The sequence below is a fragment of the Bacillus sp. FSL M7-1020 genome (assembly GCF_038050415.1).
GTDB classification, from domain to species: domain Bacteria; phylum Bacillota; class Bacilli; order Bacillales; family Bacillaceae_G; genus Bacillus_A; species Bacillus_A toyonensis.
Genome location: NZ_JBBOTW010000001.1, coordinates 646,217 through 761,559 on the forward strand (window position 1 = coordinate 646,217; position 115,343 = coordinate 761,559).

At 35.7% G+C, this 115,343-nt stretch carries 117 protein-coding genes, 7 pseudogenes and 1 riboswitch (1 of these 125 cut by a window edge); of the genes and pseudogenes, 91 read left to right on the top strand and 33 right to left on the bottom strand.

Annotated elements, in window-relative coordinates; translation table 11 throughout:
- Positions 1–300: 300 nt before the first annotated feature.
- From MHB70_RS03230 to MHB70_RS03260, 7 genes are all read left to right on the top strand, one after another.
- Positions 301–1,389, top strand: a complete 1,089-nt coding sequence (locus tag MHB70_RS03230; protein ID WP_061529763.1) for a DUF871 domain-containing protein — start codon at positions 301–303, stop codon at positions 1,387–1,389.
- A 76-nt stretch (positions 1,390–1,465) separates the two neighbouring features.
- Positions 1,466–3,406 (top strand): BglG family transcription antiterminator, encoded by a 1,941-nt coding sequence (locus tag MHB70_RS03235; protein ID WP_000169808.1) that lies wholly within the window; start codon positions 1,466–1,468, stop codon positions 3,404–3,406.
- A gap of 109 nt (positions 3,407–3,515) precedes the next feature.
- Entirely contained in the window at positions 3,516–3,836 is a 321-nt protein-coding gene (locus MHB70_RS03240) for a PTS lactose/cellobiose transporter subunit IIA (protein ID WP_000131325.1), read from the top strand.
- A gap of 1 nt (position 3,837) precedes the next feature.
- Positions 3,838–4,143 carry a PTS sugar transporter subunit IIB gene (locus tag MHB70_RS03245; protein WP_000275635.1) on the top strand — a complete coding sequence of 102 codons (306 nt, stop codon included), beginning with the start codon at positions 3,838–3,840 and terminating at the stop codon, positions 4,141–4,143.
- A 71-nt stretch (positions 4,144–4,214) separates the two neighbouring features.
- Positions 4,215–5,525 carry a PTS sugar transporter subunit IIC gene (locus tag MHB70_RS03250; protein ID WP_061529764.1) on the top strand — a complete coding sequence of 437 codons (1,311 nt, stop codon included), beginning with the start codon at positions 4,215–4,217 and terminating at the stop codon, positions 5,523–5,525.
- Complete coding sequence (locus MHB70_RS03255) at positions 5,501–5,779, top strand: hypothetical protein (protein WP_000900038.1); 279 nt, start codon at positions 5,501–5,503, stop codon at positions 5,777–5,779. Before MHB70_RS03250 ends, MHB70_RS03255 begins: the two co-directional genes overlap by 25 nt.
- Positions 5,769–6,854, top strand: a complete 1,086-nt coding sequence (locus tag MHB70_RS03260) for a DUF871 domain-containing protein (protein ID WP_000440064.1) — start codon at positions 5,769–5,771, stop codon at positions 6,852–6,854. Before MHB70_RS03255 ends, MHB70_RS03260 begins: the two co-directional genes overlap by 11 nt.
- Positions 6,855–7,133: 279 nt before the next feature.
- Here MHB70_RS03260 and entC read toward each other — a convergent pair whose 3' ends face one another.
- From entC to MHB70_RS03280, 4 genes are all read right to left on the bottom strand, one after another.
- On the bottom strand, positions 7,134–8,525 hold the full coding sequence (gene entC, locus MHB70_RS03265) for a cell wall-binding protein EntC (protein ID WP_016090866.1): 1,392 nt from the start codon (positions 8,523–8,525) through the stop codon (positions 7,134–7,136).
- Positions 8,526–8,983: 458 nt separating this feature from the next.
- Positions 8,984–10,135 (bottom strand): ABC transporter permease, encoded by a 1,152-nt coding sequence (locus MHB70_RS03270; protein WP_002038017.1) that lies wholly within the window; start codon positions 10,133–10,135, stop codon positions 8,984–8,986.
- A 26-nt stretch (positions 10,136–10,161) separates the two neighbouring features.
- Complete coding sequence (locus MHB70_RS03275) at positions 10,162–10,836, bottom strand: ABC transporter ATP-binding protein (RefSeq protein ID WP_000609095.1); 675 nt, start codon at positions 10,834–10,836, stop codon at positions 10,162–10,164.
- Positions 10,833–11,936: an efflux RND transporter periplasmic adaptor subunit gene (locus MHB70_RS03280; protein WP_000728811.1), complete on the bottom strand. Its 1,104-nt coding sequence runs from the start codon at positions 11,934–11,936 to the stop codon at positions 10,833–10,835. Before MHB70_RS03280 ends, MHB70_RS03275 begins: the two co-directional genes overlap by 4 nt.
- A gap of 211 nt (positions 11,937–12,147) precedes the next feature.
- On the opposite strand from MHB70_RS03280, the gene MHB70_RS03285 reads away from it, so the two are divergent.
- The 3 genes from MHB70_RS03285 to MHB70_RS03295 all read left to right on the top strand — a co-directional run bounded on the left by MHB70_RS03285 (position 12,148) and on the right by MHB70_RS03295 (position 14,848).
- Positions 12,148–12,882: a YwaF family protein gene (locus tag MHB70_RS03285; protein WP_000451314.1), complete on the top strand. Its 735-nt coding sequence runs from the start codon at positions 12,148–12,150 to the stop codon at positions 12,880–12,882.
- Positions 12,883–12,969: 87 nt separating this feature from the next.
- Positions 12,970–13,836, top strand: a complete 867-nt coding sequence (locus MHB70_RS03290; protein ID WP_000239657.1) for an ABC transporter permease subunit — start codon at positions 12,970–12,972, stop codon at positions 13,834–13,836.
- A 1-nt stretch (position 13,837) separates the two neighbouring features.
- A complete protein-coding gene (locus MHB70_RS03295; protein ID WP_061529750.1) occupies positions 13,838–14,848 on the top strand; it encodes an ABC transporter permease subunit in 1,011 nt (336 codons plus the stop codon).
- A 41-nt stretch (positions 14,849–14,889) separates the two neighbouring features.
- Here the strand turns inward: MHB70_RS03295 and brnQ2 are convergent, their stop codons facing one another.
- From brnQ2 to MHB70_RS03315, 4 genes are all read right to left on the bottom strand, one after another.
- Complete coding sequence (gene brnQ2, locus MHB70_RS03300) at positions 14,890–16,206, bottom strand: branched-chain amino acid transport system II carrier protein BrnQ2 (protein WP_001260922.1); 1,317 nt, start codon at positions 16,204–16,206, stop codon at positions 14,890–14,892.
- A gap of 219 nt (positions 16,207–16,425) precedes the next feature.
- Positions 16,426–16,995 (bottom strand): spore coat protein CotJC, encoded by a 570-nt coding sequence (gene cotJC / locus MHB70_RS03305; protein WP_000265285.1) that lies wholly within the window; start codon positions 16,993–16,995, stop codon positions 16,426–16,428.
- Between the two features lie 12 nt (positions 16,996–17,007).
- Positions 17,008–17,271 carry a spore coat protein CotJB gene (locus MHB70_RS03310; protein ID WP_000194492.1) on the bottom strand — a complete coding sequence of 88 codons (264 nt, stop codon included), beginning with the start codon at positions 17,269–17,271 and terminating at the stop codon, positions 17,008–17,010.
- An 8-nt stretch (positions 17,272–17,279) separates the two neighbouring features.
- Positions 17,280–17,495 (bottom strand): spore coat associated protein CotJA, encoded by a 216-nt coding sequence (locus MHB70_RS03315; protein WP_001046260.1) that lies wholly within the window; start codon positions 17,493–17,495, stop codon positions 17,280–17,282.
- A 93-nt stretch (positions 17,496–17,588) separates the two neighbouring features.
- On the opposite strand from MHB70_RS03315, the gene MHB70_RS03320 reads away from it, so the two are divergent.
- Both MHB70_RS03320 and MHB70_RS03325 read left to right on the top strand, forming a co-directional pair.
- Positions 17,589–17,972, top strand: coding sequence for a VOC family protein (locus MHB70_RS03320; protein WP_080023262.1), 384 nt, complete (start codon positions 17,589–17,591; stop codon positions 17,970–17,972).
- Positions 17,972–18,751, top strand: coding sequence for a DUF2935 domain-containing protein (locus MHB70_RS03325; RefSeq protein ID WP_000440956.1), 780 nt, complete (start codon positions 17,972–17,974; stop codon positions 18,749–18,751). Before MHB70_RS03320 ends, MHB70_RS03325 begins: the two co-directional genes overlap by 1 nt.
- Positions 18,752–18,768: 17 nt before the next feature.
- Here MHB70_RS03325 and ku read toward each other — a convergent pair whose 3' ends face one another.
- The gene (ku, locus tag MHB70_RS03330; RefSeq protein ID WP_000557729.1) at positions 18,769–19,581 is read right to left on the bottom strand and encodes a non-homologous end joining protein Ku; all 813 of its coding nucleotides are present in this window, start codon (positions 19,579–19,581) and stop codon (positions 18,769–18,771) included.
- A gap of 352 nt (positions 19,582–19,933) precedes the next feature.
- Between ku and MHB70_RS03335 the strand changes: the two genes are divergently transcribed.
- From MHB70_RS03335 to MHB70_RS03350, 4 genes are all read left to right on the top strand, one after another.
- Positions 19,934–20,215, top strand: a complete 282-nt coding sequence (locus MHB70_RS03335) for a YkvA family protein (protein ID WP_000733839.1) — start codon at positions 19,934–19,936, stop codon at positions 20,213–20,215.
- Positions 20,216–20,226: 11 nt separating this feature from the next.
- On the top strand, positions 20,227–20,832 hold the full coding sequence (locus MHB70_RS03340) for a DedA family protein (protein ID WP_000435005.1): 606 nt from the start codon (positions 20,227–20,229) through the stop codon (positions 20,830–20,832).
- 110 nt (positions 20,833–20,942) lie between these two features.
- A complete protein-coding gene (locus MHB70_RS03345; protein ID WP_001277536.1) occupies positions 20,943–21,311 on the top strand; it encodes a DUF3992 domain-containing protein in 369 nt (122 codons plus the stop codon).
- Between the two features lie 20 nt (positions 21,312–21,331).
- Complete coding sequence (locus MHB70_RS03350; protein WP_000525817.1) at positions 21,332–21,676, top strand: DUF3992 domain-containing protein; 345 nt, start codon at positions 21,332–21,334, stop codon at positions 21,674–21,676.
- A 57-nt stretch (positions 21,677–21,733) separates the two neighbouring features.
- Here MHB70_RS03350 and MHB70_RS03355 read toward each other — a convergent pair whose 3' ends face one another.
- Positions 21,734–22,159 carry an S-Ena type endospore appendage gene (locus MHB70_RS03355; RefSeq protein WP_000791321.1) on the bottom strand — a complete coding sequence of 142 codons (426 nt, stop codon included), beginning with the start codon at positions 22,157–22,159 and terminating at the stop codon, positions 21,734–21,736.
- A gap of 353 nt (positions 22,160–22,512) precedes the next feature.
- On the opposite strand from MHB70_RS03355, the gene MHB70_RS03360 reads away from it, so the two are divergent.
- The 3 genes from MHB70_RS03360 to MHB70_RS03370 all read left to right on the top strand — a co-directional run bounded on the left by MHB70_RS03360 (position 22,513) and on the right by MHB70_RS03370 (position 25,426).
- On the top strand, positions 22,513–24,975 hold the full coding sequence (locus tag MHB70_RS03360; RefSeq protein ID WP_061529751.1) for a LamG-like jellyroll fold domain-containing protein: 2,463 nt from the start codon (positions 22,513–22,515) through the stop codon (positions 24,973–24,975).
- An 80-nt stretch (positions 24,976–25,055) separates the two neighbouring features.
- On the top strand, positions 25,056–25,256 hold the full coding sequence (locus MHB70_RS03365) for a hypothetical protein (RefSeq protein WP_000435798.1): 201 nt from the start codon (positions 25,056–25,058) through the stop codon (positions 25,254–25,256).
- A 38-nt stretch (positions 25,257–25,294) separates the two neighbouring features.
- Entirely contained in the window at positions 25,295–25,426 is a 132-nt protein-coding gene (locus MHB70_RS03370) for a hypothetical protein (RefSeq protein WP_002047313.1), read from the top strand.
- 40 nt (positions 25,427–25,466) lie between these two features.
- Here the strand turns inward: MHB70_RS03370 and MHB70_RS03375 are convergent, their stop codons facing one another.
- Entirely contained in the window at positions 25,467–26,870 is a 1,404-nt protein-coding gene (locus MHB70_RS03375; RefSeq protein ID WP_000838706.1) for an amino acid permease, read from the bottom strand.
- Positions 26,871–27,126: 256 nt separating this feature from the next.
- Here MHB70_RS03375 and MHB70_RS03380 point away from each other — a divergent pair, with 256 nt between their 5' ends.
- The 9 genes and pseudogenes from MHB70_RS03380 (at position 27,127) to MHB70_RS03420 (ending at position 34,837) form a co-directional block, all read left to right on the top strand.
- A complete protein-coding gene (locus tag MHB70_RS03380) occupies positions 27,127–28,254 on the top strand; it encodes a cation:proton antiporter (RefSeq protein WP_000899813.1) in 1,128 nt (375 codons plus the stop codon).
- 123 nt (positions 28,255–28,377) lie between these two features.
- Positions 28,378–28,706: pseudogene (locus MHB70_RS03385) on the top strand (outer surface protein).
- Positions 28,707–28,723: 17 nt separating this feature from the next.
- Positions 28,724–29,587 carry a MurR/RpiR family transcriptional regulator gene (locus MHB70_RS03390; protein WP_000648150.1) on the top strand — a complete coding sequence of 288 codons (864 nt, stop codon included), beginning with the start codon at positions 28,724–28,726 and terminating at the stop codon, positions 29,585–29,587.
- A gap of 156 nt (positions 29,588–29,743) precedes the next feature.
- Positions 29,744–30,628, top strand: coding sequence for an N-acetylmuramic acid 6-phosphate etherase (murQ, locus tag MHB70_RS03395; RefSeq protein WP_000892376.1), 885 nt, complete (start codon positions 29,744–29,746; stop codon positions 30,626–30,628).
- A gap of 35 nt (positions 30,629–30,663) precedes the next feature.
- Positions 30,664–32,028: a PTS transporter subunit EIIC gene (locus tag MHB70_RS03400; RefSeq protein ID WP_000711285.1), complete on the top strand. Its 1,365-nt coding sequence runs from the start codon at positions 30,664–30,666 to the stop codon at positions 32,026–32,028.
- Between the two features lie 48 nt (positions 32,029–32,076).
- Complete coding sequence (locus MHB70_RS03405) at positions 32,077–33,138, top strand: DUF871 domain-containing protein (protein WP_000580648.1); 1,062 nt, start codon at positions 32,077–32,079, stop codon at positions 33,136–33,138.
- Between the two features lie 164 nt (positions 33,139–33,302).
- Complete coding sequence (locus MHB70_RS03410; protein WP_001077742.1) at positions 33,303–33,707, top strand: DoxX family protein; 405 nt, start codon at positions 33,303–33,305, stop codon at positions 33,705–33,707.
- A gap of 158 nt (positions 33,708–33,865) precedes the next feature.
- Positions 33,866–34,267: a nuclear transport factor 2 family protein gene (locus MHB70_RS03415; RefSeq protein WP_000920284.1), complete on the top strand. Its 402-nt coding sequence runs from the start codon at positions 33,866–33,868 to the stop codon at positions 34,265–34,267.
- Between the two features lie 87 nt (positions 34,268–34,354).
- Positions 34,355–34,837: a PRK06770 family protein gene (locus MHB70_RS03420; protein WP_000758760.1), complete on the top strand. Its 483-nt coding sequence runs from the start codon at positions 34,355–34,357 to the stop codon at positions 34,835–34,837.
- Positions 34,838–34,871: 34 nt separating this feature from the next.
- On the opposite strand, the gene MHB70_RS03425 is transcribed toward MHB70_RS03420, so the two are convergent.
- Complete coding sequence (locus MHB70_RS03425; RefSeq protein ID WP_001146259.1) at positions 34,872–35,783, bottom strand: DMT family transporter; 912 nt, start codon at positions 35,781–35,783, stop codon at positions 34,872–34,874.
- A gap of 205 nt (positions 35,784–35,988) precedes the next feature.
- Here MHB70_RS03425 and MHB70_RS03430 point away from each other — a divergent pair, with 205 nt between their 5' ends.
- Together MHB70_RS03430 and MHB70_RS03435 are read left to right on the top strand one after the other, a co-directional pair.
- Complete coding sequence (locus tag MHB70_RS03430) at positions 35,989–36,483, top strand: Lrp/AsnC family transcriptional regulator (protein WP_000446110.1); 495 nt, start codon at positions 35,989–35,991, stop codon at positions 36,481–36,483.
- A gap of 128 nt (positions 36,484–36,611) precedes the next feature.
- Positions 36,612–37,067, top strand: coding sequence for an N-acetyltransferase (locus tag MHB70_RS03435; RefSeq protein WP_000686679.1), 456 nt, complete (start codon positions 36,612–36,614; stop codon positions 37,065–37,067).
- Between the two features lie 77 nt (positions 37,068–37,144).
- Here the strand turns inward: MHB70_RS03435 and MHB70_RS03440 are convergent, their stop codons facing one another.
- The gene (locus tag MHB70_RS03440; protein ID WP_000878089.1) at positions 37,145–37,915 is read right to left on the bottom strand and encodes an SDR family NAD(P)-dependent oxidoreductase; all 771 of its coding nucleotides are present in this window, start codon (positions 37,913–37,915) and stop codon (positions 37,145–37,147) included.
- Positions 37,916–38,052: 137 nt separating this feature from the next.
- Here MHB70_RS03440 and MHB70_RS03445 point away from each other — a divergent pair, with 137 nt between their 5' ends.
- The 6 genes from MHB70_RS03445 (at position 38,053) to MHB70_RS03470 (ending at position 43,323) form a co-directional block, all read left to right on the top strand.
- Positions 38,053–38,412: a MerR family transcriptional regulator gene (locus MHB70_RS03445; protein ID WP_000288079.1), complete on the top strand. Its 360-nt coding sequence runs from the start codon at positions 38,053–38,055 to the stop codon at positions 38,410–38,412.
- Positions 38,413–38,930: 518 nt separating this feature from the next.
- Positions 38,931–39,989 carry a glucan-binding protein gene (locus MHB70_RS03450; RefSeq protein WP_000755815.1) on the top strand — a complete coding sequence of 353 codons (1,059 nt, stop codon included), beginning with the start codon at positions 38,931–38,933 and terminating at the stop codon, positions 39,987–39,989.
- 463 nt (positions 39,990–40,452) lie between these two features.
- Positions 40,453–40,809: a DMT family transporter gene (locus MHB70_RS03455; protein ID WP_000790623.1), complete on the top strand. Its 357-nt coding sequence runs from the start codon at positions 40,453–40,455 to the stop codon at positions 40,807–40,809.
- Between the two features lie 2 nt (positions 40,810–40,811).
- Positions 40,812–41,126 carry a DMT family transporter gene (locus MHB70_RS03460; protein WP_000539672.1) on the top strand — a complete coding sequence of 105 codons (315 nt, stop codon included), beginning with the start codon at positions 40,812–40,814 and terminating at the stop codon, positions 41,124–41,126.
- A 137-nt stretch (positions 41,127–41,263) separates the two neighbouring features.
- Positions 41,264–41,842 carry a TetR family transcriptional regulator gene (locus MHB70_RS03465; protein WP_002038002.1) on the top strand — a complete coding sequence of 193 codons (579 nt, stop codon included), beginning with the start codon at positions 41,264–41,266 and terminating at the stop codon, positions 41,840–41,842.
- Between the two features lie 278 nt (positions 41,843–42,120).
- Positions 42,121–43,323, top strand: a complete 1,203-nt coding sequence (locus MHB70_RS03470) for an MFS transporter (protein ID WP_000742964.1) — start codon at positions 42,121–42,123, stop codon at positions 43,321–43,323.
- Between the two features lie 53 nt (positions 43,324–43,376).
- On the opposite strand, the gene MHB70_RS03475 is transcribed toward MHB70_RS03470, so the two are convergent.
- A complete protein-coding gene (locus MHB70_RS03475) occupies positions 43,377–43,715 on the bottom strand; it encodes a winged helix-turn-helix transcriptional regulator (RefSeq protein ID WP_001059478.1) in 339 nt (112 codons plus the stop codon).
- A gap of 169 nt (positions 43,716–43,884) precedes the next feature.
- On the opposite strand from MHB70_RS03475, the gene MHB70_RS03480 reads away from it, so the two are divergent.
- Positions 43,885–44,424 (top strand): ester cyclase, encoded by a 540-nt coding sequence (locus MHB70_RS03480; protein WP_000061962.1) that lies wholly within the window; start codon positions 43,885–43,887, stop codon positions 44,422–44,424.
- Positions 44,425–44,447: 23 nt separating this feature from the next.
- Positions 44,448–44,996, top strand: a complete 549-nt coding sequence (locus MHB70_RS03485; protein ID WP_000789203.1) for an NAD(P)H-dependent oxidoreductase — start codon at positions 44,448–44,450, stop codon at positions 44,994–44,996.
- Between the two features lie 49 nt (positions 44,997–45,045).
- On the opposite strand, the gene MHB70_RS03490 is transcribed toward MHB70_RS03485, so the two are convergent.
- The gene (locus MHB70_RS03490; RefSeq protein ID WP_061529752.1) at positions 45,046–45,564 is read right to left on the bottom strand and encodes a hypothetical protein; all 519 of its coding nucleotides are present in this window, start codon (positions 45,562–45,564) and stop codon (positions 45,046–45,048) included.
- A gap of 30 nt (positions 45,565–45,594) precedes the next feature.
- Positions 45,595–47,355, bottom strand: a complete 1,761-nt coding sequence (locus MHB70_RS03495) for an SgrR family transcriptional regulator (protein ID WP_141522018.1) — start codon at positions 47,353–47,355, stop codon at positions 45,595–45,597.
- A gap of 84 nt (positions 47,356–47,439) precedes the next feature.
- Here MHB70_RS03495 and MHB70_RS03500 point away from each other — a divergent pair, with 84 nt between their 5' ends.
- Positions 47,440–48,702, top strand: coding sequence for an MDR family MFS transporter (locus MHB70_RS03500; RefSeq protein WP_000508185.1), 1,263 nt, complete (start codon positions 47,440–47,442; stop codon positions 48,700–48,702).
- A 57-nt stretch (positions 48,703–48,759) separates the two neighbouring features.
- Here MHB70_RS03500 and MHB70_RS03505 read toward each other — a convergent pair whose 3' ends face one another.
- The 4 genes from MHB70_RS03505 to MHB70_RS03520 form a co-directional block, all read right to left on the bottom strand.
- Positions 48,760–48,963, bottom strand: a complete 204-nt coding sequence (locus MHB70_RS03505) for a hypothetical protein (protein ID WP_001066489.1) — start codon at positions 48,961–48,963, stop codon at positions 48,760–48,762.
- Positions 48,964–49,229: 266 nt separating this feature from the next.
- Entirely contained in the window at positions 49,230–49,745 is a 516-nt protein-coding gene (locus MHB70_RS03510; protein WP_053446049.1) for a type 1 glutamine amidotransferase domain-containing protein, read from the bottom strand.
- Between the two features lie 267 nt (positions 49,746–50,012).
- Entirely contained in the window at positions 50,013–51,212 is a 1,200-nt protein-coding gene (locus MHB70_RS03515) for an ABC transporter permease (protein ID WP_061529753.1), read from the bottom strand.
- Positions 51,213–51,272: 60 nt separating this feature from the next.
- Complete coding sequence (locus MHB70_RS03520; protein ID WP_001186296.1) at positions 51,273–52,697, bottom strand: amino acid permease; 1,425 nt, start codon at positions 52,695–52,697, stop codon at positions 51,273–51,275.
- A 146-nt stretch (positions 52,698–52,843) separates the two neighbouring features.
- Positions 52,844–53,025: riboswitch (Lysine riboswitch) on the bottom strand.
- A gap of 200 nt (positions 53,026–53,225) precedes the next feature.
- On the opposite strand from MHB70_RS03520, the gene racE reads away from it, so the two are divergent.
- Positions 53,226–54,053 (top strand): glutamate racemase, encoded by an 828-nt coding sequence (gene racE, locus MHB70_RS03525; RefSeq protein WP_061529754.1) that lies wholly within the window; start codon positions 53,226–53,228, stop codon positions 54,051–54,053.
- A 40-nt stretch (positions 54,054–54,093) separates the two neighbouring features.
- Here racE and gapN read toward each other — a convergent pair whose 3' ends face one another.
- Positions 54,094–55,533, bottom strand: a complete 1,440-nt coding sequence (gene gapN, locus MHB70_RS03530; protein ID WP_000213647.1) for an NADP-dependent glyceraldehyde-3-phosphate dehydrogenase — start codon at positions 55,531–55,533, stop codon at positions 54,094–54,096.
- Positions 55,534–56,178: 645 nt separating this feature from the next.
- Between gapN and MHB70_RS03535 the strand changes: the two genes are divergently transcribed.
- The 5 genes from MHB70_RS03535 to MHB70_RS03555 all read left to right on the top strand — a co-directional run bounded on the left by MHB70_RS03535 (position 56,179) and on the right by MHB70_RS03555 (position 62,461).
- Positions 56,179–57,939 (top strand): ABC transporter ATP-binding protein, encoded by a 1,761-nt coding sequence (locus MHB70_RS03535; RefSeq protein WP_000493209.1) that lies wholly within the window; start codon positions 56,179–56,181, stop codon positions 57,937–57,939.
- A complete protein-coding gene (locus MHB70_RS03540; protein WP_000116604.1) occupies positions 57,936–59,936 on the top strand; it encodes an ABC transporter ATP-binding protein in 2,001 nt (666 codons plus the stop codon). The genes MHB70_RS03535 and MHB70_RS03540 overlap by 4 nt, the downstream gene beginning before the upstream one ends.
- A gap of 279 nt (positions 59,937–60,215) precedes the next feature.
- Positions 60,216–61,013: an amino acid ABC transporter substrate-binding protein gene (locus MHB70_RS03545; protein ID WP_061529755.1), complete on the top strand. Its 798-nt coding sequence runs from the start codon at positions 60,216–60,218 to the stop codon at positions 61,011–61,013.
- Entirely contained in the window at positions 61,000–61,698 is a 699-nt protein-coding gene (locus MHB70_RS03550; protein WP_000281495.1) for an amino acid ABC transporter permease, read from the top strand. Before MHB70_RS03545 ends, MHB70_RS03550 begins: the two co-directional genes overlap by 14 nt.
- Before the next feature lie 28 nt (positions 61,699–61,726).
- Entirely contained in the window at positions 61,727–62,461 is a 735-nt protein-coding gene (locus MHB70_RS03555; RefSeq protein ID WP_000623596.1) for an amino acid ABC transporter ATP-binding protein, read from the top strand.
- Positions 62,462–62,511: 50 nt separating this feature from the next.
- Here MHB70_RS03555 and sasP read toward each other — a convergent pair whose 3' ends face one another.
- A complete protein-coding gene (sasP, locus tag MHB70_RS03560; RefSeq protein ID WP_000013349.1) occupies positions 62,512–62,715 on the bottom strand; it encodes a small acid-soluble spore protein, SasP family in 204 nt (67 codons plus the stop codon).
- 527 nt (positions 62,716–63,242) lie between these two features.
- Between sasP and MHB70_RS03565 the strand changes: the two genes are divergently transcribed.
- Complete coding sequence (locus tag MHB70_RS03565) at positions 63,243–63,488, top strand: hypothetical protein (RefSeq protein ID WP_000510453.1); 246 nt, start codon at positions 63,243–63,245, stop codon at positions 63,486–63,488.
- A gap of 16 nt (positions 63,489–63,504) precedes the next feature.
- Here the strand turns inward: MHB70_RS03565 and MHB70_RS03570 are convergent, their stop codons facing one another.
- On the bottom strand, positions 63,505–64,965 hold the full coding sequence (locus MHB70_RS03570) for a YheC/YheD family endospore coat-associated protein (protein ID WP_016107900.1): 1,461 nt from the start codon (positions 64,963–64,965) through the stop codon (positions 63,505–63,507).
- A gap of 20 nt (positions 64,966–64,985) precedes the next feature.
- Positions 64,986–66,038 (bottom strand): YheC/YheD family endospore coat-associated protein, encoded by a 1,053-nt coding sequence (locus MHB70_RS03575; protein WP_000242732.1) that lies wholly within the window; start codon positions 66,036–66,038, stop codon positions 64,986–64,988.
- A gap of 134 nt (positions 66,039–66,172) precedes the next feature.
- On the opposite strand from MHB70_RS03575, the gene MHB70_RS03580 reads away from it, so the two are divergent.
- The 4 genes from MHB70_RS03580 to alsD all read left to right on the top strand — a co-directional run bounded on the left by MHB70_RS03580 (position 66,173) and on the right by alsD (position 70,521).
- Positions 66,173–67,309, top strand: coding sequence for a DUF445 domain-containing protein (locus MHB70_RS03580; protein WP_023441161.1), 1,137 nt, complete (start codon positions 66,173–66,175; stop codon positions 67,307–67,309).
- A 143-nt stretch (positions 67,310–67,452) separates the two neighbouring features.
- Complete coding sequence (locus MHB70_RS03585) at positions 67,453–67,806, top strand: YlbF/YmcA family competence regulator (RefSeq protein ID WP_000164615.1); 354 nt, start codon at positions 67,453–67,455, stop codon at positions 67,804–67,806.
- Between the two features lie 251 nt (positions 67,807–68,057).
- Positions 68,058–69,746 (top strand): acetolactate synthase AlsS, encoded by a 1,689-nt coding sequence (gene alsS, locus MHB70_RS03590; protein WP_000103539.1) that lies wholly within the window; start codon positions 68,058–68,060, stop codon positions 69,744–69,746.
- A 16-nt stretch (positions 69,747–69,762) separates the two neighbouring features.
- Complete coding sequence (alsD, locus tag MHB70_RS03595) at positions 69,763–70,521, top strand: alpha-acetolactate decarboxylase (protein WP_000215029.1); 759 nt, start codon at positions 69,763–69,765, stop codon at positions 70,519–70,521.
- 179 nt (positions 70,522–70,700) lie between these two features.
- On the opposite strand, the gene MHB70_RS03600 is transcribed toward alsD, so the two are convergent.
- The gene (locus MHB70_RS03600; RefSeq protein ID WP_001148788.1) at positions 70,701–71,318 is read right to left on the bottom strand and encodes a DNA-3-methyladenine glycosylase; all 618 of its coding nucleotides are present in this window, start codon (positions 71,316–71,318) and stop codon (positions 70,701–70,703) included.
- 134 nt (positions 71,319–71,452) lie between these two features.
- Here MHB70_RS03600 and MHB70_RS03605 point away from each other — a divergent pair, with 134 nt between their 5' ends.
- The 4 genes from MHB70_RS03605 (at position 71,453) to MHB70_RS03620 (ending at position 80,859) form a co-directional block, all read left to right on the top strand.
- Entirely contained in the window at positions 71,453–72,325 is an 873-nt protein-coding gene (locus MHB70_RS03605; protein WP_000640432.1) for a Cof-type HAD-IIB family hydrolase, read from the top strand.
- 393 nt (positions 72,326–72,718) lie between these two features.
- The gene (locus tag MHB70_RS03610) at positions 72,719–77,287 is read left to right on the top strand and encodes a SpaA isopeptide-forming pilin-related protein (protein WP_341343681.1); all 4,569 of its coding nucleotides are present in this window, start codon (positions 72,719–72,721) and stop codon (positions 77,285–77,287) included.
- Positions 77,288–77,428: 141 nt separating this feature from the next.
- Entirely contained in the window at positions 77,429–78,919 is a 1,491-nt protein-coding gene (locus MHB70_RS03615; RefSeq protein WP_002047350.1) for a coproporphyrinogen III oxidase, read from the top strand.
- A gap of 383 nt (positions 78,920–79,302) precedes the next feature.
- Positions 79,303–80,859 carry a fatty acid--CoA ligase gene (locus tag MHB70_RS03620; RefSeq protein ID WP_000281987.1) on the top strand — a complete coding sequence of 519 codons (1,557 nt, stop codon included), beginning with the start codon at positions 79,303–79,305 and terminating at the stop codon, positions 80,857–80,859.
- Positions 80,860–80,894: 35 nt separating this feature from the next.
- Here the strand turns inward: MHB70_RS03620 and MHB70_RS03625 are convergent, their stop codons facing one another.
- Complete coding sequence (locus tag MHB70_RS03625) at positions 80,895–81,359, bottom strand: hypothetical protein (protein ID WP_061529541.1); 465 nt, start codon at positions 81,357–81,359, stop codon at positions 80,895–80,897.
- Positions 81,360–81,546: 187 nt separating this feature from the next.
- On the opposite strand from MHB70_RS03625, the gene MHB70_RS03630 reads away from it, so the two are divergent.
- Positions 81,547–83,016: a SulP family inorganic anion transporter gene (locus MHB70_RS03630; RefSeq protein WP_000486673.1), complete on the top strand. Its 1,470-nt coding sequence runs from the start codon at positions 81,547–81,549 to the stop codon at positions 83,014–83,016.
- 115 nt (positions 83,017–83,131) lie between these two features.
- On the opposite strand, the gene MHB70_RS03635 is transcribed toward MHB70_RS03630, so the two are convergent.
- Entirely contained in the window at positions 83,132–84,490 is a 1,359-nt protein-coding gene (locus MHB70_RS03635) for an O-antigen ligase family protein (protein ID WP_000247543.1), read from the bottom strand.
- 420 nt (positions 84,491–84,910) lie between these two features.
- Here MHB70_RS03635 and MHB70_RS03640 point away from each other — a divergent pair, with 420 nt between their 5' ends.
- From MHB70_RS03640 to MHB70_RS03650, 3 genes are all read left to right on the top strand, one after another.
- The gene (locus MHB70_RS03640; RefSeq protein WP_000454188.1) at positions 84,911–85,699 is read left to right on the top strand and encodes an enoyl-CoA hydratase; all 789 of its coding nucleotides are present in this window, start codon (positions 84,911–84,913) and stop codon (positions 85,697–85,699) included.
- Between the two features lie 131 nt (positions 85,700–85,830).
- Entirely contained in the window at positions 85,831–86,142 is a 312-nt protein-coding gene (locus tag MHB70_RS03645) for a hypothetical protein (protein WP_000720137.1), read from the top strand.
- Between the two features lie 178 nt (positions 86,143–86,320).
- Complete coding sequence (locus tag MHB70_RS03650) at positions 86,321–86,647, top strand: nucleoside triphosphate pyrophosphohydrolase (RefSeq protein WP_000109210.1); 327 nt, start codon at positions 86,321–86,323, stop codon at positions 86,645–86,647.
- Between the two features lie 21 nt (positions 86,648–86,668).
- Here the strand turns inward: MHB70_RS03650 and MHB70_RS03655 are convergent, their stop codons facing one another.
- Positions 86,669–86,851: a hypothetical protein gene (locus MHB70_RS03655; RefSeq protein WP_001027089.1), complete on the bottom strand. Its 183-nt coding sequence runs from the start codon at positions 86,849–86,851 to the stop codon at positions 86,669–86,671.
- Between the two features lie 127 nt (positions 86,852–86,978).
- Here MHB70_RS03655 and MHB70_RS03660 point away from each other — a divergent pair, with 127 nt between their 5' ends.
- The 3 genes from MHB70_RS03660 to MHB70_RS03670 all read left to right on the top strand — a co-directional run bounded on the left by MHB70_RS03660 (position 86,979) and on the right by MHB70_RS03670 (position 90,006).
- Positions 86,979–88,028, top strand: coding sequence for a M42 family metallopeptidase (locus MHB70_RS03660; protein ID WP_000930088.1), 1,050 nt, complete (start codon positions 86,979–86,981; stop codon positions 88,026–88,028).
- A gap of 70 nt (positions 88,029–88,098) precedes the next feature.
- Entirely contained in the window at positions 88,099–88,812 is a 714-nt protein-coding gene (locus tag MHB70_RS03665) for a hypothetical protein (RefSeq protein WP_000793384.1), read from the top strand.
- A 240-nt stretch (positions 88,813–89,052) separates the two neighbouring features.
- Positions 89,053–90,006 (top strand): TRM11 family SAM-dependent methyltransferase, encoded by a 954-nt coding sequence (locus MHB70_RS03670; protein WP_000064982.1) that lies wholly within the window; start codon positions 89,053–89,055, stop codon positions 90,004–90,006.
- A 125-nt stretch (positions 90,007–90,131) separates the two neighbouring features.
- On the opposite strand, the gene MHB70_RS03675 is transcribed toward MHB70_RS03670, so the two are convergent.
- Entirely contained in the window at positions 90,132–90,362 is a 231-nt protein-coding gene (locus MHB70_RS03675; protein WP_100064179.1) for a YflJ family protein, read from the bottom strand.
- Between the two features lie 225 nt (positions 90,363–90,587).
- On the opposite strand from MHB70_RS03675, the gene MHB70_RS03680 reads away from it, so the two are divergent.
- From MHB70_RS03680 to MHB70_RS03730, 11 genes are all read left to right on the top strand, one after another.
- A complete protein-coding gene (locus MHB70_RS03680) occupies positions 90,588–90,941 on the top strand; it encodes a DUF3870 domain-containing protein (protein ID WP_001225458.1) in 354 nt (117 codons plus the stop codon).
- Between the two features lie 503 nt (positions 90,942–91,444).
- A complete protein-coding gene (gene glaH, locus MHB70_RS03685) occupies positions 91,445–92,383 on the top strand; it encodes a glutarate dioxygenase GlaH (RefSeq protein ID WP_061529542.1) in 939 nt (312 codons plus the stop codon).
- Between the two features lie 212 nt (positions 92,384–92,595).
- Positions 92,596–93,798, top strand: a complete 1,203-nt coding sequence (lhgO, locus tag MHB70_RS03690; protein WP_061529543.1) for an L-2-hydroxyglutarate oxidase — start codon at positions 92,596–92,598, stop codon at positions 93,796–93,798.
- Between the two features lie 313 nt (positions 93,799–94,111).
- Positions 94,112–95,164: a proline racemase family protein gene (locus MHB70_RS03695; RefSeq protein ID WP_139380008.1), complete on the top strand. Its 1,053-nt coding sequence runs from the start codon at positions 94,112–94,114 to the stop codon at positions 95,162–95,164.
- Between the two features lie 168 nt (positions 95,165–95,332).
- Positions 95,333–96,310 (top strand): ornithine cyclodeaminase family protein, encoded by a 978-nt coding sequence (locus MHB70_RS03700; RefSeq protein ID WP_061529544.1) that lies wholly within the window; start codon positions 95,333–95,335, stop codon positions 96,308–96,310.
- A gap of 183 nt (positions 96,311–96,493) precedes the next feature.
- Positions 96,494–98,083 (top strand): ABC transporter substrate-binding protein, encoded by a 1,590-nt coding sequence (locus tag MHB70_RS03705; protein ID WP_000823576.1) that lies wholly within the window; start codon positions 96,494–96,496, stop codon positions 98,081–98,083.
- 178 nt (positions 98,084–98,261) lie between these two features.
- Complete coding sequence (locus MHB70_RS03710) at positions 98,262–99,212, top strand: ABC transporter permease (RefSeq protein ID WP_000278784.1); 951 nt, start codon at positions 98,262–98,264, stop codon at positions 99,210–99,212.
- Positions 99,213–99,218: 6 nt separating this feature from the next.
- On the top strand, positions 99,219–100,070 hold the full coding sequence (locus MHB70_RS03715) for an ABC transporter permease (protein WP_001065314.1): 852 nt from the start codon (positions 99,219–99,221) through the stop codon (positions 100,068–100,070).
- Positions 100,071–100,096: 26 nt separating this feature from the next.
- Positions 100,097–101,089 (top strand): ABC transporter ATP-binding protein, encoded by a 993-nt coding sequence (locus MHB70_RS03720; protein WP_001291166.1) that lies wholly within the window; start codon positions 100,097–100,099, stop codon positions 101,087–101,089.
- Complete coding sequence (locus tag MHB70_RS03725) at positions 101,082–102,053, top strand: ABC transporter ATP-binding protein (protein WP_000544141.1); 972 nt, start codon at positions 101,082–101,084, stop codon at positions 102,051–102,053. The genes MHB70_RS03720 and MHB70_RS03725 overlap by 8 nt, the downstream gene beginning before the upstream one ends.
- A 196-nt stretch (positions 102,054–102,249) precedes the next feature.
- A complete protein-coding gene (locus tag MHB70_RS03730) occupies positions 102,250–102,630 on the top strand; it encodes a BA_1872 family lipoprotein (RefSeq protein WP_000771813.1) in 381 nt (126 codons plus the stop codon).
- Between the two features lie 181 nt (positions 102,631–102,811).
- Here MHB70_RS03730 and MHB70_RS03735 read toward each other — a convergent pair whose 3' ends face one another.
- Positions 102,812–103,597, bottom strand: coding sequence for a hypothetical protein (locus MHB70_RS03735; RefSeq protein ID WP_000418480.1), 786 nt, complete (start codon positions 103,595–103,597; stop codon positions 102,812–102,814).
- Between the two features lie 300 nt (positions 103,598–103,897).
- Here MHB70_RS03735 and MHB70_RS03740 point away from each other — a divergent pair, with 300 nt between their 5' ends.
- The 7 genes from MHB70_RS03740 to MHB70_RS03770 all read left to right on the top strand — a co-directional run bounded on the left by MHB70_RS03740 (position 103,898) and on the right by MHB70_RS03770 (position 108,037).
- Complete coding sequence (locus tag MHB70_RS03740) at positions 103,898–104,527, top strand: hypothetical protein (RefSeq protein WP_000913408.1); 630 nt, start codon at positions 103,898–103,900, stop codon at positions 104,525–104,527.
- A gap of 251 nt (positions 104,528–104,778) precedes the next feature.
- The gene (locus tag MHB70_RS03745) at positions 104,779–105,075 is read left to right on the top strand and encodes a WXG100 family type VII secretion target (RefSeq protein ID WP_000918593.1); all 297 of its coding nucleotides are present in this window, start codon (positions 104,779–104,781) and stop codon (positions 105,073–105,075) included.
- A gap of 160 nt (positions 105,076–105,235) precedes the next feature.
- A complete protein-coding gene (locus tag MHB70_RS03750) occupies positions 105,236–105,511 on the top strand; it encodes a TIGR04197 family type VII secretion effector (RefSeq protein WP_000529667.1) in 276 nt (91 codons plus the stop codon).
- 40 nt (positions 105,512–105,551) lie between these two features.
- Entirely contained in the window at positions 105,552–105,914 is a 363-nt protein-coding gene (locus MHB70_RS03755; RefSeq protein ID WP_000373346.1) for a DUF3958 family protein, read from the top strand.
- The gene (locus tag MHB70_RS03760; protein ID WP_000056150.1) at positions 105,911–107,335 is read left to right on the top strand and encodes a pre-toxin TG domain-containing protein; all 1,425 of its coding nucleotides are present in this window, start codon (positions 105,911–105,913) and stop codon (positions 107,333–107,335) included. Before MHB70_RS03755 ends, MHB70_RS03760 begins: the two co-directional genes overlap by 4 nt.
- 18 nt (positions 107,336–107,353) lie before the next feature.
- Entirely contained in the window at positions 107,354–107,824 is a 471-nt protein-coding gene (locus MHB70_RS03765; protein ID WP_000595046.1) for a hypothetical protein, read from the top strand.
- 3 nt (positions 107,825–107,827) lie between these two features.
- Entirely contained in the window at positions 107,828–108,037 is a 210-nt protein-coding gene (locus MHB70_RS03770; protein ID WP_016125561.1) for a hypothetical protein, read from the top strand.
- An 80-nt stretch (positions 108,038–108,117) separates the two neighbouring features.
- On the opposite strand, the pseudogene MHB70_RS03775 reads toward MHB70_RS03770, so the two are convergent.
- Positions 108,118–108,364: pseudogene (locus MHB70_RS03775) on the bottom strand (tyrosine-type recombinase/integrase); the annotation flags it as partial.
- A gap of 127 nt (positions 108,365–108,491) precedes the next feature.
- Here MHB70_RS03775 and MHB70_RS03780 point away from each other — a divergent pair.
- From MHB70_RS03780 to MHB70_RS03840, 12 genes and pseudogenes are all read left to right on the top strand, one after another.
- Positions 108,492–109,160, top strand: a complete 669-nt coding sequence (locus MHB70_RS03780) for a hypothetical protein (protein ID WP_016513836.1) — start codon at positions 108,492–108,494, stop codon at positions 109,158–109,160.
- Positions 109,161–109,182: 22 nt separating this feature from the next.
- A pseudogene (locus MHB70_RS03785) lies at positions 109,183–109,266 on the top strand (DUF4176 domain-containing protein); the annotation flags it as partial.
- A gap of 11 nt (positions 109,267–109,277) precedes the next feature.
- The gene (locus tag MHB70_RS03790) at positions 109,278–109,469 is read left to right on the top strand and encodes a hypothetical protein (RefSeq protein ID WP_001147553.1); all 192 of its coding nucleotides are present in this window, start codon (positions 109,278–109,280) and stop codon (positions 109,467–109,469) included.
- A 109-nt stretch (positions 109,470–109,578) separates the two neighbouring features.
- Positions 109,579–109,695, top strand: a pseudogene (locus MHB70_RS03795) (hypothetical protein); the annotation flags it as partial.
- A pseudogene (locus MHB70_RS03800) lies at positions 109,664–110,024 on the top strand (AHH domain-containing protein). The pseudogenes MHB70_RS03795 and MHB70_RS03800, both read left to right, overlap by 32 nt.
- Positions 110,025–110,058: 34 nt before the next feature.
- Positions 110,059–110,628 (top strand): imm11 family protein, encoded by a 570-nt coding sequence (locus tag MHB70_RS03805; RefSeq protein WP_000707075.1) that lies wholly within the window; start codon positions 110,059–110,061, stop codon positions 110,626–110,628.
- A 140-nt stretch (positions 110,629–110,768) separates the two neighbouring features.
- Positions 110,769–111,221, top strand: coding sequence for a YrhA family protein (locus tag MHB70_RS03810; protein ID WP_061529545.1), 453 nt, complete (start codon positions 110,769–110,771; stop codon positions 111,219–111,221).
- A 19-nt stretch (positions 111,222–111,240) separates the two neighbouring features.
- Positions 111,241–111,591 (top strand): annotated as a pseudogene (locus tag MHB70_RS03815) (SMI1/KNR4 family protein); the annotation flags it as partial.
- Between the two features lie 375 nt (positions 111,592–111,966).
- Positions 111,967–112,593: a hypothetical protein gene (locus MHB70_RS03820; protein ID WP_061529546.1), complete on the top strand. Its 627-nt coding sequence runs from the start codon at positions 111,967–111,969 to the stop codon at positions 112,591–112,593.
- Between the two features lie 412 nt (positions 112,594–113,005).
- The gene (locus MHB70_RS03830) at positions 113,006–113,656 is read left to right on the top strand and encodes a Yip1 family protein (protein WP_000449717.1); all 651 of its coding nucleotides are present in this window, start codon (positions 113,006–113,008) and stop codon (positions 113,654–113,656) included.
- A 324-nt stretch (positions 113,657–113,980) separates the two neighbouring features.
- Positions 113,981–114,172, top strand: a complete 192-nt coding sequence (locus tag MHB70_RS03835) for a DUF4176 domain-containing protein (RefSeq protein WP_000639126.1) — start codon at positions 113,981–113,983, stop codon at positions 114,170–114,172.
- Between the two features lie 21 nt (positions 114,173–114,193).
- Positions 114,194–114,475, top strand: coding sequence for a hypothetical protein (locus MHB70_RS03840; protein WP_000242739.1), 282 nt, complete (start codon positions 114,194–114,196; stop codon positions 114,473–114,475).
- Between the two features lie 84 nt (positions 114,476–114,559).
- Here MHB70_RS03840 and MHB70_RS03845 read toward each other — a convergent pair.
- Positions 114,560–114,799, bottom strand: a pseudogene (locus MHB70_RS03845) (tyrosine-type recombinase/integrase); the annotation flags it as partial.
- Between the two features lie 174 nt (positions 114,800–114,973).
- Positions 114,974–115,343, bottom strand: the 3' portion of a protein-coding gene (locus tag MHB70_RS03850) for a hypothetical protein (protein WP_000968640.1). The gene runs 14 nt beyond the window's last position; only the last 370 of its 384 coding nucleotides appear in the window; the start codon falls outside the window, past its right edge; its stop codon occupies positions 114,974–114,976.

Consider the following 115,343-nt stretch of genomic DNA (forward strand, 5'->3'; position numbering starts at 1 on the left):
ACTTTATCTCTTTTCTTTTGAGTATATGTATTGGTCAATGTAGCAGTCAAGGAAGGTGTCTTGAAAGCGGATAACAATTTTTAAAATGAAAAACTGACAAATTTGTGTAAACGCTACACAACTATGAAAAAAAGATGTAAAGTATAGATGTATAGACTTGTAGTTGTTATGAATGATAGAAATTGTTTTTTCTTTAAAGAAAGCGGATTCAAAAGGTAGTGAATGAGAAGGGGATATATACTTTTTTACTACATATATTTGAAAAGGTTTACAAAACAATGAAGAAAGAGGCGTGTACATATGAGACGATTAGGTATTTCTATTTATCCAGAACATTCAACGGTAGAGAAAGATAAGGAATATGTAACATTAGCAAGTAAATACGGATTTACACGTGTGTTCACATGTTTACTATCTGTGGATGGAGAAAAAGAGAAAATTATTGAAGAATTTAAAGAAACGATCTCTCATGCGAATGCATTAGGGTTCCAAGTATTAGTTGATATTAGTCCATCTGTTTTTGAACAATTAGGTATTTCGTATAATGATTTATCATTCTTCCATGAATTAGGTGCGTACGGTATTCGTTTAGATGTTGGTTTCTCAGGATTAGAAGAATCAATTATGACTTATAATCCGTATGGTTTGAAAATTGAGATTAATATGAGCAATGGTACGAAGTATGTAGATAACATTATGAGTCATAGACCAAATCGTGAAAATTTAATTGGCTGTCATAATTTTTATCCGCACCGCTATTCGGGGTTATCATACGATCATTTCATTACATGCTCGAAACAATTTAAAGATTACGGCATGAGAACAGCTGCATTTATTTCATCATTTGATGCAACATACGGACCTTGGCCAGTAACAGAAGGTTTATGTACGTTAGAAGAGCATCGTGAATTACCGATGACAACGCAAGCGAAGCATTTATTTGCGACAGAATTAATTAATGATGTTATCATTGCAAACGTTTATGCTTCAGAAGAAGAATTACAAGCACTAGGTGCGTTAAATAAAGAGAAACAAACATTTGATATAGAACTATACGATACAACGACAAATTTAGAAAGAATTATCGTATTAGAAGAACCTCATTTTTATCGCGGGGATGTATCTGAATATATGATTCGTTCTACACAAAGTCGTGTGAAATATAAAAAAGAAGAGTTTAAACCTCATAATACGCGTGAAATTAAGCGTGGCGATCTTTTAATTGATAATGAGCAATATGGCCAGTATAAAGGTGAATTACAAATTGCATTAAAAGATATGGTGAATACAGGAAAAACAAATGTAGTTGGTCGAATTATAGAAGAAGAGATTTTCTTACTAGATTATTTACATGCTTGGGATAAATTCGGATTTACATTAAAGAAATAGAGAGAATATAAAGGGGAAAAACTACTGATTTCAGTAGCTTTTCCCCCTTTATATATAAAGAGCGAGAGGAAGAGCTATGACAAAGGTGCATCAGCGATTAATTTCTATTTTAGAGGAGTTTTTAGAAGAGAAATCGATGTTAAATCGAGCTTTTTTAGCGAACCGATTACATGTATCAACGAAGACGATTCAAAAAGATATAAAATTATTAAATGATATATTGGAAGAAAACGGAGCGAAAATCGAATCGCAAAGAGGGACTGGATATGAACTAGAAATTATACAAACGAAGATATTTGAAGAGTTTTGTGTGAGTCTATTTCAAAAACAGACGGAAAAGATCCCAACTTCTTATGAAGAAAGAGTTGCGTATATTTTACAACGTGTTTTAACGACAGAAGGATATGTGAAGCTTTCGCAGTTAGCAGAAGAAATTTACGTGAGTAAATCAACTGTAAATTTAATTATGAAAGATGTTACAGATATATGCGGTCGCTATACATTGCAAATTGAAAAGAGACCGTATTATGGTATACGTATTGTGGGAGAGGAATTTAATATTCGTTCTTGTTTATCACAATATGGTTTACCACGTTATGAACATACTCCGTTTCATGAGCAATTTGAGCAGACGGATACATATGTATCGTTACCTCATATATCACTCATTCGTTCAATTATATTAAAGTATATTGAGGGTGGAACAATATATTTATCTGATATAGAAATTGATAATCTAGTTATTCATATTGCAATCGCATTAAAGCGTTGTCAAAGTCAACATTATATGACAGGACTGCATGTGGAGCAATCAGAACTTATAATAAAGAAAGAATATACAATTGCGAAGCAGATTTTAGGAGATTTAGAGAAAGAGTTAAAACTTTTATTTCCAGAAGAAGAAGTATTATATGTGACGGTGCATTTGTTAAGTACTGCTGTTACAGCGAGAGATCGCTATGAAAATGTAGAAGAACTATTAGGAAAAGATATATATGCATTTATGCAACATATTCTTTTTAAAGTAGCGGAAGAACGGAATCTTATTTTTTATTATGATGAAGAATTATTATTTGGATTTGGTGTTCATTTAAAAACGTTATTAAATCGTTTGAAGTATAAGTTAAATACGAGAAATCCTCTTTTGGCAGAAGTGAAAAAGAATTATCCGTATGCTTTTGAAATTGCGGTTCTCGTTGGAGATATAATTGGTGAATATACGGGTGAATCGATCCCTGAAAGTGAAATTGGTTATATTGCTATTCATTTCGGCGGAGCGATGAGCCGTTTGCAGGAGCAGAATCAAAAGAAAAGATGTTTATTAGTTTGTGCGACTGGTCAAGGGAGTGCACAACTATTAAAATATAAAATTTTATCACAGTTTCGAGATAAATTAGAGATTGTAGGTATTACAGGCTATTATCAATTGAAAGTAGAAGACCTTTATAAAGACAAAATAGATTGTATTATTAGTACGATTCATATACCTAGTGGTTTGCCTGTTCCAGTTATAAAAGTGAACTCAATATTTGATGATAAAGAGATTAAATCGATTGGTCAGCAATTGTTTACGCATGTGAATAATAGTGTGCAGCAATATATAAAAGAAGATTTAATCTTTTTAAATCGTAGCGCTTCTACGAAAGAAGAAGTTATTCAATTTTTATGTGAGAAAGCCGCTGAGAAAAACTATGTGCCAGAAAATTTTTATGCTTCTGTTATGGAAAGAGAAAATACATCTCCGACAGCGGTTGGGAATTTAGTGGCGATTCCGCATCCGATGCAGTTATTAAGTGAGGAAACATTTTTGATGTTTTGTACACTTGATAAGGCTGTTGATTGGGGAGATAAAAAAGTACAATTGATTATTTTATTTAGTGTGAAGCGCAATAATAATGAAGATTTGCAACGGCTTTATGATTTTTTATATGATATTATGTCTAATCAGAATACGATAGAGAAATTAACTCAGGCTGAATTAATTGAAGGTTTTCAAGAGATTTTATTATCGTATTGAAAAAGTATATAAAAACTTCCGTTACATAACGGAAGTTTTTTATGTTTAATTGTATGCGTTTTCATAATAAGATGAACATATAGAAAAACAAAGCTTGGGGGAAGTTAAAATGACTGATATGCAAACTCCATTTGCGTTAATTTTACATGGTGGCAACGCGAGAAGCGCGGCGCTTGAAGCAATCGCTTTTGCAAGACAAGGAGATTTTGAGAATGCGAGTGAAAAGATGGAACTTGCTAGTGAAGAAATTTCAGCAGCTCATCGTATTCAGACGGATTTAATTCAAGAGGAAGCAAGAGGAAATCATGCAGAAATAAGTTTACTGTTAGTGCATGCACAAGATCATTTAATGAATGCAATTACAGTGAAAGAACTTGCTGAAGAATTTATCGCTCTTCATAAACGTGTGGAAGAGAAAGTGACAGTATAATATGTATATTTTATTATGTTGTGCTGCAGGTATGTCAACGAGTATGGTTGTAAGAAAAATGCAAGAAGAGGCGAAGAAACAAGGGAAGGATTATAAAATTAAGGCAGTTGATTCAGAACTTGTGAAGCTTGAAATTAAGGAAGCAGATGTCGTTTTAATTGGTCCGCAAGTGAAATATTTATTTCCGGCCGTAGCGTTTCTTGCAAAGTCATACGATATACCAGTTGCTATTATAAACCAACGAGATTATGGCATGTGTGACGGTTTGAAAGTACTTAAGCAGGCAGAAGAATTAGTTTTAGCGTAATTATATTTTTTTAAACATAAACATTATAATGTTATAACTTTTGGTTATATTGAACAAAGGGAGGGCTATTGATGAATGGGTTTATGAGTTTTATGGAACAGAAGATTATGCCAACAACGCAAAAGATTGCAGGACAGCGACATTTATTAGCAATTCGAAACGGGGTTATTTCTACATTACCATTAACGATCGTCGGATCATTTTTCGTTATCTTTTTAAACTTACCAATTGATGCATATATGGAGTGGATTGCACCGTTTCGTCATATTTTAGATATTCCATTCCGATTTACAGTAGGCTTAATGGCATTATACGCAGCTTTTGGGGTAGGGGCTTCGCTCGCTAATTTTTATCAGCTCAATCAATTAAGCGCAGGGTTACTCTCTGTACTCGCCTTTTTATTAGCATCAGTTGAACCAATTCAAATTACGAAAGCTGTACCAGGTGTTATTGATGCGGGTAGATACATTTCAGTAGGAACATTAAGTGCCACGTCTTTATTCGGCGCAATTGTTACTGCATTAATTGCAGTAGAAATTTATCATTTTATGATTAAGCATAATATTTCGATTAAATTACCAGAAAGTGTACCACCAGCAGTTGCAAACTCGTTTGCAGCATTAATTCCAACTTTAGTTGTTATTCTTTTATTCTGGGGTATTCGTTACGGTTTAAAATTTGATGTAAATACAGCAATCACATATTTAATTGCACCATTAAAGTCAGTATTAGTAGGAAACAATTTATTCGGCGGTCTATTAACAGTATTTTTAATCGTGTTCTTCTGGTCATTCGGTATTCATGGCCCAGCGATTTTAGGACCAATCATTCGTCCGATGTGGGATTCAGCAATTCTTGAAAATATGGAAGTGTTCACGGCTACAGGAAATGCACATCAGTTACCAAACTTATTTAAAGAGCAATTTATTCAATGGTTCGTATGGATTGGTGGGTCGGGTTCAACGTTAGCTTTAGTCATTATGTTTATGTTCTCTAAATCTAAGTTCTTAAAAGAGTTAGGTAGATTATCATTCGTGCCAGGTTTATTCAATATTAACGAGCCAATTATTTTCGGGGCACCGATTGTAATGAACCCAATCTTAATTATTCCGTTCGTTATTACACCGTTAGTTACAACGACGGTATCATATTTCGCAGTTGTTTCAGGTATGATTCCACTTATGATGGCGAAGTTGCCATTTACGATGTTAGCGCCAATTGCAGCAGTGATTAGTACGGACTGGACAATTATGGCTGGCGTACTTGTAATTATTAACTTTGTAATCTCATTTATTATTTACTATCCATTCTTCAAAATGTATGAGAAACAACAAATAGCAGGAGAGGAGAAAACAGAATGCTCGGAGCAATTATCATCTTAATTACATTTGTGATCGGACAATGCATTGCTCATTATTCGAAATGGGTACAAAGTAAATCTTTATTAGTTTTACTACTCGTATCAGTTTTGTTTATCGGTTGTTCAATGGGTGCATATGTAATTTTAGGTCTACACTCACCGTACGTAATTATTGTACCGACAATTTTATGTGCAACATGTTTATCTGCAAAATATAGATTTACGAGCATGGCATTAATACAACGTGTGAAGGAGATGCAAAAGCATGGAGCGTAAATTAGGAATTTCACTTTATCCAGAGCATTCAACGAAAGAAAAAGATATGGCTTATATTTCCGCAGCGGCACGACACGGTTTTTCAAGAATATTTACTTGTTTGTTATCTGTGAATCGTCCAAAAGAAGAAATTGTAGCTGAATTTAAAGAGATTATTAATCACGCAAAAGATAACAATATGGAAGTTATTTTAGATGTAGCTCCAGCTGTGTTTGATCAGCTTGGTATTAGTTATAGCAATCTATTATTTTTCGCAGAATTAGGCGCAGACGGTATTCGTTTAGATGTAGGTTTTGACGGATTAACGGAAGCGAAAATGACGAATAATCCGTACGGTTTAAAAATTGAGTTAAATGTAAGTAACGATATTGCGTACTTAGAAAATATTCTTTCGCATCAAGCGAATAAATCAGCTTTAATCGGTTGCCATAATTTTTATCCACAAAAGTTTACTGGTCTTCCGTACGATTATTTCATTCGATGTAGTGAACGTTTTAAAAAGCACGGTATTCGCAGTGCAGCCTTTATTACATCAAATGCCGCAAACATCGGTCCATGGGATATTAACGACGGTTTATGTACGTTAGAAGAGCATCGTAATTTACCAATTGAAGTACAAGCGAAGCATTTATGGGCAACAGGGCTAATTGATGATGTCATTATCGGAAATGCTTATGCGAGTGAAGAAGAGTTAGAGAAATTAGGAAACTTAAATCGTTACATGTTACAGCTAAAGGTACACTTTGTAGACGAAGCAACGGAAGTAGAGAAGAAAGCGACGCTGCAAGAATTACACGTAAGACGCGGCGACATAACAGAATATATGGTACGTTCTACAGAAGTGCGTAAAAAGTACAAAGACTATGACTTCCCGGTGCGCGAAAGTGTGCTACAGGAAAGAGGGCAAGTTGTAATTGGTAATAACTCATTCGGAAAGTATAAAGGTGAACTGCAAATCATCTTGAAAGAAATGCCGATAGATGAACGGAAAAACATTGTCGGTACAATTGCAGAAGAAGAGTTATTCTTACTAGATTATGTAGGAGCTTGGACGCAGTTTACTTGTGTGGAATAGGGAAGATAGGGGGCGTTCTAAATTTTGGAACGCCTTTTTAATAGTAAAGTGCTTTTAATGTAAAAATTTGTCGATAAATCGATATTTCTTGTCGAATCGTTGATATATTATAAGTTACGATAGATATATTCGAAAAATCGTTGATATATTGTAGGTTACGATAGATATATTTGAAAAATCGTTGATATAATTTCATTTACTGTGACATTTTTCAGTAGTTTAATAGAGTAAAAAAAAGAGTCAGCCTCAACAATGAGACTGACTCTTTTTTTATAGTAATTAGTTTAAAATTTTCACTGTAACTGTTTTACGTCCCCAGTTACTTGAAGTGCCTTTATCTGGCATTAAAACGTCGATTTTATTTCCTTTAATAGCTCCACCAGTATCACCAGCGATTGCTACTCCGTAACCTTCAACCCATACTTTTGAACCTAATGGAATGACACTTGGATCAACTGCAATTAGTTTCATGTTTGGATTTGCTGTTAAGTTGTGACCTAAAGCTGATTTTACTTGGTCGCCTGCTTTATAACCATTTTCAAGTGGATCTGCTGTGTAAGCTGTTGCTACAACTCTTAACTCACGAGAAGATGATGGTGTGCTTGTTTCAGTTTCTTTTGCAACAGGTTTTTGTGTGGCTGGTTTTTGAGCTTTAGCTGCTTCTTGAGCCTTAGCCGTTTCACGAGCTTCAGCTGCTTCCTGAGCCTTAGCTGCTTCACGAGCTTCAGCATCTGCTTGAGCTTTAGCCGCTTCACGAGCTTTAGCTGCTTCTTGAGCCTTAGCCGCTGCTTGAACTTCAGCTGCTGCCTGAGCTTTAGCTTCTTCACGAGCTTTAGCTGCTTCCTCTGCTTTAGCTTCTGCTTGAGCTTCAGCATCTGCCTGAGCTTTAGCTTCTGCTTGAGCCTTAGCTTCTTCACGAGCTTTAGCTGCTTCCTGAGCTTTAACTTCTGCTTGAGCTTCAGCTACTTCACGAGCTTTAGTTGCTTCCTCTGCTTTAGCTTTTGCTTGAGTTTCAGCTACTTCACCAGCTTTAACTGCTTCACGAACTTTAGCTGTGTCTTGAACTTTAATTGCTTTTTCAACTTTAACTGCTGGTTGAACTTTAACTGGTGCTTTACCTGTTAAGTAAGGAACATGAACATAAGCTGTTTTTCCGTTATATTCAAATTGAATCCAGTCATTTTGCACTTCGTGTGTTGTTTCGATTACATCATCTTGTTTCAACTTACCAAGAATTTCTGAGTCTGTGTTTGCTCCAGCACGTACGTTTAATACGTTTGCTGTTACGTAGTAAGTATCTTTCGTATAGTCAGCGCTTATGAAAGCTTCTTTACCGCTATTCAATTTAACTTTTGACCATCCGTTTTCTGTATGTAAAACATTTACTTTATATCCATCTAATAATTTTCCTACAACTTTTGATTCAGTAGTTGGGTTTTCTCGTACGTTTAGTACGTCAGTCGTTACGATTGTTTCTGCTTTAGCAGATGTTGTGAAAATCCCAAGACCAAAAACCGCTGCTGTTGCTATACCCATAAATTTTTTCATAATAGCCTCCATTGCATTTGTTTTCGTTGACCTCATTATAGCAACCATTATTTTCTTATTTGCGAAAAACATAAAATTACAAAGCTTTCGTAACGGGGCATTAATATTCTGTAATAATTCCATAAATAACCTGATAGCGCTTCCTTATTGTTTTTTGGAGGATTAGAGCGTGTGAAACATAAAATGAGTGGTATTTCAATTTCTATAACGTTAATAATGTTACAGAAATGTTTCTAATTGTTTTCTGTAGTATTACAAAAATGGTGTGTTTTACTGTCGAAACGAAAATTTAGTTATAAAATAATAATATTTTTGACTGTGGAAATATATAAATGAGGTGAAATTTAATGAAATATCGATAGAATTGTTACAAAATAAGTCGATGCATGGAAAAAATTACGCCTTGTATTTTGTCTATTACATATTATTTTTGCAATAATAGGATTCGATAATAGCCCGAGTATCTATAAAGAATGAAGAGTATTAGAAAGATAGTTGTAACGTGAAACATATATAATAGAAGAAACACAATTTGATAGGTAAATAAAAAACGTAGGAGTGTACACTCCTACGTTTTTTATTTACTCATATCGTAAACATTCAATTGGATCAAGTTTTGCAGCTTTGTTAGCTGGTAGTAGTCCGAATGCAATACCGATTAGCATTGAAATACCTACTGAAAGAAGTCCAAGTTCTTTTGAGATAACAAGTGGCCATCCGGCAAAGATTGAGACGATCCAAGCGAAGAAAATACCGAGCATGAATCCGATAAAACCACCTAGTCCTGTTAAAATACAAGATTCGATTAAGAATTGCGTTAATACTTTACCGCGTGTTGCACCAAGTGCTTTACGAATACCAATCTCACGTGTACGTTCTGTTACAGATACAAGCATGATGTTCATTACACCGATACCACCAACAAGTAATGAAATAGCAGCGATACCACCGAATACCATTTTCATCATACCGATTGATTCATCTAGTTGCTTCGTAAATTCACCCATATCTTGAGCTTCAAATTTATGCTCAAATTTAGGAGCTTTCATATCGTTTAAAACAGAAGCGGCTTGTTTTTCTACACTTTTACGTTCTGCTGGTGAAGTTAATATTAATCTTACAGAGTCATACTCAGTTACTCCTGAGATTACAGGAGCGTTTTCAAGTGATGTATAACCTTCTGACATAGCCATTCCGAAATCATTTTTCGTTTCATACACACCGACTACTTTATATGGCTTTCCTTTTATGTCAGTGTATAAATTTGATTCCCAGCCGTTAAATAATTTATTGAAAGCTTCTTCATTTAAAATAACAGCAGGAATCGCTTGCTTTAATTCACTATCATTTAATTCACGACCGTGAACTAATTTTATTTTCGCATCTGTCATGAAGGCGCCTGTTCCACCTCTTAAATCAAGAGAGACATCTTTTGAACCAGAAGATGCTTTTACTTTCATACTTACATCTGGATAAACATCTTTAACACCTGGCACAGTTTGAAGACGTTTTAACATATCAGCTGTAATTTTGGCACTATCAGTTCCGTAATCAGGGTTGTTGTAGTAAATCGTTACTTCTGTATCTTTTCCTTGGCCTAACTCTTTTTTAAACTTTGCATTTGTACCATCACCCATTGAAATGATAGTAATAATGGCGCTAATACCAATAATAATACCTAGCATTGTTAATATAGAACGCATTTTATGAGCAAAGATAGAGGAAAGGGCCATGCGTATATTTTCACTCGTGTTCAAAATTAACCTCTCCAATCTTGGACGATATTTCCGTCACGAATTACAATTTGACGTGCTGCAGCTTCCCCGATTTCACGATCATGGGTAATCATAATGATTGTTGAGCCTTGTTTGTTTAATTCGTAAAAGAGGTCCATAATTTGTGTACTCGTTTTCGTATCAAGTGCACCCGTTGGTTCATCAGCTAAAATGAATTTTGGGTTATTTACAATTGCACGGGCAACGGCAACACGCTGCTTTTGACCACCGGATAATTCGTTCGGTAAGTGAGTAGCTCGATCCGCTAAACCAACTTTTGTTAAAGCGGCTAATGAGCGTTCACGTCTTTCTTTTTTATCGACTCCAGCGTAAATAAGAGGTAGTTCTACATTTTGAAGTGCTGTAAGTCTCGGTAATAACATGAAGTTTTGAAATACAAACCCGATCTCTTTATTACGAACGCGTGCAAGTTCGGTTTCAGACATGTTTGAAATATTTTGTCCCGCTAATTCATACGCACCTGTCGTTGGTTTATCTAAGCAACCGATAATGTTCATTAAAGTTGATTTACCAGAACCAGAAGGTCCCATTATAGAAGTGAATTCTCCTTGGTTTAGTGTTATGTCAATTCCGTGTAATATTTGAACGGACTCTGCACCATTTTGGAAGGATTTCGTGATGCCTTTTAAGTTAATCACTGGGCGACAACCTCCATACCATCTTTTAAGTCTTTTTCAGGTTTAGAGATAATTTGCTCTCCTTTTTTCACTCCAGAAACTTTTGCTTCGCTATCTGTCTCGAATTCAACAGTAATCGCTTGTTCTTTCGCTTTACCATCTTTTACAACGAAGACAACATTTTTGTCACCTTTTTTCACGATGCTGCTTTTCGGAACAATTGTACCAGTTGCTTCGCCAGATTTACTTGTTACATAAACGTGGAAGCCGTTTTGTAATTCTTCACTATTATCTAATGTGACAGTGAATTGATAGTTAGAAACAGTTTTATTTTCGTCCATACTCTTTAATGGTGTAGAACCAATTTCCGTTACTTTTCCTGTCCAAGTCTTACCAGCGACCGTTTTTGATGAAACAGTTACTTCTTGCCCAACTTTCATACTAGCAAGCTCATATTCAGAAAGTTGACCTTTTACTTTAAATTGACCAGCATGACGAAGAGTAATGCCACTCATACCTGTTTTTTCATCAGCAGTTTTCACGATATCATCAATTACACCATCAACAGGACTTGTTACAGAAAGAGTGTTTACTTTCTCTTTTGCTGCTTTAATCATTTCATCAGATTTTTCAACTTCAAACTTTTTCATTTCAAGTTGTGATTCTAATTGTTGCACTTCGACTTCCGATGCTTTTAATGCTTCCTGAGGAAGACCTGCATTTTTATCTTTTTGTAATTTTTGTTTCGCTGCATCGATTTGTTTTTGGAACAATGTTACTTCTTTTTGTGCGATTTTCTTTTGCATTTCTGCTTCCGTTACACCTTGTTTAGCAGTGGGGTCATTATATTTAAACAGAAGCTGCCCTTTTTTCACTTCATCGCCTTTTTTAACCGCTAATTCATACGTGCCTTTTGTTGGATCAAATGAAATAGTTTCAATTCCGTTTGGAATAACTTCACCGCCAAATTTTTGCGCGTTTTCGATTTGTTTTTCTGTTACTTTATAACTGCTATATGCCATTGCAACATCTGAACCACCACCAGCAAATGCAAAATATGATCCAGCTGCAATTCCGATAGCTACTACACTAGTAATTAACACTTTATTTTTCTTCTTCATCTATTTATCACCTTTTCGTTCGTTTTAGTATCTACATTAAGTATAGAAGAGGTGAAGAATCTGACAAATCGTTTTAGCTTACAATAACCTTACAGTTTTGTAAGGTATGAATATGTAAATGTAAGGTAGAGGTTGTCCTAGCTTAAGCAAATGAATTGACTCGTTGTTTCTTTCCTACAATAATATTGTAGGAAGGAGAGGAGGAAGGAAGATGGAAACTTATTTTAGTGCGCATCCATTAAAGCCATTTATTCCATACTCAAGGCAACATGCCATTATATTATTTATTATGTTGGTGGGGATCGTTTTTCTATATCAATACCAAGATGTATTACGTCAAATTGAGTGGAATATAACGGTTAGATATGCGATTGCATTTCTATTTATAGTAAGTGAAATTGGGCTTCATATGTGGGAATGGAAAGCCGGGATTTTTGACCTAGGCACTTCATTACCATTTGAGTTATGTACGATTAGTTTATTATTAGCGTCAATTATGATTGTAACGAAAAGTTATCGCATATATGAGATTGTGTTTTTCACAGGAATTATCGGTGCATCACAAGCCATTTTAACGCCAAACTTGCAGTATGCTTTTCCGCATTTTCGTTTCATTGAATATTTCATTGCGCATGTATTGCTCATTTGGGCACCGCTCTTTATGACCTGGGTAGAAGGGTATCGTCCGACAGTACAATCTATTAAACGCACAATGATATTTTTAAACATATTGATTCCAATTGTTTCGTTTGTGAATTACAAAACGGGTGGAAATTATATGTTTTTAGCTCATAAGCCAGAAACTGCCTCATTACTCGATATGTTAGGACCGCATCCTTACTACATTATTTCATTAGAACTCGCAGCGCTTATTGGATGTTTTATTGTGTATATGCCGTTTGCGAAAAGAGAAAAACATGTACATAAAGAATCACTAGGATCATAACCTAGTGATTTTTTACGTTTGAATATTTACAATTCAGAAAATTAAGAATAAAATTAAAGGGTAAATCATAGAGAGAGAAGGGGAAAAATGGTCAAAAAAGTATTTTTGAATGGGATGGAAATGACGATTCAATTTATTATTTCGATTTTGGGGATTATTTTTTTAGGGGCACTGCCGAAATTATTTTATGGATTTGAGCTGCATGTATCAGAGTACATAAAGAGTTTAAAAGAAGTATTTTTGAACTTAATGGATCTCTCCAATTTGCAATATGTGAGAGATAAATTTTTATTCCCACAGTTGTTTATCCATTATAAAGAAACGATTGTTATTTTTTTGGCCGCTTTTTTCATTTCATTATTTGTAGCATTTTGTATCGTTTATATGATTATGAGTAGTTCACCGCGTATACAACATCGAATTAAATCATTTCTTATCTTCCTAGAATCCATTCCAGACATTCTTCTTATTTTAGTATCACAAATTTTAGTTATATGGTTTTTTAAACAAACAGGTTTTTTACCTTTTCAAATTGCGTCAATTGGAGGCGAGTCGATTAGAGGATTGCCAATATTATGTTTGAGTATACCGACAACGATTATGTTTGTAAAAATGTTAGTGCTTCGTTTTGAAAATGAGCTAGAAAAAGATTATGTACTATTTGCTAAAGCGAAAGGGCTGAATCGCTTTCATATTTTAAATCGTCATATTTTACGAAATGTGTTGCTTAGTACACTTTTCTTTGCGAAAACGAATGTTTTTTTTATGCTATCTAATTTATATATTATAGAATGGATTTTTAATACGAGTGGTATTTTTATGTTTTTGAAATCGTATGAGGGTATTAGGGTTGAGGTTTTCATCGTTAGTGTGCTGCTTATTTATATTCCGATTTTTATTATATTTAAATTGTTTCATTATCTCATTCCAGCTGCGATGAAGGAGAGATTATAATATGTGGACGTATATAAAACACGATAAAAGATTTTGGATAAGCATTGGGTTTCTTCTCCTATTAGTTCTTTTGAGCATCGGAAATACGATATGGAATGATGGACAGATTAAAAAAGTTACACTGCAATATGATGCGGATGGAAATCCAGAAGTGCCACCGTTTTCACCTTCACTACAATTTTTACTCGGGACAGACTTGAAAGGATATGACCTTTTACATTTAGTCATTGAAGGCGCGAAGTGGACGATTGGTATATCTATTTTAATTGCGGCACTTAGAATGGTAATAGGTGTGTTTTTCGGTGTTATACTCGGAACATATATAAAAAGAGGTTTTTCAAAGATTGAGGCTTTTTTTGATAGTTTCACAGTTATTCCGACAGTTATGGTTGCGTATTTCTTTCTTCAAGCTGTGAATAGATTTGGAAGTGGAGAGGAAACAACAACTTTTTTTGAAAGGGCTTCGTTCCAAGTTGTATTACTTGTACTGCTTGTGATGCCAGTTATTGCACTTTATGTGGCGAAGGAAGTTCGTAAATTACAAACGGAAGAATTTATTGATGCTGCGCGCATATTAGGTGGATCAAGAAGACATATTGTTATAAAGCACCTTTTTCCGCATCTCTATATGACGTTTATACTCGTATTTCTTCAGCAGTTTACTCAAACCTTGACTATTTTACTTCATTTAGGGTTACTTGAGGTGTTTTTTGGCGGGACAGTCCAGTTTGGTGGACCGATAGGGATAAAAGAAATAGACTCTTACACACATGAATGGTCAGGTTTAATAGGAGTCTATTTTAGATCATTAACAGTGCATCCGTGGATTCCTCTCGTCCCAATTACATTTTTCGGGCTTACTATTTTTTCAGGAAATATGATTGTAAAAAGTATAGAAGAGGCGATGTTAAAAGTAAGGTTAGGCGGAGAGATAAAGAAGCCAGTTGTAGAAGAAGAACAATCTGTTGTGCAGTCAAAAGAAGAGTTATTTACTTTTAAACATACGATGTGAAAATAAAAAGAAGCAAGCATAATCAATGCTTGCTTCTTTTTTTATTTCGTAGAAACTTCACCTTCAGCTTCTGTTTGCGGAATAAAGTATCCGATTATACCACCGATAATTGCCGGAACAATCCAGCCGATTCCTAAGTTATAAAAAGGAATTGTGTGTACGATATTAGCGATAAAGTTTGGAATCATTTCCACATTATCAAGTGCATGAATACAGCTAATAAGGAATGCAGCGATCATTGCTCCGATATAGACAGAAGGTTTACGTTTCGTATATTTATCAATAAATGATACGAAAATTAAAATGATTGTAATTGGATATAAAATAATTAATACAGGTAATGTAATTTTAATTAATAAGCTTAAGCCTAGGTTTGAAATGATGAAGCTAAATATGCAAACATATAGTACCAGTTTCTTGTATGAAACATTCGTTAACACTGTTGCGAAATAGTTTGCGAATGCACTTACAACACCGATTGCAGTCGTTAAACAAGCGAAAATAATTGCGATACTTAATAAAACGTTACCGCTTGTCCCAAAGAATTGATACATAATCGTAGCTAATAGCTGACCACCGTTTTCGAATTGTCCTAAGTTTCCGTTTGAAGCTCCGATATAACCGAGTAAGAAATAAACAATTGTTAAGAAAAGGGCAGCAATGCTTCCGCAAATAATTGTATATTTTGCGATGGATTTTTTATCTTGTATACCGTTTTGGCGAATTGCATTTACAACAATCGTTGATAATACGAGCGCCCCAATTGCATCTAACGTTAAAAACCCTTCAAGAAATCCTTTGAAAAATGGGATGTCTTTATAGTCACCGATAGGTTCTGTGAATGATCCTGGTGAAAGAATTGCTTTTGTTGCCATAATTGCAATAATTACAAGTAAAATTGGCGTTAATATTTTACCGATATGATCTACTAATTTGGATGGATTTAATGATAGGAAGTAAACGACTGTAAAGAAAATAGCGCTAAAAGCCAACATAGAATACCATTGATCTGGGAAAAGTGGTGCAATCCCAATTTCGTAAGATACAGATCCAGTTCGTGGAATAACAAATAGTGGGCCGATTGAAAGATAAATAATGATAGCGAATACTGCTGCGAATTTTGGATGAACACGGCTTGCTAAAGTGTTAAAACTACCACCGGCAAGGGCAACAGCGACGATAGCTAGTAAAGATAAACCGACGTCTGTAATAATAAATCCTGTAATGGAAACCCACATGTTCTCTCCGGAAGAAAGACCGAGAAGGGGCGGGAAAATCATATTACCAGCACCGAAGAAAACTGCGAATAGTAGTAAACTAATCGAAAGTATTTGCGCTGGTTTTAAAGTTGTACGCATATAAAGAAAATCCTCCTAATGAGTATTTTTGTCGAAAATTCAAATAATTTGTCGAGTAACTGTTATTATTTTAAAGGTCTGATGACTAGAAAGCAAGAGGGAATTTTATAAAAATTAAAAAATAATGCATTAAATTGAATAAATATACTATTTATATGTTAATTAGGAAGGATTTAACTTTACATATAAAAAAACACACATATCGTTACGATATGTGTGTTAAAAGAAAATCTTTTTATCACGTTCTTCTTTTAAAATTTCAACTGCTTCTCGGAAGCGTTGTGAATGCACAATTTCTCGTTCACGTAAAAAGCGTAAGCTGTCATTTATATCTGGATCATCGGATAAGTTAATGAGCCATTGATATGTTGCGCGCGCTTTTTCTTCAGCGGCAATATCTTCATATAAATCTGCGATGGGGTCTCCTTTTGCCTGAATATAAGTAGCAGTAAAAGGAACACCACCTGCATTATGATAAAATAAAGCGCTATCGTGATTAGCGTACTGTGCGTCTAATCCGGCAGCTTTCATTTGTTCCGGTGTTGCATCTTTTGTTAATTTATAAATCATTGTAGCGATCATTTCTAGGTGTGCGAATTCTTCGGTGCCGATATCGGTTAGCAAGCCAACGACTTTGTCAGGGATAGTATAACGCTGATTTAAGTAACGAAGGGCAGCAGCTAGTTCGCCGTCAGCACCACCGTACTGTTCAACTAATAATTTGGCAAGGGCTGGATTACAGGTGCTTACTTTAACTGGGTATTGTAATTTCTTCTCATAAATCCACATATTTTCTCTCCTTCATATTTGCCATGGCCAAGGACCTTTGCTCCATTCCCATGGAGCGTTAGAATAACTATTTCCAAACTGCTGAAGTGGTCCGTATTTTTCTTCCATCTTTTGTTTTAATACCCTTCGTTTATAGGAGAAGTCATTAAATTGATTAATCGCAGCAGTGTCATCTGGATGTGTATCTAAATAAAGAGTTAGTTCAACTAGTACAAAGTCTAGTTCTTGAAGCTCCAGTAAAAGTTGATAATATTCTTCTGGTAGCGATTGAGTCACGTCAGTAGTCACCGCCCTTTTTTATAAGGATTTTCATAATAGTCATAAAAAACAGGCCATAAAGTTCCTTTTTGTAATGCCTCTTTTGGTGTAAATTGCGGTAAATTTGGCGGTTGAAAACCTAAAAATAAATTAGGAGGAGTAGAATAATATTTTTTTCCGATAGGAGGACAAGGATCTTGAGGGCTATGGTATGGCACGAATGATCTCATATATTTATTCATGAATAAACCTCCTTAACTCTTCATCACTACGTATTGTATTCAGACATAACAGGCATTTATGACACATATAAAAAAGTAATAAGTACAGGGGGAATGAATGTGGAGAATGTAAAGAATTTCATTGTGCTAGAAGTAAAGAACTTAAAGGAAACGCTGTATTTTTACGAAGGGATTTTAGGAATAAGCCCCAGTTCAGAGAGACCTCAATTAGATATAACAGGGGTTTGGTATGATGCTGATTCAATGAGAGTTAGTTTTGTAATGAATCGTAGTTTGGGTGGGCGTGAGAAGAGTGTTACGGATGCGGTTGATGTTCTAATGTTTTCAATTTCTAACATAGAGAACTTAAAGAAGAGGTTAGTGTTTTATAAAATTGCATATACAGAAAACAAAAGTGAGAAGAGTATTGTAGTACAAGACCCAGATGGATATAAAGTTCAAGTGATAGAAAGAAAGGAACATAGGGAGGCGATTTGATGGAGAGAAATTACGAAGAAAGTGCGTTGTTTGAGCATAAGTTTTGGCTAAAGGTACTTAGTGATCATGCGCAATTTTTACTTGATGCGTTAGCTCCAAAGGAGAAGGAAGATATAAAGAAAGCTACTTATTTTGTTGAGACGTTTACAGGCTTTTTAAATAAAATTCATACTGTCAATCTCATTGCATTCTCAAAAGAGGCAGAGCGAGCTGCTAAGGAGATACGAACGTTTAAATTAAATATTATACAGAAACAGTTGGAGGGGAAAATTACTATTCATTTTACGCCGACTTTTATTAATCATATGGTAAATGAAGTAGAAGAGTATATAACGGTGTCAGAGTTTTTAAAGAAAGGAGAAGTTCCGCCTGTTTTTCATGAATTACATTATCATCTCGTTTGGTTAACAGATGCAGCTGGTCATGCAGGGTCTATTTCTGGTGGATTAGATCTTGTTGAAAAAAGATTGAAAGAGAAAAGCGAAGAATTCGAGAAGCACTTTGAACAATTTTACTTAAAGGCAGTTGAGATGACGGGGTATTTACGGACAGAGCTTCATCATTTTCCGGCGTTAAAGAAGTTTACAAAAGATGTTTCACTTGAGTTAAAATTATTTTCGCATTTTCTCCATGAGGTTGAAGAGATGGAGTTATCGAATGAAATATTAAGTGCGTTATCAGCGAGAATGGCAGATCATATGGCAAGAGAGGAATGTTATTATTTATTAAAGTTAGCACAATCATCTGGACTTGAGATGCCAAAATGTAAACCACTTTAAAGAACAAGAGGTCGATTTCAGTTGGCCTCTTGTTCTTTTTTATTATCTCTTTTTATTTTTGCTTGCTCAATACTTGCCTGTAATGTCTCCATAATATTGATGATGTTTGGAGCTGGGGAGATTGTTTCAGTTTTTTCCTGTTGTTCAATTTTGTTTTCGATTAATTCGGTAAGAGCTTCTTTATACTCGTCTGTAAATAGCTCTTGTTCGAAAGGATTTGTAAGATGATGAATTAAATTGATTGCCGCGGTGAGTTCTTGTTTTTGAATAGGATGATCTTCGTTACTTGGTAAATTAGGTGTAGTTGTTATATTGCGAATTTCATTAGGGTAATGAATGGTTTGTAACATAAGCCCATCTTCAAAGCTACGGATAATAGCTAAGTGTTGTTTTTTTCTGATAGAAATATGAATTAGACCAAGTTTATTCGTACGTTCAAGAGCTTCTTTTAATAATAAATATGACTTTTCGTGTCCCGGCGTAGGGCCTATAAAATAAGAACGGTCATAGAGAACAGAATCAATTTCGCTATTTTGGACAAAAGATATAATACGAATGGACCGTGGCTCATGAACTTTTTGCAGCTCAGCTAATTCTTTTTCATCAATAATGATGTATTTATGAGGTGCATATTCATAGGCTTTTACAATATCTTTATCATCGATTTCTTCATCCGTACAATCAGGAGCAAACTTTTTATATTTAATAGGTGTTAGGCATTCTTTATGGAGACTTAAAAACTTTATATCGTTTTCTTCTACGGCACTATATAGTTTGATTCCTATATTTAATAGCCCAAGTGAAAGTGCACCTTTCCATACGGTATGCATATGAAATTTCTCCTTTCATTTAAAAAAATAAGTATGTTTATTATGAGATAGTAAGAAATTTCATATACGTTTTTTATTTTTAGTCAAGGGTAAGCTAGATAGTTCGAGTCATAAAATGTATTGACAAGCCCTCTAAAATATTTTAATGTGATTGTATAAAATTGTGTATATAAAGGGGAGTAACTTATTACAGTAAAGTCGTCATTACAGGGAGAAACCCTCGGCTTTATTGGCAACGTTGCGTTGTTAGTGAGACCTTTACCAGCAATGGTACAGGCCCCTTATTGTCTTTTTTAGGACCCTTACCATATTTGGTAGGGGCCTTTTTGTATACAAAGAGAGGAGATAAAAAATGAAAAAACTTATTAGTAGATTAAGAGTTGTATTTCATGTCCGCAAGTTTGTTCCATTCCTATTTGACTTTTTCACTTCAAAAGAGGTTTCAATAAAGAAGAAAATTTTATCTGTTGCTTTTTTAGTTGGTTATGTGGCGATGCCGCTTGATTTAATTCCAGACTTCCTGCCGTTTATCGGTATTTTAGATGATATTGGAATTGTGTTATTCATTTTGAATCGAATTGTAAAAATGGCACCAGTGCAATTACAAGAAAAGCATAATGTAAATATTGGATAGGAGTTAAAAGAATGGAGCAAATTATTTTAGATATAATCGAGTTTTTAAAGCAGTTTTCTTATTTTGGAGTTGTGTTAGCATTAACGTTTGAATTTATTCCAGCAGAAGTAGTTTTACCCATGGTTGGATATTGGGTGTACGAGGGAGATATGAATTTTTGGCTAGCTGTATTAGCTGGAACGCTTGGTGGAACGACAGGACCATTAACGTTATATGCACTCGGTTATTACGGTGGTCGTCCTCTATTAATAAAATACGGAAAATACTTCTTCATTAAGGAAGAACAAATTCAAAAGGCAGATGATTTCTTTGAGAAATACGGACCGGTTGTAGCCTTTGTTGGACGCTTCGTTCCAGGAGTTCGAACACTTATTTCCGTTCCATGTGGTATGGCGAAAATGAACATATGGAAATTTAGCATATATACATTTGTAGCGATGTTCCCGTTAACGGCTTTGTATATATATGTAGGAATGAAATTAGGTCCGCATTGGGAAAAAGCAGCGGATATTGTTGGACAATATATGCTACCGATATTAGGAGGCGTTCTTCTTATCGTGGCTAGTATCTTTATCTATAAATTTATGAAAAAACGAAACAAAACGGAATCTATCTAGTTATTAGCATTGAGTTTTGATTAATTTTTGAAAATAGATGAATAGTACAGGCAAAAGACTCTAAAGGACATACACATATAGGGAATATAAAAGAGAGAGGGGAAACAACTATGTCTTGTGAGTGCTCAGGGTCAGCGTTAACTTGCTGTCCAGATAAAAATTATGTGCAAGATAAAGTGTGTAGTCCGTGGTCTGCTACTGTAGTTGCAACAGCAATTGATAATGTTCTCTATACAAATAATATTAATCAAAATGTAATTGGTACTGGCTTTGTGAAATATGATGTTGGACCGGGCCCAATCACTGTAGAAGCACTTGATTCTGCTGGGGCTACAATTGATACACAAACATTAAACCCAGGAACGAGTATTGCTTTTACGTATCGCCGCTTTGATAGTATACAAGTTGTGTTACCGGCAACACCTGCTGGAACGTATCAGGGAGAGTTTTGTATTACAACACGTTATCCACTTTCATAGCAGAATAGGAGAGGATCAAAATGGGAATGAGAAGTTCCAGTTTGTCTTGTTGTTCTAATAAAACGCTTGTACAAGATCAAGTATGTACAGACTGGTCTATTACAGGTGCTGGTACTCAAATTGTATATACGAATAATATTACGCAAGAAGTGTATGGTTCGGGTTATGTGAAATATGATGTAGGCGCAAATCCAATTACTGTTGATTTTTTAGTAGGTGCTACAGTAGTTGATACGATTACTGTTCAACCGCAAAGTAGCGGTACTTTCACTATACGATATTTTACTACAATTCGAATTACTACGACAGGAACAACTGTTAGTCAAGGAGAGTTTTGTATTACAGTACGTTATCCGATTTCATAAAAAAGCATACCGTAAAGGGTATGTTTTTTTTATTGGGGAAGTAATGAAATTGGTATTCTATAAGCAACATGTAAATTGGCAACAGTACTTGCCTTCTAAATATAGTGAAGAATTACTTTGTATATTAATAATACTAACGGATATTAAACCTTTACCTGTGTAAGATATTGTATTGCCAGGAAACACAGTGAAAATATTAGTTACTGCTCCAACGATTTGAATTGTAATTGCTTCAGTGCTGCTAGTACTATTGTAAACCGAGACAGTACCTGATATAAGGAGTATCCCATCACTTTGCCATAGTATCATTGATTGTAATGCATCTTTGGCAGAGGGAATGGTGCTATTAGTTATGAGGAAATTCCCTGCAAATTCATTTGTTACTAGCTCGCAACTTGGATTTGGAGGAGGGGGCGGTGGACAAGGGTCTGGACAAATGATAGATAAAGGAGCGAAACAGCCAATATTTTTTTTATTCTTCAATACAACCCCTCCTTTTTAAGTTGTCTTTTACTACTATTAAATGTAGAAGCATGGCCGATGTGTTAAGAAAAGAAGAAAATGTTAAAAATTAAGATTGTCTAATAGGCTTACATCTTAACGTATCATTCATGTTATAGAAAAGAGTATATGTGAATAGACATGGGAAAAGAATGATCAGAATCTTTTAGACAAAAGGTGGTTGTATACAATAGTACGAGGAATGTGGGACTTAATTTATAATTAACTGTATATTTACAAAAATCTAATAAAATTCATTTGTGATTTAAACGACATTAATATGCTTTAGATAAAATAGCCCTTGTAATGAATCAATTATTATGAAGAGGATTCACGTGGACAGAATTGCTTTAAGAAAAGTAAAAGGTCTTATTGGATTATTAATGATTTTTGTATTGGCGTTTGTATCATTTCCATGGAGTACATCAGTCAAAGCGGAAGAGAAGAAACAAGAAAAGATGCAGAGTGAGAAGAAGTTAGTTTTTCCAGTTGTAAGTGATGTACATATTAAAAACAGTGGAACGGATGATACGTTTCGCTGGAAAAGAGCGATTGAACAGTTTAATACACTTGCTCCAAAACAAGATGCATTTGTAATTGTAGGAGATTTTACTGATTCAGGATCGGTACAACAATATGATCGCTTCATGCAAGTGTATAATGAAAATGCAAATAAAGATGCGGTACGAATGAATTCTCTCGGTAATCATGATTATTGGAACGGCTTATCTGTAGATGGAGCGCAGAAGCGTTTCTTAGAAAAAACAGGAATGGAATCGATTTATTATCATAAAGTGGTGAAAGGGTATCACTTCCTTGTTATGTCTCCGGAAGATGGGACAACTCATGGATATTATTCAGACAAGCAAATTAACTGGTTAAAAGAAGAAATGGCAAAAGCGCAAAAGGATGATCCAGAAAAGCCGATTTTCGTATTTTTACATCAACATATTAAAGATACAGTATACGGTAGCCAAGAGTGGGGAACGAAAGATAGTACGAAAATTAATGCAGTATTAAAAGAATACCCACAAGTCATTACGTTTTCAGGTCATTCTCATTATCCGTTAGATGATCCAAGATCAATTCATCAAAAAGACTTTACGTCTGTTGGTACATCTTCTGTAAGTTATATGGAAGTTGAAGGCGGTAAAGTACAAGGAAATATCCCGCCAGGAGCTAGTACGTTAAGCCAAGGTTTATTAGTAGAAGTAGATGATGAAGAGGTAACGATTAACCGTCGTGATTTCCATACGAATGCTTGGACGGGTGAGCCTTGGAAAATTAAATTGCCAGCAAAGAAAGAAACATTTACACATGTAGAAAATCGTGATAAAGAAAAGCCATACTTCGCTAAGGATGCAAAGCTTGCTGTATCAAATGTAACAGAAAACGCAGCAACAGTAACATTCCCGCAAGCATTGGATAACCTTCTTGTTCATTCTTATCGTGTACAAGCGAAGGATAAACAAACAGGTGAGATTAAAAATAAGTTATTAGCATTCTCAGAGTTTTACCGTGACCCAGTGCCGAAAGACCTTACATTTACGCTTGCAGGGTTAGATGGTGGGAAAACATACCTACTTGAAGTCGTCGCAATTGATTCATTTGGCAATGAAAGTGTGCAGCCGTTAACGGCAGAAATTACTACGAAAAAAGATAATATCGATCCGAATGTAAAAGTGCCAAAGGCTGATGTTTTCGATGTGAACTTTGCAGATGGTACATTTAAAGACAATTCACCATTTGTTACAAAAGGTGATGTGAAGGGCAATGTGACTATTGAATATGATAAAGCTTTGAAAAAGAATGTTATGAAGTTAAACGGGAAAGCAAATACATTTGGGTATCTGCCGTTTTCAGCAGCCCAAAAAGAAAAAGTAGCAAATGCATTTACGTTAGAAACTGTATTTTCAATGAATGAAATTCGTGGACAAGGTATTTTGCAAAATACAGAGAGTGGTGGAATTGGTTTTGAATCTACAGGAAGTGGAAATGTTGAATTGTGGGCTCATATTGGTGGTAGTTATAAACGTGTTGGCGTTCAGTTAGAAGCGAACAAAACATATCATTTAACAGGAACGTATAACGGAAATGAAGTAGCCATTTATGTAGATGGTAAAAAAGTAAATAGCCAACCAGCTCAAGGAAAAGTGTATCACCCGAACGTACCGTTTGCATTTGGAGCTGATCCAGATAGCAATGGAAATGGTGGCATTCCGTTAAATGGTCAAATTGCGCTAGCAAAATTATATAGTAAAGCATTAAGTTCTTCGGAAGTATTAGCAGCGTACAATGAGTTTTTTAATCGTACGAAGTTAGAGCAAGTAAACGCGTTATATGAAGAGCTAGGAAAAGTAAAAGCAGTGTTAGCTCGTACGTATGAATTTGGTGATAAGCCAGGTCAATACTCAAAGGAAGCATTTCAAGAACTAGAGAAAAGCTATAACACTGCAAAGCAAGCGTTTGAAAATATCGGAAGTACTGGGGAACAAATTATTCAAACGTATAACGAATTAAAAACAGCTAATGTAAACTTTGTACAATCTAAAGTAGCAGAAGAGCAACCAAAAACACCGAAAGAAAAATTACAAATCAACATTGAAAAGGCTAAAGCTGTCGTAAAGAAAGCGCAAGCTGCGAATGTAACGGACGGTTCAGTGAAATCATTACAGCAAAAAATTACAGTTGCAGAAGCTGTATTAAAAGATGCGAAAGTGAAAGACGAACAGGTAGAAACGATGAATCGTACGATAGAGCATGCGATTTCACTCGTTGAAAAAAGCATGAACAAATAAGAGAGAAGAAAAAGAAGCTTATCATGATAGGCTTCTTTTTTGTTATACTAAAAGTAGTATAGAAAGAGGGAGCGAATAATTTGGAACAGAAAAAGCTAAAGAGAATTCTTGAATATGTATGGATCGCGGTTGTGCTCCTTGTAGGATATTATTTATTAAAAGATAAAAGTATATGGATTCTATTTTTAATGACTTTCTTATTAGCGGGTTTAGGCACGTTATTTATTAATTTCTTCTTTGATAGTGTAAATGCGTGGAAGAAAAAGAAGGAGACGAAGTAAAGGGGGAAGCTATGCAAAAGTGGAAGCTTATATATTAGGTGATTATCTTCTTATTGCTTGTAAGTATTGGAGTTTTTAAATACGCTACACCAATAGGGAATTGGGCATCGCTTACAGCTTGCATCGGCATATTCATCATTTTACAATCGTTAACGAGAAAACATAATTAAACAGGAAAATAGCTCGCCGTTTCATCGGCGAGCTATTTTATTATGCTTCTTTCGTCTCATCATTTGTTTTTTCAGTAGCTAAATGACTATGCTTTCTAGAGTAGAAGAAATAGAAGCATAAGCCGACTATAAGCCAAACTGCAAAGCTAATCCATGTCGTTTTAGACAGATTGATCATTAAATATAAACAGCAAAGAATTGCGACAACTGGTAGTACAGGTACGAAAGGAGTACGGAATCCGCGTTTTAAGTCAGGATGTGTTTTTCGTAAAATAAGTACAGCACAGCAAACGAATGTGAAGGCTGTTAACGTACCGATGTTTACTAAATTCGCGAGTAAATGTAGGTCTAAAAGTCCTGCTAATAAAGCAGCAACAACGCCAGTAATCCACGTATTTAATAAAGGGATTTTCACTTTTTTATTTACGCGTGCTAACGCTTTTGGAAGTAAACCGTCGCGGCTCATCGCATATGAAACACGAACTTGTCCATACATAACGACTAAGAGAACGGTTGTCATTCCAGTCATCGCACCAACAGCGAGTAACCCTGCAATTGTATCTTCACCAACGAAATGCAATGCAAATGCAACTGGATCAGAAACATCTAATTGTGTATAAGGAACCATGCCTGTTAAAACGAAAGATACAATCATGTATAAAACAGTACAAATAAGAAGGGAACCGATAATGCCGATTGGTAAATCACGCTGTGGTTTTTTCGTTTCTTCTGCAGCGGTTGCGATTGCATCAAACCCTAAAAAGGCGAAGAATACAGTGGCAGCTCCAGTAATAATACCGTCGTATCCGAATGGAATGAACGGTGTCCAATTTTCAGGCTTTACATATTTTGCGCCTGCAACGATAAAGGCAATGATAACAGCTAGTTTAATAAGAACCATAATATTATTAATGCGTGCACTTTCACGTATACCGAAACTTAAAAGGCCAGTAATAAGAAGTAAAATACAGACAGCTGGTAAATCGATGATACCACCTTTTCCAACACCGGGGGCCGAGGCGATTATGGCGGGAAGGTGTATGTTAAATCCTTGTAGTAAAGATTGTAAATAACCAGACCACCCAACAGCTACAGCTGCAACGGCAAGTAAATATTCGAGCATTAAACACCATCCGACGATGAAGGCGACGACTTCTCCGACTGTCATATATGCGTAAGTATACACACTTCCTGAGACAGGTATAGAAGAAGCAAATTCAGCATAACAAAAGGCTACACAAGCACAAGTAAATGCAGCGATAAGAAATGATAGCATAATACCAGGACCAGAATGTTTTGCTGCAACAATACCCGTTAATACAAAGATTCCTGTCCCAATTACGGCGCCGATTCCTAAAAACGTTAAATCGAGTGCAGTTAATGTTCTATCTAGTTGCTTTGGTGATTCAGTACTGAGCGCTTTTTTTCGTAATAATGACTTCATTTTGGACTCTCCCCCCGTTTTTCATTTCCATAACTGCGAATATAGTATGAGCCCATTAGAAAAGAGTACGTAAGTAAATGGAGGTACAGTTATGGTATGTAGTTTTTTAAAGTTTCTGGATTAACTTTATTATAATTCAGAATATTTTGTCAAATAAAACTTTAACAAATAAAATCCGGATGAATAGGGGAAACTATGTGCGGAAATGGATACGGGTTAACAAATAGATTTATTTTATATAGTAGGAGAAGATGCTATGTTATTTTATTTTGAACTTGTCGTCATTTTACTTTGTACGAAATTAGCTGGTGATATTAGCGTTAGACTCGGTCAGCCTTCTGTACTTGGTAAATTACTTGTTGGTATTATTATCGGTCCTGCGGTGCTAGGTATTATTAATAGTTCAGAACTTATTGATGAGCTTAGTGAAATTGGTGTTTTGCTACTTATGTTTATGGCGGGACTTGAAACAGATTTAGAAGAGTTAAATCGGAATTTGAAATCGTCGTTTGCAGTAGCGGCTGGTGGAATTATTTTTCCTTTCATCGGTGGATATGTGACAGGACTGTTGTTTGGATTAATGCAATCTCATGCCATTTTTTTAGGATTATTACTTTGTGCAACATCGGTTAGTATTACAGTGCAAACGCTAAGAGATTTAGGGAAGATGAATACGAGAGAAAGTACAACGATTTTAGGTGCTGCTGTATTTGATGATGTAATTGTCGTTATTTTATTAGCGTTTGTTATGAGCTTTTTAGGAACGCAAGATGTGAATATAACACTTGTCATTGTAAAGAAAATCGTTTTCTTTGTAAGTATTGTTTTTATCGCATGGAAAGTCGTTCCTTGGATTATGAAAATGCTTGTGCCGCTTCGCGTAACAGAAGCTTTAATTAGCGCAGCTCTTATTATTTGTTTCTCTTTTTCGTATTACAGTGAAATGATGGGAATTGCAGGTATTATTGGAGCATTTGCAGCAGGAATTGCCATTTCTCAAACGGAGTATAAGCATGAAGTGGAACATAAAATTGAACCGATTGCTTATGCGATATTTGTACCAGTGTTCTTCGTAAGTATCGGAATGGAAATTACATTTCAAGGAATCGGGAGTCAGCTTTGGTTCATTATCATTATGACGCTCGTTGCGATTTTCACAAAGTTAATCGGATCAGGTTTAGGAGCAAGACTGACAGGATTCAACCTCCAATCTTCTATTAGTGTTGGTGCAGGGATGGTGTCACGCGGAGAAGTAGCGCTGATTATCGCAGCAAATGGACTTACGGCGAATTTATTAGCGAAAGAAAATTTCACAGCGATTGTTATTGTTGTTATATTGACGACGATTATTACACCGCCACTTTTAAAGAAGTATTTTGTATAGAGGAGAAGAGCTTATCTGACGTAGATAAGCTTTTTTTATTTCAAAAAGCAATGGGCATGTAGCATGAGTGGTTTGTAAGTATGGTAAAATCTATGTATATGATGTGGACGAGGAGAGGGATGTGTGAAGATTACGAAGGGGAAGGTTATAGGCGTAATCATACTTATTGCACTATGTATACCATTTACCGCATGGAAAGAATCAAAAGTGAAATGTTTTCCAGTTTCTATTTTTTCTTCCTATGTAGAAGATGAAAACCGAAAGACTATAAGTACACTGCTTTTGTACCTGACTTTGCAGTTTGGATACATGGATGGGAAAAACAGAGATCTGAAGGTGAAATAACGTCATATAAAAAAGGGGATCGAACTGTAATTGTTCATCATCCACCTGGTAATGATGGTTTTTATCTATATGATACAAATGATATTAGAGAATATACGCAACCGTAAGAAGTGGAGGTTAAATAGTGAAAGCTTCAACATTACTATTTAAAATTGAAAATAATATGGATCAATTTTCACCAGCTGAAAAGAAGGTTGCCATGTACATAATGGAGAACGCAGAGATTGTTCCAAATTTAACGACAAAAGAAGTGTCTACAAATGCGGGATCGAGTGAGGCGAGTGTTGTACGTTTTTGTAAAACAATCGGTATTGGAAGCTTTAAAGCATTTAAGATAGCGCTTGTTCGTGAATTAACGATTGCTGATTATAATATTAACGATTTTTCAGTAATGAATAAGGAAGATGGACCGTACGATTTGTTTAATAAAGTTACGTATGTGAATAAAGCTGCAATTGAGGCAAGTGTTACGGCGATAGATAAGAAGGAACTTGAGAAAGCTGCAGATCGTATTGTAAATGCGGATAAGATTTTATTTTACGGCGTAGGTGGGTCAGCGACACCGGCGATGGATGGGGCGTATAAATTTACACGGCTCGGATTTACAGCGATGATGCTATCTGATTTTCATATGATGTTGCCGCTTGTGACGAATTTAAAAGAAGGCGATATATTTGTGGCGATTTCAACATCTGGGCGAACGAAAGATGTGCTTGAAATGGCGCAATATGCAAAGAGACAAGGTGCAACTGTTATCGGAATTACGAAACTTGACCAATCATCACCTTTATATAAAGAAGCGGACATTCGCCTTTGTATGCCGGATGTAGAGCAAGATCATCGTATTGCGAGTATTGCTTCGAGAATGACGCAACTGAATATGATTGATGCTTTATATGTGATTACTTTTAATCGAATTGGCAATAAAGTGCTGGATCAATTTATGGAGACGCGAGAAGAAGCTTTGCGGTTACGGAAGTTGAAGTAGAAGAAAAGATGAGGGGACTCATCTTTTTTTATTAACTTTGACACAAATATGTCATGTTGTGAAATTTTATTTCATAAAATAAGAAAGAGTTATTGATTTTTAGTTTCTTAAAGTTATAATAAAAGTGTGAAATATAATTTCGAAGAGGGTGGCAATATGTTAGAAAATTTATCGACAGAACACCGTAATGAGAAAACGACGAATCTAGATGAGATGAGTATAAAAGAAGTGTTACAAAGTATGAATGAAGAAGATAGAACTGTTGCGTTAGCAGTTGAAAAAGAAATAGAACACATTGAAAAGGTCGTACAGACTGTTATTAAATCTTTTGAAGAAGAGGGCCGATTAATTTATATTGGGGCTGGTACGAGTGGTCGTTTAGGTATTCTAGATGCGGTTGAATGCCCACCAACATTTGGAACAGATGATAAAATGGTGCAAGGATTTATAGCAGGTGGATTGAAAGCGTTTACTAAGGCGGTGGAAGGTGCCGAAGATCGCGAAGAGTTAGCAGAAGAAGATTTGAAAAGTATTGGATTAAACGAGAAAGATACAGTGATTGGTATTGCCGCAAGTGGAAGAACCCCTTACGTAATTGGCGGATTGAAATACGCACATAGTGTGGGAGCAAGTACGGCGAGTATTTCTTGTAATAAAAATGCTGAAATAAGTAAGTATGCAAAACTCAATGTAGAAGTGGAGACAGGTGCAGAAATATTAACAGGCTCAACACGTTTGAAGGCTGGTACAGCGCAAAAATTAGTGCTCAATATGATTTCAACAGCGTCAATGATTGGTGTAGGAAAAGTATATAAAAACTTAATGGTAGATGTTCAATCTACGAATGAAAAGTTAGTAGAACGATCAAAACGAATTATTGTGGAAGCAACAGGAGTTAGTTATGAAGTAGCGGCAGAGTATTACGAAAAAGCAAATCGTAATGTGAAAGTTGCTATCGTTATGGTATTACTACAGTGTGAGTATGGGGAAGCACTAGAAAAACTAAAAGAAGCGAAAGGCTTTGTGAAGAAAGCATTATAAAGTGAAACGATAAGAATAGGGAGGGGGATTCTATTATGAAGAAAGAAGAGAGAATGGCCAAAGAAATTTCAGAGCAACTTGGGGGAATAAAAAATATTCGTGGCATTGCTCATTGTATGACGAGACTGAGGTTAACGCTTCATGATGAAAGTAAAGTGAATATGGATCTTTTGAAAAAGGTTGAAGGCGTTATGGGCGTCATTGAAGATGAAACACTTCAAGTTGTTGTTGGTCCAGGAACTGTAAATAAAGTAGCAGCTGAAATGGAAGTTTTAACAGGATTACGAATTGGTGAGGTTGCAGATCATCATCTTGAAGATATTGGTCAAGAGATTAAATCAGAGATGAAGAAGAAAAATAATACACCAGTGAAGAACTTTTTACGAAAAATAGGTAACATTTTTATTCCGTTAATACCTGGTCTTGTTGCATCAGGAATTATAAACGGAGTTGCTAACTTTGCGAAAAACGCTGGTGCTGATCCGAATGCTACATGGCTACAAATGTTACTACTCATTGGCGGCGGTATCTTTACATTTTTAGGGATTTTAGTCGGTTGGAATACAGCGAAAGAATTTGGCGGGACACCAGTTCTTGGGGCGATTGCGGGTATTTTAATTTTCAATCCGGCGATGGCAAATGTGAAATTATTTGGTGAGGCAATGGTACCTGGGCGGGGCGGATTGTTTGCAGTTATTTTTGCAGCGTGGCTTATGGTAGTAGTTGAGAGAAGAGTACGAAAAGCAGTGCCGAATGCAGTAGATATTATTGTAACACCGCTTATTACTGTATTAGCTGTAAGTATAGTAACGATGTTAGCGATTCAGCCAGCAGCGGGATTTTTATCTGATGGTATTACGAGCGGTATTAACGCAATTTTAAATGTTGGTGGGGCATTTGCTGGAGCAGTGCTAGCCGGAACGTTTTTACCACTCGTTATGGTCGGATTACACCACGGTTTAACACCGATTCATATGGAATTTATTAATCAAACGCACGTAACACCTTTATTACCAGTACTCGCAATGGCTGGTGCCGGTCAAGTGGGCGCAGCGATTGCAATTTATGTGAAAACAAAAAATAAACGACTTCGTAACGTAATTAAAGGTGGATTGCCAGTTGGGTTTTTAGGGATTGGTGAGCCGTTATTATACGGGGTTACATTACCACTTGGAAAACCTTTTATCACTGCTTGTTTAGGAGCGGCTGTCGGGGGTGCATTCCAAGCAGTTATGAAAACGGCTTCACTCGGAATTGGCGTATCAGGATTATCTTTAATCCCGTTAATTGCTGATAATAAATATTTACTATATTTCTTAGGTTTAGTCATTGCATATACTTTCGGATTTATCTTCACGTACTTCTTCGGATTTAAAGAAGAAATGGCAGAAAACATATAGAGAAAGGGATTCCTTTCTCTTTTTCTATTCATAGAAAGGGAGATTCATATGATAGGAGTTTCAATTTATCTTTCAAAAGGGCAAGCAGACAAACAAAAAGAGTGGCTAAAAATAGCGAAGGAAAACGGATTTTCATCTATTTTTACATCACTTCATATTCCGGAAGATGATCCAGATACGTATAAAGAGTTAATTCAAACATTAGGGAAACAGGCTCTCGAAAATGAAATGGAATTAATGGTGGATATATCTCCAAAGTCGTTAAATCATTTAGGAATAACGTATGAAAATGTGGAAGTGTTATTGGGCTTTGGTATTACTGGTTTACGAATGGATTATGGCATTGCGCCGAAGGAAATTGCGCGTGTATCTCATAAGATGAAAGTAGCTTTAAATGCGAGTACGATTACAGAATCTTTCTGGGAAGAGTTACTTGCGGAAAATATACGGGTAGAGAATGTTGAAGCGTGGCATAATTTTTATCCGCGTCCAGAAACAGGACTAGCAAGGTCCTTCTTACAAAAGCAAAATCAATATTTACATGCGTGTGGAATAACAACGATGGCATTTATTCCGGGAGATGAGGATAAACGTGGCCCGTTATATGAAGGGTTACCAACGTTAGAAAAGCACCGCAATATGCGCCCGCTTGAAGCGTTTTTAGAACTTGTTCAAGATTGTGATGTCGATAAAGTGTTGATTGGAGATATAAGTGCTAGTTTAGAAAGTGTACAAGAAATTGCGAGCGCGAGTAGAGGGATTATTCCGCTGCGATATGAGTCATTTATAAATGAAAATGAAGTATTAAAAGTAGTAGAGCAAGTGCATACAAATAGATTAGACCCAGCACGTGATGTCATTCGCTCAGTAGAATCAAGGGAAGGAAATAAAGTGATTTTACAGCCGATGCATGCAATCGCAAGAAAGAAAGGCAGTATCACAATTGATAATGAATTGTACGGTAGATATGCCGGGGAGATGCAAGTTGTTATAAATGATTTGCCTACAGATGAGAAGGTGAATGTTGTCGGAATGGTTGTGGAAGAGGACGTGCTGTTATTGCCTTATATTGGTGCTGGAAAAAAGTTTCAACTTTTTCTGTGCGATTGAGTAAAAGCTTGAATTAGCGCTATTTTATAAAAGACATTATTCGTAAAACGGATAATGTTTTTTGTTTTCTTTAAAAAAAGCATTTGACGAATGAAACGAAATACCGTATTGTTTTGTCTTGTGAATAAATGTTCACCATAACAAAACAAAAAGGAGAGTTCAAAATGAATCAATATATTGGGAATTTAATTATTCGTATCGTGTTAGGAGTTACGTTCTTTGCACACGGTTTAGCAAAGTTTCAATCAGGTATAGATAACGTAGCAGGATGGTTTACAAGTATCGGTTTACCAGGTGGCCTTGCGTATGGTATAGCGACAGTTGAATTAGTTGGTGGTATATTATTAATTATCGGTTTAGGTGTTCGATATGTAGGATTGTTATTCGCTCTTATTTTAGCTGGAGCTATCGTAAAGGTAAATGGAGCAGCAGGATTATTAGGAGATGGCAAGAATCCCGGATATGAATTAGATCTTGCATTATTATCAATGGGTGCGTATTTATTCGTTGTAAAAGCAGAAGGATATGTAGATCGTTTCTTAAAAGAGAAAGTAATGAAAACGAAGTAAATTTTATTTATAAATTGTTGACTTAAAGAGTTATTGTAACTATAATAGTTACAATAACTAAGTTAAGAATGAAATGAATTAGCATATTTTTTCACACGAGTCGTAACTACAATAGTTACGACTCGTGTGAAGAATAAATAAACGAGGGAGGAATTACTATGCTTAAATCAAATTTAGAAATTATTCAAAGTACGTATGAAGGATCAGCTTCTTCGAATGCAAAACATTTAGCAGAATCCCTCTCTGAAAAAATAGAATGGACAGAGGCAAAAGGTTTCCCGTACGGCGGAACGTATATAGGTACAGAGGATATAATGGAAAATGTATTTAGTCGTTTAGGATCAGAATGGGATGATTATAAAGCGAGTGTAAATATGTATCATGAAGTAAACGGAAAAGATGTAATTATTGCTGAAGGTGTTTATTCAGGAGTTTATAAAGAAACGGGAAAATTGTTTGAAGCAGAATTTGTTCATATATGGCAGCTTGAAAATGGGAAAATTATAAAATTTAAGCAATATGTGGATAGTTTTATTGTACGAGAAGCGATGAAGGTTTAAAATATAATAAGGAAACAAATGGAATCGGCTGTGCGCAGGCGATTCCATTTGTTTATGTGATTATTAGGGGAATGGGGAATACATAATATGAAAAAATGGATTATAGGGACAATTACAATGATTGTAATTGCAATAGGAGCTGTATTCGGTGTTACGAAACTTCTTAATTATATAGAAGAAGAGGAGAAGAGTCTGAAAGCACAAAATGTAACGGGGCAACAAGGGAAGAAAGCAAAGGAAGAGAAGCAACAAGCTAGTGAAGATGAAATTATTTCTACCATGCATAGGATGGTACATCAAAAAGTGAAATCCTCTGAAAAATGGGGATTTATTGAAATGACAAATAAGGAAATTCGTAGTGCGAAGGAAGCGGTAGAAAGCAGTACAAATTTTAAAAATAAATCAAAGTTACTTGCTACTTTGGAGCGCTGGGAGAAAGGGGATTTTTCACAAACGGTTGAGGAGCATAACTTTTTGTGGGAAATTCAAGGTGGTGATACTGGAAAGGCAACAGAACGTTTATCGCCAGAAGAAGAAAAGAAGTATGTGAAAGAAATGAAAGGTAAATAAAAACATCGCCACTTTGGTGGCGATGTTTTTTTGATTAAGAATGTTTGCGCAGTAAAGCTCTAGTTGGCTGAACAGCAACTGTTTTGAAATGAGAAAATAAATAACATCCTGTCACGACGACAATTGTACCTAAAATTTGTATCCATGTTAATTCTTCTCCTAGGAAAAGGAATGCTAAAATAGCTGTGAAAATCGGATTGAAGTTTAGAAAAATTCCCGATGTTGTAGCTCCTAATTTTTGTACACCAATGTTCCAAAATACCATACAAAGTACTGTTGAAATGATTCCTGTATATAAAAGCGATGTAATGAATGATGTATTTATATTTGAAACAGTGAAGTTACCGATGTTAAATGGCAGTAATAAAATAATGCCGAAAATACCAGAATATAACGTCGCCATTAGTGGTGTAGTTGTTTTTGTTGCCCATTTACTGCACACAGAATATATCCCCCAAATACAAACTGCCGCAATCATCCATAAATCTCCGCTATTAAAATGTAGTGAAAATAAAAGTGAGAAATCACCTTTTAATAGAACGAGGATAACCCCGAAGAATGAAAGGGTCATGGATAATATTTGAAGTGTATTTACTTTTTCTTTTAGAAATAATACCGAAAATAGTGCAATTGAAATTGCATTCAATGTAGAGATGAGACCCACATTCGTTGCGGATGTTTTTTCTAATGCTAAAAATTGAAAGATGTTAAAGAGAGCGACTCCTGAAATCCCCATCAGTATTAAAGGTAGTATCGCAGCGCGCGGTGGCAGGATTTTCTTTTCTTTAAACCATACCATAGGTAATAAACAAACGATCGCAATGATCCATCTTAAACTCGTCAGTGTCATCGGCGAGGCATGATCGACGAGAGATTTCCCAACGACAAAATTCCCTCCCCATAATAAGCTCGTTAATAATAGTAAAAAGACATAAAAATAAGGCATATTAAAATCCCCTTTGTTATAATCAATACGAATTGTAAATAATTTTAGCATTTTTCTTTATTGTGTAATATATTCTTTTGTGTAATGATTAAAAATCAATAAAACATTTCGTTTCGTTTGTATCTTAAAGAATAATATTCAGTTTCGTTTGAATTAAGGGATGTTTTTTCGAATAATCATCGGTAAGAAAAAAGGGGGAATTATAATGGAGTCATCTGTTATTAAAGTGTTAGATGATTTGGATGTACAAATTTTAGATATATTGCAGAAAGAATCACAAGTAAGTAATGCAGAGCTTGCACGCCGTGTTAATTTATCTCCAGCTGCGATGCATGCAAGAATAAAAAGGTTAGATGGAGAAGGTTTTATTGATAAGCAAGTAGCAATTTTAAATCAAGAAAAGCTCGGTTTTGATTTACTATGCTTCATTTTTATGAGTACGAATATTCATCAGTATGAAAAGCTTGAAGTGCTAGAACGAGAATTAGAATCGATGCCTGAAGTGTTAGAATGTCATTGTTTAACAGGGGAATATGATTATTTATTAAAAGTTGCAAATCGTGATCGTAAAGAACTGGAGCAGTTTATTAGAAAGTTGAACAAGCTTGGTATTACACGGATACAGACAAGTTTAGCACTGCGTGAAATTAAATATTCGACGGTATTGCCGATACGAAATGAGGAACCGAGCATCGATTAGATTGCTTGGTTTTTTGTTTGTATAAAGTGATTGACGAGAAGAAAAGAGAGATGTATTATTATATAAAATTATGTATTAAAATTCATTTAAAGTTATAAATATTAATATTGGGGGCAAGGGGATATAATATGAAAATCTGTAATGCGGTTACGAGTGATGTGAAAGAAATTTATAGTCTCATTGAAGTTTATGCAAAAGAGGGGGTTGTTTTACCGCGTTCTCTTTTGTCTCTCTATCAATATTTGCAATGTTTATATGTTATGAAAGAAGGAGAGGAAGTCGTTGGAGTTGCTGGCTTACATGTATTAGGAGAGGATCTTGCAGAAGTACGATCTTTAGTAGTTTCGCATACATATGCAGGGAAAGGGATAGGGCGTATGTTAGTGAATCATGTTATGAATGAGGCGGCAAAGATAAAAGTGAACAGGGTAATTTCTTTAACATATGAAACGGAATTTTTTCAAAAGTGTGGGTTTGATTTTGTGAATAAGGAAGTGTTGCCAGAGAAAGTGTGGATTGATTGCAGGCATTGTCCAAAAGTTGATTATTGTGATGAAGTGGCGATGATTAGGTATGTTGGGTGAAATGTTTAGAGAGAAAAAAGCCCACTATTATTTAAGAAATAGTGGGTATCTATATTTTAGGTAGAAATGAGATGTTGTTAAGAATTTGAATTTGTTTTTCTTACTGCAAAATTAAAAATGGGATTTTTAAGTTCATAGTTATAAGTAGAACCATCGACAAGCCCTATAACTTTATCGCTATCATAAAGGTCGAGCATAAATTGTGCCATTTGTTTTGCAGTGTGGAATTTTGGTACAACATTATCGTATTGGAATTCATCAATATCAAATGATCGTTTCGCGAACTCTGTTTCAGTTGCACCAGGAGCTAAAACTTTTGCTTGTAATTTTGCACCTTTTTCTTTCAGTTCGTGAGATAATCCTTCTGTAAATGCACTTACATAGAATTTCGTAGCGCAATACGTAACAGCATTAGCGACAATCGTATATCCACCGCCTGATGAAACGTTAATAAGCTGTGTTCCATCAATCATTGAATAATCTCGAACGAAAAGGGAAGAGAGTATTGTTAGTGCTTCTATATTTACATGCAACATCGTTTCTATTTTATTTAAATTTTGTTCAGCAATTGAGGCAAAATTACCAAAACCTGCGTTGTTAATCCACGTTTCAATCTGGAAACTTTGGAGACTTTCATAAAGTTTATAAACATTTTCCGTGACGGATAAATCAGTTCTTCGAATGACAACATCTAACTCCGGATACATTTCGTTAATTTTCAATTTTAATCCATCTAATTCTTCTTTTCTTCGAGCTACAAGTATTATATTTTTTCCACGAGATGCAAAGGCTAAAGCCGATTCATAGCCAATTCCAGAACTAGCACCAGTAATAACAGTATATTTCATATAAAATCCCCCTAAGTTCAAATTCATTTATGGTTAGATTGTATTTGTTAGAGTATACTCTAAGTCAAATGTTTTTTATAAATTTGATAAGAACGCAAAATATATGAGGGCAAATGGCATGCGGAGGGAGTATGAGTATGTACACAATTAGCGAGGTAGCTACATTATTAGGAGTGAGCACACATACATTACGTTATTATGAAAAAGAGAACATACTAATTGCAAATCGCGATACAAATGGAAATCGACTGTATGAAGAATCACATATAAAGTGGTTGCAGTTTGTAATGAAGTTAAAACAAACGCAAATGCCAATAGCGAAAATAAGAGAATACGCTAGATTATATTTAGAAGGGGAGCATACAACTGAAGCTCGTTTGCAGCTCCTAGAAGATCATAGGAAATCTATTCAGATTCAAAGAGAAAACTTAGAAGTTACAGAGAAGATGCTTGAAAATAAAATCATTGCATACAAAGACTCGTTGAAAAATACATAGATTAAAAAATACGCTGTTTCCTGTTACGTGATGAAAAATGGATTTGATCTATGAGTATTTCATCATAGTGTGCGGACAAATAAAAAGAGCAGCTAGCAAAAGCTAACTGCTCCATTCAAGGGATCTCTTCCAAGGGGGAGTGGAGAAAGTATCGTATTATCAATATTATTGACGGAATATTGATTTTATTAAACTAGATTAAAAATTTGAAAGACTATTGTTTTAACTAAAATTATAACAGTATTAAAAAGTTCATGTATACGCTCAAAGTTTTGACTACTATGAAATCCATACTTTTTATCTTTTTGATATTTGGAACGAATGAATTACTTGAAAAAATGGATGATTAATTATAACGATTATGTAATTATAATTACATTAAAAACTCATATGTTTCTAATATATAAAAAATATTACAATTACATTACAAAAACTGTTGACTATATTTAACTAACGTAATACAATTCTGTTTGTGGAAATAAAAACTAAAAATATTCATTAATTGGGGGATTTGGAAAATGAAGAAAGTTATTTTGCCGATTTTAATGTCTTCAATGTTTATCATACCAGCAGTGTCTCATGCAGAAGAAAATGTAGTTTCTCAAAAGAAAGCGGATACAATTGAGCAAGTTCAAGAAAAACGTGGTTGGTTTCAAGGGACGGGATACTGGTTGTACTATAATGAAGATGGTTCTTTGGCTATAGGTTGGAAAAATATTAATGGAAAATGGTATCACTTTGATGAAACAGGCATGATGGCTACATATATGAAAAATATTCAAGGAAAAACATATTATTTTAATGAAGATGGTTCAATGCAAATAGGATGGAAGAAAGTTCGAGTTTGGCATTATTTTAACGAAGATGGCTCTATGGCTAAAGATTGGAAAAAAATCAATGGTTCATGGTATCACTTTGACAAAGATGGTTACATGTCTGATGGCCGTAGGACTATAGGAGGAAAAACATACACTTTTAATGCAGATGGAACTATGGTTACAGGTTGGCAAGAGATTAAAAGTGGGCCTTATACAGGGAAATGGTTTTACTATAATGCAGATGGCGCTATGGCAACAGGTTGGGCACAAGTGAAAGGGAAATGGTATTATTTTGATGCATCTGGTGTCATGCAAACAGGCTGGTTAAAAAATAATAACGTATGGTATTACTTAAATACAGATGGATCAATGAAAAGCACAGAAAATAACTGGAACGAAGGCTGGTTAGAAGAAAACGGAAAGCGTTATGTTTTTGATGACACTGGTGCTATGCGAAAAGGGAAACTAGCTGAAGGCGGTACGGTTTGGTACTTTAATGAAGATGGTTCAATGCTAACAGGATGGAAACAGCTAGAAGAAGGATGGTATTACTTTAATGATCAATCTGGTGCAAGTGAACAAGGTTGGTTTAGCAATAAAGGGAAATGGTATTACTTTGAAGATGGCCCAATGAAAACAGGTTGGTTACAAGAAAATAAAAATTGGTATTATTTACAGTCTAGCGGTGACATGGCAGTTGGAAAACATTTAATTAATGGAAAATGGTATACGTTCAAACATAACGGTATTATGATGTAACAAAAGGTTTTTAAATAGAAATGTATTTTAAGAGATTTCCATAATGAAAAGGACACCTGTGAGGGTGTCTTTTTTACGCTAGCCCCCTATTAATAAAGAAAGAATAACATTTTTAACAATAATGAGTACCGATTTTTATTAAGTTGATTGATGGAGGAAGAGACATTGTTGCCATCAAGTTAAGCAATTTACGGTTTCTAAAAATGTAAAGTATTACAAGTAGTTAAATTGTTTATGGAATGTTGGTATTGACATTTTATAAATTATTCGTGTAAAATAATTTATGAATGACATTCAGTCATTTATTATGAAAGGGTGTAGATAAGTAATTTTTAATAACTGAACAAATATAAGGATAAATGAGGCTGATATTGTTTTTTTAAAATAGTAGTTTGCGTGAGATTATATTTTTTAAATTAAAAATGACTGACGGTCAGTCATATAATAATAGAAGGTGAGAGATATGAAAAATAAAGCTTGGTTATATGTGATATTAACATGTATCTTTGAAATATTTTGGGTGTTCGGTTTTAATACAGCCCATACTTGGTGGCATTGGGTTGTTATTGTAGGAGTTATTGCTGTTGATTTTCATTTTCTTTCTAAAGCGTGCGAACATCTTGCAACAGGGACTGTATATGCTGTGTTTGCCGGAGCTGGTACGGTAGGTACTTTCCTAATGGATGTATTCCTTTTCGGCGGCAGTTTCAGTGTAGGGAAACTATTCTTTATCGTGATGGTCGTAGCGGGTGTTATCGGTTTAAAACTGGCTGATAATAAAGAAGAAACCGCGGAAGAAATTGTGAAAGGAGCTGCTTAAAAATGGGTTGGTTTTTCGTATTTTGTGCCGCAATTAGTGAAATAGTCGGTGTGATAGGACTTAAAATGTATAGTAAAGATAAGACGTTAGCAAATGGAGCGATTTATATAGGTGGATTTGCAACGTCCTTCGCATTCTTATACACTTCTTTCTTGTTCTTACAAGTAAGTGTGGCTTATGCGGTTTGGATTGGTATTGGAACAGCAGGCGCAGTTTTATTAAATATGTTTCTGTTTGGTGAATCAAAAAGTAAGGCACGTTTGATTAGCGTAGCTCTTATCGTATGTGGAGTTACGGGATTAAAGGCCCTTTCATAAGAAAAGGATATTAAAGCTAAATCTCCTAACGATCTGTTGGGAGATTTTTATTATGAAAGTACATGATGATTGACAGTACAGCTAGTTATTTTATAAAATGAGTGACAGTCATTCAATATGAGTGTGAAAGGGTTTAGATGATGAATAAAAAAGAAAAAATTGTCTATGCAGCTATTGAAGTGTTTCAGGAAAAGGGCGTTGAAAAAACGAAGATTTCTGATATCGTGAAATTGGCTGGCATTGCACAAGGAACTTTCTATTTATATTTTCCTTCTAAGCTATCTGTTATGCCTGCAATAGCAGAAGTGATGGTTGAGAAGATGATACTTGCAGTGAAAGAAAAAGTACAGAACGATGCATCTTTTTCAAGTAAAGTTGAGCAAGTAATAGATGCAGTATTTAACTTTATAGCTGAATATCGTGAAATACAAGCATTAATGTATGCGGGCCTTGCATCTACTGAACATATAAAAGAATGGGAAGCTGTGTATGAGCCTCTTTATATGTGGCTAAGCGAATTTTTAAGCGAGGCAAAAGAAGCTGGTGAAATTCGTGACTCGGTTCACGCAGAGCGAACAGCCAAGTTATTTATCGCTCTTGTTGAATCAGCAGCGGAACAAGTTTATTTATACGATCATAAAGATGATGAGCAAGTGGAGCTTCAAAAGGCAGAAGTACTAGATTTTTTAATACATGCACTACATATAAAGAAATAAAGGGAAACTTTAGTTGGTAGGGCATGCCCTGCTGATTATTAGCCCGCATTAATGGGGACAAAACAGTTAGGTGAACCTATCTTAAGAAGGTAGGTTCATTTCTACGAAAAACTGAATGATAGTCATTCACCCTGTATTTATGTATGTGTGGAAAGATAAAGTGAAACTTTAATGAGTGGGGTATCTCCACTCATTATTAGCCCAAAAATAGTAGGATAAAGAAAAAGCTTCTTGGGCATTATTTTTTGAGAGGAACTTGCGGGAAGAGGTGTTAAAAAGTGAAGAAACCGATAAAAGAACAAAAGATGGTATTGGTCATTCTTTTAAGCAATATATTTATCGCTTTTTTAGGGATTGGGTTAATCATTCCGGTTATGCCGTCCTTTATGAATGATATGAATTTAACAGGTAAAACGATGGGCTATCTCGTTGCAGTGTTTGCAATGGCTCAGCTCATAACTTCACCAATTACAGGTCGTTGGGTCGATCTTTACGGTAGGAAGAAAATGATAATCATTGGATTATTTATTTTTGGTGTTTCAGAGCTTCTTTTTGGATTAGGAAAAGATGTGTGGATGCTTTATGTAGCGAGGGTGTTAGGCGGAGTTAGTGCTGCGTTTATTATGCCGGGTGTTACAGCATATGTTGCGGATATTACATCGATTCAGGAACGACCAAAGGCGATGGGTTATCTTTCAGCAGCTATTAGCACTGGATTTATTATAGGGCCTGGAATCGGCGGGTTTATTGCAGAATACGGAATACGTGTGCCGTTCTTTGTGGCAGCAGTGATTGCCTTTATAGCATGTGTGATTTCGATCTTTATTTTAAAAGAACCGTTAACGAAAGAAGAGCTTGCAGAAATTTCTTCTAATACGAAAGAATCAAGCTTTATTGGAGATTTAAAGAAATCATTAAACCCAATGTATGCAATCGCATTTATTATCGTATTTGTACTTGCATTCGGTTTATCGGCATATGAAACTGTGTTTAGTCTGTTTTCTGATCATAAATTTGGTTTCACGCCGAAAGATATTGCTGCAATTATTACAATTAGTTCAATCTTTGGGGTAGTTGTGCAAGTATTTATGTTTGGAAAATTAGTTGACATGTTTGGTGAAAAAGTGTTAATTCAAATATGTTTAATTGTGGGGGCAGTGTTAGCCTTCGTTTCAACTGTAGTCTTTAATTATTGGGTTGTACTGCTCGTTACTTGCTTCATTTTCCTAGCATTTGATTTACTTCGTCCGGCTTTAACGACGTTTTTATCAAAAGCAGCTGGAAAAGAGCAAGGATTTGTTGCTGGTATGAACTCAACGTATACGAGTTTAGGAAATATCGCAGGACCTGCTATGGGCGGAATATTATTTGATATGAATATTCATTATCCATATGCATTTTCAGGAGTTGTTTTAATCGTTGGTCTCGGCATTACATTTATGTGGAGAGAGAAACAGCTAGCTGAAAGTTTTGCGAAGTAATGTAGTGAATAATGAAAAGCCTCTTACTATTTGTATGGTAAGGGGCTTTTCGTTTATAAACTTAATCCAAACCGCTTTAATTCAATAAAAATCCCCTCTAACTGCTTTCCTTTATCCGTTAAAGTGTACTCTACGCGGGGCGGAACTTCTGGATATACTTTTCGCGTTATAATCCCTTGTGCTTCCAATTCTTTTAGGCGAAGCGATAATGTTTTTGGGCTAATGCCGTCCATTGATTTTTGTAAATCACTAAAACGTAAAGTTCCTTCAATAAGAAGGTCACGAATGATTAAAAACGTCCATTTTGTACTGATTACGTCAAGCGTTTTAGCGATAGGACAAGGTATGCCAGGTAAACCTTTCGTTAATACAACTGAATCTATATTGTTCATGGAACTAGCCTCCATAAAAATTTTTTGAATGAATTTGCTTTATAGTATCACAAAACTATACTTTTGGTAACTATATGAAAAAAATATCACTACTTCCATAAAGAAAGTTAGTGCATATACAATAGCAATATGAAATAAAAAGGGTTTAGATGAAGAGGAGGTGATTTCCATGAGTATGAAAAAATTGTTTATGTTCCTTAGTTTGTTTGTTGTTTGTATTGTACTTGTAGCATGCGGCGTGGAAGAAAAAACTGAAATTCATTTATTAAAAGAAATGCCAAAGCCAAAAGCAATGACAATTGATTCTTCATTAAGTAAAAAGGAAGCGACAGAAATGGTTCATGCAGCGCAGCGTTTTTATGCATTTTGGGATACAGGTAAAGAGAATCTTATTCCGCATACTGTTACGGAAAATTTCTTTGATAATACATTACCGAAAGGTCGTCCGCAAGGTACTGAAGGATTAAAGGTTGCGGCACAAAATTTTCGTAAAGTCGTTCCTAATATACATTGCGAGATTGAAGATTTATTAGTCGTTGGTGATAAAGTAACAGCTCGTCTTTCTTTTACGGGAACGCATAATGATAAGAAAATCAATTTTTTTGCAATTGATATGTTACATGTGAAAGACGGAAAGATCACGGAAGACTGGCATTTAGAAGATAATCTTACGCTGAAGCAGCAACTGGGCTTAATAGCTGAAGAGTAGATCGTATAGGGGAGAGAAAAGCGATGAAAAATATTTTTATTATAAATGGACATGAGAAATACGGTACGAAAGAAGGACGATTAAATAGAACGTTAGTAGATTATATGGTAACGGTATTAAGCGAGAATCATCATGTGAAAACAACAACGATTCAAGATGGCTATAGTATTAAAGAAGAGCAAGAGAAGTTTTTATGGGCGGATGTTGTGATTTATCAAACACCAATTTATTGGTTTAGTGTACCGGGACTATTTAAAACATATATGGATGAAGTGTATGAATACGGTTTGTTCTTTAAAGGTGCTGATGAATATGGAACAGGTGGTTTACTAAAAGAGAAGCAATATATGTTTTCTACAACTTGGAATGCACCTGAAAAAGCATTTGGAGATAAGACGAAGTTTTTTGAAGGAGAAAGTTTAGAGTCAGCGCTTAGTCACTTACATCGCGTACAAAAGTTTCTTGGCATGAGTCCGTTAAAGAGTTTTGCTTGTTATGATGTGGTGAAGAATCCGGATATTGAGCAATATTTATTGAACTTGAAAAATCACTTGGATGGAGTAATTCAATAATAGTTTGTATTGTGAAGAAGGTACTACTAAGGATGTAGTACCTTCTCTTTTATGAAATACGTTGAAAATCTTTACTTATACAGGACTGCTTTAGTTTTTTTGATTTGATTAAATGTTTCATATCAGAGATGTTATCGTATGAAAGCTGAGTATGATAATAGTTAATGTACTCAAGTAATGCAAAAATATAAATAAATAGGGTGAATGATAGCCCACCTAAAGGTAAGTGGGGATACCAAATTACAAAATCAATAGTAAACGTAATAAATCCCGTGATAATGAATGCTATATTTATCTTTTTAAGTATTTTTAAATATTGAATCATCCTAATGGGCGTAACAGATGTTTTCTCTTTTTTTAGTCGTTTCCACTTTACGTACCAGTAAATTACTCCTTGTAATAAGATAAACTCTAAAAGAAGAAATGAGACCCAAAAAGAATATAGGGAATATAAATGTAATGTAGGATAAGCATAATTAAGTAAGTAACTTGTGAAGATAAAAGTAATGACTGAAAATAACTCACCTGTGTATAGATAGGAAAGTCTTTTTTCTAGGTTGCGTTTCATAGTTCCTCTCCTTTTATAATGACTCACATTTTAAGACATGGATGGCTGTATCCATAAATTTGCAAAATTTGCCCAACCGAATGAATCAATCGTTACATTTTTTAAAGAAGAAGGGTATGTTTTTCTTTTTAAAACGTGATAGTTAAATAAAATGATGTGTTCTGTTTGTAAAAATTCTTCGATTTCATACATGAGCTCGTAGCGCTTCTCCTTATTTCCTTCTAATAAAAATGTATCTAGCAAACAGTTAATTTGTTTTTCATAGTGCGGGTCCATGAACCGGTTTACGAAGCAACTTTTATTTTTAAATACATTTAAGAATGCAAGTTCATGATCGGCAGCAAATACTTCTCCCATAAAAATAATATCAGCATGTTGATCAATAGAACGATTCATATAATCTGAAACGAGAAATGGGTGAAGCTCTACTTGTATACCTAAACTTTCACATCGTGCTTTTAGGAAATGTGCATCATTTGCACTATCTTTAAATGCGAAGAAATAAATGTGTATCGTTTTTCCATTATAGGTGCTCTTTTTTAAATACTCTTTCGCTTTTTCTAAAGAGTAGGATCTTTTAGAAGCTTGACGGCTTCTTTCAGGGAAAAAACTTGATGCAGCAATTGTTCGTCTACCTTCTATGCTACGAATTATCGTTTCAACATCATATAGTTCTCTCCAAGCCTTTCGAAAGTACATGTCATGATGAGGACCAGGTTTTGTAAAGTTGAAGCCAGCATAAATACAACCTATTTCTTCTATTTGTATATCATGCGTTTCATTTTCTTCTTCATTTGGTAGTTCATAGTCAGCATCGATTTGTACATGATCAGGAATACCCCAAAATTCAATACGATCTAATAACGCGCGCTCTTTAAAATAATGAGTGAACGCTTCGAGCACGATATTATCTTCAGAGTAATAAGCAAGTTTGAAAGGTCCAGTACCTATGTAATGATGATTTTGGATACTCACATCACGCGGTAAAATTGCTAGTTGTATGGAACTTACATAGTGTAAGAAAAATAAATTTGGTTTTGCTAAATGAAATCGAATTTGCAGTGGTGATGGCGTTTCAATTTGAACAATTTCTTCTGTTAACCATTCGAAAGGAGAGTAAATTTCTTTTAGTCTTTCAAATGAAAATCGTACATCTTTAGAAGTTAAAACTGTTTCGTTATGAAAATATACATCCTTTCGTAAATAAAAAGTCCACGTAAGCCCGTCTTCACTTAATTCCCACGTATGCGCAATGTGTGGTTCCATTTTTTCAGTAACATCGTTATAAACGACTAACGTATCAAAAATTTGACTCGTAAGATGGCTCTCTGTAGTTACAGCCACAAAAGCCGGATCTAATGGAAATATCTTTCTCGATATAGGAATCTTTAATATGTCGTACATATCATTTGAAGGTTTGTATCCAAAATGATGATGTAGTTTATTTTCTAGCTTTTTTTGAAGGGCAAGGGGTAGGGGTTCTTTTAAAAGAAGAAAGATATCTTTTAATTTTTCTTGCGCTAACAGTTCATCTGTATAGGACTCAATCGCTTCTACGAAATTATGTATAAATAGAATTTCCGTTTTATTCCCGCGGCCTCGCCCTGGAGTCCAGTTAATTAATTGCTCCTCGCTCATTTTCTTTAATAAAATTTTTACGTTTTTCGTACTGCAATATAAAACATCCGCTAATTCTTGTAAGCTATTTCGCATATGTTGTTGATCTTGTGCATGTAGTCTTAGTCTAATGTAATAGTCCATAATTTTCATATATACACTTCCTTCTATCATAAAAGGGGAAACTCTTTAGAATATTCTAACCTTTTTCTTCCTTTTTTTCAAAGTAAAATAAGTAAGCATAAGGAGGGGGAAACGATGGGATTTTGGAGTATGCATCGAAATATAAAAATTAGAATTATAACTTCGTTTTTAACACGTACTGTATCCACGATGATTTTTCCATTTATGGCGATTTATTTTTCAATAAAATTAGGTAGTGCAATTGCTGGTGCGTTGCTACTTATTAATGTAATTGCTTCATTAGTAATTGGTTTATACGGTGGATATGTTGGGGATCGACTTGGTCGTAAAAAAGTAATGATTATCGGTCAAAGTATACAAGTCATTTCAATCGCTTGTATGGGGATTGCAAATTCAGATTATGTAGATTCACCGTGGCTAACATTTATCTTTATGTTAGTGAATAGTTTAGGGTCTGGTCTTATGAATCCTGCGACAGAGGCGATGTTAATTGATGTGAGTACACCGGAAAATCGAAAAGTGATGTACAGCATTAACTACTGGGCGATTAATTTATCCATTGCAATTGGAGCGATATTTGGAGGACTATTGTTTGAAAACTATAGATTACAATTGTTTATTGGATTAACAGTTATTGCAGTTATTACTTTATATGTGATGGCTCTATATATGGAAGAAGTGTATGTAGCACGAAAAACGGTGGAGAAGAAAAATGTATTAAAAGATATGGCGGATAGTTATAAAGTCGTAATAAAAGATAGAGCGTTTTTAATTTTTTGTGCAGCAAGTATATGTACATTATCTTTAGAGTTTCAGGTTAATAATTATTTAGGAGTACGTTTGCAGCAGGAATTTGAAACGGTGCACTTTTTCTTTGGGAATGGTGTGACGTTTGATTTAACAGGTATTCGAATGATGAGCTGGATTTCAGCAGAGAATACAATTTTAGTTGTGTTATGTTCGGCACTCCTTATTAAAATGCTGAAAAGCTTCAACGATTTGAAAATCTTATATGTAGGTTTATTCATTTATACAATTGGATTTACAATACTCGGAACGAGCAATAGCTTATCGATTTTATTAATTGCTGGGCTTTTCCAAACGGTAGGAGAGATGATGTATGTGCCAGTGCGTCAATCTATTATGGCAGATATGGTGCCGGATGAGGCAAGAGGTTCTTATATGGCGATTAACGGGATGGTCTTTCAAATGGCGAAAATGAACGGGGCATTAGGTGTTATGTTAGGTTCATTTATTGCATCTTGGGGCATGAGTGCTCTGTACTTTATTGTTGGTATGAGCAGTATTTTATTATTTATGAAGGCGATAGGGAAAGAGAAATATCAAGATGAAGGGAAGGTTTCTCAGATCGGATAAAGTGAAACGATATAAAAAGCGAACCAGTTATAATGAGGAGCGCTTTTTATACCATTTTTAAAACGGATCAACTTCAGCTAAATTTGGAGTGGTATTCGGCTGTAGTAAAAGATTTTTTAACGTTCCTACTTCAGAAAGTGCTACTAATATGTAGCCACTAATCAGTACAATAAGCCCAATGACGCGTAACGTTTGTAAGCTCACTTCATTATTATTCGTTTCCGTTGGATTTGGGGGCGTTGAAGGTGGAGTATTGTTCATAGTTAGGCTCCCATCTTTTGTATTTATATATGTGTAAAATCATGATTTAACTTATGGATAGGAATTATATAGTCATTTTCACTATATGAGAACTGCCTATGAATAGTGATTGGGAATTTTAGAGTGAGATAAGAGGTGTATTTGTGGGAGTCGGGTTGCCCATAAACACGCGATTAGTGTGAACTAATAATCAGTGGGGGATGAAATAAATCCCCCACTGATTATATTTTGTTTTTCATACAAATAAAAGAGGTTAACCAAAGTAGCTATCCTAATATACGCAACGATTCTTCAATAAAAGCGGGGATATCTTCCGGTTGTCTACTTGTGACTAGCTGATTTTGGCATACGACTACTTCTTTATCATGAAAGTTTCCGCCAGCATTTTTCAAATCGACCTCAATGGATTTATATCCAGTCACATCGCGTCCTTCAAGTGTTTGTGCAGTGATGAGTAGCTGAGGTCCGTGACAAATAGCGAAAACGGGTTTTTCCGCATCCATAAATGTTTTGCTAACGTGAACAAAACGTTCATCTGCACGAAGTATATCTGGGGAAAATCCGCCTGGTATGAAGAGGGCATCAAAGTTCTCTGGAGAAACATCATCAATACTTTTATCAATTACGACTTCACTTTTTCTTTGCTTACCGTGTACCGTTTTACCTTTTTCCATTTCAATAGTTGTTAATTCATATCCCTTTTGCTTAAAAGCTTCTACTGGCTCTGTATATTCTGTATCCTCGAAATAATCCGTTATTAAAATAGCAATTTTTTTACTCATTGCAGTCAGCTCCTTATATTATAGTATCGGTTCCAGAATCATCCTTGAGCAATGCCTTTTATAAAGTGAAACTTTAATTCATGTTTTTTCATTCCCTCCAGTTCCTTTGCCCTGTTAATTTAATAAATACCCTTTTTATTAGGACGTAAACATGTATTATCGTTTTTGTATGTAAAAATCATAAAATATCGGTTGTTTGAGGAAGAAAAATAAAAAAGCCAAGGAGATAATTTATTTTCTCCTTGGCTTTTAAGATAATTCTTTTCGTTAAAACGAAGAAACACGTTGCTTCGTTTTTGGTACAATAATAAATTTAATCCAGATTACCCCGATTATCATAATAATCAAGGTATGTAGTAATTGACCTGTAGCAATGAGTATAACACTCGAAAATACAATGAGTTGAATGCTTAGTAATATAAAGATTAAGCGAAGAAATTGATTCATTCGTTTTTCAGTATCAATCGGATACAATGCTACAATAATATTTCCCGAAAAATATTTCCAGAGGGAACGAAGCTGCATAGAAATCATATATAGGACGATATATGCGATAGCGCCTTTTACGTATGTGTTTGGTATAAAATATAAGGCGAAGGCACCAATCAGCCCTAAGCTAATATATATACCGAAATAATCATTCCCGCGTAAAAATGCTAGTGTATGTAAATAGAAGAAAGTTGCTCGTTTTTTATGTAATAAAGGTTCAATCCAATTTGTAAGCCATTTTCTTTTGTTTACTTGCTTATTAAGTTGCGGAACATCAGTAAAGATGCTAGCAAATTGATAAAAGCGAACATCCATTTTTTCTTCTTGCTCGATTATGTAATCCCACGGTATTCGTTTTGTAGGCTGTTTTTTCGTATATAGAAGTAGGAAAGCAAGTAGTAAGAGCAATCCGCCTAATATGAGAACATGTGCCGAGTAAAATAGCATGTAAATGATTAGGACGTTACAAGCAATACGAATAATGAACCATATGTTTTTTTCATGGCTATCACGCCACATCCAATATATGTACAGGTTCCAAGCTTTCGTAATCATTAAAACGATAAAGATTGTACATAAGAACGGTACAGTTAATTGTAATGATTGCATAGCAAGCGGAACGAGAATAAGGAACGTAAATAATAATGGGAAAATCTGAATGATGTAATTATATAGAAGAGATTTTTTAAAATAAGATGTTAGTTTCTCTTCTAATGCAAGCAAATAGACAGCATCAGGTTTTTGAATAAATGTACGGATCGGGCATCTCGTTATAATGAATGTAAGTACAATCGTGATGAGTAGTAAAGATATTCCTTTAGAAGGAGATGCTTTTAGAAACTGAGCATAGTAGTATGCACCAACGCATGAAATAAAGATAAAGCTATATAATAAACCGTTAATCATACGTGCAAAGTATGTAATGATGTTTTGCATATGTTGTTGGAAGCGACTGCTCCATAGTGATTCAATTGACATGTTTTTCACCTCTTTGTTCTATTATATATGTTTTACAAAAGAAAAAACGAGCAAATTGCGTTATGCAACTTGCCCGTTTTTCTTTTCGTTATTTTTTTTCTGATCACGATTCATTAATGGATAGAAGGCAAAGCCGATTACGAATAAACCAATTCCGAGAAGGAACGTTTTTATATCGGATGCGCCCGTTTTAATAACCCATAGTGCGTAGCAAAGTGCAATAACTGCGACTATACCATCCGTAATTCTTGCCCGCATTTCATTTTTATACGTTTCACCAGTTGCGACTAGTTTTAACTGGAAGATCGGTGAAACGAGATATGGAATGAGGTAGGCCAGTGTTGATACGGTAATAACGAATGTATAAGCTTCCGCAATGGTTCCTGATAATGTTGAGAATAGGAACACTTGCGACATAATGTTTGTTAATCGTAATGAATAAATTGGACTTCCTTTTTTATTTGTTTTTGTGAAGAAGGAAGGGAAGAAACCTTCTTTTGCTGCTTGATACGGTACTTCTGAGCTTAATAAAATCCAGCCTAAGATAGAACCGAATAGGGAAGTAAGAGCAAGTAATGCCATCAGTTTCCCGCCGCCATGACCCATTGCAGCATTTAGTGCATCTGCTAACGGACGTTCAGAAGCTTGTAATGTATCAACGTGAAGGACACCCATTGTTAAAATTGTAATTCCTAAGTAAATTGCAACTGTAATAAGTAATCCCGCAACTGTTGCCCGTTTTACCGTTTTTGGAGAAACAGCCCGGTTTGATAAAAGAACGGCTGATTCAATTCCGATAAACGCCCAAAGCGTTGTAAGAGCGGCTAAATTTACTTGTGAAAGAAGACCGTGTGATACACCTGATTTATCGATCATCGGTGTGTACCATTGTCCAAACTTAGAAGCTTCGAATGCAAATAACGTAACGACGATAAATAAAAGGAATCCAGTCACTTTCGTTGTTGTTGCTAAGAAGTTTAGCTTTCCAGCTCCGCTTACACCATTAGTTAATATAATATGAGTTCCCCAAAGTAAGATGGAACAAATCGTAAATGTAATTAGTTTTCCGACTTCTATGTTAAACGAACCGATTGAAAATAGTAGTCGTGTATCTTTCATAATTGGGAAGAAGAGTGATAAATATCCCGCGAAAGATGTAATAATAGCAACGTTACTTGCCCAGTTTGCAACCCAATATCCCCATACCATACTGAAACCAGCCATTTTTTTCTTTTTTGGTGTTGAGAATAAAGCATATGCATGACTTTGTGGTCCTGTCGTTAAATCAGGACGACGAATTGCTAAATTACCGAAAACAAGAGCTAGCATTAAAACACCAAACCCTGTTGTTAACCAAGCTAAAGTGACACCGAGTGGGCTTGCTGTTTGTGCCAATGTACTTGGCACCATGAAAATACCAGCGCCAACCATATTACCGACAACGAAAGCTGTTAGTACCCAAAAGCCCCATTTTTTTTGTTGCATAGAAAATACCTCCAAAGTTAGTATAACCAAGTCAAGCGAGGAGATATGTATGTCTTCCGATTAGAGAAGAGAAGTCCCAAACAAAACAAAAAAAGCACGTAATCTGCCGCTACATGCTTTCTATCTTATAAGAAACCCACGACATACCTCTCGATAGCTCTCCACAAACGAAACGTTTGTGACAGTTCTGCACTTATTAAATGCAGACCCAGCAAGTGTGCATGGTGGACACGACTTACTTCGGCAATCATTCCTTTCCCATTTCTTCATCAATGCCACTACATCTCCTGAAATGATACTCTTAATGACTGCAACCTCTACCTCACCGAGATACGAATGAGGATTTAAATATTAAATTAACGTATTTAAGAGTAACAAATGTATTTTTATACGTCAATGGATATAGTAATAATCAGATTATAGAGAAGAGTTTGTGATTAAAAGAGAGAGGGATTATTATGTAATATTGAATTTTCATAATATAATAAATGTTATTGACGCTAGAAGATTGAGAAGGGGATGAAGTATATGTCTGTATGTCATAAACATTCAGTAATAGGTGTGCTAGATTCGGGAGTTGGGGGATTAACAGTTGCGAGTGAAATTATAAGACAATTGCCTAAAGAGAGCATTTATTATATTGGTGATAATGAGCGTTGTCCGTATGGGCCAAGAAGTGTAGAAGAGGTACAATCTTTCGTATTTGAAATGGTTGAGTTCCTCAAACAGTTTCCGTTAAAAGCGCTAGTGGTAGCATGTAATACTGCTGCAGCTGCTGCATTGACTGCGCTGCAAGAAGCACTGTCTATTCCGGTTATTGGCGTTATACATCCGGGAGCAAGAGCGGCAATTAAAGTGACAAAGAAAGGGGAAATCGGAGTAATTGGAACTGTAGGTACGATACAGTCTAATATGTACGAAAAAGCATTACACGAGCTTGATACATATTTGGAAGTGCATAGTCACGCGTGCCCGACTTTAGCTACAGTTGTAGAAAATCAATTAGAAGATACAGCATATGTAACGCAGCAAGTGAAACAAGCTTTACTGCCATTAACGAAAGAAGATATAGATACGTTAATTCTTGGGTGTACGCATTATCCACTTTTAGAGTCCTATATAAAAAAGGAACTAGGAGAAGATGTAACGATTATTAGTTCTGCAGAAGAAACAGCGATAGAATTAAGCGCAATTTTACAGCACAAAGGAATCCTGTCTGACAATTTGAATCCGAAGCATCGATTTTTTACAACAGGCTCTGTTTTATCATTTGAACATATTGCTGAGCGTTGGCTAGGATATGAAATTTCTGTAGAATGTGTGAATTTACCTATGGAAAAACAACTCGTGAAATAAAAAGAAGCTGATCTAAAACTAGATCAGCTTCTATATAAGATTAAACTAAGTTCAATACAGTTACTTTTTCACGTGTCATAGACTCAAGGCTCTTACGAATACCTTGTGCGCCCATACCTGAACCTTTTACACCGATGAATGGGAAGTGATCAGGTCCGCGCTCTGTGCGTCCGTTAATTTGAACAGAACCAGTTTCGATTTTGTTAGCAATTGCAAATGCTTTGTTAATGTCTTTTGTGAAGACACTTGCTTGTAAGCCGAACTCTGATTTGTTAGCAATTTCAATTGCTTGCTCATCTGAAGAAACGCGGATGATTGGAAGGATTGGGCCGAATGGCTCTTCCCAAGCAACTTTCATTTCTTCTGTTACGTGGTCGATTAATGTTGGGTAAATTAAGTTACGCTCACGTTTGTTACCGATAACGATTGTTGCACCTTTTTCAACAGCATCGTCAACTAAACCTTGAACGAAGTCAGCAGATTTATCGTCAATTAATGGAACGATTGTGCTGTCTTGTTCTGGAGATCCAACTGATAGTTCAGCTACTTGCGCTTTTACTAAGTCAACAAGCTCGTCTGCTACGTTTTCGTGTACAAGTACACGTTTAATAGCTGTACAACGTTGACCAGAGTAAGAGAATGCACCGCTTACGATATGGTTTGCAGCATCTTGTAAGTCAGCATCTTCACGAACGATACCAGGGTCTTTCCCACCAAGTTCTAATACAAGTGGAATCATTGCAGCTTTTTTCGCTAAATGTTTACCTGTGTTTGTACCACCTGTGAACGATACCATATTGATACCTTCGTGTTCTACTAAGTAGTCACCAATTACAGAACCGCGTCCTGTAGCTACGTTTACAAGACCTTTTGGAAGGCCAGCTTTATGAAGTGCTTCCACCATTTTAATACCGCTAATTGCACCTTGAGTTGCTGGTTTGAAAATAACAGCGTTACCCATAATTAATGCTGGTGCAAGTTTTGCAGCAGATAAGTTTACTGGGTAGTTAAACGGTGCGATTGCTAATACAACACCAAGTGGTGCGCGTTGGATAATCGCAAGTTTTGATTTTGTTCCGCCAGGGAAGCTATCGCCCATCATGCTTTCTCCGTGCATATGTAAAGCTTCTTCAATTGTGTAACGAATGAAGTCAGCTGTACGAACAACTTCTTTCTTCGCATCTTTATATCCTTTACCGACTTCTTTCATAATAATATCGGCAATTTCATCTTGCATATTTACGAGCTCATCAGCCCATTTATATAAATATTTTGCGCGATCTTGTAGAGAAGCTTCAGCCCATGATTTTTGAGCTTCTTTTGCAGATGCAATTGCTTCATCTACTTCTCCGCGAGTAATTGCTTGTACTTGACCAATTACTTCGTGTAAGTATGGAGATGGAATGTCGATTGTTTGTCCTGAAGAGCTTTCTCTCCATTCTCCGTTTAAATAAAATTTGTACGTATTGCTAGTTGTCATGATTAGTCCTCCTAAAATAGCAACTTGTAAGAGTGAGTATAAGGTGATTGTAGGGGGTTTGATAATATTTTTCAAATGAAATGTTTGTGAAAACGATTTCTTATTCTTTTTTTATTTTGTATGCCCTTTCTTACAGAAGATTCCCTTATTTCTAACTTATTTATCGTGTTATGAACCATTCTTCATTTTTTTGTGATAAAAGACTATCTTACTCTATAACGAAAAAAACAATTGACAGAATACTCAATATAGTTGTAAGATAATAAATGGAAAATAAATGAAAGGGGTGTGCGTAATGATTGTAATCGTAAATGTAATGGGCTTAGCTCTGTTAAATAACAGAAAACATTCATATCATTACGCAACCCGTACGGATATATAGGGCATTTTTGTCTTATAAAAAGCGTACGTTGCGTATATCGTAACGTACGCTTTTATGCATTCTTGTGCATATCGTCAAGCGACGGTATGCTTTTTTTTGTCCAATTTGCTTGTTTCCATACTTTGTATGGTTACTATAAAACTGAAATTTGGAAGGTGGAAAAATGTGATGAGATTGTATGGGTTACGAAATGTAAATGTGATTGGTTTGGATAGCGGATAAAGAAATGAGAGTGAAACGAAAACGAGAAGGGAGAGGTTACATTGTTTTCAGTATTACTAAAGTTAAGATGGTTTTTTAAAGAGCATTGGAAGAGATATAGTATCGCAATTGGTGCGCTTTTAATTGTAAATATAGTTGAAGTTATTCCCCCAAAAGTACTAGGGGTTACGATTGATAATATAAAAACAGGAACGTTAACGAATGCAGCAATTATGGAATCTATTCTTATTTTAATAGGAGTTACGATAGTTGGATATGGCCTTACTTTTGTTTGGCAGCATCAATTATTTGGAGGTGCGTTCGTACTTGAGAAGACGATGCGCTCGAAATTTATGGGGCATTTACTCAAGATGACACCGACGTTTTATCAAAAAAATCGTACTGGCGATTTAATGGCGAGAGCAACAAACGATTTAAAAGCAATCGCTATGACAGCTGGTTTCGGTATATTAACGCTTGTAGATTCTAGTTTATATATGCTTACAATCGTTTTTATGATGGGATTTACAATAAGTTGGGAGCTTACATTAGCGGCCCTTATACCGCTGCCAATTATGGCATATGCGATGAATATATATGGAAAGAAATTGCATGAAAGGTTTACAGTTGCGCAAGATGCGTTCGGTGATATGAATGATAAAGTACTTGAATCAATTGCTGGCGTGCGGGTGATTCGTGCATACGTACAAGAGAACGCAGATCAGGAAAGATTTCATCATTTAGGAGATGACGTCTACGAAAAAAATATGAAGGTAGCAAGAATCGATGCGTTATTCCAACCAACTGTGAAAATGCTTGTCGGACTTAGTTATTTAATTGGTTTAGTGTATGGTGCATACCTTGTATTTCAATCAAAGGTGACACTTGGTGAGCTCGTTTCCTTTAACGTGTATTTAGGGATGATGATTTGGCCGATGTTTGCAATTGGCGAATTAATTAATGTTATGCAAAGAGGAAATGCTTCGTTAGATCGTGTGAATGAAACGTTAGCATATGAACCAGATGTAAAGAATCCGAAAAATCCAAAGCTTGTACAAGATCCTGATTATATTCAGTTTGATGAAGTTTCTTTTTCCTATCCTTCATCAGCTGAAGAAAATTTAAAAAAGGTTTCTTTTACATTAAAACAAGGAGAAACGCTAGGGGTTGTCGGAAAAACAGGAAGCGGAAAAACGACGCTTGTACGTCAGCTTCTTCGTCAATATCCGCTTGGAGAAGGGGATATTGCAGTTTCTGATGTGACATTAGATAAAATGACGAGTGATAATGTACTCGGGTGGATTGGATATGTACCTCAGGAGCACATTTTATTCTCAAAAACAGCGAGGGAAAATATTTTATTCGGAAACAGGGAAGCGACTGAAGAAGAGCTCGAGAAAGCCATTGAAATTGCTGCGTTTACAAAAGACTTAGAGTTTTTACCAGAAGGATTAGAAACGCTCGTTGGAGAGAAAGGTGTTTCGTTATCAGGAGGGCAAAAGCAAAGGATTTCGATTGCGAGAGCGGTTATTCAAAATCCAGAAATATTAATTTTGGACGATTCGTTATCAGCCGTCGATGCTCGTACGGAAGCGGCGATCATTGAAAATATAAGAACGGAAAGAAGCGGAAAGACGACGATTATTACGACGCACCGTTTATCTGCCGTACAACATGCAGATTGGATTCTCGTTATGGATGACGGCGAAGTTATGGAAGAAGGCACGCATGACCAGTTACTTCGAAACGGAGGCTGGTATGCTGAGCAGTTTGAAAGACAACAAGGTGAAAATGAGAGTGCGGATAGTGGGGTGAAAATATGAGTGTTTCAAAACGATTGTTTCAATATGCGATGAAAGTAAAAGGGACGATTTTTGCAGCGATGGCGATGTTATTTATTTTCGTTATCGCTGAGCTTGCCGGTCCGTTCGTCGCTAAAACGATGATTGACGATCATATCGTCGCGATAGAAAAATCTTGGTATGAGACAGAAAAGAGTGAAGATGCTGTTTCATATAATGGCGCCTATTATAAGCGAAGTGATCGCTTTGAACAAGGTGAGAAAAAAGGAAAAGAAGTACGCGTGATGCAAGTCGGTTTTCAATATTACTTTGTACCAAATAAAGTAAATATTGAAGGGTCACGTTCTGTGAAAGGGGATATGATTACCATTCAAAATGGTAAGGCGGTGCAAGTGTATAAAGCGAAAGCATTAACGAAGGAAGAAGTGTTTGCGTTTTATAAGCCAGAAATAAACCCCCTACTATTACTTGGTGGAGGCTATTTTGCTCTATTAGTAATTGTGTCATTATTTGCATATGGAAAGCAGTTTTTTTTACAGAAGGCAGCAAACAAAATTATTCAAATTATGAGGGAAGACGTCTTCTCTCATATTCAAACGTTACCGATCAGGTACTTTGATCATTTACCAGCAGGGAAAATCGTTTCGCGTGTAACGAATGATACAGAGGCGATTCGGGATTTATACGTAACAGTGCTTGCGACATTCGTCTCTAGTATCATTTATATTATCGGGATATTTGCAGCGCTATTTTTACTCGATGTGAAACTTGCGTCGTTCTGTTTATTAATTATCCCGATTTTAATTGTTTGGGCGATTTTATATAGAAAGTATGCATCTGTATACAATCATAAAATGCGTTCACGTTTATCCGATATTAACGGTACAGTGAATGAATCGATTCAAGGGATGCCAATTATTCAAACGTTCCGTCAAGAACGTGAAACGAAAAAAGAGTTTGAAGAATTAAATGGCGATTATTTTAAGTATCAAAATAAAATTTTAAATTTAAATGCAGCAACTTCGCATAACTTAGTGTCTGTATTACGAAATATCGCTTTCACAGGTGTGATTTGGTATTTTGGGGGAGCTTCATTAAGTGCTTCAGGCATCATTTCTCTAGGGATACTGTATGCGTTTGTCGATTATTTAACGAGATTGTTCTCACCAATTACAAATATGGTAAATCAGCTTGCTAACTTAGAACAATCGCGCGTTGCGTCAGAGCGTGTCTTCGAATTGCTAGAGGAAAAGGGAGAGGCAGTGGAAGAAGAGCGCATGCCTCGCTTGCAAGGAAATGTGAAGTTTGATAATGTTTCGTTTTCTTATAATGGAAAAGATGAAGTGCTAAAAAATATTTCTTTTGAAGCGAAACAAGGCGAGACAGTAGCACTTGTCGGTCATACTGGATCAGGAAAAAGTTCCATTATGAATGTACTCTTTCAATTTTATGAGTTTGAAAAAGGAAAGCTTACGATTGACGGTCACGATGTAAAAGAAATGCCGAAACAAGCAACTCGTGAGCATATGGGAATCGTATTACAAGATCCGTTTTTATTTAGCGGGACGGTCGCTTCCAATGTAAGCTTAGAGAACGAAAAAATTTCAAAAGATCGCATCGTAAAAGCATTACGTGATGTGGGTGCGGAAAGGTTTGCGAACAATATAAACGAAGAAATTACGGAGAAAGGAAGTACACTTTCAACCGGAGAACGTCAGCTTATATCGTTTGCTAGAGCACTCGCTTTTGATCCAGCCATTTTAATTTTAGATGAAGCAACATCTAGTATTGATACAGAGACAGAGGCAATGATTCAACAAGCGCTAGAAGTTGTGAAAAAAGGGAGAACGACGTTTATTATCGCTCACCGTCTTTCAACGATTAAAAGTGCGGATCAAATTATTGTACTCGATAGAGGAACAATCTTAGAAAAAGGTTCTCATGATGAATTAATGAAAAAGCGTGGGCGTTATTATGATATGTACAAAACGCAAATGGAAGGGAACCAGAGCGCTTAATGCGGGGAAGAACTTGCGATTGTCGCAAGTTCTTTTTTGTTGGCAAAATGTCGGCGATAAAGGTACATAATAAGAAGTATTATTTTACCTTTCCTACAATTAATGCTATATTAAAAAATGTTACTTATTTTTTGTATGTAGCGTTATTTTTCCATTTTGTTTGATTATGAAGAAAAAGGATAAACTAAATAAGAACATTTTCATTGAAAAATTGTTCAAGATTGCATACAATCAATATAGTTTTTAAATTCCTATCAGAATACTTGGAGGATTACCATCATGAAAAAATTATTTTCAGTGCTTGCAGTAACTACATTAGCGATCGGGATTGTAGCCGGCTGCGGTAAAGAAGAGAAAAAAGATACAGCTAGTCAAGACGCATTACAAAAGATTAAACAAAGCGGTGAACTTGTAATTGGTACAGAAGGTACATATCCACCATTTACGTTCCACGATTCAAGCAATAAATTAACTGGATTTGACGTTGAATTAGCAGAAGAAGTTGCAAAACGTTTAGGTGTAAAACCTGTATTTAAAGAAACACAATGGGATAGCTTACTTGCTGGTTTAGATGCGAAGCGTTTCGATATGGTTGCGAACGAAGTTGGTATTCGTGAAGATCGTCAAAAGAAATATGATTTCTCTAAACCATACGTTTCATCTTCAGCAGTATTAGTTATTGCAAAAGATAAAGATAAACCTGCTACATTTGCTGATGTAAAAGGGTTAAAAGCAGCGCAATCTTTAACAAGTAACTATGCAGATATTGCTAAGAAAAATGGTGCGGAAATTACTAACGTAGAAGGCTTTAGCCAAGCGGCAGAATTGTTAAACACTGGCCGTGTTGATTTCACAATTAATGATAAGTTATCAGTATTAAACTACTTAGAAACGAAAAAAGATGCAAAAATTAAAATTGTAGATACAGAAAAAGAAGCTTCACAAAGTGGATTCTTATTCCGTAAAGGTAGCAATAAGCTTGTACAAGAAGTTGATAAAGCGTTAGAAGATATGAAAAAAGATGGTACGTACGACAAAATAGCGAAAAAATGGTTCGGTGAAAATGTATCTAAGTAGTGCATTGGTTTCAGATCGATTGTCTACTTGGATAGATATTATGCAGTCTTCCTTCATGCCTATGCTGAAGGAAGCTGTCTTTACGACAATTCCATTAACGCTTATTACATTCATTATCGGAATTATACTGGCGACGTTAACAGCGCTCGCGCGTATTTCAGGTAGTCGTATTTTACAATGGATTGCTCGTATCTATGTATCTATCATTCGCGGAACGCCACTTCTTGTACAGTTATTTATTATTTTCTATGGTCTTCCAACTCTTAATATTGAAGTTGAGCCGTATACAGCAGCAGTTATTGGATTTTCATTAAATGTTGGTGCGTATGCATCTGAAATTATTCGTGCTTCTATCCTTTCAATTCCGAAAGGACAGTGGGAAGCAGCTTATACAATTGGGATGACATATCCACAAGCATTAAAACGTGTTATTTTACCGCAAGCAACGCGCGTATCAATTCCGCCGCTTTCGAATACATTTATTAGCTTAGTGAAGGATACTTCATTAGCATCGTTAATTTTAGTAACAGAAATGTTCCGAAAAGCGCAGGAAATTGCGGCAATGAACTATGAGTTTTTAATTGTTTATTTTGAAGCAGGTCTTATTTATTGGGTTATTTGTTTCTTATTATCAATCGTACAACAGATGTTAGAAAAGCGTTCAGAACGCTACACATTAAAATAATCCTTTTACAAAAGGAGTTTTTGTTTTTATGATTTCAATTCAGCACTTACAAAAAAGTTTCGGAGATAATACCGTACTAAAGCATATAGATCTATCAGTTGAGAAGGGTGAAGTTGTTGTTATTATCGGACCTTCTGGATCTGGTAAAACGACGTTTCTACGTTGTCTAAACGTTCTAGAAACACCGAACGCTGGTAGCATTCGTATCGGCAATAAAGAGCTTGATTTCGCTCAAAAAGTATCGAAGAAAGATATTGTAAATCTTCGTACACAAACAGGAATGGTGTTCCAACATCATAACTTATTCCCGCATTTAACAGCCATTCAAAATGTAATGGAAGGGCTCGTTACAGTGAAAAAGATGGGGAAAGAAGAAGCGAAGAAAAAAGCAAACTATTTCCTTGAAAAAGTTGGTTTAGCAGATAAAGTGGATTTATATCCGTTCCAATTATCAGGCGGACAACAACAGCGCGTTGGAATTGCTCGCGCGCTTGCGATGGAGCCGGAAGTGTTACTATTTGATGAACCGACGTCAGCACTTGATCCTGAACTCGTTCAAGAAGTTCTAAAGGTAATGAAAGAACTTGCTAAAGAAGGCATGACGATGGTTATTGTAACGCATGAGATGCGTTTTGCTCATCAAATTGCGAATCGCGTTATTTTTATGGATGGCGGTGTCGTTGTCGAACAAGGTACACCAGAAGATGTATTTACAAATCCAAAAGAAGAACGCACGAAGAAGTTTTTACAAATGCTTCAATAATTAAGAAAGGTCTCAAGGCATATGCCTTGAGACCTTTTTGCCATATATATTTATTTTTGGAATCCGCCAAGGCTTTGCTCAGCCATTGCAACTAGACGTTTTGTGATTTCTCCACCAACAGAACCGTTAGCACGAGCCGTAGAATCTGCTCCTAATTGTACACCAAATTCTTGAGCGATTTCGTACTTCATTTGATCGATTGCAGCTGTTGCTCCTGGTACTACTAATTGATTGTAAGAACTTTGGTTTGCCATAGGAATATATCCTCCTTAGAGTTATAAAAATTTTTTTGGTTGGACTAGCTGGATTTGAACCAGATATTATCGCCCCGTTTGGCGCTAATCCATCGGTAATTAAGTTTGTACTCATAGTATGGATGTTACCTAGAAAGATATACAAAATAATAATTTGTAAATTTTGTCAAAAAAACGTAGTGATTTCGTAAATTATGAAATAAGAGTAATCGTTGTATTTTTAAGAAAGAAGGCTAAACTAAGAGCGATATTAAATATGGTGTTCTCTTTGAACCCTACTATGTTAGGGCTAATAATTAGCTTTTTATTGATGGTTTATGAAAGTGAGATACATTACAATTGCAGCTTAGTAATATAAAAACTAAAAAGGCATTAACTTCTCATTTCTGGTTTAACTAGGGATGGGGCATGGAAAGGGAAAGGGAAAGAAAGGAACTGACCGTATCTACTCATGGCTAGATGCTTTCTTCAACCTAAAAAGAAAGAACTTTAAATGATGTTAAACGAAAATGTATGGAGGAATCATGATGGGGATTTGCCCGCTTTGCAACGCATTCGAATCACAAACCTATTCTTGTCAAAATTGCCAAGGTATACTCCAAGATTATGGGAAAACTGTAGATTACATAGACGATTATAGTGCGTATATGGATCAGGAATTATTAAGTGAGGTAGATGGATTAACACATAATCATTCACAAGAATATTGCAATCATATTTTTTATTGCGGAGTATGTAACGTGGAAACTGAGGTTGTAGTAAAACTTGTGTAAATAGAAAACTTCCACCTTATGAATGAGGTGGAAGTTTTTGTTTTCGTATTTGTGAGTGAATCATGGGAGAAGGGATATTTTCGGTGTTTGATGAAGTCCCTAATTTCATTTGGGACATTTTTTCTTTTGCATCGCGCAAAGAATGTTCAGTTAAGTAGATAGCATATTCGTAAAATAATTGGCGCGTCAGTTCACTTTGTTCTTTTAACTTTTCATCTTGGAATACAGTTCGCCCAGGTTTTGAGTTTGCTTCAAATAGCCACGGATTTTCCTGCATGTCTAAACCAATATCAAAACCGATTTCTCCAATGTTCCCAGTTACTTGCCCATCGAGCGCGTAACTTATTTGCAAGGCTGTTTGTTTTAATTTATTTTCAATTTGAACTTGTTTCGTTGAATCTGGAAAAAGTTCTTGTAGTAATTTTGTATCACCACCGCTATTTACATGTGTAGTTAAGCTACCTTTGCCAGCAATTTTGGCGACGATGGCACTGACGACCCAATTACCGAAATGGTTTTTATTTGTATGAATGCGAAAATCAACAGGTTGCCCGTCGAAGCGAAGTAAAGAAATACCTTGCTGTACGATAAACTTCTTTAAATCATGTCCTTTTAATACGTGGTTCAGAAGTGTTTCTAATGATTGATACTTTCTTAGTTTATTCTCTTCATTTTCGCGATAACGACAGTAGTAGCAATTCTCTGTTTGAGAATAAAATAGTTGATGAATATTTCTTCCGAAGCTACCGTGTATCGGTTTCATGTAAATTGATTTATATGTGCCAAGAAACCGTTCTACTTGTTCGAAGTGCTGAAATGTCTCTGTGTTTGGTAATAAAGGCACAATTGAATCGTCCTTCATGAGAAGTTGATGAACGTCCCATTTATTAAAAAATCCTGGGTTAAACCATGGAATGTTATAGTCATGTTCTAATTTCCTTTTTGCTCTAACGATTGGTTTATAATTTTCTGCTTTACGATTTGGTAGTCGATCGTAAATGACATTTGGCAAAGGAACTTTTTTCTTTAGCCATTTTCCTTCTTGAAAGAAATACCCATCAATCGTTTCTTCTTCCCAGTTTATATGTTGAACGCCAAAAACGAATACGAACGGTCGTAATGTAAATGGTGGTGTTAGTAACTCACTGAGAGATGTGGAACGGTTTCCTAAAGGAATAGGTGAGTCATCGTTAAAACCAGTTGTGAAAATACCGACTAATGGTCCGAAAATAATTGTTTCATTTTGTGTAAAGGCATGAATGGTAGTGGAATGAGGGAGTAAAAGTTTTTCTGCAATTCGTTTTCCAATCATAATTTCACGAGTAAAGGAATAATGAATTTTTACCTCTTCACTTGCAACATGGCGTCTGCCGAAGGAAAGGGATGTAATAGGTGGTGTAATAGAAAAAATGTAAGGTAAAGTAATACTATTTGGATGCTCATCTGAAATGTTTAATGTATATATGTGCTCTTTCAAAATGGGATTCCCTCCTTTCGTTATGGTGTAAAGCGGCTAAATTTTAGTGGTCCGTGAAAGATCTTTTCAGCTAACGAATCATTATGATGAATGTAACGTTCGTAAGGGGGAATCGTGTTGACATACATAAGCCAAATCGCCCCTTTTTGATCCATAATTGTGGAAAGTTCTAGTTCGAATAAAGAAGAATAAGATTGATCTAATGTTTGAAACACTTCATTTATAATGTCGTGTAAAGCGTCTTGTAATAGTTGCACACCGGTATTAGATAGTACATATTTAATTTTTGATAATGAATGCAGCGAGGAATCATCCGTTACGGAAAGTAAAAATTGGTTCGGAAATGAGCTTTTTTGTATAAATTGACCGATAACGTTCCATTTTTGTTCTTTATTTTTTTGCAAAATGGTTCGAATGTGGAGTGGATACGTTAGTTGATTCGGTGGTTGTAGCATCGTATGGGTGATATAACGTGTTGATTGTATGTTAGATGTGTACCAAGATATAAACTCATCTGTCCGTTTGATTGGAGTAGAATTATGATATGCGTCATGTATTGTATCGATATGAAACGTTTTATTTTTATAAGCGATCCGGTACAGACTTTCATTGGAATGTGTATGAGTAGGACGTATAATAATATCTTTTGTTTTTAATAAAAGTTTGAAAATGTTTTGTATCGTTGCTATTTCAAATTTTGGTATATAAGGAGATAATTTTTTATTAGTAAGAAATAAATCATGTAGTTCGCTTAAGTCAATAAGTGTGTTATTTAAAAAGGTAGTGGAAGGACGGTTGTGTAATGAATGAATAATTGATTTAGCTTTTTCAAAGTCTGTATCCTCGTTAAAAGAAGAACGATCGTATATATAAGAAGGAATAGGGAATGTTTGCTCTTTCCATTTTCCTGTATCTGTATCATAAATAAGACCAGAAACAAGGTCTGTTTTAGGATCAATACAAAATGGTGTAAACTGGGCAACGACATTATGATAAAGCCGAGCGCGTTTGGCGATTTCGGTGTAATAAGTTTGCTCATAATGAGGCCGGGAAGTTAAAATACCGAGAACCAACGAAATCACTCCTTTACTAACAAAGTGTTGGCATAATAGGCGAAGCTATATATTGCAAATACTTTTTTATACCATTATACTTTTGTCCGTATGATGATATGCTATAGTTTTGGAGAAGCGAAAGGTTGATTGTAATGAATATATGGTTGAATATGTTAACGACGACAGGGCTCGGAGCGATTATTGGAGGATATACGAACCACTTAGCGATAAAAATGTTATTTCGTCCCCATCGTCCTATTTATATTGGAAAGTTTCAATTGCCATTTACACCTGGATTAATTCCGAAGCGACGTGATGAGCTTGCTGTTCAATTAGGGAAAATGGTAGTCGAGCATTTGTTAACGCCAGAAGGAATCGGAAAAAAGCTAACAAATGAAGAGTTTCAAAAAAGTTTAATTCACTGGGTGCAAGTGGAAGTGGATAAAGTCATTACGAATGAACAATCACTGCGACATATGTTAGAAAAATGGAATGTAGCACATGTAGAAGAAGAGGCGACCGGGAAAATCGAGCATGTGATTACAAAAAAAGTTCAGGAATTTTTAGCGGAGTACTATACATATACATGGGAACAAGCTTTACCTCATTCTGTACATGAAAAAATAGAGAATGCCATTCCAAATGTCTCGGCTTTTATTTTAGAGCGAGGAATTGAATTTTTTGAAAGTGAAGAAGGGAAAGCGCGCCTTTCAAAAATGATTGATGATTTCTTTGCTTCTCGTGGAACATTACTTAACTTAGTCGGGATGTTTCTAGGGAATGTAAGTGTAGTGGATCGTGTGCAGCCAGAAGTAATTAAATTTTTAGGTCAAGATGGTACGGAAAAGCTTTTAACTAATGTACTGCAAAAAGAGTGGGAAAAGTTAAAGGGAAGAGATGTAAAAGAATTAGAAACGTTTGTAGAAAAAGAAATGATTGTAAGCTCCATATTGTCTGCAGTTAAAGTTGAGGAAACAGTGAGTAAGTTTTTAAACCAATCTGTACAGCAAGTGTGTGCGCCAGTTCGAGAAACAATCATTGAAAAAGTGGTTCCAAGTGCAGTAACGAAAGGCTTGAAGTGGGGGACAGAAAATGTAGAGACCATACTAAATAATCTACATCTTGCGGAAATTGTCCAGCAAGAAGTGTCTACGTTTTCAACAGAGAGACTAGAAGATTTAGTTCTGTCCATTACAAAAAATGAGCTGAAAATGATTACGTATTTAGGTGCCTTATTAGGCGGAATGATTGGACTCGTGCAAGGGTTGTTACTGTTGTTCCTTAGGTAGTAAAGATAAGTACATAGAAATAAGAGTGAAATTTCTTCACATCTCTTGCATAGTTTGATATGGTAAGAAGAGGTGCGTATGTAAATGCACTTAAAAGGCAGTGTGAGCGAAAAGCGCTAGCCTTCTAAAGGAGGAAAAATAAAATGACAAAAAACATTCATGATGTAGCATATGAATTACAAAAAGCAATCGCTGAAAACGAAGACTTCAAAACTTTAAAAGAGAGCTATGCGGCAGTACAAGGAGATGCAGCTTCAAAGAACTTATTTGAAGAGTTCCGTACGATGCAACTTAGCCTACAACAAAAAATGATGCAAGGCCAAGAAATCACTGAAGAAGACAACCAACAAGCACAAGAAGTTGTAGCTCGCATTCAACAAGATGCTAAAATTACAAAATTAATGGAAACTGAGCAACGCCTAAACGTTGTAATCGGTGACGTTAACAAAATTATCATGAAGCCACTTGAAGAATTATATAGCGCGCAACAAGCGTAATAGTGGAAGACGCTCCTTTATGGGGCGTCTTTTTTGTTTAGGGAATTAAGTTTAAAAGTAAATGTTATTTTAAAAAACAAATTAATTGTAAGCGTATTCTTTAAGGGTTGTCAAAATACTGTCAAATTCATATTGTTGGAAAAATAATGCATTTGTAATATAATGATACATGATACTTCACCACGTTAATTAACTAGGTGAAATTAAAATCTTTATTACACACATTATGAAATAAAGGGATGATTAGTTTGATGAGTACAGGTGTAAAAGCAAACGACGTGAAGACAAAAACAAAAGGAGCAGATCTTGTTGTTGATTGTTTAATTAAACAAGGTGTTACACATGTTTTCGGTATTCCAGGAGCGAAGATTGACTCTGTATTTGATGTATTGCAAGAAAGAGGACCAGAGTTAATCGTTTGTCGTCATGAACAAAACGCAGCATTTATGGCAGCTGCTATTGGTAGATTAACAGGGAAACCGGGTGTGTGTCTTGTGACTTCAGGACCAGGGACATCAAATTTAGCGACAGGTCTTGTTACTGCGAATGCGGAGAGTGATCCCGTTGTTGCTTTAGCTGGTGCAGTTCCACGTACGGATCGATTAAAACGTACCCATCAATCTATGGATAATGCTGCACTATTCGAACCAATCACAAAATATAGCGTAGAAGTAGAGCATCCGGATAACGTACCAGAAGCACTATCAAATGCATTTCGAAGTGCTACCTCCACAAATCCGGGAGCAACTTTAGTAAGTCTTCCGCAAGATGTTATGACTGCGGAAACGACTGTAGAGTCTATCGGTGCGCTTTCTAAGCCACAGCTTGGAATCGCTCCCACATATGATATTACATATGTGGTAGAAAAAATAAAATCAGCGAAATTACCAGTTATTTTACTCGGTATGAGAGCGAGCACAAATGAAGTGACGAAAGCTGTTCGTGAATTAATTGCTGATACAGAACTTCCTGTCGTTGAAACGTATCAAGCAGCTGGTGCAATTTCACGTGAGTTAGAAGATCATTTCTTCGGCCGCGTTGGATTATTCCGTAATCAACCAGGTGATATTTTACTAGAAGAAGCGGATCTCGTTATTTCTATCGGTTATGATCCAATTGAGTACGATCCGAAATTTTGGAATAAACTTGGGGACAGAACGATCATTCATCTTGATGACCATCAAGCAGATATCGATCATGATTACCAACCAGAGCGTGAATTAATTGGCGATATCGCTTTAACTGTAAATAGCATTGCAGAAAAATTACCGAAACTTGTATTAAGCACGGAATCAGAAGCAGTGTTAGAACGATTACGCGCGAAGTTATCAGAGCAAGCAGAAGTTCCAAACCGCGCTTCTGAAGGTGTTACGCATCCGCTTCAAGTCATTCGCACACTTCGTTCTTTAATTAGTGACGATACAACTGTTACGTGTGACATCGGTTCCCATTCTATTTGGATGGCGAGATGTTTCCGTTCCTATGAACCACGTAGACTATTATTTAGTAACGGTATGCAAACGTTAGGTGTTGCACTACCTTGGGCAATTGCCGCTACTTTAGTTGAACCGGGAAAAAAAGTTGTTTCCGTGTCAGGTGATGGTGGTTTCTTATTCTCTTCGATGGAGTTAGAAACAGCGGTACGTTTAAATGCACCAGTTGTACATCTCGTTTGGAGAGACGGTACATATGATATGGTTGCGTTCCAACAAATGATGAAATACGGTAGAACATCAGCTACAGAGTTTGGCGATGTTGATCTTGTGAAATATGCAGAAAGTTTCGGGGCGTTAGGTCTTCGTGTTAACACGCCTGATGAATTAGAAGGGGTATTAAAAGAAGCATTAGCAGCAGATGGTCCTGTCATTATTGATATTCCAATTGACTATCGTGACAACATTAAATTAAGCGAAAAATTATTACCAAACCAATTAAACTAATGGAGGCAGATTTGAGATGACTGTTGCGCAATTAATTGATATTGATGCAAAAAAAACGAAAACGAGTAATGAAGTATATCAAACATCTACAATGCTTGCGCTATTAGATGGTATATATGATGGTGTGATTAGCTTTGAGGAACTAAAAGAACATGGTGATTTTGGCATCGGCACATTTGATCAATTAGATGGTGAAATGATTGCATTTGATAATGAATTTTATCATTTACGTTCAGACGGTTCAGCAGAAAAAGTAGAGCCAGAAGAAACAACGCCATTTGCGACTGTAACGTTTTTTGAAAAAGAAATGAGTTATACGGTAGAGCGTCCGATGAATCGTGAAGAAGTTGAAGCGTTATTACATGAATTAATGCCGAGTAAAAACTTATTCTACGCTATTCGAATGGACGGTACGTTCCGTGAAGTAAGGACGAGAACTGTTCCAAGACAAGAAAAACCGTATACACCGCTCGTTGAAGTGACGAAATCACAACCAATCTTTTCGTTTAAAAATACAGAAGGTACACTAGCTGGATTTTGGACACCAGATTACGCGCAAGGCATTGGTGTAGCTGGGTTCCACTTACATTACATTGATGATGAAATTCGCGGGGGCGGACATGTTTTCGACTATGTTATAGAAAACTGTACGATCCAAATTTGTCAAAAAGCTCATATGCATTTAGCACTTCCAGAAACAGCTGACTTTATGGCGGCTGAATTATCAAGAGAAAACTTAGAAAATGATATTGCGACTGCGGAAGGTGCAGAGTAAGAGGGAAAGACTGTTCCATTTTGGAACAGTCTTCTTTTATTCGTAATGTTATTATTTGTCGATAAATCGATATTTCTTGTCGAACCGTTGATATATTGTAAGTTACGATAGATATATTCGAAAAATCGTTGATATATTGTAAGTTACGATAGATATATTTGAAAAATCGTTGATATCGCTTATTTCTTTGAAACAAACCGATGCCCCTCATAATAAAACCGCCACGGATAATGCACAGCTTCTTCTGCATAGTCGATATTAATACGAGGTCCTGCTGTTATTTTATATTGTGATGACATATGTTCTTCTTCTGGAACGAGTTCAATATGTAACGTATCACTTTGTAATGATACGCCGCGTTCTTCTAAAGTAATTCCGAGTGCACGGCATAGTTTGCCAGGACCGTTTGTTAAATTTTTGTACTGTGCTTTCGTAATGTCTGTTTTGTTGTAGCGCGCTAGTTTTATTTCTTCAATCCCATCTACAGGTTCAAGCGCTCGAATGAGAACGCCTTGCGGGGTGCCAACTGGCGCTGTAATGACGTTAAAACAATGATACATACCGTAAATTAAATATACGTAAGCATGCCCCGGTGCGCCAAACATGACCTCTGTACGATCCGTTCGTCTGCCGCCATAACTATGTGCGGCCTTATCATCTGGGCCTTTATATGCTTCTACTTCCACAATGATGCCGCTTCGTTTTATTCCGTCTACAATATGAACGAGTTTTTGGCCGAGTAATTTCTTTGCGACTTCTAACGTGTCGCCTTCGTAAAAAGAAGGTGGTGCCTGCATTGTACTATCTCCTTTACTGAGTGTATATGTATATAGTAAACCAAATTTTCAGTAGTAATTCTAACTCGTTCTATTTGCTACATTTATTTCATAAATTATGGATAGAGTACAACAGCGAAGAGGGGGAGTGCGACATGATTTATCGCTTACTAGCTCTTAATATAGATGGGACACTACTATACAATAACGGAAAAATCGCAAAAGGATTACGAGAAACAATTGAATTTGTGAAAAGAAAAGATGTATACGTTACATTATTTACGAGCCGTAATTTTCAATCCGCTCATAAAGTAGCAAAGGCGTTAAAATTAGATTCTATATTAGTGACACACGGTGGTGCTTTCGTTTCAGCAACGTTAGATAAGCCTTACGTTCAAAGAAGATTATCTGAAGAGAAGACTTTTAACATTGTGCAAGTGTTAGAGCACTTTGATTGTAATGTACGCATTTCTCATGAGCGGTTTTCAATCGGAAACCGGGAGAGAAATACACCAAACTTAATTGCGCGTACTGTATTATCAAGCGCAGATCCGTTATTTTATCCAGTTCAATTTGTAGATTCGTTAGGCGATGCGCTTCGTGATCATCCGGTAGCGGCACCAAAAATTGATGTTGTTTTCCATAGTAAAGGTGAAAAGGAAAGAGGGCTAATTACGCTAAGAAAAGCATTCCAAGATATAGAGTATGTTGAATGTGACGCAAAACGAATAGAAATTTTGCCGCAAAATGTATCAAAGTTACGCGGATTACAGTTGCTTGGAGAGCATTTAAATATTTCGCTAAATGAAATGGTTGCGATTGGGGATAGCATGGAAGATTTAGAGGTCATTGAAAACGTTGGACTCGGGGTAGCGATGGGGAATGCGCCTGTAGAGTTAAAGCAAGCGGCAGATTGGATTACACGTTCAAATAGTGAGAACGGTGTAGAGTATATGATTAAAGAGCATTTCCGTAAGCAATTCCCACTTCCGTTTTTGAAAAACCATAAAAATACACCGAAACGATGAAAGAAAAACGTAGCTTTGTGGCTACGTTTTTTTGTTGAACTTACTAAAAGGAATGAAAGCGTTTTAGGTTGTGAATTGTGTATGAAATCTATACAATTCACTTGAATCCTTTAGAAAACTAATGTAAAGTGGATGATGTTCCCAAAATAGTTACACCACATGAAATATTCTTCAGATAAATTTTATTGGGCTCCCGTATGTAAAACATTTCCGCATGATAGTGTAGTTCACGTATTATTTCAAAAATGAATTGTAGTAATTTTATTAATTAGTTGTAGCGTTTCTTTGTTTTATTTAAATGGATTATTTTAAGTTAATGTGAGTAAGATCTGGCACATATGAAATGTGTTTCTTTTTATGATTTTAGGAAGTTTAAAAGGGGGAATGAATTTCTTGAGGAAATCATTTAATCAAAAAATTAAAAAGTTAAGTAGTAGTTTAATAGTTGTATTACTAATATGTATGAATTTTTTAATCCATTTACCATTTAAAGCAGAGGCAGCTACAACAGAATTAAAAGGTTTAGGTGATGTATCTTATTACAACGCCATCATTTTTGGAGATCATAGTGCAACGAGTGCGGATATTGAAGGTGCGATGGCTGTTCAGAAAAATATGAACGCATCAAGTTATACAGTCGTAGCGGCTGCAACTGGAGCAAATAACTTAGCTGGAGCAACTTGGGTAGATGAAGGATATCCATCATTATTACTAGGCGGTCAATTTACGAAAGCGGGAGCAGGACAAGTAATTATTCAAGATGGAACAGTGGCGATGACAAAAGACGGTGACCCAGATGGCGCAATGAAAACGTCATATGACCGTATCTCTTATAAAGAGCAAGCGGAGATTGATGCTAAGTTTAAAGAATTTAGAAAAGACGTTGATGGTGTAATCGGGGATGCGGGCCAATTACACACTGATAAGCCAACACTTAATATGAGCTTTGGAATCGGTGAAGATGTAAACAACCCTAATATTTATGTCTCTTCAGGCCAAACGGGAAAGAAAACATTTGATGTAAAAGACGTTTATCTTCCAAATATAGAGAATAAAGACTTCATTGTTATTTATTCAGATGCAGAAGAAGTGAGTTTTGGTGGCGGTGCAATTTTGTATGATACAAGAAATACTGGGATGGCAACAGACTTAATTAATACATCTCAAGCATACGACCCTAATTCATCTTTTACTGAGTTAGCTAGTAAGGTAATTTGGGTGTTTCCTAATGCTACAAAGATAACAACTAAAGGTTATGGTGTAGTAGGTAGTGTGTTTGCACCTAATGCAGTTGTAGAGACAAAAGGTGGTTCTATTAATGGACAAGCCTATGTTGGAGGATTACACCAAAGAGATGGATTTGAGGTTCATAACTTTAAATTTAACTGGCCAAAGTGGAATAAGCCAGCAGCTGAAAAAGGAAATTTACAAATTAAAAAAGTTGATGAAAACGATGAAAACATTGTTTTAAAAGACGCAAAATTTGATGTTATAGACAAAGATAATAATGTTGTAGCTACTGTTACAACAGACGAAAAGGGTATTGCGGAAGTTAAAGATTTACCACTTGGTGATTATTTTGTAAAAGAAATTAGTGCACCAGAAGGATATATAAAAGTTGATACACCAGTAAAAGTAACAATTGATAGTACAAGCGTAATTGAACTTGTTATGAAGAATACGAAAAAAGTTGAAAATGGCCAATTTAAATTGTTGAAAAAAGATAATGAATCTGGTCAACTTCTACCAGGTGCAAAATTTGATGTGATAGATAAAGATGGGAAAGTTGTCGAAACAATTATTACAGACAGTAAAGGTGAAGCTTTATCAAAACAACTTCCAGTTGGAACATATACATTAAAAGAGGTAGAAGCCCCGAAAGGATATGAACTATCATCTAGTTCAGTTCCTGTAAATGTAGAGGCTAATAAAGTAATTACTGTAGATGTGTTGAATAAAAAAATCCCTGAAAAAGTAACAGGTCAATTCGAAATCGTGAAAGTAGATGCAAATGATAAAGAGAAACTATTATCAGACGCAGAATTTGAAGTGTATAAAGACGGTAAGAAAGTAGATACGTTACGAACAGATAAAACAGGTAAAGTGATTTCTCAGAAATTAGAACCAGGGAAGTACACATTAAAAGAAACGAAAGCACCACAAGGATATAAGTTGTTAAAAGAAGAAATTGAAGTCGTTGTGGAAGTAAATAAAGTAGTACAAGTACAAGTGGAAAACGCGAAAGAACTAGGAAGCTTACAAATAATCAAAAAGGATGCAGAGAGTGGAAAAGTTCTAGCAGGCGCAGAATTTATACTGAAAAACGAAAGTGGTCAAGTAGTTGGAGAAACGAAAACAACAGATAAAGATGGCGTAGTGAAGTTCGAAAACGTAGTGCCAGGAAAATACACGTTAGAAGAAACGAAAGCGCCAGAAGGTTACAAAGCGCTAGAAGTGACAGTAGAAGTAAATGTTGTAGCGAATGAAGTAGTAAAACAAGAAGTTACGAATGAAAAAGTAACAGGTCAATTCGAAATTGTGAAAGTAGATGCGAATGATAAAACGAAAGTATTATCAGGTGCAGAATTCGAAGTGTATAAAGATGGTAAAAAGGTAGCGGAACTGAAAACAGATGAGAGTGGAAAAGTGATGTCACCGAAATTACCATTAGGTGAATACACAGTGAAAGAGACGAAAGCACCAACGGGCTATAAACTTTCTAATAAAGAATGGAAAGTAACAATTCAAAACGAGAAAGAAGTAGTAAAAGTAGAGGCAGAAAACGAAAAAATCTTAGGTTCTCTACAAATTATTAAAATGGATGATAAAGATCAAACGAAACGTTTAGCAGGCGCACAATTTACATTGAAAGATGTGAAAGGAAATGTTGTAAAAGAAGGAATTACAACAGATGAGTCTGGAACTGTAAAAGTAGACGGACTAGTGCCGGGGGAATATACGTTAGAAGAAACAAAAGCGCCAGAAGGTTATGAGTTAACAAAACAAGTAATTCATGTAACAGTTGACGGTGAAAAAGTTATTGATGTAAAAGTAACGAATAGTAAGAGCCTTGGTCAATTTGAAATTGTAAAAGTGGATGCAAATGATAAAGAGAAACTATTATCAGACGCAGAATTCGAAGTGTATAAAGACGGTAAAAAAGTAGAGACATTACGAACAGATAAAACAGGTAAAGTAATCTCTCAAAAATTAGAACCAGGAAAATACACATTGAAAGAAACGAAAGCACCACAAGGATATAAATTGCTAAAAGAAGAAATCGAAGTCGTTGTAGAAGCAAACAAAGTAGTACAAGTACAAGTAGAAAATGCGAAAGAACTAGGAAGCTTACAAGTAATCAAAAAGGATGCAGAGAGTGGAAAAGTTCTAGCGGGCGCAGAATTTAAATTAAAGAACGAATCTGGTCAAGTAGTTGGAGAAACGAAAACAGATAAAGATGGTGTTGTGAAATTCGAAAACGTAGTGCCAGGAAAATACACGTTAGAGGAAACGAAAGCGCCAGAAGGTTATAAAGCGCTAGAAGTGACAGTAGAAGTAAACATCGTAGCGAATGAAGTAGTAAAACAAGAAGTGACGAACGAAAAAGTAACAGGTCAATTCGAAATCGTAAAAGTAGATGCGAATGATAAAGCGAAAGTATTATCAGACGCAGAATTCGAAGTGTATAAAGATGGTAAAAAAGTAGAGACATTACGAACAGATAAAACAGGTAAAGTAATCTCTCAGAAATTAGAACCAGGGAAGTACACATTAAAAGAGACGAAAGCACCACAAGGATATAAGTTGTTAAAAGAAGAAATTGAAGTCGTTGTAGAAGCAAATAAAGTAGTACAAGTACAAGTGGAAAACGCGAAAGAACTAGGAAGCTTACAAGTAATCAAAAAGGATGCAGAGAGTGGAAAAGTTCTAGCGGACGCAGAATTTAAATTAAAGAATGAATCTGGTCAAGTAGTTGGAGAGGCGAAAACAACAGATAAAGATGGTGTTGTGAAATTCGAAAACGTAGTGCCAGGAAAATACACGTTAGAGGAAACGAAAGCGCCAGAAGGTTATAAAGCGCTGGAAGAGACAGTAGAAGTAAACATCGTAGCAAATGAATTAGTAAAACAAGAAGTATTGAATGAAAAAGTGAAAGAAAAAATAACAGGTCAAGTAGAAATTACAAAGGTAGATGCGAATGATACAAATAAAATATTAGCAGGCGCAGTTTTTGAAATTTTGAAAGACGGAACGAAAATAGACAAATTAACAACAGATAAAAATGGTAAAGCAACTTCCAAGAAACTTGAACCAGGAGATTACATTTTAAAAGAAGTACAGGCTCCAGAAGGATACACTTTATCTAATAAGGAAATTAAGTTTACGATTTCTAATCAAAAAATTGAAGTTATAAAACTTCAAATTACAAATCAAAAAGAGCCAGGTGGAGGAACAGAAACACCAGGTGGAGGAACAGAAACACCAGGTGGAGGAACAGAAACACCAGGTGGAGGAACAGAAACACCAGGTGGAGGAACAGAAACACCAGGTGGAGGAACAGAAACACCAGGTGGAGGAACAGAAACACCAGGTGGAGGAACAGAAACACCAGGTGGAGGAACAGAAACACCAGGTGGAGGAACAGAAACACCAGGTGGAGGAACAGAAACACCAGGTGGAGGAACAGAAACACCAGGTGGAGGAACAGAAACACCAGGTGGAGGAACAGAAACACCAGGTGGAGGAACAGAAACACCAGGTGGAGGAACAGAAACACCAGGTGGAGGAACAGAAACACCAGGTGAAGGAACAGAGAAGCCTAACTTACCCGAAAAAGGGGAAGGTTCTTCTAATAATCAACAACTTCCAGCCACAGGACATGATATGAACTATCTCCCATTCGTTGGTTTTGTTCTTGTGTTATTAGGAATACGTTTAAGATTTATGACTAAAAATAGTTAATAGATGTATAAAAGGCATAAGAGAAATGTTATCTCTTATGCCTTTAAGTTATTAATAGAAGGAATAAGGTAAAACCTTCTGTATTGACCTGCAAACGCCCTTCAAGTAAACTAAAGAGAGTTTGCAAATGAAAAGGTGATAATGTTGTTAATTTCAATTAAAACGTTACAAGATGATCGTTTTTTACGTCCGCTACAAAATATTGGCGGCTTATTTTTTGAAGATAGTACGATTGGATTTGAACAAGAGGAAGCAAATCTTATCGTTGATATACACATTGAAGAGAATGTGAAAGCATCTGCTCGTTTAACAGATGTTGCTACTGGAAATGTGTATGAAGAAACGTTCGCAAAAGATTTATCTGCTTTCACAGATGAGAAAGAGCGTATGAAGCAAGTGAAGCACGTTGTTTCTTATGTATATCTTTCTGTTCTTCAGCAGTTAACTGGTCTTGAACAAAGCTGGGGCATTTTAACAGGAGTTCGTCCGACAAAACTTCTTCATAAAATGCTTCAAAATGGTATGTCAAAAGAAGAAGCGCATCAAGAGCTTCGTGAAAGCTATTTAATTCATGAAGAGAAAATTGAACTTCTTCAGCGTATTGTGGATTGCCAATTAGCGGTAGTTCCGGATTTATACCGTTTGAAAGAGGAAGTAAGTATTTATATCGGTATTCCATTCTGCCCAACAAAATGTGCATATTGTACATTCCCGGCTTATGCAATTAACGGACGCCAAGGCTCTGTTGATTCATTCTTAGGTGGTTTACATTATGAAGTTCGTGAAATTGGTAAGTTTTTAAAAGAAAAAGGTGTAACAGTTACGACGATTTATTACGGCGGCGGTACACCGACAAGTATTACAGCAGAAGAGATGGATATGCTGTATGAAGAAATGTATGAAGCGTTCCCAGATGTGAAAAATGTGCGTGAAGTAACAGTTGAGGCAGGTCGCCCTGATACAATTACGCCAGCTAAGCTAGAAGTGTTAAATAAATGGAATATTGACCGTATTAGTATTAATCCGCAGTCATACCATCAAGAGACATTAAAAGCAATTGGGCGTCATCATACTGTAGAAGAAACAATTGAGAAGTATCACTTAGCTCGTGAAATGGGAATGAACAATATTAATATGGACTTAATTATTGGTCTTCCTGGTGAAGGGCTAGATATCTTCAAGCACACGTTAGATGAGACAGAAAAGTTAATGCCAGAATCGTTAACAGTTCATACGTTATCATTTAAACGTGCTTCTGAAATGACGCAAAACAAACGTAAATATAAAGTAGCTGGTCGCGAAGAAATTACAGCGATGATGCACGAAGCAGAAGAGTGGACGCAAAAGCATAATTACGTACCATATTACCTATATCGTCAAAAGAATATTTTAGGTAACTTAGAGAACGTTGGTTATGCAATGCCTACGCAAGAAAGTATTTACAACATTGTCATAATGGAAGAAGTACAATCGATTATCGGGCTTGGCTGTGGTGCTTCAAGTAAGTTTGTTCATCCGAAGACGGGCGCAATTACGCATTTCGCGAATCCGAAAGATCCAAAATCATATAACGATGGCTTTGTAAAATATACAGAAGATAAACTGAAAATTTTAGAAGAGCTGTTTGTTTAAGCATAAGAGGACTGTTCCGATTTGGAACAGTCTCTTTTTTATCCGGCTATTTGCGGGGGGAAGGCTGCCTGTAAAAACCCGATTAAAGTTTCGTTTTATTTTGTCAGTTTTTGTCGGTAAGTCGATATATTCAAAAAATCGCTGATATATATTGAGTTGCGGTCGATATATTTTAAAAATCGCTGATATATTTCAAGTTGCGGTCGATATATTCAAAAAAACGCCGATATAATTTTATTTACTGAGAAGTGAATAAAAACATACCTCCATTTGTAAAACTATGTCGATAATAATCAGAAAAATTAGTCAATTTTATAGAGGACAATGTCTACTTATAGACGAAATGATAGATTTATGAAAGAGAAAAGGGGGAAATTGTTGGCATGTACATGACGATAGGGAGAATTTTTGATTTATCTGTTGGTAAGTATCCGAATAAAGAGGCGTTAGTGGAACCAGAAAAAAATATTCGCTGGACGTATAAACAGTGGGATGAACAAATAAATAAAACGGCGCACGCTCTATTAGAAGAGGGAGTAAGAAAGGGAGATTGTGTATCTGTTTACTTATATAACTGTCGTGAATTTGTAAACGTTTACTTAGCTTGTGCAAAAATTGGTGCAATCTTTAATCCAATTAATTTCCGCTTAAAAGCGAAAGAAGTATCTTATATTCTTCAGGACGCATCCTCGAAAGTAGTTGTCTTTGAAAAAGCAGTTGAGTCAACTGTTGCTATGATTGAAAGGGATTTTCCAAATACATCCTTTTGGTATGTAGAAGACGATAAACCTTCCTATGCAAGCTCCTACCATGAAAAAGTAAATGCAGCATCTTCTGAGAAAGTAGATATCGAAATTGATGAAATGGATTATTGCTCTATGCTTTATACGAGCGGTACGACAGGGCATCCGAAAGGCGTATTGCATCGTCATCGTGAAATGACTGAGCATAGTATGATTTGTACGTATTTCTTAAAATATAACAGGGATAGTGTCGGGCTTGTAGTAGCACCTTTATATCATTGTGGTGAGTTGAATGCTGGGATTATACCGCGCATTCAAGTTGGCGGAAAGAATGTTATTTTGCATCACTTTGATACTGAAACAGTATTACATACGATTCAAGAAGAGAAGATTACAACGTTCTTTGCAGCACCGACGATGTGGAATATGTTGCTGCAAAAAGATTTATCCCAATATGATTTAACTTCGATGAAAATTGGTATATATGGCGGAGCAGCAATGGCACCGGCTTTAGTGAAGGAATGTAAAGAACGTCTTTATATTGATCTCGTCCAAATATACGGAATGACAGAAATGGGGCCAGTTGTTGCGTTTCTCGTGGAAGAGGATCAAATTACGAAAGCTGGTTCAGCAGGGACGCCATGTTTTAGCCATGAAATTCGTATTGTAAAGCCGAACGAAGATGCACCTGCAGAGCCAGATGATGTATTACCTCCTTATGAAGTGGGAGAAATTATTTTGCGCGGTCCGACTATGATGGCTGGCTATCATAATCGTGAAGAAGCAAACACAAAATCGCTGTATAAAGGATGGTATCATTCAGGTGACTTAGGTTACTTTGATAAAGACGGCTATTTATTCGTTGCAGATCGCGTGGATGATATGGTAATTAGCGGTGGTGTAAATATTTATCCTCGTGAAATTGAAGATTACCTCCATAGTCACCCTGGTATATTAGATGTTGCAGTGCTTGGTGAACCTGATGAATTATGGGGAGAACGTGTTGTAGCCGTTATTGTAAAGAAAGATGAAACAATCACAGAAGCTGATTTAGAAAAGTATTGTAAAGAAAGTGATGAATTAGCAGATTATAAACGCCCACGTCATTATTTATTTGTGGATGAACTTCCTCGTAATGCGAGTGGGAAACTGCAGAAATTTGTGTTGAGAGAGTCGTTAAAAGGTACGAAAAAATAATAAAAATGCCTTTCCAATTTGGAAAGGCATTTTTATTATTTACGTGAAAAACCTTCTTCATCAAGGTATTCCGCTGCTTCTGGATAAGAGTTGAATGTACCGTCTAAGTTTACGCCAGCATAAACGTTCCACATGTCATCCTCTGATATAAGAGTAAGAATATGACCATCTTCGTTATGCCATTCTTCTTCTTTCGCAGGTTCTGCAGGGATTACTATTTCTTCTTGTGATAATAGTTCAATTGATTGCTCAATTACTGAACGTAATTCTTCCGCTGAAAATTCACGGATGTTAATCATACCTTTATCGTCCGTTTTGTAACCTTTAATACCGCTTGCATATACAAATCCGTTTCCATTTGGGTGTAAATGATATACAACGTTCTTTTTATCTAAACGACTTTCTTCAAAGTGAAAGTTTACGCGTTTTAATGATACGTTCTTTCTTTCTAATTCAGGGAAAGATTCAATGATCGATAATTTTTCTTCAAAAGTTAGCATAGTGCCTCCAAGTATATAGTAAAAGATTTAATTTGTTCATTATAGCATAGTTGCAATTGTTTCCAAAGGTAAGGGGGAAACTTTTCATTGAATACGTTTACTTCACGAGACTGTAAAAAGTACGCTAACGAATAAATCTTTTTAGGTGTACAATGGAACGTGGACTTTATATGAAGGTGGTTATTTTATGTTTCAAAAAATTGCAAAGGAATGTTTAGCAGGATTTACGGTTGCGATTGTTGCGTTGCCACTTGCCATTGCGTTTGGTATTGCGGCAACGGGAACGTCTGAAGGAGCACTGGTCGGATTGTATGGTGCCATTTTTGCAGGTTTATTCGCAGCGTTATTTGGTGGTACACCTGGTCAGGTTACTGGGCCAACTGGACCGATTACGGTTATCGCGACAGGAGTTATTGCGACGCACGGGTTAGAGGCGAGTTTTATAGCATTTATGATGGCGGGACTTTTTCAAATTTTATTCGGGGTATGTAAGCTAGGCTCTTACGTTCGATATATTCCGTATCCTGTCGTTTCAGGATTTATGAACGGTATTGCACTGATTATTATTTTAGGTGAAATAAAACACGTGCAAAATAGTTTTCTGCTCGTAGTATTAACGATCATTGTAATGGTTGTTTCTGGAAAATGGATTAAGGCCATTCCATCTAGTTTAGTTGCGTTAGTCGGTGTGACTGCGTTGTTGCCTTTATTTTCTTCATTGTTAGAAGGGCTTACAGTGAAGGTACCGATTATCGGAAATCTTTCACTAAATAAAGTAATTGAAAAGATTGGAACGATTCCAGAAGCGATGCCTACGCTTCATATTCCATCTTTAAGTGGAACAGGATTAGCAGAACTTATTTTACCAGCGCTTAGTATTGCTTTATTAGGTTCGATTGACTCTTTATTAACGTCAGTCGTAATGGATAATGTGACAGGTACACGTCATAAAAGTAATAAAGAACTTGTCGGACAAGGTATCGGTAATATGATGAGCGGATTGTTCGGCGGATTAGCAGGTGCAGGGGCGACTGTACGATCTATCGTTAATATAAGAAGTGGCGGTAAAACGGCGCTTTCGGCAAGTATGCATAGTGTTATATTGTTTATTTTCATTATGGGACTCGGTTCAGTCGTACAATACATTCCACTTGCTGTATTATCAGGTATTTTAATTTTAACGGGTATTGGAATGTTCGATTGGGAAAGCATGAAGAAAATGCATGTAGCGCCAAAAGGTGATGTTATTGTTATGCTCGTAACGATGATCGTTACAGTGAAGTTTGATTTAATGATCGCTGTTGCATTCGGGATTATTCTTTCCTTCATCCTATACATTGTGAAATGTAAAGAACGTAAAACTTCGATTGTAAAAGAAAGAGAAGCAACGTATACGATTCAAGGACCGCTCTCTTTCTTATCAGTAGATCGTATTTTTACTACTTTACAAGATGTGAAGTCACCGATTGTTTTACGTATGAAAGATGTGCGCTATATGGATGTGTCAGGAGCGATGGCATTATTAAATTTTGTTGAGCAGTCAAATAAAGCTGGAGCGAGTGTAACGCTTGAACAAGTACATCCAAGTATTGAAAAAACAATTGTAGTAATGGCGAACGACGAACAGAAAGAGAAATTGAAGTTTTTAGGTGTTTAGACGGTATAATAAAAATATCGCAAAAGAAAATTTAGAGTATGTAAAACACGAATGAAATAAAAAGAAGGTGCTCGAAAATCCAGTATAACGGACTTTTCAGAGTACCTTCTTTTTGTTATTCAATTCCCAAGTCAACAATCATATAAGCAAGTATAACAACGAAGAAAATACTTACGGCTGGTGCTGTTAATACGTGACCAGACATAAAGCCGATGCCGAGCGATAAGACGAGTGTGTTAGCTAGTAGCATATGTTTTACATTTAATAGTTTCTTGAAGTTAGTGATGATGCGAATGAATATTTTAATACCGAAATAAAGAAGCGGCAGCAAATACATAAGGAATCCAACAATGCCGAACGCAAAGAATAGGTCGTAGAAATCCATTTCGACTAATTTAGGTGTAGTTGTATAGTTACCAGCGTAGCCCATTCCAAATAGTTTTTGAGATAGTGGTGCGTCTTTATAGTATTGTTTGTATACGTTTAAAAACTTGTCACGATCACTGTAAATTAAACTCTTCATTTCAGAGTCTGTTAGTTCACCCTGCTCATGTTCTTCTTTCGTTACCTCTCCTTCTTGTACTGGATTTTTATATTTATATATTTGTAAATGGATGCTCATGTTTTTGGCGATAGGAGTATATGGTGTAAGTATGAGTATACCTCCTAATACGATAGCAACAACAATTGTATTTACAAGATATGTGAATCCTTTTCCTTCTTTTTTACGATGAATAATATATTCAATGAATAAGAAAAAAAGAGCGATACCAAGTGTAATAACAATGGCACCATAGCCTACTTTCGTTCCAATCATAATGCTTGCATACATCGCAAGTACAGTTGGAATCCAGTAATAGATTTTCGAGAAAGAAGTTGTTTTATGAATTGAGTACAAGACAACGATGGGGAACGTAATGGCGAAAATGGAACTTAACTCATTTCCAGCAAAGAACCATCCCCTTGAACCGATCTTTGAGTTCGGATAACTTGGGAAATCTGTACTAGTCAACATTGCCACAATAATTGAGATACTCAAAATTAACGTTGCATATAAGAAATAGATAATGATTTTATGAAACGCATATTCGTTATTTTTTAACTCTTTAAGAGCAATAATATACCCAAACAGTAGTACCATTGGATATACACTTTTTAAAATGAATTTCACTTCTTCTCCGAAAGAAACTGGAGATTTGACCATTAAATTATTAACAAGGCCGATTGTGAGTACAGTTCCAAGTAAGCATAAGTAGAGAATGTATTTTTTCGCACCTTGTTGTTTGTGATGAAGAAGTAGATACCCTGATGCAAGAAGCATAAAGGCGAAACGGACTACGATTCCGACTGTTGCGCTCATGTGTAATACATAGATTGAAAAAGATGTTAGTAAATCTAAAATTGGTTGAAACACAATGAATAGCAGTAGGAAATGTGGGAAGTAGTTATCCGTCTGTTTCAACTTATTAACCATATGTTCCTCCATTTCTTCATTCTTTTATTTCAGCACCCGAGTGAGGGGATAAATACCTTTTTATCCGGCTATTTACCGCGCAGTAAAACTCCCACCTCAAAATTCAGCTGGAGCAAAGAAGTTAGGTGGAAGCCCTGCGGACCGTAAAAGCCTTCACTTTATAGTAAGGCGAATGAATTTCAATATTTGTTTTTAAGCAGTACATGCAAGAAGACATTATTTCATTGTAATGATAGATAGATGAAAGGTATGGATAAAACGACTTTGATTGCTATATTTTTTAACGAAATGGTATGTTTTATACAGGATATATACAAATTGCGAGATTATTAGACAGAAAATTAAGAAAAAAGAAGGATTTTTTACCTGTTTTCTATAATTATATAAGTATAATCTTTATGTAGAAAAGAGGGGTATATGATGGAAGTAACGAGTAAAACAGAATCTGTGGTTGTGAAATATGAAGGAAGCGTAGCAACGGTGATGGTCAATCGCCCAGAAGTGTTAAATGCATTAGATGAGCCAACGTTAAAAGAGCTATTACAAAAGTTGAAAGAAGTAGCGGAGAGTTCTGCGCATATTGTTGTGCTATGCGGGAACGGCCGTGGTTTTTCTGCGGGTGGGGATATTAAATCGATGCTTTCAAGTAATGATGAAAGCAAGTTTGACGGTATTATGAATACCATTTCTGAAGTCGTTGTAACTTTATATACGATGCCGAAGCTTGTGATTAGTGCAATTCATGGACCAACTGCTGGTCTTGGATTAAGTATTGCATTAACTGCTGATTATGTGATGGCAGATATATCGTCAGTTATTGCGATGAACTTTATTGGAATCGCTTTAATTCCAGATGGTGGCGGTCATTTCTTCCTACAAAAGCGCGTCGGTGAAAATATGACGAAGCAAATTATTTGGGAAGGCAAGAAATTATCAGCAACAGAAGCGTTAGATATCGGCTTAATTGATGAAGTAATCAGCGAGGACTTCCAAACAGCTGTGAAACAAAAAATTAATGAATGGTTACAAAAACCGGTTAAGGCGATGATTCAAACGAAGCAAATTTTATGTGAAGTCAATCGCTCTAATTTAGAACAGACGCTGCAGCTTGAAAAACGCGGTCAATATGCGATGAGACAAACAGCTGACCATAAAGAAGGCATTGCTGCGTTTTTAGAAAAACGTCTACCAGCATTTAAAGGGGAATAAAGTAAAACTTTAATTAGTGAGGGATTTTGCTCACTTCCTACTGATTATTAGCCCGTTAATTCGGGATAAAAGGGAGAAAGTGCTAACACATTTTAGTATAATTGTGTTAGCACTTTTTTTAGGAGTCATACATGAAAAAAATTATAGGTATTACCGGTATAATTTTGTTTGTATATTATGCTTTGCACAGTACACCATCTATGGCTGTACGAACTGCATTATTTTTTGAAGGGCATCCAAGTGTTGCGTTTTCTGGCGGGGTGACGAAAGAAAAAGATGTGAAAAAAGAAGCGATTCCAGATGAGTACCAAACTTTATATGGTAATGAAGAAGAAAAATCAGAGCACTATTTCTTCCCGCATGTAAGGGCGCACGGATCAGGAATTGATATGTTAAGTGCGTGTGTGAAAAAAGAGTGGTTTTTCTATAAAGTGAAACTTTAATCAGTGGGGGGTTTGTTCATCCCCCACTGATTATTAGTTGAACCAATCGGGCGTTTACGGGCAGTTGATCTCCCACCTAACTTCTTTGCCCCATCTGAATTTTGAGGTGGGAGTTTTACTGCCCGTTAATGCGGGATAAAGCAGAGCTCGGGTGTTATTGAACATAGGAGGATGAATGATGTCAACTTATAACAAGTTAGTAAGAGACCGTGTTCCAGAGAAAATATTAATGTCTGGAAAAACATATACAGCACAAAAATTAACAGGCCAAGCATACATACAAGCTTTAGCGAAAATTGGAACGGAAGAAGTTCGTGAATTTGCTTCTATGAAAGAGCGTGAACATGCGTTAGATTCTCTTGCGGATGCACTGGAAGTGATTATGTCATTAGCGCGTGCAGAAGGAGCAACAATTGAAGACGTAGAACGCCTTCGTAAGCAAAAAAAAGAAGAGCACGGTGGATTTGAAAGAGGGATTTATTTATTAGATGTTTCAGAAGAATAGTTTTATAGGAAAAGCATAGCGTTACTCACTAACGCTATGCTTTTTTGCTGCAATGAAGCTAATAATGAAGAAGATAGCCGTTAATCCCCAGCCGATTGTAATAGAAGTAGTAGTAGTATGAACGGCATAAGAAACTTGTAAACAAAGTAATGATGCTAAAAACCAAATGAGTGCAATGTGTATATATTTTTTTGATATATTCATATTTTGTAGCTCCTTTTTACATACTAAAGAGAATTTTACTATAATTTAGAAAATTAGACCATATAAGTAGAGGTTTCATAGCAAATTTTGTATACTGAATAATAGAGAAAATGAGGAGGAAACGACAATGGCACATCATACGAAAGAAACGATGGAACTCATTAAGGAGCTTGTCTCTATTCCGAGTCCATCTGGAAATACGGCGAAAATTATTAATTTCATTGAAAACTATGTGAGTGAGTGGAACGTAGAGACGAAGCGTAATAATAAAGGCGCTCTTATTTTAACGGTAAAAGGGAAAAATGATGATCAACATCGTTTATTAACTGCTCATGTTGATACGTTAGGTGCGATGGTAAAAGAAATTAAATCTGACGGTCGTCTTCGTTTATCTATGATTGGCGGATTTCGCTGGAACTCTGTAGAAGGGGAATATTGCGAAATTGAAACGTCAAGCGGTAAGGCGTATACAGGAACGATTTTAATGCATCAAACATCTGTACACGTATATAAAGATGCAGGTGAAGCGAAACGCGATGAGAAAAATATTGAGGTTCGTATTGATGAGCGTGTCTTTTCAGCTGATGAAGTACGCGAATTAGGAATTGAAGTAGGAGACTTCGTTTCATTCGATCCGCGTGTTCAAATTACAGACAGTGGATACATAAAATCACGTCATTTAGATGATAAAGTAAGCGTAGCAATTCTATTAAAATTAATTAAAAGATTGCAAGATGAAAATGTAACATTACCATATACGACGCATTTCTTAATTTCTAATAATGAAGAGATTGGATACGGTGGAAACTCTAACATTCCAGAAGAAACTGTTGAATATTTAGCAGTTGATATGGGAGCGTTAGGTGATGGACAAACATCTGATGAATATACAGTATCTATTTGCGCAAAAGATTCTAGTGGTCCATACCATTATGCATTACGTAAACATTTAGTTGAGCTTGCGAAAGCGAACAATATTGAATATAAAGTAGATATTTACCCGTACTACGGATCTGACGCATCAGCTGCGATTCACGCTGGATTTGATGTAAAACATGCATTAATTGGGGCCGGTATTGATTCTTCTCACGCTTTTGAACGTACGCATGAGAGTTCCATTGCACATACAGAATCATTAGTATATGCGTATGTAATGTCTAATTTAATTGAAGACTAATTTCATAGAAAATAAAGTGGGCTGATTAAAAATAATATTTTTAATCAGCTTTTCATTTAGGGGGGACAAGATGAAGAATTTATTGATGGGTAGTATCGTTGTAAGTTTAGCGTTAAGTGGATGTGCTCAAGAAGGTTCAGATGAAAAAGTAGTGACGAAGGTAGAGGATACCCAGGGGAATAAAAAAGAGAGTAGAAAAATACAAGGGTCACAAATAAATCCACAAGTGCAAAGTCGCTACACTGTTTTAATGAATTCTACTGAGGGAGAAGCGTATACTTTGCATGTTTTTTCGAATAATGAACAACATGAAACGCAAAAAGAACCTTGGGTTGGTGCACAAGAAGGGGATCAAATATATAAAGGTGAATATCAGCTTGCCTTACAATCTACAAGCGCGACATTATATTTGCAAGAGGCGAAAATTGGAGAGTTTGTATTTAATACGTCTAGAAAAAATGGATTTGTAAGTAAAGGTACACCAGATTTTTTCATAGCACTGCAACGTGAGTCTTCTAATTTTTCAACAGTGAAAGCTTTTTACATTCATAAAGGGAAAGTGCTCGAAGTGAAAATTGATGAAGATGATTTTGGTATTACAGGAACTTGTTTTAAAGCTTTAGATAAAGGGAAGTTTCTTATTGGGAATTATGATAATGGAGAAGGAATGTGGTATTTTTCAACTTTCCAAACCGATCTTGAAACGGGAAAAGCGAAACGGGTTGATCAGAAAAAGCTTCCTTTGGAGGAAGGGAATGTATATGTTAAGGACAATTTCAAATGATACATTAGGAGAAGCAATTTATGGTGGTATGCTAGATTACTAGGAAGAACAAGCTCAGAATGTATCTTCTTTCTGTTAATAAACATAAAGAGATTGCCAATAGGCAGTCTCTTTTATTTGCGAAAGGATTTAGAAAGGTTTCTCTTTATTTCCGGCATATGATATCATTTAATTTTATATACAAAAATATTCGAGTAATTGTGATCATAACAATTTTAAACGATAAAGGATGATAATAGATTGAGTAATCATAGTAAAACACCTGCATGTATATATACGTATGCGTTTCGCGAAGAGGAGCGTGCTTTATGTTACTTGGAAATGCGCTCGTTCTTTGGGATGGAGTCTCACGTTAATATTTTGAAAAGTGAAGTCAAGATTGCTCCGAGTAGAAGTCCGTTTATTAAAGAGCGCGTTGAGGTTATGTATGAAGGGGACGACTTAGAAAGCATTTTAGAACAAGTGGAACAAATTGATTTAGCGGGAGCGACATTCAAAGTTATCTTCGTTAAAATCAATGATCTTGGTAAAGAAAATAAAATTGAATATGGGGAAAGACGCCTTATTGAACGAGACCTCGGTATGCATATTGAAGGAGAAGCAGACGTTCGTAATCCAGAGCGCGTATTCGGGATTGTTCCTCTTGGAGGACGTTGGTACTTCGGGCACTATGTAGAAAGTGATCCAGTTTGGTATCATCACATAAAAAAACCGCATAGCTATTCGACATCACTGAGCACACGTGTTGCTAGAGCTGTCGCAAATATCGCTGTACCAAACCCAGATGGAGTACGAGCAATTGACCCGTGCTGTGGCATTGGAACAGTAGTGGTAGAAGCACTTTCTATGGGGATTAACATCGTTGGTAGAGATATAAATCCACTTGTAGTTCTTGGAACGAGAAAAAACATCGCACATTTCGGGTTTGAAGGAACAGTAACAAAAGGCCCAATTGAAGAAATTACTGAGAACTACGACGTCGCAATTATTGATATGCCATACGACCTATTTACGCACGCAACACCAGAAGATCAACTCTCGATTCTTTCAAGTGCGCGCCGTATCGCAAAAAAAGTAGTCGTTGTCACGATGGAAACAATGGACGACATGATTCATGAAGCGGGATTTGAAATTACAGACCGCTGTATCACAAGAAAAGGATCATTTTCTAGACAAATTCTTGTTTGTGAATAAGAAAAAAGGTCACCCGTTAGGGTGGCCTTTTTGGTTTGTATGAATGTGTGATTGGTTGGTGGAATGGGGAGATGATTTGTCGATAAGTCGATATACTATGTTGAACCGCTAATATATTTCGAGAATCAATCGATATTAGATTGCTCTTCTTTCGTTTTCTCTTGTTGTGCGATTAATAAATTGCGCAATACGTGTCCGCGGTAACTTTCTAGTTTTCGTCCTTCATGATAGCGGACACCTAATTTTTTAAGTTCAGCTACGTACCAGCCTTTTGTTCCGTAATACATGAGACCACTTCCTTTTTTCTTTTGAACAGTATATGTTGTGGGGATTTGGAACTTTCTTATCAAGTTAATATTGAATATTCAGTTTATTTACATTATGATTAATTTAGTATCGGATGGCAGTGAGTAGCCTCGCTGTAAGCCCGGATTTATATTTGAAAATGAAGAGAGTAACTTCTTTCCACTTGAGCTTCTTTAGCAGGAGTACGAGCTAGAAGGATAAGGGGAGTAAATAAAATTCAATGCAGCTGTATACGATGCTTTTCTGGCTTTTAACATAGTAACGGAGGGTGAAATATGCGCAAAGGAACTTTTTTCATGGCTGGACATTCGAGACTTCCGAAAGGGATGGCGGTTCGCAGTATGTACGAAACGTTAACAATTACAATTGAAGCAGATCATAAATATCATGTCATTATTGAAGCGTCATGTACGCTTGCAACAGAGCACGGGAGAGGCTTCGTCGCCCAAATTTTAAGAGGACATAGTTTACGAGATGGTATTGAAGAAATTGTGCAAGATATTACAGATCATTATCAAGGAAAAGCGCAAAATGCTATCGTCAGTGCGGTCAAAGATTTGCATCGCCAATATGTAAGTTATTTAAATGATGAAAAGCCTGTGGAAGAGTACGAGGAAACAAATTTATAATCAATGTCTAGTTTATAACGATAAATGAGAGCCAGTTGTATTTCCTTTAAAGAGATGCGACTGGCTTATTTTATTTGGGAGTAAGTAAGATGAATACGTGAAAAGAAATTCAAGTTGTAAAACAAGAAGCGAAAAAAGGGGATTTATAAAATGTGTAAAGTATGTCGAGGAAATAATAAAAAACGAATTGACAGTTATAATATTTAGAATTATTATTTAATTAATAAGATCCATTCGAGAAATTAGCCTTCTCTAAATTCGATCTTGTTTTCCTGTTTACACATGTTTTCATATGAACTGTCTATTATTATTGTACTTTAAGAGATTAAAGACACTCGTAATGATAAGCCAGTTGTACGTTTCTACGATTTTCTGTCGTGGTGCGTATGACGGGCTTTTTGCTGTTAGGGCAGTAAGACCAAATCTCGGCATAAGAAGATAAGGATAACTGTCTGTAAAAAGCGTCAATACGTTCTTCATATTTCATTTAGGGAGGAATTGAAATGTCGATTATTACAGAACAAAGTACGAAGATGAAGTTTGCAAAAAAATATGAGGGTTATGAAATTATTCCTCATCCGGAGCATAAACGTTTATATCATATTATGTTAAATCAGCAATTGCTTAAGCAGTTTTTTGAAGAGGTAAAAGAGCATTCAGAGCAGTCATTACAATACATTCCGTATTCACGGTTTAATCTTGCTGATGGAATGAGAAAGATTTTTGGGCAATCATTTATGGATAACATTCGCGGCATTATTCATGACCGTGAAACGGGCGGATTTACAATTGGGGTGCAAGGTGAAACGGCAGATCCAGCAGATTACGTGAAATTTGCAACAGCAATAACACATTTAATTGGGGCACCAAACTTCGATGCAATGACAGGAACGTATTATGCAAGATTTAATGTGAAAGATACGGATAGTAGTGATTCTTACCTTCGTCAAGCGTACCGATTGTTTACACTTCATACGGACGGTACATTCGTTGATGAACCGACAGATTGGCTTCTTATGATGAAAATGGAAGAGCAAAATGCAGTAGGAGGAGAATCTCGTTTACTACATTTAGACGATTGGGAAGATCTTCAAAAATTTAGAAACCATTCACTCGCATCTGTTAAAATTACGTATAAAGCACCACCAAGTAAAAATGCGCAAGAAATAGTCTATCGTGAAACGTTTTTTGATATAAATAACGCACCATGTATTTGCTTTATTGATCAGTTCGCTTATCCAGATAATATGGAACAAGCAAACTATTTGAAAGACTTATCCTATTCAGTTGAAAACTCACGGGCAACACATGCATTAAAATTACCAGTTGGTGACTTAGTTCTTTTAAACAATTTATTTTGGATGCACGGAAGAGCTGCATTTGAGAAAAATAAAGATTTATATAGAGAACTCATGCGTCAGCGCGGTTGTTTTTCTAAATAATATGTACGGCAGGTCTTTTGAATAGACCTGCCTTTTATCCCGCTATTTGCCGGGCAGTAAAACTCCCACCTTAAAATTCGGCTGAAGCAAAGAAGTTAGGTGGAAGATTAACTGCCTGTAAACGCCCGATTGGTGAAGACTAATAATCAGTGGGGATGGAACGAAACCCCACTGATTAAAGTTTCACTTTATACGATTAAGGGGGAATTAGAGTGTATGACTTTATAATTATTGGCGGAGGAATTGTTGGTCTATCAACTGGAATGGCTTTAACGAAAAAATTCCCTCGTGCGAAAGTCGCGATCATTGAAAAAGAAAAGGAACTTGCACACCATCAAACTGGACATAATAGCGGAGTAATTCATTCTGGCATTTATTATAAACCAGGGAGTTATAAAGCGAAGTTTGCCAAAGAAGGAAATGCAGCTATGGTTCAATTTTGTAAAGAAAATGACATCGCTTATGACATGTGCGGAAAAGTAATTGTCGCTACAGAAAGAGAAGAACTTCCTCTTTTACATAACTTATATGAGAGAGGCTTACAAAACGATTTACACATTTCAAAAATAGATAAGGAAGAATTAGCTGAAATTGAACCTCATGTAAAGGGACTAGGGGCCATCCGTGTTCCTTCTTGTGGGATTGCTGATTATAAAGGAGTCAGTTATGCATTTGCTCGCTTAATTCAAGAAAGCGGCGGTGAAGTACACTTAGGAACAACCGCAGAGTGTATTACTGAGAAAAAAGATGCTGTAACAATTGAGACAAACAAAGGCACATTTAAAACGAAATTTCTCATTAACTGCGCTGGCTTACATAGTGATCGTATTGCGAAAAAGACAGGTATATTAACTGATATGAAAATTGTTCCGTTTCGTGGTGAATATTACGAACTTGCCCCAGAAAAACGCCATCTCGTCAAACATTTAATTTATCCAGTTCCAAACCCAGAATTCCCGTTTTTAGGTGTTCATTTTACAAGAATGATAAACGGAGACGTACATGCAGGACCAAACGCAGTAGTAAGCTTCAAGCGCGAAGGTTATACGAAAACGGACTTTAATATGAAAGACTTCATGGAAACAATGACATACACAGGTTTTTGGAAAATGGCGATGCCAAATATGAAAGAAGGCATAAAAGAGATGGTGCGCTCATTTAGTAAACAATCATTTTTAAAAAGCTTACAGCGCCTCATACCAGAACTAACAGAGAAAGATATCGTGCCAACACATGCAGGGGTAAGGGCACAAGCTATTTTATCAAACGGAAATATGGTTGATGACTTTTGCATTATTCCTGGCATCAATTCTCTACATATTTGTAATGCACCATCTCCAGCTGCAACGGCAAGTATACAGATTGGTGAGGAAATTGCTAAGCAAGTGCCGGATGTGGTGGCGGTGAGGGTTTGATGGGTCCCCCAGGGTTTTCGGGGGATTTTTTTGTTTTGAGGTTTGGTGAGTGTGGGGCTAAATTGGAGGCTAATAGTCACCAACTGTTTACTGTATAAAAAAGTAGACAGTAGTGTATGTTTTTTTGAAAAATGTATACAGATTTATCCCGCATTAACAGGCAGTAAGACTCCCGCCTCAAAATTCAGCGAAAGCAGAGAAGTTAGGTGGGAATCAACTGCCTGTAAAAGCCCGATTGGTTCAACTAATAATCAGTGGGGGATGAACAAAACCCCCACTGATTAAAGCTTCACTTTATACTCTATCCGTTGGCATGATACTTGCAATGAAAATAGTATTAATATATAGGGGAGAGATAGAAATGAAGGTTAGCAAAATATACACAACTATTGATGCGCACGTAGCTGGGGAACCGCTTCGAATTATTACGGGCGGCGTGCCAGAGATAAAGGGAGCAACGCAACTAGAAAGACGCGCATACTGTATGGAACATTTGGATCACCTTCGTGAAATTCTTATGTATGAACCGAGAGGGCATCACGGGATGTATGGTTGTATCGTTACACCGCCTGCAAGTGCTCACGCTGATTTTGGTGTTTTATTTATGCACAATGAAGGCTGGAGTACGATGTGCGGCCACGGCATTATTGCTGTTATTACAGTAGGAATTGAAACAGGTATGTTTGAAGTGACTGGTGAAAAGCAAAAATTCATTATTGATAGCCCTGCCGGGGAAGTTATTGCGTACGCAAAGTTTAACGGGAGTGAAGTAGAGTCAGTATCATTTGAAAATGTTCCTTCGTTTGTATATAAAAAAGACGTTCCTATCAAAATAGATAACTATGAATTTCAAGTAGATATCGCGTTTGGTGGAGCCTTTTATGCTGTAGTGGATAGTAAAGAATTTGGTTTGAAAGTCGATTTCAAAGACTTACCTGCTATTCAAACGTGGGGCGGAAAAATTAAACATGATATTGAAAGTCAAATGGAAGTAAAACATCCATTGGAAGAAGGTTTAAAAGGAATATACGGTGTTATTTTCTCAGATGAACCGAAAGAAAAAGATGCTACTTTACGAAATGTGACAATCTTTGCTGACGGGCAAGTAGATCGTTCTCCTTGCGGCACAGGAACTTCTGCGAGACTCGCAACTCTTTTTGAAAAAGGTGCCTTACAAAAGGGAGAAACTTTCATCCACGAATGTATCACAGATGGTCATTTTGTGGGAGAAGTATTATCTGTAACAGAGGTAGCTCAATATGAAGCAATCGTTCCGAAAGTAACTGGGCAGGCATTTATTACAGGATTTCATCAGTTTGTATTAGATCCGAGAGATGATTTGAATCGGGGATTTTTGTTAGGATAAAGTGAAACTTTAATCAGCGGAGGGGGTTATCCTCCATTGATTATTAGCCCACACCAATCGGGTTTTTACGGGCAGTTGATCTCCCATATAACTTCTTTGTCCAACCGAATTTTCAGATGGGAGTCTTACTGCCCGTTAATACGGGATAGAAGGAGGAGGTGGAAAGATATGCTAGTTATAAGCGCAGAAGAACAAAGAAACTTAGTAAATATGAACGAAGTCATTGCATACGCGGCGCTTGCTTTACAAGAATTTTCCGCAGAAAGAACGATCACACCAATACGTACTTCATTACCATTTGCAAGCGAACAAAATACGGCATTAATTATGCCTTCAGTAGCGGAAGGATTTGAGGCACTCGGCTTAAAAGTAGTAACAGTCGCCCCGCAGAACAAAAAGATAGGAAAGAAAACGATAAACGGGATTGTAATGCTATCAGACTTTCAAACGGGAGAACCACTCGCACTTTTAGAAGGATCGTACTTAACGATGATCCGAACAGGTGCCTTATCAGGAGTAGCAACAAAATATTTAGCTCGTCATGACGCAAAAACTTTATGTATTATTGGAACCGGTGAACAGGCGAAAGGAATTGCAGAAGCAGTATTCGCGGTTAGAAATATCGAAAAGGTCATTTTATACAATCGAACGGAAGAAAAAGCGTATGCATTCGTGCAACATATACAAACGACATTCGGCAAACCTGCTTACGTTTATAGAAATCCAAATGAAGCGATAAGCGAAGCAGACATCATCGTCACAACAACAAATGCATCTACACCAGTCTTCTCAGAAAAACTACAAAAAGGTGTCCACATAAACGCCGTCGGTTCATTCAGACCGAGCATGCAAGAACTACCATCTCACGCCATCGCGAACGCAAACAAAGTAGTAGTCGAATCAAAAGAAGCAGCATTAGAAGAAACGGGCGATCTTCAAGTGCCAATAAAAGAAGGTTTATTTAAAGCTAGCGACATACACGCCGAACTTGGTCAAATTATAAGCGGTGAAAAAGCTGGTAGAGAGAATGAGGAAGAGATTACTATTTTCAAATCAGTTGGCTTGGCCGTAGTAGATATTATCGTTGCGAAGTATTTGTATGAGAAAGCGGTGGAGCGTGGGATAGGGAATAGGATTGAATTTTGAGGCTGCCTTTTGGTGGTCTTTTTTTGTGGGAGGTATTTGTTTCTATTAATAGATTTCAAACTTTCTACCTTTGCGAAAAAGTTTGACAATACATACTGGTAGTGGTAATTTAAAACTTATAAGAAAACTCGGAATTAATTCCGAGTTTTCTTATGTGTATAAATAGTTCGAGGGGGCCGAAAGATGAAACGGAAGTTATTTGCATTACCATTTGTCCTAATACTACTTATTGCATTAGCGGCTTGTTCTGGGGAAAAAGATTCTTCGAAGCAAGCGGGCACTAGTAAGTCAGGGAATCCGAAAGATGGAGGGGCCTTAACGATTGGTGTTAGCGATAATCCAGATACGATGAATCCGCTTTATGCGAATGATCGTGTGTCATTAACTGTGCAGCAGGCTTTATATGCGCCGCTATATCACATGGAAGACGGTAAGAAAAAGTTTGTTCTTGCTGAGAGCTTTACGCCTTCAGAAGATCAATTAACGTGGACGTTGAAATTAAAAGATAATTTAAAATGGCATGATGGTAAGAAAATTACATCAGACGATATAGCATTTACATTCCAATCTATTTTAGATGAGAAGCAAAATAGCTCAAGTCGTGAAAACTTTATTTTTAAAGGAAAACCGCTTGAGGTGAAAAAAGTAGATGAGTTAACGACTCAATTTGTTTTACCGCAAGTAAGTGCATCTTTCGAAGGTGTAATGAATGATTTCTTCCCAATTCCGAAACATGTATTTGAAGGGGAAGCAGATTTAGCGAAGAGTACGAAAAACTTACAGCCTGTTGGATCAGGTCCGTTTAAGTTTAAAGAGTATAAATCAGATGAGTACGTTGCATTAGATCGATTCGATGATTATGTAGGTGGTAAAGCTAAATTAGACTCTATCGTATACCGCGTTGTAAAAGACCGTAATACAGCAAATGTTTCACTGCAAAATGGTCAAATCAACATGAAGATGATTGAGCCGCAAGACTTTAAGAAATTAGATAGCACTGGGAACTTCTCAATGGTGACATTCCCTGAAGGTAGATTATTCTACTTATCTTATAACATGAATACAGATTTGATGAAGAAAAAAGAAGTGCGCCAAGCAATTGCGCATGCGTTAGATAAGAAAGAAATGATTAATTCAGCGTTCGTTTCAGGTGAATTTGCAGAACCAGCAAATTCAATCTTAACGCCAGATGCTATGTATTATGCGAAAGATATTAAAGACTATAAGTATGATAAAAAAGAAGCGAAAGATTTATTAGCAAAAGCTGGCGTGAAAGATAAAGAAAAAGTACGAGTTATGTATGTAACGAATAATAAAATTATGGAAAGCTTAGCGTTATATACACAACAAAAATTACAAGAAGTTGGCTTACAAGTTGAACTAAATGCATTAGATGCTAGTGTGGCAAGCGAAAAAGGCTTAGATAAAGAGAATAAAGAATATGACATTACATTTGGTGGTTACATTATGGGACCTGAGCCAGATTCATATAAGAGCTTATTCTTAAGTAATGCGGAATACAATTATGCACGATATAAAAACGCTGATTTCGATAAGTTATGGGAAGAAGCTGCAGTTGAAACAGATAAAACAAAACGCGCAGAGCTATACCATAAAATTCAAGAGACAGCGAGAGAAGACGTACCTTATCTACCAATCGCATATCCGAAAGCAGTTATTGCAGTAGATAAAAAGTTTGATGGATTGAAAGAAGCGAAAGCAATTCCTGTCACAATGTTTGAAGATCTATCTAAGATTTATGAAGTGAAATAAGAAACAGTAAAGAAGCTGGTGGAAATCAGCTTCTTTATCCCGCTTAACGGGCAGTAAGGCTCCCGCCTCAAAACTCGATGAATGCGAGGAAGTAAGGCGGGAGTCGTCGGATTGTCCGTTAAAGCCTAATTGGTGCAGGCTGATTAAAGTTTCGCTTTATCCTGAGGGGGGGAAGTTTGTGTATAAAGTAATTGCAAAGAGGCTTTTAAATGCAATTCCACTTTTATTTGTTATTTCTATTATTTCTTTTCTATTAATAAAATTAGCGCCAGGGGATCCGGTTCGAAACTTTGTCACGCCGAATATGAGTCCAATTGACGTGGAGCGTATTCGCAAAAGTTTAGGACTAGATCAACCCATTTACGTGCAGTATTTTTTATGGTTGAAAAACATTTTAACAGGAAACTTTGGTTACTCACTTCAAAATCATCGTCCTGTTTTGGAACTTATCACAGAAAGATTACCTGCAACAATTGGGTTAATGGGATCATCTTTACTCGTCTCATTCGTAATCGCAATACCACTTGGATTATTTACAGGTGTGAAAAAGAATTCATACTTTGACCGCATTATAAACTTTATTTCATACGTTGGTATTTCTATGCCGGTTTTCTGGTTTGCACTACTATTAGTCTACTTATTCTCTTTAAAATTGAACCTACTTCCGAGTATGGGTATGCGCACCGTAGGTAAAGATTCTGTCTGGGATATTGTGCAACACGGCATTTTACCTTGCATGGTGCTAGCGTTCCAAAACGTATCTGTTTATATGAGATATATTCGTTCAAGTACGATTCAGCAATTAGAAGAAGAATATGTACAAATTCAATATGCGTACGGTGCTTCAAAGAAAACAGTGTTATTTAATCACGTGCTTCGAAATGTATTAATACCGATCATTACAATTTTCGGATTATCGATTCCAAGTTTAGTAGGCGGAGCGTTTATTACGGAGACAGTATTCTCATGGCCAGGACTTGGTTCACTTGGGGTAAATGCTATTTTTAGATTTGATTATCCGATTATCATGGCAATTACATTACTATCATCATTCATGTTAATTCTCGGTAACTTAATTGCTGATATTTTATATGGCGTAGTAGATCCGCGCATTCGCATGAGGGGGTGATTTGGAATGAATAATAGGAGATTTCAAACGATAAAAAGTAGTTTTACGAAAAATAAGTTTGTAGTAATGGGAGTTATTATACTTTCGGTTTTAACGATCGCATCAATTTTTGCATTCGTATCGCCATACGATCCTAGTAAAATGTCGATTCCAGATCGTTTACAAGAACCGAGTTTAAGTCATCCTTTCGGAACGGATGATTATGGAAGGGATTACTTAACGAGGGCGTTATATGGCGGACGCGTTTCACTTGCAGTCGGTTTCCTTGCGATGGTTGTTTCTATTACAATCGGCACTGCAGTTGGAACAATTAGCGGATATTTTGGCGGAAAGTTAGACAACTTTTTAATGCGAGTTGTTGAAGTACTTATGTCAATTCCATCATTCTTTTTAATGCTACTATTAAATGCGTATTTAAAACCAGGAATTACGACGTTAGTTCTTATTATTGGATTACTAACGTGGATGGACACTGCGCGTATCGTAAGGGCAGAAACGTTATCTGTAAAAGAGCGAGAGTACGTTTTATACGCAAAAGTATCAGGACAAAAATCACTCATGATAATTGTAAGACATATCATTCCTAACATTTTATCAACCATTATAATCGCCGCGACATTAACTATTGCGACATCGATTTTAATGGAATCATCACTTAGCTTCTTAGGATTAGGTATTAGAGAACCAGATTCTTCTTGGGGCAGCATGCTAAACAATGCGCAAGGATATATTGGTGAAGCTTGGTATTTAACACTCTTCCCAGGATTTCTTATCCTTTTAACGGTACTTAGTTTTAACGTAATTGGTGAAGCGCTTAAGAAAGCTTTCGCGCCAAAAGGAGCTGGACATGAAAACTAACGTGTTAAGTGAAAGGAGTGAGAAACGTGTCTGAAAAACTACTAGAAGTGAAAAATTTAAAGACTTCTTTTTTCATAGAAAGTGGCGAAGTTGAAGCAGTTCGCGGCGTTACATTCCGCTTAAATAAAGGAGAAGTAGTCGGTATCGTTGGGGAGTCTGGAAGCGGAAAGAGTGTAATGGCAAAGTCCGTTATGTCTCTCGTTACGTCGCCAGGGAAAGTGAAAGAAGGAGAGATTCTTTTTCATAATGAAAACATCCTTTCTAAATCTGAAAAAGAATTGCGTTCTATTCGAGGAAATCAAATTTCACTTATCTCTCAAGATCCAATGTCGGCGCTAAATCCAGTCGTGAAAATTGGGAAGCAAATGACGGAAGTAATTATACGACATCAAAAAGTGAAAAAGAAAGAAGCAGAGCAAATCGCGGTCAACTTGTTAAAACAAGTCGGTCTTTCTTCACCAGAAGAAAGGGTGAAACAATATCCGCATGAACTAAGCGGAGGTATGAAGCAGCGAGTTATGATCGCAATGGCGATGTCTTGTAACCCTGACCTTCTCATTGCGGACGAACCGACGACAGCACTTGATGTAACGATACAAGCACAAATACTAGATTTAATGAAAAACTTAAAAAACGAAACGAACATGGCGTTACTTCTTATTACGCATGACTTAGGAATAGTCGCACAAAACTGTACACGCGTTATCGTTATGTATGGCGGACTTATTATGGAAGAAGGACCTGTACTTGATATTTTCCAATCGCCGAATCATCCATATACGAAAGGGCTATTAAACTCTCTGCCAAAAATAGCGAACGGCGTAAAAGAAAGACTCGCTCCGATTCAAGGTGTAACACCAAACTTATTAAACCCACCACAAGGTTGCCCGTTCGCAGAGCGTTGCCCGCATACGATGGACATTTGTGAAAAAGAACGTCCACCATATTTTGAAATCGGAAACGAAAGACGTTCCATGTGCTGGCTAAACGATAGGGCGGTAGGTGATTTTCATGCATGAAGAAAACTTAATTGAAGTTCGGAACTTAAAAAAGTATTTTCCTATTAAAAAAGGACTATTCGGCAGAAAAACAGAGCAATTAAAAGCAGTCGATGACTTAAGCTTCACTATTAAAAAGGGTGAAACATTCGGGTTAGTAGGAGAATCTGGATGCGGAAAATCAACGACAGGAAGAAGTATCATTCGCTTACACGATGTCACTTCAGGTAACGTTTTATTTGATGGAAAAGATATCGCAAGTTTAAAGGAAAGTGAACTAAAAGAATATCGAAAACGAATGCAAATCATTTTCCAAGATCCATACGCATCATTAAACCCGGCAATGAATGTATTCCAAATTATTAGCGAACCGATGAACATTCACGGTTCTTACACAGCCGAAGAAAGAAAAGAAATCATTCTAGACCTACTCAAAAAAGTTGGCCTAAAAGAAGAACACCTATATCGCTACCCGCACGAATTTAGCGGAGGCCAAAGACAGCGAATTAGCATCGCGCGCGCACTATCTGTAAAACCGGACTTCATCCTATGTGACGAACCAATCTCAGCACTCGACGTCTCAGTCCAAGCACAAGTCGTAAACATGCTGCAAGACATCCAAGAAGAAACAGGCGTCACATACTTATTCATCGCACATGACCTATCTATGGTAAGACACATATCAGACCGAATCGGAGTCATGTACTTAGGAAACATAGTAGAAATTGCCGACAGCGAAGACCTATACACAAAACCGGCACATCCATACACACAAGCACTACTCTCATCCATGCCAGAACCAGACCCAACAAACGCAGGCAAAGAACGAATCATTCTGCAAGGTGAAGTTCCAAGCCCGCTCAACTCACCATCCGGCTGCAAATTCAGAACGCGCTGCAAATTCGCCACTGAAAAATGCGCACAGGAAGTACCGAAAATGGTTGAGATTGCGAAAGGGCATCAGGTGGCCTGTCATTTGTTTTAGAGGGAGAGCACTAAGGGGGACCTGGTGCTTTTTTCTTTTGTGCTGGGGTGTGGGATTGGTTGTAGACTAATGGTCAGTGATTGTTTATAGTTGCATTTCCTGTTATATAATTTCCCTTATTTTTCAACTATAATTGTAATGATATGTTAGATTGTATATTTTATCTTTAATATATTTAATGGAAGGGGGACTCTCTATGAAATTGCTTCGTTTATTTCTCATTTTCACTCTTGTTGTATTGTTAAGTGCATGTAATACAGCAACAAAAGTCACAAAGGTTCAAAAAAATGGCGAAACGACTTTAACAATTGGTTCTTTGCAGGGGTATTACGATGTACAAACGCTTAAAGCTGAAAAAGGAAATGTGGAAATTCCTTATGAGGCAGCAGTTGAAGAAGGTACGATTTTATTGCAAGTCACAAAAGACGATAAGGTCATTTATGAAGAAGAAGTCACTTCTCAAAAAGAAGGTTTGCTTTCTTTTGAAGCGCCAAAATCCGGATCATATGATTTAATTGTACGTGTGAAGGGTGAAGAAGAGAAAGCGAAAGGAATTCAAATACATACGAAGCTATGAAAAAACGGCAAGCGGAGTATACTCGCTTGCCGTTTCCATTTCCAGTTGGTTCTGGCATAACAAATGCTCATCAATTTCAAGAAGTGAACGTAAAGTAATTCTAAAATATACAATATTTCACTTTCGGCGATGTAATCTCTAATAAAAGATTCAATAAATTTCATAATATAAATATTTAATTCTAATCATTAAAAATCCTACTTTTTCTTACTTTAATTGTTTCTAAAATATAAAGAAGAATACCTAAACCAAATATCTTTTCAGCATTAGAAATATTATTACCTAATTTAATAATAGGTACATTTAATCCGAATCTTTCACTCCATTCTAAAGGCATATATCCCCTCTTGCAGTTTATTAATATACGATCATCCATTGTATGAAAAGACGTTTCGAAAAAATCAAATTCCACTTCTATCTCAGAAATTTTTATCGCTTTTTCATTCATCAAAGAACCACGTACCATTCCAAATCCTTGTATCATATTTTCTTTAAACATACCTATACAATTATAATTGGAATCATAAATAGCCCAATCATAATTTTCAACTTCACTTTGAAAATATGCAAGAATTTCTCCATCACTTGCTTCCAATCCAAAAACTTCTTTATTTTTTAAAATAGGTAATGTTGAAGAAATCATCTTTGTTCCTGCTACATATCTTCCATCAGGAGTATATAAACCTAAATGTTTATTATTGCCGGGTAATTCTAACAAAACATAAGTATCAATATCCCAAAATGTTAAATCATTTTTAACTATATTTTTTTCTAGTAAATTTCCTTTTCTTAATTGCCAAAATCCAATACTAAAAAATACAAGAAAAGCTATAATAATTAAGATTACTGGTCCCCAATTAATATTACCCCAAGTATTATACATACCAATTAATCCATAAAGAAAAAGCCCAGTTCCAATTAAACACTTAAACTTCCCTTTTTTTTTATAATACTCAAATAATTCCACGCAAACACCTCTATCAGTTGGTCTTAATATTTCAATTATCCTTCAAATAGGGGGCACATTACCGAAAGTTAAAAATTGTACACTAAGGGTGTAAAAACCTATTATAGCAGGTTTTATAGAGCATATAAGTCTATGTTGATGCTACCCCAATATAGACTTATATTTACCTTTATAATAAAAGAGGACGTGGAGTAACTTGATTATTCTTAATCATTCGACAAGATGCAACAATTTAAGGTGGTATTTTTTGCTATGATAAGTAAGGAATTTACATATCGTGTTATTGGGGGATAAAAAAAGATGTTGAAAAAATTTACTACATGTATTTTAGGTGGCGCTTTAGTATTCAATTTATCTGGTTGTGGCAATACATCCGACAAAACTTCTTCAGAATCTAAAGAAACTAATTCTAAACAAGAGGAAAAGAAAGTGCAAACAACTGATGAGGCGAAAACGAAAGAGAATACAAAGCAGAAAAATACAGAACAAACAAAAGAGAAATCAAAAATAAAAGAAAAAGAGTATGCTGTAAACAAGAATTTTCATACACCTAAATTTGATGTAACTGTAAAAAGAGTTGTAGAAAGAGATAAGGTTGGTAAAGAGAGTATAGGATTCCAAAAACCTGAAGATGGACATGCCTTTATTGTTGTAGAAGCAGAAGGGAAAAATATCACAAACGAATCGATGAAATTAGCCGTTTTACCATCAGTGGATTTAGTGGATGAAAATGATAATGCTTACCAAAGTGATGTGTGGGCAGCTAGTAGTTATGGGGTTGAAAAAGGCGAGACCTCTACTATTACTAAGGAATTAAAACCAGGGGAGGTAAGGAGAGAAAGTAAAGTTTACGTGATTAATAAAGAAAAATTTGATACAGGAAAGTGGTATGTAGTTGTTAACCATGAGTATAAGGAGCAAATTAAATAGTGTTTATTTATGAAGAGGAGATGGCTCCTCTTTTTTTGTTACAAGTTAACACAGAATTTCGTTATGAGGGACTGCCTTTTGTTGGCCTTGTTTGCATAAAATATTGTAAAGCAAGAAAAAGTAGAATATTAATATTCTAATATTCAATAGAAAGATAAAATATTTAAAAGTTCAAAATAATACATTATAATATGTTTAGTAAAATTAACCAATATATATTTTGCTTATTATCTATTAAAGGGGAAATAAAAATGGCTGGACAAATTCGTATGTCACCAGAGGAGCTTAAATCGAAAGCGGCTCGATATGGACAAGGTGCAAATCAAATTGAGGACATTTTAAGTCAACTACAAAACTTACAAAATGAATTAAGAGGAGAATGGGAAGGACGTGCTTTTGAAGGTTTTGACCAACAGTTCAATCAATTAAAGCCAAAGGTACAAAACTTCGCACAGCTATTACAAGAAATTAATACGCAGCTTAATAAAACTGCAGAGGCTGTTGCTTCTCATGATGAAGAATTATCACGTAATTTCGGTTTGAAATAAAAATTGTCATACTCTATATAACAAGTATTTCAAATGAGCCATACAGCTTATATTGTATGGCTCATTTGATTTCATGCCTAGCGAGTGATATTGATAGGGATATATATTTAATGAGATTTCTTTGATGCGTTTGGAAAACTTATAGAAAGGGTTTGAAAGAATGGGACAATTTCAAAGTAATTTACAAACAGCAACGCAAATTGCTACGAAAATGGGATCAGCCTCTGATAGGATTCAAAGTGCAACCAGTCGTTCCATAACAAAGGCGACGCGTACAACATTATCTGTTAACTTCAAAGCACAAGAAGCGAATCAGCAAGTTTTAGACTTGACGAAACAATTTTCCGCTGCCTTTCAACAAGCGGTTGATAATATTCATTCAGTATCTAATGAATTTGAGAGAATGGATAACGAACTTCACAACACTTTTCGCTAATGTGACAACCTACGTAAAGTAAAATAGTAGGAGGAAAAAGATGGATCGGGATATTGAAAATCAAATTAAAGAGTTAAATCTAAAGTTACGAAGTGTATTTGAAGAACAGGACCGAAATCAATCTGCGATTCAAGCTCAAGAACAAGCGGAAGCAGATTTTTATGAATGTAGAAGTCGAAATCGTCGTTTGTTTGATCGAATTTTAGGAACTTGGCATGGTGATAGAGAAATGTCTCAGTTTTTTATGAATACGTATCAAGATGCACAACATATTGAACGAAAAGTCACATTTGAATTGGAAAACAAAAAAGAAACGTTGCTTAAAGAAAGACGAGACCTTAATGATTTAGAAAACGCCCTTTCCTATCAACAACAAAAATTAGCAAGGGAGGTCAATGCATGAGTTTAAATATGTATTTGGGAGAAGTACGAAGCCAAACTCAAAGCATGAATGCTGTATGTACTGCTACCATTCAAGGTATGGAACAAGCCATTCAGTCGATTGACGCTTTTGCAGTTGATACTGTTTTACAAGGGCAAACATATAGTAGTGCAAAAGCATTTTTTGTACAAACCTTTCGTCCTTTAGCACAAGGAATTATTTACTTATGTGAAGAACTAATCCGTCAGAATAATGCCTTTCCAAGTCAATTTCAATCACAAGTAGCTCAGGCAGATGTTATTGAACAAGAAGTGTTAGAACAAATTCGAGAAATTGACCGAATGAAAACAAGTATGGAAGCTGTCAATCAAGCTATGCCAATGCCGGGTATGGATGCCATGGTAAATCTTTTTATTGTTATGAGGCAAAAACTACAAGAAAAGCTGGATCATTTGTATCAATTCAATCAGACCTCTAGTAATAATTATAGTACAGCACTTCAATTAGCAGCTAGTATTGCTGCAGGTCTTGCGGAAGTTCAAAGTGGGAAAGGGTTTAGTCCCGTAAGTGGTACGTTTAGTACACAAGGTTTGAATATGGAATGGACAACTTCAATTCAAACAATTACAGAAGATAGAAATCGTCAGACTGATAACCTTCTAAATAGTGGTACAATTGAAGAAGGAGCAATTGATGGTAGATTTTCATCGGAATCAGAAGAAAAAGGTTTTGATGGTAAAAAACTAGCAAGGGATATAGCTGGTGAAATAAGTGGTGAATATGATATTCGTCGGGCTTGGGATGGTGTTGATCCATCATCTGGAGAAAAACTGTCTACTTTGGACCGATTTTTAGCTGGTGGGATGGTAGTAGCTGGTCTTACCCCAATTGGAAAAATTTCGAAAGTTGGTAAGGGTGTAAAGATGACTGCTGACGCTACTAAGGTTGTAAATAAAACTAAAAAAGTACCTGTTGAGAAAGTAAATGAAGCTAAAGGTACAAGTGAAGTTAATAAGAAAGTCAGCGGAACTAGTGTAGGAGAAGAAAACGTTACTTATCGTAGGGTTCAAGGTGGTGATAGTAAAGAGTTAATTTTAGTTAATGATGATGGTACACTCTCTTTAAATAGTAAATGGAGGGCAGATCATAATTTAAATGTATCTACTGGAAAAGATCACTCTACATATTTCAAAAATAAACGAGCAGACTCATATATTGTGGAATTTGATGTACCACAGTATTTAGATGATTTAATTAGAGAAAATGCGATTTCTCAGAAGGGTTATAAAACTAATCCACTTAACCAAGGTAGAACAGCTCCTAAGATTGTTGACAAGGGTATTTTTGATAAATATGGATTTGAAGGTGTTGCATACGAATTACCTGACCCCATTAGTCGGTGGTTGGTAGAATACGGACGGAATGCTAAACTTATTAAGTAAGAGAGGAGAGCGTGTTAAATGATTAAGCCTTTATACGCCGAAAATATTATAGTAGGTGTAAAATATAAAAATAAGCTCAATTGGTATATAACTGAATCGGATTTATGGTATTTAGATTATAATCAAGCTGGATATTCTCCTAGTGAATATCCAGAGGAAAGAAAAGGCATTAGTATTTTAAATGAGACTACAATAGCTAACTTTTTAGAAAGAATAGAAAAATATAAAAGATTTACAGAAGATATTAGGTTAGAATTTTTAAGGGAACTAAGAACTAATAGAGAAGAAGCCTATTATGATTATAATCCATGTTTCCTAATAGACTTTGAGCGTTTAATTTTTTATTCTAATTATCCGGAATCAATATCTTTTGAAGAATATATTCCGAATAACTGGAGAGGTTATTTACAGCGATTTGATGAACAAGTACCCTATGAATATAGATATTGGGAAGATGAGAATAAAAACTATTTAGTTAGAGAGGATTAGGTCATGGAAGAAAATAAAGTAGTTATGATAAAAGAAACATTTAAAAATGAAGAAACTGGTGAACTAACGCCAGGAGTTACTATAATACTTGATGGGAATTTAAGGGGAGTGTTGGAGATAATTATGGAAAAAGAAGGCTATTCGGATTATCCAGAAGCTTTAAAAGAAGTAATCTTTGAAGGGATTCATCATTTTGTGAAAAGAAATAAATAATAAGCTGACATATACTTTTAAGGTAAAGGGCAATTCTGAAAGGGATATGCCCTTTTTATTTTTTAAATTTGAAATGTAACTCAGATATTATCTTTTTCTTCCTTATTGATACCAATATATGTTAAGTGTAATTTATGAGGTGCTATGATTGAGTATTTCTTACAACATAGCGAAATCTTTTGTTTGTTTATAGAACCAATAGCCGAAGGTTTTGCGCATGGTGTGAGTCCCAATAGATTCGATACCAGCAAAATCTCCGGCTTTTTGAAATTTTTGATAAGCCTAGATCTTATTAATGGGTTGATCTTCTTTTCGAGAAGGGAATAATATTTCACAGAAGGTGTAAAATGGGATGTTGATTTAGATGGTGATGGTGAAGATGATAGTATTAAGGATATGGTGAAAACGGGTGCGAAAAAAACTTGGTCAACAGTAACGGGGTGGTTTAATTAACATGAAAAAAAATACAGATTTTAATAAAAAAGTTTTTGAATATTATATGGCTCTTTATGCTGTAAATGATATAAGATCAACTATAATTACTCTTGTCATTGGGATAGCAGATATATTTGTGCTTTTACCTGCTTTTGCGAATCCTGTTCAACCGATATATATGTACATAATAGTTCCACCAATTGCTTTTTTAAATGTATGGGCAATATGGATTGTTATAAATCCTAGGAAGCGGCAATTACAATACACTCTATTTCGTGGGGTATTTGGCATCGTATGTTCAGTAGGATTATTAGTTATAACCCAAAAGTTTGCATATGGAATGTTAGGATTACAAACTCCCATCTATTTTATTTTTTCGGTTGGTTTGTATATTTTTGCTTTGAATTATTATTATAAAAATCATATTAAAAAACTTCAGGAACCAATCAAAAAATCAAAATCATCGAAAAAAAACTCTGGTTTTGGAGTAGTGGCTTTTGTAGGATTGGGTCAACTCATTGCTAATATCAGTCTTGGTTTTGCAACACAAAAGATGGTAGCAATTGTATTAATGTGTGTATACTCCATGCTTTCGTTTATGTTGTTTCATTTCATTATGGAACTCCATAGGTATTATTATTTAAGGAAGCATATAGAAGGTGGAGGTAGAACACACGAAGCCTTTTAAAGAGGTTTATTGAATGTTAAGTATTGTGATTTATGGAAGGAAACAAAAACTTATGCTTAAAGAACCTGTGATGTATGACTATATTGGCTGTTTTTATCCAGAAGGAGGAAAGCTGATATGCAAGCATTTAAAGTTGGAAAACTAGTCACATTCGTTGCAATTATAATACTTCTTGTAGTTGCTATTTTATCTCCTTACAACTTATTTAAAAAGATTTATTTTATTATTGGTGTTCTTATTATTGGCGCAATTTCACTTGGTGCAAATAAATTCTTTGAACTGGTACACAGTAAATTTAATAAGAAATGATATTACTTATGTGATAGAGGAATTCAAAATATGAATAAATCATTAAGGATTTAGAGGGGAATTTCCACAATATGATTTTACCGGATTACGTGGAACTAAATTAGTCCATCACCATATTGGTGGTGGTCAAGCTGTTGGTGTTCCGCTGCCACTACATCCTGGTTTTGGAGGGATTCATAACGCAGAAAAAGCGATTGGAGCATGGGGGAAAAGATGCAGGGATTGAACCACTCCCATATTCTAATGCAGCACATCATCTAACACCTTGGAACGATAGTAGGGCAGAAAAGGCACAAAAATTATTAAAGGAATTTGGGATAGACCATGATTCGGCGGCTAATGGAGTATTTTTACCTTATAAAGTTAATGAATACGTGACTACTGAGGTCTTACACATAGGAAAGCATAGTTCAGAGTACATACTTAAAGTAGAGAGTATTAAGTCTTGTTAAGAAACGGGGCGGTACTCAAGAAGATGCTGTTGACGCCTTACATGATATAAGAGAGCGTTTATTGAATGGTGAATTAAAATTAAATAAACCGAAGAAAGAGTAATCTTATAATAGAAAAATAACAAAGGAGAGTAAAAATGAAAATTTGGGAATTAAAGAGTTCATTTGATGACTATGAATCCTTTCAACTGTTGAACTTAGAAGATTCTAAAAAGTATTTTGAAGGAAAAATTGACTCGGCAGTAAAAGCATCTGATTCATGGGGAGAAATACGTATTAAATGTGTAGAAGAAGGAAATCAAAGTAATTTGCCTCACTTTTGGGGAGAAGTTGGTACACCAATGGTTAGTGGGAAAGCTAAAAAATTCTTAGAGTCTATACTTGGTGATAATGTAGAATTTCTTCCCCTAATTCATGATGTGACGGGAGAAGTGTATTATATAATTAACGTTTTAAATGCACTAGATGCTATTGACTATGAGAAAGCTATACTAAAGAAACTACGTTCTGGTTTAGTAATAGATTTCAAAAAATACGCATTCTTACCTAATATGGTTAAGAACCAAACAATATTCAAAGTTTACTTAAATGAAATATTACATATTCCTTCCGTTTTTGTATCAGATGAATTTAGAAATACAGTGTTAGAAAGTGATTTAAAAGGTTTTGAATTTATAGAGGTATGGGATCTAGAAGCCAACATATAAAAGAAAGGCCTAAAATAATTGATAGGAGTTAGTGACATGGATGTAAAGGATTTAAAAATTCTAAGAATGTTAAACAATTATGAGGGAAATGAAAAAGAAATTTTTGAACTGATTCAAGCTGAAGCAATGGTGAATTTTATATGTGGAAAAATCTGATTTTGGAAATTGGAGATATATTGAAAAGTGTTAATTATAAGCTGAATACACCTGCAACGGATACTGAAGTTCAAAGATTAAGAGAACATGTAAAAGAGAAATTTAATGTTGATTTACCGAGGGAATACGAAGAGTTTCTTAAAACTGTAAATGGTTTAGACTTTGATGGACTGGTACTTTACGGAGTTGATTCTTCTTTACTAGAAACAAAAAAAGATGAACATATTTGCGGCTTTATAGACACGAATGAGATTTGGTATGAAAATGAATTTCAAAAAGAGTATCTTTTCTTTGGCGATTCAAATATTGCGTGGTTTTGTAAGAGCTTATCAGACGGTACTTATTTAGAACTTGATAAACCATCAAGTACGGTAATGAACACATATAATGATTTTAATACAATGCTTGAGGAAGCGTTAAAAATAACTCTTCTTTAATAGGGGGGGATTAAAAATTATGTTTAATTTTTTAAAAGAATATGTTGTAGCAGACAGAAGTGTCCGTTCTAAACAAAAACCTATTTTCTATCCTATATATCAAGATGAGATAGATGAGGCAGAAAGCTTATTACAAATGGAACTTCCAAAAGAACTGAAACGCTTTTATCAAGAAATAGGTTGTGGTTTTTTAAAGTCTGATACAAGAACGTTTTTCAACAGATTTATGGACCCGATTTCAGTTGCAGATTTCCGTTTAAGGCAAGATATTTATGAATATAATCCAAACCTAGATGATGTAGATGATGATGATTCATTAGTGTTTTTTGAAGTAACAGAACTTAACTTTTTAACAATTAAATTTAAAGAGTGATTGGGTATTAAGATTAATTAATGGAATGAAAGATTTGGATTAAATGCACCTATTATTAAATTTGGGAATAATATCTCTAACGCTGAAAAATATTTGATTTAGGGGTTATTTTCAGTATTTTAGAAATAATCAAAGCAAAAAAAGTAGAATGTTTCATGATTAGAATTGATTATATGCTAATATTCAATAGAAAGATTTGATGTTTGAAAATTCGCAACAAAATCTCATAATATGTTTAGTAAAATTAACCGATTCAAATTTTACTCATTATGTATTAAAGGGAAAATGAAAAAAACTTGGTCAACAGTAGCAGGGTGGTTTAATTAACATGAAAAAAGTATAGATTTTAATAAGAAAGCTTTTGCACATTATATGGCTCTTTATCCTGTAAATGAAATAAGAGTCCACGTAATTGTTCTTGCCCTTTTGGGGGCAGACGTGTTTGTTCTTTTGCCTGCGTTCGCAAATCCTTTTCAATTACTCTATGTATATATAGTAACTCCTCCAGTTATTTTTTTAAATTTGTGGGCGATATGGATTGCTATCAATCCTCGGAAACGACAATTACAATACACCCTATTTCGAGGAGTATATGGCGCGATATGTTCAGTCGGATTATTGGTTATAACTCAAAAATATGCTTATGAAGTGTTACAATTACAAACTCCCATCTATTTTATTCTTTCATTTGGTTTGTATGGTTTTGCTTTGTATTATTTTTATAAAAATCATATTGAAAAACTTCAGGAACCAAGAAAAAAATCAAAATCAGCGAAAGGAACTGGTGGTGTAAAAGTAGCAACTATTGCAGCGGGATCGGGGCAGTTAATTGCTAATATAATTCTTAGCATTGCAACACAACAGATGGGGGCCATTGTATTTATGTCTGCATGCACAGTGATTTCGTTTGTTTTGTTTTATATGATTATAGAACTCCATAAGTATTATTATTTACGGAAGCATATAGAAGATGGAGGGAAAATACGTATAGGCTTTTAAAGAGAATTTGTTGCATTTCAAGTATATAATCGCATTCTTCTTATGGAAGCCATTCACGAGGCTTATAGCGATAAAAGATGTATAGGTGGAAGGTTATATTCTGGTAAAACATCTCAAGGAATGGAAATTAGGTTTGTTCTTATTAATGGTAAGATTATAACTGTTTATCCAATGTATTAAAGAATGTGGGGTACTCAAAAATGAAAGTAACTACTCAGTCCATAGTTAAAAATGCAAGAAAATATAGAGGTAATTGCTAAGAAGAACTCCCCCTAAGTTTCAGATGAAATTAAATGATTGAATATTTACATTTAAATAATCGACTATTTATGCTTTAATATTTATATGTACATAATTGGGATAATTAGGGATTTATATTTAATGTGTTTTAAGAAAGGGGAATGTTTTTTATATGGAAACTCCAGAAAATCAATTTAAACGTGCGCTTAATCCTTGGTTCTCCATTTGGACAAAACCACGTGATACAATGAAAGAAATTTTTATATCCAAACCTAAGAATGTGTTTTTACTCATTTTACTAGGCTCATTCGTACAGACTTTAGATCGAGCATCTTCTAAAAATATGGCGGATTCAATAAGTAGTCCAGTTTCAATAATCTCAATGGTTATATTCGGTACCTTCGTTGCTTTCTTAATTTATTATTTTTTGCTACCAGCGTTATTTAATTGGGTGGCAAAAAAACTTGGTGGACAAGGTACATTTGAAAAAACACGTTACTCAGTTGCCTATTCTTATATCCCTTACGTTTATTCTCTTATATTAGTTTGGGTGCCTTCATTTTTCTTGTTTGGGATAGAAAACTTTACGAGTGAGACACCGAAAATGGAGAGTAGCATAACTTTAACGATTTTGTTTCTTATTTTTGCCATAATCGATATAGTTATTGGAATTTGGACAATCATTATTTCCTTAAAATGTTTAGGAGAAGCACACCAATTTTCAGCATGGAAAGCATTATTAACAATAATAGTGTCCTTTATGATTATCATTCTTCCTTTAGTAATAATAGTATTTCTTATAGTAGGGGTTACAATCTTTTAATAATTTATTTGCTTTTTATTTATCCAAACGTTTTCTACTTGCTGGTAGTAATTGTTACAGGGTGAACAACCACATGATTCGGATGTTCCACTTGGCGAAGCGTATGACCTTTATGATCAAATTGATCGCCCGTTACGGCCTGTTTTTCTTATTATCAGTGTTAACAGGAATTTGTGAAGGCAAACTTGAAAATCAAAATATTAAACCATTAAAATCTTAGGGTAGCTGAGTAGATTGTCCTTGTTTGTCCCTTATTTTCCAATTGGAGGCTAATTATTACCAATTGGTTCTGTAGCTCTTATAGAAGAAATTAATCAACCTCTTATGATTTATGGAAGAAAGCAACAACAAGCTGATAATAAATTATGCGATTATGTTTCTTGTCCATATCCTCATGGTAATTTATCAAAAGAATATAATGTGTTTTTTAATCATAATCAAATAATTCATTTATTATTTAAGGGTTTCGAAACAGAGGATGAATTAGAATTAAGAAGTAAATTATCTGAGTTTTAGTGGAAATGGAGAAAATATAATATGGTTTTAGGAATTTCATATTCTGATATTTTTCGCATCATAATTATTGTTTTGGTTTTTTTCATTTTTTGGAGATTGAATACTTGGTATAATAAAAAATATAATGTTCCTAAGGTTTTTCAATGGTTTCCTAGAAGATGGGGAAAAAGAAAAGTTTCAGAGCATTTGTCTCAACTAGATAAAAAGTTAGAAGCTGAAGGTAAAGGTATCTGGGTTACAATCTATGCTATAGATTTGTACATTGTAACTATTCCTTGTACAGTAAAAAAATATAAATCTTAATACATATATGTTTATAAAAAAAGACCTTTTATTTTAAAATAAAAGGTCTTTTTTATGATGATTGAAATAGTAATTTTAAGTGAATTAAATTTGAAATGTATCAAGAATATTATCTTTTTCTTCTTTATTAATTCCAATATATTTCAGGGGGATGTGTGGTGTGCTATGGTTAAGAATTTCTTGTAACATAGCAACATCTTTTGTTTGTTTATAGAACCAATAGCCGAAGGTTTTTCGCATGGTGTGAGTACCAATGGATTCTACATTGGCAAAATCTCCGGCTTTTTGCAATTGTCGATAAGCCTGAATCTTACTAATGGGTTGGACATCAATAATATGTGGTTTTTATTCATAGATTTTCGACCTCTTTGTTTATAGGATTTTGAATGTATACTTTTGTTATATGAATTGAGGATATTAAGGGAATTGTTGAGAAGGCAATGTTTCAGGAATAACAAAAAAAGAGTCCTATATTAAGAGGACTTTTTTCTATTTCCCTTATTTTTTTCCGCAACTGTTTGCTAAGTGAACATGCTCATTAAAAATGTTGTTGTTAATTTGTTTTTCATATTTTTTTAATGTTTCATTTATTTTACTACCAGTTTTACTTTCGAAACTTTTCTCTAGTTCTGCTGCTATATCTCTTAGACTTGTTTGTAATTCATGAAATACCCCTATGTTTTTTTGAAGAGCATATGTATCTTCTTTTATAATGTCTATTGATTTAAACCCTACTTCTGTTTTTAACATCATACGCTGCATTTCTCTTTCAATCTGTTTTTTAGCAGCTTGTAACTCCTCAACAACCTGATCCGCTAAATCTCCTGTAACACTTTCGATTTGCTTTTCTATCTTTTTAATTTCCCCC

Bases quoted from the DNA above. Each gene is read 5' to 3' on its own strand.
- MHB70_RS03230 (WP_061529763.1), top strand. From the start codon at position 301: ATGAGACGATTAGGTATTTCTATTTATCCAGAACATTCAACGGTAGAG.
- MHB70_RS03235 (WP_000169808.1), top strand. From the start codon at position 1,466: ATGACAAAGGTGCATCAGCGATTAATTTCTATTTTAGAGGAGTTTTTA.
- MHB70_RS03240 (WP_000131325.1), top strand. From the start codon at position 3,516: ATGACTGATATGCAAACTCCATTTGCGTTAATTTTACATGGTGGCAAC.
- MHB70_RS03245 (WP_000275635.1), top strand. From the start codon at position 3,838: ATGTATATTTTATTATGTTGTGCTGCAGGTATGTCAACGAGTATGGTT.
- MHB70_RS03250 (WP_061529764.1), top strand. From the start codon at position 4,215: ATGAATGGGTTTATGAGTTTTATGGAACAGAAGATTATGCCAACAACG.
- MHB70_RS03255 (WP_000900038.1), top strand. From the start codon at position 5,501: ATGCTCGGAGCAATTATCATCTTAATTACATTTGTGATCGGACAATGC.
- MHB70_RS03260 (WP_000440064.1), top strand. From the start codon at position 5,769: ATGGAGCGTAAATTAGGAATTTCACTTTATCCAGAGCATTCAACGAAA.
- entC (WP_016090866.1), bottom strand. From the start codon at position 8,525: ATGGAATTATTACAGAATATTAATGCCCCGTTACGAAAGCTTTGTAAT.
- MHB70_RS03270 (WP_002038017.1), bottom strand. From the start codon at position 10,135: ATGGCCCTTTCCTCTATCTTTGCTCATAAAATGCGTTCTATATTAACA.
- MHB70_RS03280 (WP_000728811.1), bottom strand. From the start codon at position 11,936: ATGAAGAAGAAAAATAAAGTGTTAATTACTAGTGTAGTAGCTATCGGA.
- MHB70_RS03285 (WP_000451314.1), top strand. From the start codon at position 12,148: ATGGAAACTTATTTTAGTGCGCATCCATTAAAGCCATTTATTCCATAC.
- MHB70_RS03290 (WP_000239657.1), top strand. From the start codon at position 12,970: ATGGTCAAAAAAGTATTTTTGAATGGGATGGAAATGACGATTCAATTT.
- MHB70_RS03295 (WP_061529750.1), top strand. From the start codon at position 13,838: ATGTGGACGTATATAAAACACGATAAAAGATTTTGGATAAGCATTGGG.
- brnQ2 (WP_001260922.1), bottom strand. From the start codon at position 16,206: ATGCGTACAACTTTAAAACCAGCGCAAATACTTTCGATTAGTTTACTA.
- cotJC (WP_000265285.1), bottom strand. From the start codon at position 16,995: ATGTGGATTTATGAGAAGAAATTACAATACCCAGTTAAAGTAAGCACC.
- MHB70_RS03315 (WP_001046260.1), bottom strand. From the start codon at position 17,495: ATGAATAAATATATGAGATCATTCGTGCCATACCATAGCCCTCAAGAT.
- MHB70_RS03320 (WP_080023262.1), top strand. From the start codon at position 17,589: ATGAATGTGGAGAATGTAAAGAATTTCATTGTGCTAGAAGTAAAGAAC.
- MHB70_RS03325 (WP_000440956.1), top strand. From the start codon at position 17,972: ATGGAGAGAAATTACGAAGAAAGTGCGTTGTTTGAGCATAAGTTTTGG.
- ku (WP_000557729.1), bottom strand. From the start codon at position 19,581: ATGCATACCGTATGGAAAGGTGCACTTTCACTTGGGCTATTAAATATA.
- MHB70_RS03335 (WP_000733839.1), top strand. From the start codon at position 19,934: ATGAAAAAACTTATTAGTAGATTAAGAGTTGTATTTCATGTCCGCAAG.
- MHB70_RS03340 (WP_000435005.1), top strand. From the start codon at position 20,227: ATGGAGCAAATTATTTTAGATATAATCGAGTTTTTAAAGCAGTTTTCT.
- MHB70_RS03345 (WP_001277536.1), top strand. From the start codon at position 20,943: ATGTCTTGTGAGTGCTCAGGGTCAGCGTTAACTTGCTGTCCAGATAAA.
- MHB70_RS03350 (WP_000525817.1), top strand. From the start codon at position 21,332: ATGGGAATGAGAAGTTCCAGTTTGTCTTGTTGTTCTAATAAAACGCTT.
- MHB70_RS03375 (WP_000838706.1), bottom strand. From the start codon at position 26,870: ATGAAGTCATTATTACGAAAAAAAGCGCTCAGTACTGAATCACCAAAG.
- MHB70_RS03380 (WP_000899813.1), top strand. From the start codon at position 27,127: ATGTTATTTTATTTTGAACTTGTCGTCATTTTACTTTGTACGAAATTA.
- murQ (WP_000892376.1), top strand. From the start codon at position 29,744: ATGTTAGAAAATTTATCGACAGAACACCGTAATGAGAAAACGACGAAT.
- MHB70_RS03400 (WP_000711285.1), top strand. From the start codon at position 30,664: ATGAAGAAAGAAGAGAGAATGGCCAAAGAAATTTCAGAGCAACTTGGG.
- MHB70_RS03405 (WP_000580648.1), top strand. From the start codon at position 32,077: ATGATAGGAGTTTCAATTTATCTTTCAAAAGGGCAAGCAGACAAACAA.
- MHB70_RS03410 (WP_001077742.1), top strand. From the start codon at position 33,303: ATGAATCAATATATTGGGAATTTAATTATTCGTATCGTGTTAGGAGTT.
- MHB70_RS03415 (WP_000920284.1), top strand. From the start codon at position 33,866: ATGCTTAAATCAAATTTAGAAATTATTCAAAGTACGTATGAAGGATCA.
- MHB70_RS03420 (WP_000758760.1), top strand. From the start codon at position 34,355: ATGAAAAAATGGATTATAGGGACAATTACAATGATTGTAATTGCAATA.
- MHB70_RS03425 (WP_001146259.1), bottom strand. From the start codon at position 35,783: ATGCCTTATTTTTATGTCTTTTTACTATTATTAACGAGCTTATTATGG.
- MHB70_RS03430 (WP_000446110.1), top strand. From the start codon at position 35,989: ATGGAGTCATCTGTTATTAAAGTGTTAGATGATTTGGATGTACAAATT.
- MHB70_RS03435 (WP_000686679.1), top strand. From the start codon at position 36,612: ATGAAAATCTGTAATGCGGTTACGAGTGATGTGAAAGAAATTTATAGT.
- MHB70_RS03440 (WP_000878089.1), bottom strand. From the start codon at position 37,915: ATGAAATATACTGTTATTACTGGTGCTAGTTCTGGAATTGGCTATGAA.
- MHB70_RS03445 (WP_000288079.1), top strand. From the start codon at position 38,053: ATGTACACAATTAGCGAGGTAGCTACATTATTAGGAGTGAGCACACAT.
- MHB70_RS03450 (WP_000755815.1), top strand. From the start codon at position 38,931: ATGAAGAAAGTTATTTTGCCGATTTTAATGTCTTCAATGTTTATCATA.
- MHB70_RS03455 (WP_000790623.1), top strand. From the start codon at position 40,453: ATGAAAAATAAAGCTTGGTTATATGTGATATTAACATGTATCTTTGAA.
- MHB70_RS03460 (WP_000539672.1), top strand. From the start codon at position 40,812: ATGGGTTGGTTTTTCGTATTTTGTGCCGCAATTAGTGAAATAGTCGGT.
- MHB70_RS03465 (WP_002038002.1), top strand. From the start codon at position 41,264: ATGATGAATAAAAAAGAAAAAATTGTCTATGCAGCTATTGAAGTGTTT.
- MHB70_RS03475 (WP_001059478.1), bottom strand. From the start codon at position 43,715: ATGAACAATATAGATTCAGTTGTATTAACGAAAGGTTTACCTGGCATA.
- MHB70_RS03480 (WP_000061962.1), top strand. From the start codon at position 43,885: ATGAGTATGAAAAAATTGTTTATGTTCCTTAGTTTGTTTGTTGTTTGT.
- MHB70_RS03485 (WP_000789203.1), top strand. From the start codon at position 44,448: ATGAAAAATATTTTTATTATAAATGGACATGAGAAATACGGTACGAAA.
- MHB70_RS03490 (WP_061529752.1), bottom strand. From the start codon at position 45,564: ATGAAACGCAACCTAGAAAAAAGACTTTCCTATCTATACACAGGTGAG.
- MHB70_RS03495 (WP_141522018.1), bottom strand. From the start codon at position 47,355: ATGATAGAAGGAAGTGTATATATGAAAATTATGGACTATTACATTAGA.
- MHB70_RS03500 (WP_000508185.1), top strand. From the start codon at position 47,440: ATGGGATTTTGGAGTATGCATCGAAATATAAAAATTAGAATTATAACT.
- MHB70_RS03505 (WP_001066489.1), bottom strand. From the start codon at position 48,963: ATGAACAATACTCCACCTTCAACGCCCCCAAATCCAACGGAAACGAAT.
- MHB70_RS03510 (WP_053446049.1), bottom strand. From the start codon at position 49,745: ATGAGTAAAAAAATTGCTATTTTAATAACGGATTATTTCGAGGATACA.
- MHB70_RS03515 (WP_061529753.1), bottom strand. From the start codon at position 51,212: ATGTCAATTGAATCACTATGGAGCAGTCGCTTCCAACAACATATGCAA.
- MHB70_RS03520 (WP_001186296.1), bottom strand. From the start codon at position 52,697: ATGCAACAAAAAAAATGGGGCTTTTGGGTACTAACAGCTTTCGTTGTC.
- racE (WP_061529754.1), top strand. From the start codon at position 53,226: ATGTCTGTATGTCATAAACATTCAGTAATAGGTGTGCTAGATTCGGGA.
- gapN (WP_000213647.1), bottom strand. From the start codon at position 55,533: ATGACAACTAGCAATACGTACAAATTTTATTTAAACGGAGAATGGAGA.
- MHB70_RS03540 (WP_000116604.1), top strand. From the start codon at position 57,936: ATGAGTGTTTCAAAACGATTGTTTCAATATGCGATGAAAGTAAAAGGG.
- MHB70_RS03545 (WP_061529755.1), top strand. From the start codon at position 60,216: ATGAAAAAATTATTTTCAGTGCTTGCAGTAACTACATTAGCGATCGGG.
- MHB70_RS03550 (WP_000281495.1), top strand. From the start codon at position 61,000: ATGTATCTAAGTAGTGCATTGGTTTCAGATCGATTGTCTACTTGGATA.
- MHB70_RS03555 (WP_000623596.1), top strand. From the start codon at position 61,727: ATGATTTCAATTCAGCACTTACAAAAAAGTTTCGGAGATAATACCGTA.
- sasP (WP_000013349.1), bottom strand. From the start codon at position 62,715: ATGGCAAACCAAAGTTCTTACAATCAATTAGTAGTACCAGGAGCAACA.
- MHB70_RS03565 (WP_000510453.1), top strand. From the start codon at position 63,243: ATGGGGATTTGCCCGCTTTGCAACGCATTCGAATCACAAACCTATTCT.
- MHB70_RS03580 (WP_023441161.1), top strand. From the start codon at position 66,173: ATGAATATATGGTTGAATATGTTAACGACGACAGGGCTCGGAGCGATT.
- MHB70_RS03585 (WP_000164615.1), top strand. From the start codon at position 67,453: ATGACAAAAAACATTCATGATGTAGCATATGAATTACAAAAAGCAATC.
- alsS (WP_000103539.1), top strand. From the start codon at position 68,058: ATGAGTACAGGTGTAAAAGCAAACGACGTGAAGACAAAAACAAAAGGA.
- alsD (WP_000215029.1), top strand. From the start codon at position 69,763: ATGACTGTTGCGCAATTAATTGATATTGATGCAAAAAAAACGAAAACG.
- MHB70_RS03600 (WP_001148788.1), bottom strand. From the start codon at position 71,318: ATGCAGGCACCACCTTCTTTTTACGAAGGCGACACGTTAGAAGTCGCA.
- MHB70_RS03605 (WP_000640432.1), top strand. From the start codon at position 71,453: ATGATTTATCGCTTACTAGCTCTTAATATAGATGGGACACTACTATAC.
- MHB70_RS03615 (WP_002047350.1), top strand. From the start codon at position 77,429: ATGTTGTTAATTTCAATTAAAACGTTACAAGATGATCGTTTTTTACGT.
- MHB70_RS03620 (WP_000281987.1), top strand. From the start codon at position 79,303: ATGTACATGACGATAGGGAGAATTTTTGATTTATCTGTTGGTAAGTAT.
- MHB70_RS03625 (WP_061529541.1), bottom strand. From the start codon at position 81,359: ATGCTAACTTTTGAAGAAAAATTATCGATCATTGAATCTTTCCCTGAA.
- MHB70_RS03630 (WP_000486673.1), top strand. From the start codon at position 81,547: ATGTTTCAAAAAATTGCAAAGGAATGTTTAGCAGGATTTACGGTTGCG.
- MHB70_RS03635 (WP_000247543.1), bottom strand. From the start codon at position 84,490: ATGGTTAATAAGTTGAAACAGACGGATAACTACTTCCCACATTTCCTA.
- MHB70_RS03640 (WP_000454188.1), top strand. From the start codon at position 84,911: ATGGAAGTAACGAGTAAAACAGAATCTGTGGTTGTGAAATATGAAGGA.
- MHB70_RS03645 (WP_000720137.1), top strand. From the start codon at position 85,831: ATGAAAAAAATTATAGGTATTACCGGTATAATTTTGTTTGTATATTAT.
- MHB70_RS03650 (WP_000109210.1), top strand. From the start codon at position 86,321: ATGTCAACTTATAACAAGTTAGTAAGAGACCGTGTTCCAGAGAAAATA.
- MHB70_RS03655 (WP_001027089.1), bottom strand. From the start codon at position 86,851: ATGAATATATCAAAAAAATATATACACATTGCACTCATTTGGTTTTTA.
- MHB70_RS03660 (WP_000930088.1), top strand. From the start codon at position 86,979: ATGGCACATCATACGAAAGAAACGATGGAACTCATTAAGGAGCTTGTC.
- MHB70_RS03665 (WP_000793384.1), top strand. From the start codon at position 88,099: ATGAAGAATTTATTGATGGGTAGTATCGTTGTAAGTTTAGCGTTAAGT.
- MHB70_RS03680 (WP_001225458.1), top strand. From the start codon at position 90,588: ATGCGCAAAGGAACTTTTTTCATGGCTGGACATTCGAGACTTCCGAAA.
- glaH (WP_061529542.1), top strand. From the start codon at position 91,445: ATGTCGATTATTACAGAACAAAGTACGAAGATGAAGTTTGCAAAAAAA.
- MHB70_RS03695 (WP_139380008.1), top strand. From the start codon at position 94,112: ATGATACTTGCAATGAAAATAGTATTAATATATAGGGGAGAGATAGAA.
- MHB70_RS03700 (WP_061529544.1), top strand. From the start codon at position 95,333: ATGCTAGTTATAAGCGCAGAAGAACAAAGAAACTTAGTAAATATGAAC.
- MHB70_RS03705 (WP_000823576.1), top strand. From the start codon at position 96,494: ATGAAACGGAAGTTATTTGCATTACCATTTGTCCTAATACTACTTATT.
- MHB70_RS03715 (WP_001065314.1), top strand. From the start codon at position 99,219: ATGAATAATAGGAGATTTCAAACGATAAAAAGTAGTTTTACGAAAAAT.
- MHB70_RS03725 (WP_000544141.1), top strand. From the start codon at position 101,082: ATGCATGAAGAAAACTTAATTGAAGTTCGGAACTTAAAAAAGTATTTT.
- MHB70_RS03730 (WP_000771813.1), top strand. From the start codon at position 102,250: ATGAAATTGCTTCGTTTATTTCTCATTTTCACTCTTGTTGTATTGTTA.
- MHB70_RS03740 (WP_000913408.1), top strand. From the start codon at position 103,898: ATGTTGAAAAAATTTACTACATGTATTTTAGGTGGCGCTTTAGTATTC.
- MHB70_RS03745 (WP_000918593.1), top strand. From the start codon at position 104,779: ATGGCTGGACAAATTCGTATGTCACCAGAGGAGCTTAAATCGAAAGCG.
- MHB70_RS03750 (WP_000529667.1), top strand. From the start codon at position 105,236: ATGGGACAATTTCAAAGTAATTTACAAACAGCAACGCAAATTGCTACG.
- MHB70_RS03755 (WP_000373346.1), top strand. From the start codon at position 105,552: ATGGATCGGGATATTGAAAATCAAATTAAAGAGTTAAATCTAAAGTTA.
- MHB70_RS03760 (WP_000056150.1), top strand. From the start codon at position 105,911: ATGAGTTTAAATATGTATTTGGGAGAAGTACGAAGCCAAACTCAAAGC.
- MHB70_RS03765 (WP_000595046.1), top strand. From the start codon at position 107,354: ATGATTAAGCCTTTATACGCCGAAAATATTATAGTAGGTGTAAAATAT.
- MHB70_RS03770 (WP_016125561.1), top strand. From the start codon at position 107,828: ATGGAAGAAAATAAAGTAGTTATGATAAAAGAAACATTTAAAAATGAA.
- MHB70_RS03780 (WP_016513836.1), top strand. From the start codon at position 108,492: ATGAAAAAAAATACAGATTTTAATAAAAAAGTTTTTGAATATTATATG.
- MHB70_RS03790 (WP_001147553.1), top strand. From the start codon at position 109,278: ATGCAAGCATTTAAAGTTGGAAAACTAGTCACATTCGTTGCAATTATA.
- MHB70_RS03805 (WP_000707075.1), top strand. From the start codon at position 110,059: ATGAAAATTTGGGAATTAAAGAGTTCATTTGATGACTATGAATCCTTT.
- MHB70_RS03810 (WP_061529545.1), top strand. From the start codon at position 110,769: ATGTGGAAAAATCTGATTTTGGAAATTGGAGATATATTGAAAAGTGTT.
- MHB70_RS03820 (WP_061529546.1), top strand. From the start codon at position 111,967: ATGGCTCTTTATCCTGTAAATGAAATAAGAGTCCACGTAATTGTTCTT.
- MHB70_RS03830 (WP_000449717.1), top strand. From the start codon at position 113,006: ATGGAAACTCCAGAAAATCAATTTAAACGTGCGCTTAATCCTTGGTTC.
- MHB70_RS03835 (WP_000639126.1), top strand. From the start codon at position 113,981: ATGATTTATGGAAGAAAGCAACAACAAGCTGATAATAAATTATGCGAT.
- MHB70_RS03840 (WP_000242739.1), top strand. From the start codon at position 114,194: ATGGTTTTAGGAATTTCATATTCTGATATTTTTCGCATCATAATTATT.